This window comes from Pseudonocardia xinjiangensis (genome assembly GCF_012911925.1).
GTDB classification, from domain to species: domain Bacteria; phylum Actinomycetota; class Actinomycetes; order Mycobacteriales; family Pseudonocardiaceae; genus Pseudonocardia; species Pseudonocardia xinjiangensis.
In genome coordinates this window covers 1-115343 of the sequence record NZ_JAAXKY010000003.1, presented here as the reverse complement: position 1 = coordinate 115343, position 115343 = coordinate 1, and the positions used below count along the sequence as shown (strand labels likewise).

The following is a 115343-nucleotide window of genomic DNA, read 5'->3' as shown; positions in this document are numbered from 1 at the left end:
CAGCTGCATGGATGCGGACCGTACGCGAATTCAGCTAACTGTGCGCAATCGAAATCAACCCGAACGTGACGGCGAGGCGGAGCGACCCGAGCGGTCGGAACCGCCCCCGGCACCTGGCCCGCGCTCACCGCGTCGACCGTCATTCACCTCGTCTGACGGCGCATTCTTCTGCTCGGAACGGCCCTGACCGGGGCCGGGAGGCGGGGCCGGCCTGCCCGCATCCGAGCCGCTCGGCGGCCTTACCGAATTCACCTTGACGGTTGAGTCCGGAGGGACCGGTTTCCGGGCGGATTTATCGCTGCCGGCACTCGGACCGGACTTGTCGGCGGGCCGCACGGTGGGCACGACCGTGGTGCGCTCGGCTGCCGGAGCGGGGCCGGAGCGGGCCGCGTGCGGCACCGCGCTGGTGCGCGGCTCGTCCTCGCGGCCCCCGGCGGGGGGACGGAACAGCTCGCTGGGCTGCGGTTCGGGTTCCGTGGTCGGACGCATCGATCCGGACTGCTCGCCCGCCGCCGCACCGACCGCCTGGTAGCCACCGGAGGGCAGCCGGTGGGCGGCCGGCTTGCCGGATGACGAGACAGAGCTGCGGTCGCCTGCGCGCGGGTCGCCTGCGACATGGGGAACGGCCCCGGTCGGATCGCCCGGCGGGACGACCTTCGACGGCGGGGGGAGGGTCTGGAGGATGTCGGCGCGGGCCGATCCGACCGGCGCACCCCCGGACGAACCGGACGGGGAACGTGCGGGCGCGCCCTGGGCCGGACGAGCCGAGCCGCCCTGCGCTCCGTCGGCGGCGGGGGCGCCGGGCCTCGGGCCGTGGCCGCCGGGACCGTCACCGCTGCGGGCGGCCTGCCCGCCCGAGGGTGCGGCCGCCCCGCGAGGGGCGCCGGCGGAAGGCGGTGCGGCAGGAGCGGACGCGGAGGACGCCGGGGGCTGCTGGGACGAGCCCGGTGCGGCGGTGTCCCGCGGCCGGGCGGCGGGCGGGGCACCGTCGCGGGGCGGCAGCGTGATGCGGGCGGTGGGCGCCGCGAGCATGCCCTCGAGCTGGCCGCGCATGCGCGTGAGCTCGGCGACGAGCGCGTCGCGCTGACGCACCAGGTCGGCGAGCTGGGCCCGGACCTTGTCCTCCTCGGCGCGGGCGGCGACCCTGGCCTTCTTGCGGATCTCCGCGGCCTCTTCCTCGGCGGCCTGCAGAATGCTCTGCATCCGGTCGGTGAAGTTCCCGATCATGTCGGGCGACTCGCCGTGCGGCATCGGGCCGCCGCCGGGCCGCGGACGTGGAGTGGGCCGGGGCCGCGCACCGGGCGGGGCCTGCCCCGGCGGACCGCCGGAGGGGGACGAGACGACCGGGAGCGGCTGGCTGCGCGCCAGCTCGAGATCGGCCCGCATCCTGGCGACCGCCCGCTGGAGACGAGCCACGTGCTCGTCGACCTGCCGGCGGTCGTATCCCCGGAGGACGACGTCGAACCGTGGGGCGCCGGACACGCCCGGGTCAGTCGTCATCGTCGGCCCCTCCCGAGCGTATGGTCACCCTGCATTTCGCCGAGGGTAGGTAGATCTTCGCGACCGAACCTGGTCGTTCACCCTGACGGAGCATACCGATAGGGGAGAGTTGACCCCGTCGGTGGCTCGTGGGCGGCCGCCGGACGGGCACCCGGACAGGGACCTCCCGACGGCCTACCATCGAACCGGTGGACACTCCGTCGATGCTCGATCCTGCTGGCGGATCATCGGCGCTGCGCCGGACGCTGCACCAACGGGGCCTACGGATGACCCCGCAGCGGCAGCTGGTCCTCGACGCCGTCCGCACCCTCGGCCACGCCACCCCGGAGCAGATCTGCACCGAGGTGCAGCGGGCCGCACCTGCGGTCAACATCACCACGATCTACCGCACGCTGGACCTGATGGAGCGCATCGGACTCGTGCGCCACACCCATCTCGGACACGGCGCCCCCACCTACTCGGAGCAGGAACACCAGCACGTCCACCTGGTCTGCCATTCCTGTGGCACCGTCACCGAGGCCGCCACCGACCTGATGGACGGGCTGACCCGCCGGCTGCGCAGCGACATCGGCTTCGAGCTCGACCCCTCCCATGTAGCCCTGTCCGGAATGTGCAGCACCTGCCGCGAGACCACGCCAGAGGAGCTGTCATGACCAGCACGGACCAGACGCTCCCCGGCGCCGACTCCGACCCGCAGGTGCCCGCCCACCGGGGTGACCCGCTGGCCGAGCAGCGGGCGATGGCACGCACCGCCGCCGTCGTCGACCGCGGGCACCGCGGCGTCATCGCCGTCACCGGTGAGGACCGGCTGAGCTGGCTGCACCTGCTGCTGAGCCAGCACGTCAGCGAGCTGCCGTCCGACACCGGCACCGAAGCGCTCATCCTCGACATCAACGGCCGCGTGCTCCACCACATGGTGGTCGCCCACGCCCAGGACACCGTGTACCTCGACACGGAGCCCGGCGACGTCCCCGAGCTGCTCGGCTACCTGCAGAAGATGGTGTTCTGGTCGAAGGTCGAACCGCGGGACGCCACGGACGAGCTCGCGGTGCTGAGCATCGTCGGCCCGGCCACGGCGGACGTGCTCGCGAAGGCGGGCTGCGCGGTGCCCGCCGCACCGCACGGGGCGCTGGCCCTGCCCGACGGCGGGGTGGCGCGTCGGATGACGTGGCCGGGCACCGACGCCGTCGACCTGCTCGTCCCCCGGGAGGCGCAGGCCGCCTGGTGGGAGCGCCTGACGGCGGCCGGCGCACGTCCGGCGGGCACGATGGCCTTCGAGGCGATGCGCGTGGAGTCCCTGCGGCCCCGGCTGCACGTCGACACCGACGACCGCACCATCCCGCACGAGGTGGGCTGGATCGGCTCGGCCGTGCACCTGACGAAGGGCTGCTACCGCGGGCAGGAGACGGTCGCGCGGGTGGCCAACCTCGGCCGTCCCCCGCGCCGGCTGGTGCTGCTGCACCTCGACGGCGGCGACGAGCGCCTGCCGCTGCCGGGCGACCCGGTGCTGCGCGACGGCAGGCCCGTCGGCCGGGTCGGCACGGTGGCCCTGCACCACGAGCTGGGCCCGGTGGCGCTGGCGCTGCTCAAGCGGTCCGTGCCGGTGGACGCCGAGCTGGTGGCCGGCGCCGAGGACCGCGTGGCGCCCGCTGCGGTCGACCCGTCCTCGGTGCCGCCGGAGGACGACGCCCCTCCTCCCGGTCGCGCCGCCCAGATGCGGGGCGGGCTGCGCGGCTGAGCCCGCGCCGCCGCGTGCTCCGTCCCACAGTCCACATCTCGGGACGGCGCTCCTGCCCTTCGGGATGACCACGTACGGTCGATCGCGTGCTGAGGGGCCCCGGGTATCGATGGGTGGTGCTCGCGGTGGGCACCGTGGCCCAGGCCGCCACAGCCGCCTACTTCCTCGGGCTCTCCGCCGTCACGCCGGCACTGCGTGACTACTTCGGGCTCGGGCTGGCCGCCGTCGGTACCCTGATCGGAGCGATCTCCGTCGGCCTCGTCCTCACGCTGATCGCCTGGGGCGGGGCGGCCGACCGGTTCGGCGAGCGCGGGGTGATGAGCGTCGGGCTGGTCGGGGCGGCCGCGGCGCTGGCCGGGACGGCGTTCGTCCACACCCCGCTCGCCGCAGGCGCCCTCCTGGTCCTCGCGGGCGCATCCGGCGCGAGCGTGAACGCGGCCAGCGGCCGGGCGGTGCTCACCTGGTTCCCGTCCGGACGCCGGGGGATGGCGATGGCCGTCCGCCAGACGTCCGTACCGGTCGGGGCGGCCCTCGCGGCCGCGGCCCTGCCGGCGATCGCCACCGCGGGCGGGATCCCGGCCGTGTTCCTGACGCTCGCCGCCACCTGCCTGCTCGCCGCGGCCGCGGTGGCGATCTGGGTTCGCGAGCCACCGGGCCGGCCCGCCCGCGGCACCCGGCCGGCCACCGGGGTCATGACCGTGCTGGCGGACCGGCGGCTGCTGCGGCTGAGCCTCGCGGGCCTGCTGCTGGTCGTCCCGCAGTTCCTCGGCTCGGTCTTCCTCGTCGAGGTGCTGCACGAGGGTGCGGGGCTCCCCCTCGGCCTGTCCAGCGGGCTGCTCGCGCTCACCCAGGTGCTCGGCGCGCTGGGGCGGCTCGGGAACGGGTTCTGGTCCGACCGCGTGTCGAGCAGGCTCGGGCCCCTGCGGGTCGTCGCCGTCGCGGCGGCCGTCGGGTTCGCGCTGTCCGCGGCGCTCGAACCGGGGCCGGCACCCGTGCTCGCCGCCGTGCTGGTGCCCGCCGCCGCGGTGGCGATCAGCTGGAACGGCCTCGTCTTCACCGCGGCGGGCGAGCTCGCTCCACCTGACCGGGCCGCCACCGCGATGGCCGTGTCCAACACCGCCAACTACGTGGCCGCCGCGGTGGCTCCCCCGCTCGGCGGCCTCGTCGCCGAGGTCGCCGGCTGGCCCGCGATGCTGGGGATGGGGGCGGTGGCCGCGCTGGGGGCGTTCGCCGCGTTGATCAGGTTGGCCGAGCCGGTGGCCGGGCGCAGCGCCGGCACCTGACCTTCACGGCCTCCACCTGCGGACATCGGCTGATCCAGACGCCCCGCCTCCGACGCGCCCGAGCGGCAGAGAGCGTGTGAAGTCACACAACTGGTGCCACATCGCACACGACCCCATCCGCAAGGTACGGTGGTCACCAGGACATTGATGAGATGTGAATGGGGCCGCCGAGTTATCCGGCCGCCCCTTCCCTGTTGTAAGGGGGACCAGCCATGGGGCGCGGACGAGCCAAGGCCAAGCAGACGAAGGTGGCCCGAGAGCTCAAGTACAGCTCCCCCACCATGGATCTCGACGCGCTGCAGCGCGAGATCGGGAGTGGGACGGCACCCCGCAACGGTGTTGCCGAAGACGACTACGTCGACCCGTACGCTCCTCCGGAGGCGGACGACGAGGACGAGGCCCCGAGCCGTCGCTACAGGTGACGCCGGGGGCCCGGCAGGGCCTGCGGGTCACCTGCCTCGGGCCCTCGTGGGGTGACACAACGGCGCGACAGCTTCAGCACGGGCCGGCACCCACAAGTGCCGGCTCGTGTCACGTGGAGAGCGTCAGCTCGAAGGCGTAGCGGCTCGCGCGGTAGATGTGCGAGCCGTACTCCACGCCTCGGCCGCTCGCGTCCCAGGCCGTGCGCGTCATCGTGAGCAACGGCGCACCCCTGACGTCCTCGAGCACGCTGGCCTCCGCCGCCGTGGCGACCCGCGCACCCACCACCTGCGTGGCCATTCGCGGCGCGTATCCCGCCGCCCGCAGCAGCTCGTAGAGCCCTCGCCCTTCGAGGTCTTCGCACCGCAGCGGCAGCACGTCCACCGGCACCGCGTTCTGCATGATCGCGAGCGGTTCGCCGTCCGCGAACCGCAGTCGCTCCATCCATGTGACCTGAGCGTTCTCGTCGAGGCCGAGCGCCTCCGCCACGTGGTCCGGCGCATGCCGCACCTCCAGCGTCCGGACCTGCGTGCGCGGCTTCTGCCCCGACTTCGCCAGGTCGTCGTAGAGGCTCGAGAGCTCCACCGGGCGGCGGACCTTCGGATGCACGATCTGCGTGCCGACCCCGCGCTTGCGGACGAGCACGCCCCGTTCCACGAGGTACTGCACGGCCCGGCGGATCGTCGGCCGCGACACTCCCAGGCGCTCGGCCAGCTCCACCTCGTTCTCCAGCCGCCCTCCGACCGGCAGCACGCCGCTCTCGATGAGCTGCTGCATCCGGCTCGCCACCTGGAAGTACAGGGGCACCGGGCTGGTGCGGTCCAACCCCACCTCCGGGACCAGGCCGGTCGGGCCCGAACGATCCACGGCGTACTCCTCCGTCGTTTATGTCAGGACAAAGTGTTGACAGGTTCCGGTCGTCAGAGTACATCTGTCGGAGTGTCCCGGGTCACTCCCGGAGCACGACCCGAACGGGAGGACAGCGATGACGCCGGGGGCCGACGCGGGGCACGCACCGCCGCACGCCGGGAGCGACCGCACGAGCGCCCTCGAGGTGCTCACGATGGGACGCATCGGGGTGGACATCTACCCGTTGCAGATCGGGGTGTCGCTGCGCGAGGTGCAGACGTTCGGCAAGTACCTCGGGGGCAGCGCGTCCAACGTCGCCGTCGCCGCCGCCCGCCACGGCAGGCGCAGCGCGGTGATCACCCGCACCGGAGCGGACCCGTTCGGCGAGTTCCTGCACGACGCGCTGCGCGGCTACGGCGTGGACGACCGGTACGTCACGGCGGTGCCCGGGCTGCCCACCCCCGTCACCTTCTGCGAGATCTTCCCGCCCGACGACTTCCCGCTGTACTTCTACCGCCTCCCCAAGGCCCCCGACCTGGAGATCCACACCGGCGAGCTCGACACGGACGCGGTGCGGTCCGCCGACATCTTCTGGGTGACCGGCACGGGCTTGTCCCAGGAACCGAGCCGCGGCGCCACGCTCGCCGCACTCCGCGAGCGCGCCAAGGGCGGCATCACGGTGCTCGACCTCGACTACCGGCCGATGTTCTGGTCCTCCCGCGAGGAGGCCCGCCGGTGGATGCAGGAGGCGCTGCCCCACGTGACGGTGGCGGTCGGCAACCTCGACGAGTGCGAGACCGCCGTCGGGGTCCGCGAGCCGCGCGCCGCAGCCCGGGCCCTGCACGACGCGGGCGTCGAACTGGCCGTGGTCAAGCAGGGACCCGCCGGGGTACTCGCCTCCGACGGCACCCAGGAGGTGCAGGTGCCGCCGGTGCCCGTCGAGGTGGTGAACGGGCTCGGTGCCGGCGACGCGTTCGGCGGCGCGCTGTGCCACGCGTTGCTGGCGGGGTGGGACCTCGAACGGGCGATGCGCTTCTGCAACACCGCGGGGGCCATCGTCGCGGGACGGCTCGCCTGTTCCGACGCCATGCCCACCACCGACGAGGTCGAGGCGAGACTCGGGGAGGTCATCCGTGCGTGAGGAGCAGCTCCGCAACCTGATCGACAGCCGCGTGCGCAGGCCGCAGGCCGTGGCCGAAGCCGCGGCGCGGCGCCGCAGGCCCGGCTCCCTGCTCGCCGAGCACGGCAAGCTGATGATGATCGCCGCCGACCACCCGGCCAGGGGCGCACTGCGGGCCGGTGGCCGGCCGCTGGCCATGGCCGACCGCGCCGACCTGCTCGACCGGCTCTGTCTCGCGCTGTCCCGCCCCGGCGTGAACGGCGTGCTCGGCACTCCGGACGTGCTGGAGGACCTCCTGCTGCTCGGCGCCCTCGACGACAAGGTGGTGGTCGGCTCGATGAACCGGGGCGGCCTGGCCGGCACCAGCTTCGAGATCGACGACCGCTTCACCGCCTACGACGTGCCGAGCATCGCGGCGTCCGGCTTCGAGGGCGGCAAGATGCTGCTGCGGATCGACCCGGAGGACCCGGCGACGGTCACCACGCTGGAAGCGGGTGCGCGCGCGGTCGGCGAGCTGGCGCGCAACGGGCTGATGGCGATGGTCGAGCCGTTCATCTCCCACCGGGTGGACGGGCGCGTACGCAACGAGCTCACCGCCGAGGCCATGATCCGCGCGACGTGCGTGGCGGCGGGGCTGGGAGCCACCTCCGCCTACACGTGGCTGAAGGTGCCGATAGTCGAGGAGATGGAGCGGGCCATGGCCGCCACGACGCTGCCAGCACTGATCCTGGGCGGCGAGGTGACCGACGACCAGGACGCCGCGTTCGCGAGCTGGAGCAAGGCGCTTGCCCTGCCAACGGTCCAGGGGCTGGTGATCGGCCGGTCCCTGCTGTACCCGCCGAACGACGACGTCGCCGCAGCCGTGGATGCGGCGGTGAGCCTGCTGTGACCGAGCTCGCGAGCGAGACGCCGACCGTGGGCCCGGTGGTCCGCAGGGGCGAGACGGCCGACGGCACGTTCTCCCTCGTCATCACCCCGGGGACCGCAGGCTGGGGATACAGCAGTCTGCGCGTGCTCGACCTGCCCGCGGGCGGGCGCGTCAGCTTCGACACCGGCGAGGACGAGATGGTGGTCCTCCCGCTGTCCGGTGCCTGCGTGGTGGAGTGCGACGGCGAGACCTTCGAGCTGGCCGGGCGCGAGAGCGTGTTCTCCCGGGTCACCGACTTCGCGTACGTCCCGCGCGATGCACGGGTCACGGTCTCGTCCGGGGCGGGCGGCCGGTTCGCCCTGCCGGCGGCCCGAGCCTCCCGCAGGCTGGCGGCCCGGTACGGCCCGGCCGACGGCGTGTCGGTCGAGCTGCGCGGAGCCGGGCAGGCCAGCAGGCAGGTCAACAACTTCTGCACCCCGGAGGCGTTCGACGCCGACAAGCTGATCGCCGTCGAGGTGCTGACCCCGGCGGCCAACTGGTCGTCCTACCCGCCGCACAAGCACGACGAGGAGCGCGAGGGTGAGGCGCGGCTCGAAGAGGTCTACTACTTCGAGGTCGCGCCGGGGCCCACCGGTGAGGGCATCGCCTACCAGCGCGTCTACTCCTCGGGGCCGGGACGCGAGATCGACGTGTGCACGGAGGTGCGCAGCGGCGACACCGTGCTCATCCCGCACGGCTGGCACGGGCCGTCGATGGCCGTGCCCGGCTACGACCTGTACTACCTCAACGTCATGGCCGGCCCGAGCCCGGACCGGGCCTGGCTGATCTGCGACGACCCGGCCCACGGCTGGGTCCGCGGCACGTGGGACGACCAGGAGATCGACCCCCGGCTGCCCCTGACGACCACGGAGGAGCGCTCATGACCGTCCGGCTGACCGTCGCCCAGGCGCTCGTCCGGTTCCTGGCCGCCCAGTACAGCGAGCGCGACGGGATCGAGCAGCGGCTGATCCCCGGCTGCTTCGGCATCTTCGGGCACGGCAACGTGGCTGGCGTCGCGCAGGCGCTGCTCGAGACCGCCGAGAGCGGCGACCTCCCCTACCACCTGGCGCGCAACGAGCAGGGCATGGTGCACGCCGCCGTCGGCTACTCGCGGATGCGCAACCGGCTCCAGGCGATGGCCTGCACGGCGTCGATCGGGCCGGGGTCCACCAACATGCTCACCGGAGCGGCGCTGGCCACCACCAACCGCATCCCGGTGCTGCTGCTCCCGTCGGACATCTTCGCCACCCGCGTGGCCAGCCCGGTGCTGCAGGAGCTGGAGCAGCCCTCCGGCTACGACGTGTCGGTGAACGACGCGTTCCGGCCGCTGTCACGCTTCTTCGACCGGGTCTGGCGCCCCGAGCAGCTCCCGTCGGCGCTGCTCGGAGCGATGCGGGTGCTCACCGACCCGGCGGAGACCGGCGCGGCGACGATCGCGCTGCCGCAGGACGTGCAGGCCGAGGCGCACGACTGGCCCGATGAGCTGTTCGCGAAGCGCGTCTGGCACATCCCGCGCCCGGTGCCCGAGCCGGCCGCACTGGCCCGCGCCGCGGCGATCATCTCCTCGGCCCGCCGTCCCCTGCTCGTGGCGGGCGGTGGGGTGCACTACAGCGAGGCGGGCGACGCGCTGCGCCGCTTCGCCGAGGCCACGGGCATCCCCGTCGCCGACACGCAGGCCGGCAAGGGCGCGCTGCTGTGGGACCACCCGCAGGCCGTCGGCGGTGTGGGCTCCACCGGTTCCCCCGTGGCCAACGCGCTGGCCCGCGAGGCCGACGTCGTCATCGGGGTGGGCACCCGCTACAGCGACTTCACCACCGCGTCGCGCACGGCATTCCAGAACCCGGACGTCCGCTTCGTCAACGTCAACATCGCGGCCTTCGACGCCGCGAAGCACGCCGGTTCGACCCTCGTGGCCGACGCGAGGGCTGCGCTGGACGCGCTCGTCGACGCGGTCGAGGGGTACCGCGTCGACGACGCCTACACCGCGGCGCACCGGGCCCACACCAGGGAGTGGAACCAGGTGGTGGACCAGGCCGTCCACCTGGGACACGCGCCGCTCCCGGCCCAGACCGAGGTGCTCGGCGCGCTCAACGAGGAGATGGACACGCGCGACGTCGTGGTGCAGGCGGCCGGTTCCATGCCGGGTGACCTGCAGATGCTCTGGCGGGCGCGCGACGCGAAGCAGTACCACGTCGAGTACGCCTACTCCTGCATGGGCTACGAGATCGCCGGCGCCCTCGGCGTGAAGATGGCCGCGCCTGATCGCGAGGTGTTCGCGCTGGTCGGCGACGGTTCCTATCTGATGATGTCCCAGGAGCTGGTCACCGCGGTGTCCGAGGGGATCAAGCTCAACGTCGTCATCGTGGAGAACCGCGGGTTCGCCTCGATCGGGGCGCTCTCGGAGTCGCTGGGTTCGCAGCGCTTCGGCACCGCCTACCGCTACCGCAACCCGGAGACCGGGCAGCTCGACGGCGACGTGCTCCCGGTCGACCTCGCCGCCAACGCCGCGAGTCTCGGCGCCGACGTCATCCGGGTCCGGACGATAGAGGAGTTCCGCGCCGCGCTGGCGCGGTCCCGCGCGTCCGACCGCACCACCGCCATCCACATCGAGACCGACCCGCTCGCGCCCGTCCCGTCGTCGGAGAGCTGGTGGGACGTGCCGGTGTCCGAGGTCGCCCAGCTGATGAGCACGAACCAGGCCCGCAAGACCTACGAGGCGCACAAGGCGGAGCAGCGGCCCCTGCTGCGGCCGTCCGGCGCGCCCGGCTCCGAGGAGGGATCGCCGTGAGGACCATCACCCACTGGATCGGTGGCAAGTCGGAGCCGGGTACCTCCACCCGCACCAGCCCGGTGTGGAACCCCGCCACCGGTGAGCAGCAGGCCGAGGTGGCGCTCGCGAACCAGGTGGACATCGGCTCGGCGGTCGCCACGGCTGCCGCCGCCTTCGAGACGTGGTCGCAGTCCTCGCTCTCGACGCGCACCAAGGTGCTCTTCGCTTTCCGCGAGCTGGTGAACCAGCGCACGCAGGACATCGCGGAGATCATCTCCGACGAGCACGGCAAGGTCGTCTCCGACGCGCGTGGCGAGGTGCAGCGCGGGCTGGAGGTCGTCGAGTTCGCCTGCGGCATCCCGACTCTGCTCAAGGGCGAGTACTCCGACCAGGTCTCGGGTGGGGTCGACGTCTTCTCGTTCCGGCAGCCGCTCGGGGTGTGCGCCGGGATCACCCCGTTCAACTTCCCGGCGATGGTGCCGATGTGGATGCATCCGGTGGCCATCGCCTGCGGCAACACCTTCGTGCTCAAGCCGAGCGAACGCGATCCGAGCGCGTCCATGCTGGTGGCGGAGCTGTGGGCCGAGGCCGGGCTGCCCGACGGCGTGTTCAACGTCGTGCACGGCGACAAGGAGGCGGTCGATGCGCTGCTGGACCACCCGGACGTCGCCGCGGTGTCCTTCGTCGGCTCGACGCCCATCGCGCGCTACATCCACGAGCGCGGCTCCGCCAACGGCAAGCGGGTGCAGGCCCTCGGCGGCGCGAAGAACCACGCCGTCGTCCTCCCGGACGCTCCCCTGGACTACGCCTCCGACCACCTCGTCGCGGCCGCGTTCGGCTCGGCGGGCGAGCGCTGCATGGCGGTGTCGGCGGCCGTCGCCGTCGGTTCCGCCGCTGACGAGCTCGTCGCCGTGGTGAGCGAGAAGGCCCGCGCCGTGCAGGTCGGCCCCGGCCGTGACCCGGCCAGTGAGATGGGCCCCGTCGTCACCGCCGCCGCCCGTGACCGCATCGTCGGGCTCATCGGCAGCGGCGCCGACCAGGGCGCCACGCTCGCCGTCGACGGCCGCGGCCTGACCGTCCCGGGCTACGAGGACGGCTTCTTCGTGGGGCCCACCGTGATCGACAACGTCGGCCGGGACATGGACGTCTACCGCGAGGAGATCTTCGGACCGGTCCTCTCGGTGGTGCGCACCGACTCCGTGGACGAGGCGATCGCGCTGATCAACGCCAACCCGTACGGCAACGGCACCGCCATCTTCACCTCCAGCGGGGAGGCGGCGCGGCGGTTCCAGCGCGGGGTGAACGTGGGCATGATCGGCATCAACGTCCCGATCCCCGTGCCGATGGCGTACTACTCCTTCGGCGGCTGGAAGGACTCGCTCTTCGGGGACAAGCACGTCCACGGCCCGGAGGGCGTCTCGTTCTACACGCGGGCGAAGGTCGTCACCTCGCGCTGGCCGGAGGTCGAACAATCCACCGGCGCGTCCTACCACTTCCCGACGGCGACCTGATCATGGCTGCGCTGGACCGGCTGACCCTCGGCACCGCCCCCGACTCGTGGGGCGTGTGGTTCCCGTCCGACCCGCACCAGGTCGGCTGGACGCAGTACCTCGACGAGATCGGCCAGGCCGGCTACACCCACACCGAGCTCGGCCCGTCCGGGTTCCTGCCGCAGGACCCCGGGCAGCTGCGCGACGAACTCGGTTCCCGGGGGCTGACGCTGTGCGGCGGCACGATCTTCGCCGGCCTGCACCGCGGGGGCGAGGCGCTGGACGAGGCGATCGAGGCGTGCAGCAGGGAGTCGCGCCTGCTCACCGCGCTCGGCGCCCGCCACCTCGTGCTGCTGCCCGAGCAGTACACCGACATGCACACCGGCGCCGCCACCGGGTCAGGCGACATCGACCCCGAGCACTGGAAGAACCTCACCACCGGCTACGACCGGCTGGGGAAGCTGCTGCACGAGGAGTTCGGCGTCGACCTGGTGTTCCATCCGCACGCCGACACCCACGTCGACACGCAGGTGCGGGTGGAGCGGTTCCTCGCCGACACCGACCCGCGGTACGTGAACCTGTGCCTCGACACCGGGCACATCTCCTACTGCGACGGCGACAACATCGCCATCATCCGGCGGTTCCCGGAACGCATCCGCTACGTGCACCTCAAGCAGGTCGACCCCGCCGTCCGGGAGCGCGTCCGCGCCGAGAAGCTCTCGCTCGCCGAGGCCGTGCCGCTCGGTGTGATGGTCGAGCCGCCGTACGGGGACCCGTCGATGCCACCGCTGCTCGACGCGCTCGCCGCACTCGACACCGACCTGTTCACCGTGGTGGAGCAGGACCTCTATCCCGTGGAAGCGCACATCCCGCTACCGATAGCCGCCCGCACGGCGGGGTACTTCGCCGGGTGCGGGCTCGGACCGCTCCGACGGTGGCCCTACTGACCCGATCCCGGTCCGTCACCGATGACGGGCCGACACTGGAAGGAAACTCGATGAGGAGTCCCGGGAAGTCGATGCGGGCGCTGGCTGTGGTCGCAGCGCTCGGTGTCGCGCTGGCCGCGTGCAGCAGCCAGGGCGGCGCGAACGAGGCCAACCAGAACAGCGGCCCCGCCGTCGGCAGCGCCGGCGGCAGGCAGTACACGATCGCGATGGTCACGCACGAGGCCCCGGGCGACTCGTTCTGGGACAAGGTGCGCGCCGGCGCCCAGCAGGCGGCGAAGGAGCTCAACGTCGACCTGAAGTACTCCAACAACAACGACGCGGGCCAGCAGGCGACGCTGGTGCAGAACGCCATCGACAGCAAGGTCGACGGGATCGCCGTCACGCTGGCGTACGCCGACCAGGTCGGACCGGCCGCGCAGAAGGCGGTGCAGGCCGGTATCCCGACCGTCGCCTTCAACTCGGGCATCACCGACTACACGAAGTACGGGATCCCCATGTACTTCGGGTCGGACGAGGACCTCGCCGGGCAGTCGGCGGGGCAGCGAATGGCGTCCGCCGGTGGCCGCAAGGCGATCTGCGTGGTGCAGGAGCAGGGCAGCGTCGCGCTCGAAGCCCGCTGCGCCGGCGTGAAGAAGACCTTCCCGAACACCGAGAACCTGCAGGTCAACGGCACGGATCTGCCGTCGGTGCAGCAGACGATCGGCGCGAAGCTGCAGCAGGACCCCTCGATCACCGACGTCGTCACGCTCGGCGCACCGATCGCGCTCGCCGCGCTGCAGGCCAAGCAGGGCACCACCAGCCAGGCCAAGATCGTGACGTTCGACCTGAACGCCGATGTCGCCAAGGACATCCAGGACGGCACGATCGACTTCTCGATCGACCAGCAGCCCTACGTCCAGGGCTACATGGCCGTGCAGGCGCTCTGGCTGAACCTCACCAACGGCAACGACATCGGCGGCGGCAAGCCCGTGCTGACCGGTCCGTCGTTCGTCGACAAGAGCAACATCGACAAGATCGCGACGTACGCAGCCAACAACACTCGCTAGTTCCACCGCGGTGGGGCCGGCGCGCCGGCTCCACCGCGCCGCCCACCCCTGGAGCCAGTCATGAGCTCGACCGTGACGACATCACCGCCGCCGCAGTCCCCGTCCGCACCGGAACCGGCACAGGTCCGCCGGTCGATGCTGTCCCGCGTGCTCGCGCGCCCCGAGATCGGTGCGCTGGCTGCCGCGATCGCCATCTTCATCTTCTTCTTCGCGGTCGCGCCGCCCTTCCGGACCCTTCCGGCGTTCTCGACGGTGCTGTACGCCAGCTCGACCATCGGCATCGTCGCGGTCGGCGTGGCCCTGCTCATGATCGGTGGAGAGTTCGACCTCTCGGCCGGTGTCGCGGTGGCCACTGCAGCACTCGCCTCGGCGATGATCTCCTACCAGTTCAGCCTGAACGCCTGGGTCGGCGTGTTCATCAGCCTGGTGATCGCGCTGGCGATCGGCTTCGTGAACGGCTACCTCGTGGTGCGGACGGGGATTCCCAGCTTCCTCATCACCCTGAGCACGTTCTTCGTGCTGCAGGGCGTCAACCTGGGTGTCACCAAGCTCGTCACCGGCACGGTGGCCACCACCAACATCGACCGGCTCGACGGGTTCGACTCGGCGCGCGCGGTGTTCGCGGGCAACATCGACCTCGGCGTCATCACCATCGAGATCACGGTGGTGTGGTGGATCCTGTTCGTGGCCGTCGCCACGTGGGTGCTGCTGCGCACCCGCACCGGCAACTGGATCTTCGCCTCGGGTGGCAACGCCGCCAGCGCCCGCGCGGTCGGTGTGCCCGTGCCCAAGGTCAAGATCGGCCTGTTCATGGGCGTCGCGTTCCTGGCCTGGTTCCTCGGCCAGCACCTGCTGTTCAACTTCAGCAGCGTGCAGGCCGGTCTGGGCGTGGGCAACGAGTTCATCTACATCATCGCCGCGGTCGTGGGTGGCGCGCTGCTGACCGGCGGCTACGGCTCCGCGGTGGGCTCCGCGCTCGGGGCGTTCATCTTCGGCATGGTCACCCAGGGCATCGTCTTCGCCGGCTGGGACCCGAACTGGTTCAAGGCCTTCCTGGGCGCGATGCTCCTGCTGGCCGTGCTCGTCAACCTTTACGTCAAGAACTACGCGAGCCAGAGGCGGTGAGACGGCCATGACCGACACGATCGCGGAACACGCCGCACAGGATCTGGAGGCCGGCTCCCCGCTGGTCCAGATGGAGAACGTGGGCAAGGCCTACGGCGCCATCCGGGCACTCGAGGGCATCAACCTGACGGTGAACGCCGGCGAGGTGACCTGCGTCCTCGGGGACAACGGTGCCGGGAAGTCCACCCTGATCAAGATCATCTCCGGCCTGCACCCGCACACCGAGGGCACGGTCAAGGTCGACGGCGCGGCGGTGCATTTCTCCTCGCCGCGCGAGTCGCTCGACCACGGCATCGCCACCGTCTACCAGGACCTCGCGGTGGTCGGGCTGATGGAGGTGTGGCGCAACTTCTTCCTCGGCTCCGAGATCCGCAAGGGCAACTACCCGCTCGCCCCGATGGACATCAAGGGCATGCGCGAGATCGCCGACGCCGAGCTCAAGAAGATGGGCATCACGGTCAAGGACATCAACCAGCCCATCGGCACGCTGTCCGGCGGCCAGCGCCAGTGCGTCGCGATCGCCAGGGCCGTGTACTTCGGCGCGCGCGTGCTGATCCTCGACGAGCCGACCGCCGCGCTGGGCGTCAAGCAGTCCGGGGTGGTGCTCAAGTACACCGCCGCCGCGCGGGACGCGGGCCTCGGCGTCGTGTTCATCACCCACAACCCGCACCACGCCTACATGGTGGGCGACCACTTCATCATCCTGAAGCTGGGTCGCTGCGTCCTCGACAAGAAGCGCGCCGAGGTCTCCCTCGACGAGCTCACCGCGGAGATGGCGGGCGGGCAGGAGCTCGCCGAGCTGTCGCACGAGCTCGAGCGCTGAAGCACCCGACTCCAGGAGAGGAAACGACGTGACTCTGAACGTCGGCGTCATCGGCGTGGGCATGATCGGGCAGGACCACATCAGGCGGCTCACCCACGTCCTGTCCGGGGCGCGGGTCGCCGCGGTCACCGACGTGGATCTCGCCAGGGCACGGACGGTCGCGGACGACCTCCCCGGCGCAGTGCTGCACGACAGCGGCCAAGAGCTCATCGCCGACCCGGGCGTCGACGCGGTGGTCGTCACGTCCTGGGGACCCACCCACGAGGAGTACGTGCTGGGCTGCATCGCGGCCGGCAAGCAGGTGTTCTGCGAGAAGCCGCTCGCCACCACCGAGGCGGCCTGCACCCGGATCGTCGACGCCGAGGTCGCGGCGGGACGACGGCTCGTCATGGTCGGTTTCATGCGGCGCTACGACCCGCAGTACCGGGCGATGAAGCAGGTGGTGACCAGCGGGGAGATCGGCCTGCCGCTGCTCATGCACGCCGCGCACCGCAACCCGTCGGTGCCGCCGCACTACACCAGCGACATGATCATCAACGACAGCACGGTGCACGACATCGACGTCGCCCGCTGGATGTTCGACGACGAGATCGCCGCCATCACCGTGCTCAAGCCGCGGGTGAGCAGCAAGGCGGCCGCAGGCTTCAACGACCCGCTGCTCGTGCTGCTGGAGATGGCGAGCGGCGTGGTCGTCGACGTCGAAGCCATGGTGAACGCGGGCTTCGGCTACGACATCCGCGGCGAGGTGGTCTGCGAGGACGGCACCGTCGAGCTGTCGGAGAGCGCGGGTGCCCTGGTCAAGACGGCCGGACGGGTCAGCGGCCGGGTGCCGGCCAACTGGCAGGAGCGCTTCGTCCGCGCGTTCGACACCGAGTTCCAGGCGTGGATCGACGCCGTGACCGCGGGCGGCACCACCGGCCCCAGCGCGTGGGACGGCTACGCCGCCACCGTGTCGTGCGAGACGGCGCTCGCCGCGCTGCACTCCGGCGAGCGCGTCCCGGCGGTCCTGCGCGAGCGTCCCGACCTGTACAAGGAGGGGGCCAGGTGAAGCTGGCCGTCGACCCCTACATGCTGCGGAAGACGCCGTTGCTGGAGCTCCCGGCTCTGGTCGCGGAGCTCGGCTACCAGCACATCGAGCTGTCGCCGCGCGAGGACTTCATCCCGTTCTTCGTTCACCCGCGGGCCGACCGGGCCACCATCGCGGCGTTCCGCAAGGAGCTCGCAGGCGCCGGCGTGGAGATCGCCTCGGTGCTGCCGCTCTACAAGTGGTCGGGCCCCGACGAGGACGAGCGGCAGGCCGCGGTGCGGTACTGGCGCCGTGCCATCCAGATCGCCGTCGACCTGGGCTGCGAGGTGATGAACTCCGAGTTCAACGGGCGCCCCGAGCAGGCAGCGGCCAGCGAGGCACAGTTCTGGCGCTCGATGGAGGAGCTGCTCCCCGTGTTCGAGCAGGAGGGCGTGCGGCTCGTGCTGGAGCCGCACCCCGACGACTTCATGGAGGACGGGCGGGGCGCCGTCGACCTGATCCGCGGGATCGACAACGAGCTCGTCTCCTTCCTGTACTGCGCGCCGCACACGTTCCACCAGGGCGGCGACCTCGCCGACGTCATCCGGTACGCCGGACCGCTGCTCACCCAGCTGCACATCGCCGACTCCTTCGACCACACCGGGAGCTCGGGGCTGCGCTACATCGTCAACCCCCCGGGGTCGACGGCGCGCGTCCACCAGCACCTCGACGTGGGCCAGGGCGAGGTCGACTGGGACCTGTTCTTCGCCACGCTCGCCGAGGTCGGGTTCGACGGGATCGCCACGGTCTGCGTCTTCGCCTGGGAGGAGCGGGCGCGGGAGTCGCTGCGCTCCAACCGCAAGAAGGTGCTGGAGTACCTGGGCCGCCACGCCGTGAGCAGCGCATGAGCCGCCGGGTCGGCGTCGGGCTCACCGGGCTCGGGCGGATGGGCCGGATCCACGCGCGGAACCTGGCGTCGCGCTGCGCCTCGGCGGAGTTGGCGTGCCTGTACGACGCGGACACCGCGGTCGCCCGGCAGCTCGCCGAACAGCTCGATGTGCCCTGGACGGCGAGCTTCGACGAGCTGCTGGCCGACGACGGCGTCGAGGCCGTCGCGATCGCCACCTCCACCGGGTCGCACGCGGAGCTGGCGGTGGCCGCCGCCGCTGCGGGCAAGCACATCTTCTGCGAGAAGCCGATCTCGCTGGACCGCGACACCACGCTCGCCACCATCGATGCGGTCGCGCAGGCCGGCGTGCTGTTCCAGGTGGGCTTCCACCGCCGCTCCGACCCCGACTGGGTGGCCGCCGCGGAGCGGATCCACGCCGGGGAGCTGGGCGCGGTGACGCTGTTCCGCACGTCGCTGCGGGACATGACCTCACCGCCGCCCGCGTACCTGACCGGCTCGGGTGGGTTCTTCGTCGACGTCACGGTGCACGACCTCGACGTCGCCCGCTGGCTGGTGGGCGAGGTCGTGGAGGTCAGTGCGCACGGCGCCGCCGCCGACCCGGCGTTCGCCGCGCTCGGCGACATCGACACCGCCGTCGTCGTGCTGCGCTTCGAGAACGGCGCCCTCGGGGTGATCGACAACAGCCGCTCGGCCCGGTACGGCTACGAGTGCTCCACCGAGGTGATGGGCAGCGCCGCGACCGTCCGGATCGACGCCCCGCAGCGGCACCACTACGAGTGGCGCACGCCGGGGCTGGCGGCGCACGACATCCCGCGCGACTTCGAGGAGCGCTATCCCGAGGCCTACGCCGCGGAGCTGGACGCGTTCGGGCGCTCCGTGCGTGACGGCAGCGCACCCCGGGTGACCGGCCACGACGCCCTCGCCGCGTTCGACCTGGCCACCGCGGCACGCCGGTCGTGGGAGACGGGGCGCCCGGTCGGAACCAAGCCCCTGCGTACGCCCCACGGCGTGCTGTACGAAGTGGAGGAGCAGTCGACGTGAGTGACCAGAGGATCGCGGGGGCGCCCATCTCGTGGGGCGTGTGCGAGGTGCCCGGGTGGGGCTACCAGCTCCCGCGCGAGCGCGTGCTCGCGGAGATGCGGGAGGTGGGGCTCGCAGCCACCGAGCTGGGGCCCGACGGGTTCCTCCCGGCCGAACCGGGCGCGATGGCCGAGGTGCTCTCGCGGAACCACCTGCAGGCCGTCGGCGGGTTCACCCCGCTGCTGCTGCACGTGTCCGGGCACGACCCGGTGCCCGAGGTGGAGAAGCTGCTCCAGGCGTACGCGGCGACCGGTTCGGACGTGCTGGTGCTCTCGGCCGTCTCCGGGCGGGAGGGCTACGACACCCGTCCCGTCCTCGACGACCGGGGCTGGCGCACGCTGCTGACCAACCTGGACCGGCTCACGGATCTCGCGACCGAGCACGGCGTCCGCGCCGTGCTGCACCCGCACGTCGGCACGATGGTGGAGAACCCTGACGAGGTGCAGCGCGTGCTCGACGGCTCGTCGATCGCGCTGTGCCTGGACACCGGCCACCTGCTGATCGGCGGCACCGACCCCGCCGAGCTGACGCGGCAGGCGCCGCACCGGATCGCCCACACCCACCTCAAGGACGTCGACGCCCGGCTCGCAGGCCAGGTGCAGTCGGGCAGGCGCTCCTACACCGAGGCCGTCCGGGAGGGGATGTACCGCCCGCTCGGCCAGGGGGACGTCGACTTCGGCGCGATCGTCGGGCATCTGCACGGGCACGGCTACGACGGGTGGTACGTGCTGGAGCAGGACACGATCCTCACCGACGAGCCGCGCGGAGAAGGGCCGGTGGCGGACGTGCGCGCGAGCGTGGAGCACCTGCGCGCGATCCTGTCCCACTAACGGGGCGTAATGTGTGAGGGCCCTCACGCGAGGGTGTTACCCAGAGGGGTAACAGCACGGGGACCTGACGGAACCCGTCCACTTCAATGGGGAAAGCTGCCGAAGTGATCAACATCTCTGTCTCGGCGCGGTCATTGGCCGCGGCCCGCTCGATCGACCCCGACGTCTCACCCGCCGCCGTGCGGGCCGCGGTCGAGGTGGCCATCGCCGAGCATCTGCGCGAACTCCGGCGCTCCCCCGTCTCCGACCGTCCCCGCCCCGACTCCCAGGACGGGTAGCCGTCTGTTGAAGCGGGGGTACCGCAACGGTCATGGGGCCGCCGCCCGCGGGGCTCAGTGATCGCCACGAGATCCACGGATCCGCCCTCGCGAGGGCCACAGCGCGGGTCTCGGAACGATCATGGCGGCGCGGCGGATCGGTGATCGTCGCGAGATCCGCCGGTTCGCCTGCCCGGGGGCGGAAGCGTGAGTCTCGGAACGATCACTTCCACTGGGTTTCCTGGTGGATGCGTCGGGGCGGGCCCGTCGTCCCCCGCACGACGAGCCGCGGGGTGAGCACGACCTGCCGGGCCTCGGTCCGGTCGCCGTCCAGGCGTTCGACGGCAGCCTCGACGGCGTGCCCGGCCTGCGCACGGGCCTCCTGGCTCACGGTCGTGAGGTCGACGTGGGCGAGGCGGGCGAGCGCGCTGTCGTCGTAGCCGACGACCGACACGTCCCCGGCCACCCGCACCCCCGCCCGGAGGAAGACGTCGAGGAGGCCGATCGAGCTGCGGTCGTTGGCCGCGACCACCGCGGTCGGGAGCGAGGGCTCACCGAGCAGCAGGCGTGCAGCCGCGGCTCCCGCCGCCTCGTCGTAGCCGCCCGGCACCACCCGCGCGCCGTCCAGGCCGTGCCGCCGGGCCGCCGCGAGGAAGCCGGTGCGGCGGTCGGCGGCCATCGGGGCGGCGCCGCCGTCGACGTGCACGACGTGCCGGTGGCCGAGCCCGACGAGGTGGTCGACGGCCTGACCGACCCCCTGGTCGTCGGACACGCGCACGACATCGAAGCCCGACGGCTCGACGTTGCGGCCCACCACCACGGTCGGGACCCGGCTGCCGAGCTGCGCGAGCGCGTCCGCCCCGAGCTCGGGAGAGAGCAGGAGGAGAGCCTCGCAGCGCAGGTCGAGCAGGGTCTCGACGACGCGACCCTCGTCGTGCGCCGGGGTGACCGCCCCGAGTGCCACGGAGTAACCGCGCTCGTCCGCGGCCACCTGCACCTCCTCGGCGAGCTCGGCGCGAAACGCGTCGCGCAGGACCACCGGCACGCCGAGGAGGTGGGTCCGCCGGCGCGCCAGCAGGCTCGCGGTGCGGTCGGGCCGGTAGCCCAGGCGCGCGGCGGCCTCCAGCACCCGCTCCCGGGTCTGCGCGCTCGGGCCCGGCACACCCCGGAGCACGAGCGACACGGATGCGGTGGACACCCCGACGTCGGCGGCGACGTCCTCCAGCCTGGGCCGGCGGCCCGGGTTCGCGACGCTCAGGACGACCCCCACTCTTGACACGACCTCGATGCGGCTCGCATAGTACTTCAGATTAAAGCGCTTTAAGGGCCCGCCCGCATCGAGGAGGTACGCGGTGCCCACGCTCAGCCCCCCGGTGGTCTACGGCCCCTACTCCGCCGCTTTCAAGGCCGACCCGTGGCCCGTCTACCGGCAGCTGCGCGACACCGCGCCCGTCTACTCCAGCGAGAAGCGGGGCTTCCACGTCTCTCCCGCTTCGACGACGTCCGGGCCGCGGCCCGCGACCACGAGACCTACCTGTCGTTCGAGGGCATCGACATCGACGACACGGCCACGGCCATGAGCGCTCCTGGCTTCCTGCCCGACATCGACAACCCGCGCCACGACCAGCTCCGCCGCATCGCGTCGGACCTGTCCTGGCCCGTCCCCCACGCGGTGTTCTTCGACGTGCTCGGGCTGCCCACCACCGGCTCGGACCGCGAGGATCCCGTGCTGGATCTGTGACCCGCACCCCCCACGAACCCTCCGAGGAGGACGAGGATGTCCCGCACCACGCACGCCGCCCGGGGCCGGCCGACCGAGGCCGACTGCCGGGTCGAGGACCTGGTCGCCGTCCTGGCCGACCCCACCGACGCGAGCCGCTACCCGCACGCCGCCGCCGTCGAGCAGGGAGTGCTGGTCTACGAGACGGCGAGCGTGCTCTCCGCGGCCGGGACGGACGCCGGTCGGTGGGACGTCCGGTCGGAGCTCGTCGACGCCCTCACCGACGGCCCGGGGGTCGTGGTGTTCCGCGGCGCCTTCCCGGACCGCACGGTCGTCGACCGGGCGACCGCGGCGTTCGAGGAGCTGATCGCCGAGCAACGGGCGGGCGGCGCCGTCGCGGGCGACCACTTCGCGCCGCCGGGGGCGAACGACCGCGTTTGGAACGCACTGGAGAAGCTCGCGGTCCGGGCGCCGGAGGTGTTCGTCGACTACTACGCCAACGACGTGCTCGCGCTGGTCTCCGAGGCCTGGCTGGGCCCCGGCTACCAGATGACCTCGCAGGTCAACGTGGTCAATCCGGGCGGCCGGGCACAGGTGGGCCACCGCGACTACCACCTCGGGTTCCTGCCGGGCACCACCATCGAGCGCTACCCGGCGCACGTGCACCGGCTCTCGCCCGTGCTCACACTGCAGGGCGCGGTCGCGCACTCCGACATGCCGGTGGAGAGCGGCCCGACCCTGTACCTGCCGCACTCGCAGAAGTACGAGCCCGGCTACCTGGCCACGAACCTGCCGGAGTTCCGGGAGTACTTCGAGACCCACCACGTCCAGCTGCCCCTGCAGACCGGCGACGCGGCGTTCTTCAACCCGGCGGTGATCCACGGCGCCGGGCACAACCGGTCCGCCGGCATCCGGCGGATGGCCAACCTGCTGCAGGTCTCCTCGGCCTTCGGGCGGGCGATGGAGAGCGTCGACCGGGAGCGGATGTGCCTCGCGCTGCTTCCCGCGCTGCGCCGCCGGGGCGCGGACGCCGCCGGCAACGCGATCGCCGCGGCGGCGGAGGGCTACGCGTTCCCGACGAATCTGGACCGTGACCCGCCCGTCGAGGGCCTCGCCCCGCCCAGCCAGGCCGACCTGGTGCGGCGCGCACTCGCCGAAGGCTGGGACGACGACACCTTCCGGGCCGAGCTGGCGGCCAGGTCCGAGCGCAGGAGGACAGCCTGATGGGACTGCTGGACGAGCGGGTCGTGCTGGTCAGCGGCGGCACGCAGGGGGTCGGGGCCGGCGTCGCGCGGGCCGCGGCCCGGGAGGGCGCGTCGGTGGCCGTGTCCGGCAGGCGCCGCGAGCCGGGCGAGAAGCTGGTGGCCGAGCTGCGGGAAGGCGGCGCCGCCGCGCTGTTCGTGCCGGCCGACATCGCCGACGTCGGGCAGGCGCAGGCGTCCGTGGCCGCGGTGGTGTCGGAGTTCGGCCGGGTGGACGCCCTGGTCAACGCGGCCGGGCTGACCTCGCGTGGCACCCTCGTCGACACCACACCGGAACTGTTCGACGCGCACGTCGCCGTCAACCTGCGCGGCCCGTTCTTCCTCATGCAGGGGGCCGTGCGCGACATGCTCTCCCGCGGCGCACGCGGCTCGGTCGTGAACGTGATCTCCTCGTCCGAGCTGGGTGGGCAGCCCTTCCTCGCGCCGTACGTCGCCGCCAAGGCGGGCCTCGCCGGCCTCACGCGCAACGCCGCCCACGCCCACCGGTTCGACCGGATCCGGATCAACGGGCTCGACATCGGCTGGACCGACACCGAGGGCGAGGACGCCACCCAGCGTGCCTTCCACGCCGCCGACGACACGTGGCGCGAGCAGGCCGCGCAGCGGCTCCCCATGGGCAAGCTCGGGCAGGTCGACGAGATCGCCGACTTCGTCGTCTTCCTGCTGTCCGACCGCAGCGGTGTCGTCACCGGCTCCGTCATCGACTGGGACCAGAACGTGTTCGGAGGGCTGGACTGATGGCCGGTGCACTGCGGCTGGGCCTCATCGGCCTCGGCCGGATCGGCGCGTTCCACGCGCAGACGCTCAGCGACCTGCCCGCCGTCGGTTCGCTCGTCGTCACCGACGCCGTCCCCGGGGTCACCGCCGAGGTGGCCGAGCGGGTGGGCGCCGAGGCGGTCGACTCGCCCGCCAAGCTGCTCGCCGCCGGTGTCGACGGCGTGCTGATCGCGGCGGCCACCGACGCCCACCCCGAACTGCTCCTCGCCGCCGTGGACGCCGGGCTGCCCACGTTCTGCGAGAAGCCGCTCGCGCGCGCCGCGGCCGACGCGCTCGCCGTGGCCGAGCGGGTACGGGCGACCGGCGTTCCCGTGCAGGTCGGCTACCCCCGGCGGTTCGACCCCGGTTTCCTCGCCGCCCGGGCGGCTGTGGCGAGCGGCGAGCTCGGATGGCTGCACACCGTCCGCTCCACCACCCTGGACCCGGCTCCCCCGCCCCCGGCCTACATCGCGGGCTCGGGCGGGATCTTCCGCGACTGCGCCGTGCACGACTTCGACGCGGTCCGCTGGGTCACCGGACGGGAGGTGGTGGAGGTCTACGCCACCGGCTCCAACAAGGGTGAGCGTTTCTTCACGGAGGTCGGCGACGTCGACACGGCCGCCGCCGTCCTGACCCTCGACGACGACACCGTCGCCCTGGTCTCGAACAGCCGGTACAACCCGCGGGGCTACGACGTGCGGCTGGAGCTGCACGGCTCCGTCGACAGTGTGGCCGCCGGGCTGGACGACGGGCTCCCCCTGCGCTCGACCGAGCCCGGCGTCACGTTCCCGGCCGGGCCGCCGCACGGGTTCTTCATGGACCGGCTCGCCACCGCGTTCCGCGCAGAGCTCGCCGCGTTCGCCCAGGTGGTGGCCGGTGAGCGGCCTTCTCCGTGCACCGTCGAGGACGCCATGGAGGTTGTCTGGATCGCCGAGGCAGCGGCGCTCTCCCTGCAGGAACACCGCCCGGTGCGCATCGAGGAGCTCCATCACTGAGGACAAAAGGGACGCCACTTGTTATAGTTGATTCATAACAAGTGAAGGAGCGACCCACATGAGCTCGGCAACCACTCGGCGCACCCTGCTCGCCGGCATCCCGCACCTGATCGCTTTCGCCCCGGCGATCGTGGTACTCGCCACGGCCGACGGCCTGCCCGATCCGATCGCCTCGCACTTCGACCTCTCGGGCAGCGCGGACAGGTATGCCGGCCGGGCCACCGTCCTCGCGGTGACCGTGGCGCTCGCCGTCGGGCTGGCGCTGCTGTTCGGCCTGTGCGCCCGGCAGAGCGGTGCGGGGTCCCCGCCGGGTACGCGGTGGGACAACGGGCGGGTGCTCGTCGCCGCGTCGTGGGCGACGGCCGGGCTCCTCGGCGCGATCCTCGTCGGCAGCGTCGCCGCCAACCTCGGGCTCACCGATCCGGCCGCAGCGGTGCTGCCCTGGTGGACGTTCCCCGCCGGACTGGCCACAGGCGCGGTGGCCGGCGTGGTCGCCTGGCTGGTGACACCGAGCATCCCGGCCAACGGGGAGGAACCCGAGGCCGTCCCGGCCGTGCCGCTCGGACCGGCCGAGCAGTTCAGCTGGTCCCGCACCGTCGGGTCGCCGTGGATCCCGGCGGTCGGTGCCGTCATGGCGATCATCGGCTGCGCGCTCGGGGTCACCGTTCACCCGGCCGCCGGCATCATCACCGGCGTGGCAGGCGTCGCTGTCGTGCTGAACTCCCAGGCGTGGGTCACCGTCGACCGGCGCGGGCTGACCATCACGCTCGGGCTGCTTGGATGGCCACGCCTGCACGTCCCGGCCGATGACGTCGCGTCGGTCACCGTCGCCGACATCTCCCCCACCGGGTTCGGCGGGTGGGGATACCGGATCGTGCCCGGCGGACGCGGGATCATCCTCCGCGCCGGGCCGGCGCTGGTGGTCACGCGTCGCTCCGGACAGCAGCTCACCGTCACCGTGGACGACCCGCGCACCGCGGCAGGCGTGCTCGCCGGCGTCGCGTCCTCCGGGGGCAGGTCATGCTGATCCGGGTGGACCCCACCCGGGCCACCCCGCTCGCCGACCAGATCGCCGCCTGCGTCCGGCGTGGGATCGCGGACGGCTCGGTACGCGGCGGCGAGCGGCTGCCGGGCGCCCGCGACCTGGCCGCCTCGCTGCAGGTCAGCATCCACACCGTGCTCGCGGGCTACCAGAGCCTGCGCGACGAGGGGCTCATCGAGCTCCGCCGCGGTCGCGGCGCCATCGTGCGCGACGGCGTGCCGGCCGGCCGGGCCGCCGTCGTCGAGCTGGCGAGGGACCTCGTGCGCGCGGCCCGGCGGTTCGACCTGGACGACGAGGAGGTCGTCGCTCTGGTCCGGGCGGCGGCGCGCACCTCCTGACCGCTCCCCCTCAGTCGGCAGCCGCCGGAGGACCGTCCGTGGGGCCGGTGGCCCGTCTGAGGCGGGGGCGGTCGGCCAGCTGCCGGCCCGTCGAGCGCAGCCGGCCCACCGCGCGGACCGTCCGCCTGCGGGCGGCCTCGCGGCGCCGTTCCTCCCGCAGCCGGGCGTGCTCGACGACGTCGAGCTCGGCCATCATGCGGTCCACCGCCAGCACCAGCGCGGTGTTGACCTCCCCGATCGCCGGGGAGTCCTGGGGGTCGGACATGAGCAGGTCCGCCGCCCGGCTGCGGCCGGCGTGCAGCCGCTGGAGCGCCGCGGCCAGGTCGGCCTCCTCCTGCTGCGGGCCCGGCCCGGTCGACTCGGCGGTGAGGAGCCGGCCGAACGCCCGGACCACGGTCGCCAGCTCGTGCAGCAGGTCGGCGTGGAGCGAGCGCGTCTTCTCGTCGAGGCCGTCCAGGTCGGAACCGGCCGCACGCCGGGTGTCGTACAGGGAGCGGAACAAGCCGCGCAGCGTCACCGCGCAGTGCTCCAGCACGTCGAGGCCGTCGCGCAGGCTGGGCCCGCTCGCCCGCGTGTCCAGCGCCACCCGCACGTTGAGCTGGCGGCTCTCCTCCACGTGCTCCAGCGCCCGGTCGACGCGGGGCACGTGCCGGTTGAGCCGCCGGGCGTCGTCCAGCCAGCGCCCGGCGAGCTCGACGGACGGCGGGGAGTCCTCGATCCCGGCCGCCGCGGCGTCGAGCAGCGCGGCGATATCCTCGGCGAGCCGCTCGACGGCCGCCGCCGCGGAACGCACCTGTACCGCCGGCGGGAAGACGAGGTTGACCAGCACGCCGACCGCCGATCCGACGAGCGTCTCCAGGATGCGATCGGCGGCCACGTTCTCCGCCCCGGCCGCGAAGCCGACGCCGAGCACGAGCATCGCGCTGATCGGCACCTCGATCAGCTGCGGGCCCAACCGCAGCAGCTGCCCCACGACGATGGACGCCGACACGATCAGGGCGAGGCTCCACCAGTTCAGCCCGACCACCGAGGAGAACAGCAGTGCGAGGCTCACCCCGGTCACGACGCTGAGCACCCGCTGCAGGCTGTGGACCAGCGTGCTGGTCAGCGTCACCTGCACGACGATCAGGGCGGTCAGGGCCGCGATCAGCGGCGGCGGATTGCGGAGCCCGAACGCCTGGGCCGCGACGTAGGCCGCCACCGCGGCGCCGGTCAGCCGCGCGGCGCGCGCCACCGCCGAGCGGCCGCGCTCCCGCACCCGGTGCGCCGTGTCGCCGGCGAACCTCCGCAGGGCACGGACCCATCGCGCGCTGCGCCCCGGCACCGTCATCGGCGTGGTCCTGGTCCTGCCCCGGGCCGGGCGTCCGGCGCGGGGACCTCACCCCGGACGCAGACCCGCGACGATCGGCGGCCGCCCCGGCCGCGTCGAAGGCACGGAAGTCGCCCTCGAGTTCCCCGAGCGTACGACGCCTCCAGCAAATGCTCACTTGTCATTACATGTGATCGTCTGTAAATCGTTGTCGGAGCCACCTGTACCGTCAGCCCGACGATGATCGCCTCTCTCCTCATCAGGGTGAGAACCGCATGCGTGGCAACCTCTTCGCCGTGGCCGTTGACCTGGTAGTTCTCACGGTGCGCGACGACCGGCTCTGTGTGCTGCTCACGCAGCGTTCGGCGCCCCCGTTCCCCGGCGAACCCGCGTTGCCCGGCGGGTTCGTGCGGCAGCGCGAGGATCTGCTCGACGCCGCCACCCGGGAGCTCGTCGAGGACACCGGCCTGACCGTCGGCCGCCACCACCTCGAACAGCTCGGCAGCTACGCCGCCCCGGACCGCGACCCGCGCGGCCGGGTGCTCACCGTCGGCCACCTCGCTCTCCTGCCCGGTCTGGCCGGGGAGGAGAGCGGGTCCGGCACCGCGATCGGGACATGGCACCCGGTGGGCGAGGTCGGGCATCTGGCGTTCGACCATGCGCGGATCCTCGCCGACGGCGTCGAGCGGGCTCGCTCGAAGCTGGAGTACACGACGCTGGCCGCGTCGTTCTGCCCGCCGGAGTTCACCGTGTCGCAGCTACGACGGGTCTACGAGGCGGTGTGGGGCACGACGATCGACCCCCGCAACTTCCAGCGCAAGGTGACGTCCACTCCCGACTTCCTGCTCCCCACCGGCGAGAAGGTGCGCACCGGCCGCGGCCGCCCCGGGCAGCTGTTCCAGCGGGGCAAGGCGACGGCTCTCCACCCCCCCATGCTCCGCGACCCGGCACCGCTCACCAACGGCGGGCCGGTTCGCGTCGCCGCTCTCAGAAACGGGGATGGTCGCCCTTGAGGTGCACCCGGCCGTCGGCGAGCGGCTCGGTGCCCCCTCGGCGCACCTCACCCAGCACCCACGCCGGGACGTGCCGGGCGGTGAGCACGGCCAGTGCCCGGTCGACGTCGTCGGCAGGCACGACCGCCACCATGCCGACACCCATGTTGAACGTCTTCTCCATCTCCGCGCGGTCGACCCGGCCGCGGGAGGCGATCAGCTTGAACACCGGAGCCGGCGTCCAGGTGCCGCGCTCCACGACCGCTTCCAGGCCGGGCGGGAGCACGCGCTCGAGGTTGCGGGCCAACCCGCCACCGGTGATGTGGGCGAAGGTGCGCACCCCGGTCTCGGCCGCCAGCGCGAGGCAGTCGCGGGCGTAGATCCGGGTGGGGACGAGCAGTTCCTCCCCGAGGGTGTGCCCGAACTCCTCCACGTGCCCCGAGAGCGGCATCCGCGCGATGTCCAGCAGCACGTGCCGGGCCAGCGAGTAGCCGTTGGAGTGCAGGCCCGACGAGCCCATCGCCAGTAGCACGTCCCCGGGACGGACCCGGTCGGGGCGCAGCATCGCGTCGGCCTCCACGATCCCGACGCCGGTGGCCGAGATGTCGTAGCTGCCGTCCTCCATCAGCCCGGGATGCTCGGCGGTCTCCCCGCCCAGCAACGCGCAGCCGGCCTGCTGACACCCCTCGGCGATGCCCTTGACGATGGTGGCGACCTGGTCGGGCACCAGCCGTCCCACGGCGATGTAGTCCTGCAGGAACAGCGGCTCCGCCCCGCACACCACCAGGTCGTCGACGACCATGGCCACGAGGTCGAGGCCGATCGTGTCGTGCTTGTCGACGGCCTGCGCCACGGCGATCTTGGTGCCCACCCCGTCGGTGGACGCCGCCAGCACCGGCTCGGTGTAGCGGCCCATCTTCAGCGCGAACAGCCCGGCGAACCCCCCGATGCCACCCAGGACCTCGGGTCGGCTCGCCTTCTCCGCGAACGGGCGCAGCGCCTCGACCGCGCGCTCCCCGGCGTCGATGTCGACACCGGCTGACGCGTAGCTGGCGCCGGGCCCGTCGGCTCCGGAGGTGGTCGGCGGCATCGTCGCAACGCTCCTGGCGTGAGTGAGGGGCGGCATGGGACGCCCGGGTGTACAGGTCGGATAAAGGTGGGTCAGGGACGCCGCAGCGCGTCGGCCGCACCGTAACCGACCGCCAGCGGGCCGGCATCGCCTGAAGCCGCCCCGGACACGGTCTCGCCGACCCGGTCGGCGATGGCCGGGGGTACCGAGAGCTTCTCGAGCAGGTGCTTGCCCAGCCGCGCCTCGTCGGGCAGCGGGATCGGGTACTCGCCGTCGAAGCAGGCCGAACAGAGCCGGGTGCGTGGCTGCTCGCTGGCGGCGATCAACCCTTCCAGCGAGACGTAGCCCAGCGTGTCCGCCCCGATCGAGCGGCGTACGCCCTCGACGTCGAGCGAGCCCGCCACCAGTTCGGCGCGGGTGGCGAAGTCGATGCCGTAGAAGCACGGCCAGCGCACCGGCGGCGAGGCGATCCGCACGTGCACCTGGAGCGCGCCGGCCTCCCGGAGCATGCGCACCAGCGCACGCTGGGTGTTGCCGCGCACGATGGAGTCGTCGACGACGACGAGCCGCTTGCCCCGGATGACGTCGCGCAGCGGGTTGAGCTTGAGCCGGATGCCGAGCTGACGGATCGTCTGGCTGGGCTGGATGAAGGTGCGGCCGACGTAGGCGTTCTTCACCAGGCCCTGCCCGTAGGGGATGCCCGAACCCTGCGCGTAGCCGATGGCTGCTGGGGTGCCCGACTCCGGAACGGGGATCACCAGGTCGGCCTCGACCGGGTGCTCGACGGCGAGCCGCCTGCCGATCTCCACGCGGGCCGCGTGCACGGACCGTCCGGAGATCGTGGTGTCCGGCCGGGCCAGGTACACGTACTCGAACACGCAGCCCTTCGGCTCCGGCGCCGAGAACCGGGAGCTGCGCATCCCGTCGGCGTCGATGGCCAGCAGCTCACCGGGCTCGACCTCGCGCACCATCGACGCGCCGACGATGTCCAGCGCCGCGGTCTCGCTGGCCACCACCCAGCCGCGCTCGAGACGGCCGAGCACCAGCGGGCGGACCCCGTGGGGGTCGCGGGCGGCGTAGAGCGTCTGCTCGTCGGCGAACACCAGTGAGAACGCGCCGCGCACCCTGGGCAGCAGGCGCATCGCCGCCTCCTCGACGCCGGTGTCGGCGGAGGTGGCGGCCAGCAGTTCGGTGATGAGATCGGAGTCGGTGCTCGACCGGATCGACGAGCGGTCCGCCTTCGACGCGGCGGTCCGCAGCGCGGCTACCTCGTCGCGCAGCTCAGCCGTGTTGACCAGGTTGCCGTTGTGACCCAGCGCGATGCCGCTGCCGGTGGCGGTGGTGCGGAACGTCGGCTGGGCGTTCTCCCAGGTGGTGGAACCCGTGGTGGAGTACCGGCAGTGCCCCACCGCCAGGTGGCCCTTCAGCGACGACAGGACCTGCTCGTCGAAGACCTGGCTGACGAGCCCGAGATCCTTGAAGACGACCATCCGGTGCCCGTCGGACACGGCGATCCCGGCGGCCTCCTGGCCACGGTGCTGCAACGCGTACAGCCCGTAGTAGGTGAGGTTGGCGACGTCCTCACCGGGGGCCCACACGCCGAACACACCGCACTCCTCACGAGGAGCGGGATCGAGGGCGCTCGTATCGGCCTGGTCGTCGGTGAGGTCGGGGTTCGGATTGCGGTCGGTCGGGTGCTCGTTCCGGGTGGAACTCGGCACAACTCGCTCCTTGCGCAGACGACGACTCAGCTGCCGATGCTACGCCGAAGGAGCTCCGGGACACACATACCGGGACCGGCATCACCGAACCATCTCCCCTGCCCCATGTCGCAGCCGAGCTCGGCGAGCCTCTCGGCCTGCACGGGGGTCTCCACCCATTCGGCCGTGACGTCCAGGCCGAGTGCGTGGGCCATCTCGACGAGGGCGCGCACGATCGAGGAGTCCGTCGGGTCGGCCGACGGGTTGCGCAGCCCGTCGATGAACGAGCCGTCGATCTTGAGGGCGTTCACCGGGAGCGTGCGCAGCCAGGCCAGGCTCGAGTAACCGGTGCCGAAGTCGTCGAGCGCCAGCCGGACTCCCGCGGCCCGCAGCGCGTTCAGGGCGTCGAGGGCGACGGTCTCGTCCCCGAGGACCGCCTGCTCCGTGATCTCCAGCTGGAGCAGCTCGGGCGGGAGCCCCGTGGAGCTGAGCGCGCCGGTGACCACGTGGACCCAGCCCGGTTCGGTCAGCTGCAGCGGCGAGACGTTGACGCTGACGAACGGCGCGGCGGGGCCGAGCTCACGCCACCAGCTCGCGGCCTGCCCACAGGCCTCCTCCAGCACCCACCGCCCGAGCGGGACGATCGCGCCGCTGTGCTCGGCCAGCTCGATGAACCGGCCGGGACCGATCACACCCTGCTCCGGGTGGTCCCAGCGCACCAGCGCCTCGGCCCCCCGCACCCGTCCGTCGGTGAGCTGGACGAGCGGCTGGAAGGCCAGGCGGAACTCACCGCGGTCGATCGCGCCGCGCAGCCCGGAGAGCAGCGCGAACCGCGCCGACTCCGTGGCGTCGCGCTCCGGGTCGAACACCACCCGGCGCCCACCCCCGAGGGCCTTCGCCCACGACCGGGCCACGTCCGCACCTCGCAACAGCTCGGCCGCGCTACCGCCCGCGGTCTCGGACTCGGCCACGCCGATGCTCGCCGAGACCACGAGTGTGTGGCCGTCGATCTGGAACGGGATCACCAGAGCGGCCTGCAACCGGTCGGCGAGCCTGCCGACGTCGCCGCTGCTCTCCGAGTCGGACACCAGCACCGCGAACTCGTCGGCCCCGATCCGGGTGACCAGGTGAGAGCCCGCCGCCAGCTGCAGCCTGCCCGCGACGGCGAGCAGCAGCCGGTCCCCCGTCTGCTGGCCGAGCCCGTCGTTGATCGGGTGGAAGCCGTCGATGTCGAGGACACAGATGCCCACCCGCTCCGGGCCGTCGAAGGCGAAGGCGCGGTGCAGCCACGCCTCGGTGACGGCCCGGTTCGGCAGGCGGGTCAGCTGGTCCTGGTAGGACTCGCCCTGGAGCCACGAACGCAGCCGGTGCCGGTCGGACACGTCCTCCACGACCGCCATCAGATGGGACGGCTCGCCGCTGTCGTCGACGATGCGCGAGGCGGTGACGTGGACCCACAGCACCTCCGAGTCGGGACGCGCGAGCCGTAGCTCCATCCGCACGACGTCCGACGCGCCGCCTGCGAGCCGCTGGAAGCGCTGGACGACGTCGAGCACGTCGTCGGGATGGACGAAGTCGGACACCGGCCGCGGCTGGTCGAGCGGACCGTCCAGCCCGAACATCCGGGCGAGGGCCGGGTTCACGTCGATCATCCGGCCGTCCAGGCACATGATCACGACGCCGAACGACGACTGCTCGTACACGGCGCTCATGTGGCGGGGCATGACGGCCGCATCCGCATCGTCGGTGGGCCGGCTCCGGCCGTCCCCGGCCCCGTTCCGGTCCTGCAGCGACCTGATGACGCCCGCGAGCAGCTCGTCGAGCACCGCGACGAGGCGCCGCTCGCCCTCCACCCCCGGCACCCCGATCACGTCGGCCGCCTCTCGCCGCAACAAGCGGAGGCTGGGCGGAACGATGTCGTCGAACCCGTACGTCGGCCGGCCCGGAGCCCCGCAGAGCCCGGTGCTGAGCAGCTCGGACCCGACCTCCCGGGCGGCGAGGGGCCAGAACGGCTCGGCACGCAGGATCGCTGCGAGCCTGCGCAGCAACGTGGCCAGGTGGGGGGCGACGCCGGGATCGTCGGGCGGCCCCAGCTGCGCCCACCGGGCGGCGAGCCGCTCGATACGGGTGCGTTCCGTGGCCGGCGACTCGTCGCAGGAGTCGTTGTCGAACTCGGCGTCGACGGCATCAGGAAGGCTGCGCGGTGCCACCACGCGACCACCCCCTGTTGCCCGTTCTTTCCGCTTCGACCTTGATCGGACAATTCTCCGTACCGCGTTGTGTTTGCGCCACCACCATGTGTTTGCATTCACCCCTCGGGAGAGTGGCAACACGCCTGATCAGGAGAGCGGGAGCAGGCACGCGATCTCGCCGCTACGGGTTCCGGACGCGCGCAGTGCGCCCTCCTCCACCGCCTGCACCCACGTCAGCCTGCCGGTGACGAGTGCGAGCCAGGTGCGGGGATCGGTCTCGACGACGTTGGGCGGCGTGCCGCGGCCATGCCGGGGCCCGCTGACGCACTGCACGGCCCCGTACGGCGGCACCCGCACCTCCACACTGCGTCCCGGCGCCGCGGCTGCCACGGCCGCGAGGCTCTCCTTCACCGCTCCGCGCAGCACCGGGCGCTCCGGCGACGGACCGCCGTCGAGCCAGTCCAGCACCGCCCTCAGCGCGCCGTTGTCGATCTCCTCCGGCATGCCGCGAACCTATCCCGCGCGGCCACCGAATGTCCCCGGTGTTGCAGCAAAGCCACGTTGCCGCAACGTGACGGCATGAACGTGGCTTTGCTGCAATCCGGGGGCGACCCCGCGGGTCAGCCGAAGAGGGCCGGGAGGGTGGCCTCCCAGGCGGTCCGCAGCTCGGCCAGCGACAGCTCGGCCATGCCCGCGACGGCCAGCGCCGCGCCCCCGGTGGTGCCCAGCGTCGTGACCGGCACGCCTGCGGCCTCCGCCAGCGACCTGACCTCGTCCGCCCGGTCCGCGGCGGTGGTCACGAGCACGCGCCCCGCCGACTCCGAGAACAGCGCGACGAACGGGTCGAGAGCGGCCGGGAGCTCCACCGCCGCACCCTGGCCCCCGACGAGACAGGCCTCCACGAGCGCCTGCGCGAGACCCCCGTCGGACAGGTCGTGGGCGCCGGTGAGAAGCCCGGCCTCGGCGGCGTCGGCGAGCAGCCGGGCGAGGCGCTGCTCGGCAGCGAGGTCGACCACCGGCGGCGGACCGCCCAGGTGGCCGTGCACCACGTTCGCCCACTCGCTGCCGCCGAGCTCGTCACGGGTGTCGCCGAGCAGCAGCACCGTGTCGCCGTCGCGGGTGAACCCGGACCGGACGCGCCGGGCCACGTCGTCGATCACGCCGAGCACGCCGACCACCGGGGTGGGCAGGATCGCCCGCTCCCCGGTCTGGTTGTAGAAGCTCACGTTCCCGCCCGTCACGGGCAGACCGAGCGCAACGCACCCGTCGGCGAGGCCACGCACGGCCTGCTGGAACTGCCACATCACGTGCGGGTCCTCCGGCGAGCCGAAGTTCAGGCAGTCCGTGACGGCCAGTGGCACCGCGCCGCTCGTCGCGACGTTGCGGTACGCCTCCGCCAGCGCGAGCTGGGCGCCCGCGTAGGGATCGAGGGCGACGAAGCGGGAGTTGCAGTCGGTGGCGACGGCCACCCCGCGCCCGGTCTCCTCGTCGATGCGCACCATCCCGGCGTCGGCGGGCTGCGCGGACGCCGTGTTGCCGCGGACGTAGCGGTCGTACTGGTCGGTGACCCACGCCCGGCTGCACAGGTTGGGGCTGGCGGCCATCCGCAGGATCTCCGCGCGCAGCTCGTCCGGGCCGGCCGGGCGGGCCAGGCGGTCGGGGGTGTCGGCCACGAGGGCGTCCTGTGCGGCCGAGCGCTGCACCGGGCGCTCGTAGACCGGCCCGTCGTGCGCGACGGTGCGCGGGGGGACGTCCACCACGGTCTCACCGCGCCAGGTGATCACCAGTCGGTCGCCGTCGGTGACCTCACCGATCACACTCGCGAGGACGTCCCACTTGCGGCAGACGGCCATGAAGGCGTCGACGTCCTCGGGACGCACGACGGCGCACATGCGCTCCTGGGACTCGCTGGAGAGGATCTCCGCCGGTGTCATCCCGGTGGCCCGCAGCGGCACCGTGTCCAGGTCGACGTGCATCCCGCCGTCACCGGCACTGGCCAGCTCGGACGTGGCACACGACAGGCCGGCGCCGCCGAGGTCCTGGATGCCGACCACCAGTCCGGCGTGGAACAGCTCCAGGCAGCACTCGATGAGGACCTTCTCCATGAAGGGGTCACCCACCTGCACCGACGGGAGCTTCTTGCGGCCGCTCGCCGACTCCTCGCCCGAGAAGGTCTCGCTGGCGAGCACCGACACACCGCCGATGCCGTCCAGCCCGGTGCGCGCGCCGAACAGGATGATCTTGTTGCCGGTGCCCGAGGCGAACGCGAGGTGCAGGTCCTCCGTGCGCATCGCGCCGATGCACAGGGCGTTGACGAGCGGGTTGCCCAGATAGCCCTCGTCGAAGACGACCTCACCACCGATGTTCGGCAGTCCGAGGGAGTTGCCGTAGCCACCCACGCCCGCGACCACGCCGGGCAGCACCCTGGCCGTGTCGGGCGCGTCGGCCGGGCCGAAGCGCAGCGGGTCGGCCACCGCCACCGGGCGGGCGCCCATCGCCATGATGTCGCGCACGATCCCACCCACTCCGGTGGCCGCGCCCTGGTAGGGCTCCACGTACGACGGGTGGTTGTGCGACTCGACCTTGAACGTGACGGCCCAGCCGTCCCCGATGTCGACGACGCCGGCGTTCTCCCCGATCCCGGCGAGCATCCGGCTGCGCATCTCGTCGGTGGTGGTCTCGCCGAAGTAGGCCAGATGCACCTTCGACGACTTGTAGGAGCAGTGCTCGCTCCACATCACGGCGTACATCGCCAGCTCGGCGTCGGTCGGCCTGCGACCGAGGATCTCCCGGATCCGCGCGTACTCGTCGTCCTTCAACCCGAGCTCGCGGTGGGGCTGCGGGTGGTCCGGCGTCGCGGCGGCGTTCCGGACGGTGTCGGTGTGGACGGGGGCGGACTGCGCGGTGGCGGCGGACGTCACGGCTTCTCAGCCTACGTAAAGAAAACGGGCACCCGCGCGCGACCGGGTTGAAACACATCACCTGCCACGACAACCGGGGTGGCGGCCGCGAGTCGTAACGGCGAAGCGGGCCGCGGCGACATCCGGCCGGAACCTGCGTGGGGGAGGCATGGTGCGGCTGGCGTACAAGGTGTGGTCGGGGATCGCGGCCGGTGTGTTCGTGATCGTCGCGCTCACCGACCTGTCGAGCTCCAGGCCACCCCCCACCCCCGCAGCGTCGATCGACCGTGCGGGGACGGATTCGGCTGTGGTCTCGCCACAGGGACCGGTCACACCAGCAGCGCCCGCGGAGGCGGAGGCGGGGCAACCCGGCGAGACGGTGCAGGTGACGTCGGTGATCGATGGCGACACGTTCGAAGTCTCCGGCGGACGCACGGTGCAGGTGCTGGGCATCGATGCCTGCGAGCCGGGCACCTACGGCGGTGATCAGGCCACGGAGTCAGCCCGTTCCCAGCTCGGGGGACAGACGGTCACGCTGGTCGCCGAACCTGGGGTGAACCGCGACCGCCGCGGTCACGAGCTGCGCTACGTGGAGCTCGCTACGGGCATCGACTTCGGCGAGATGGCCGTCGCTCTCGACCACACGACGGTGTACGACGGCCACGGGGCACCGGCCTCCTACCTCGACGACCTACGCAGTCGCGATGACGGCCCGCAGGTCTGCACGAAGCCTCGTCCGTCGAGCGGTGGCGGCAGCGGGGGCGACGTCAACTGGCCGAGTCCCGGCGACCAGGGGCTTCCGGACGGAGCGCTCACCGGCGGCTACTGCGCGAAGAAGTGGTGGTGCTGAGGAGATGAAGCGCAGTCCGGGCCTTGCCCGCGTGATCGGGATCGTCCTCGTTCTGGGTCTGGTGCTCCTCATCATCAAGTGGGCACTGATCACCGCAGCGATCCTCGCGGTGCCGTTCGGCGCCTGGTGGCTCTACGACCGGACCGCCACGCAGAAGCGGCAGCGCGCCGAGCAGCAGCGTGCATCCGCCGCCGCGCGACGCCGTGCAGAGGTCGAAAGCCTTGCCTCCGTCGACGCTGCAGGAGGGTGCGGGTGGTGTGGGTCGCGGCTCGCCCACATCGGCCAGGACGGCCGGCTCGTCCTCCCCCTCGACTGGCACCGAGCCGAGATCGAGCAGGTGCTACAGAGCGAGAACGAGGCAGGGTCGACGGTGCGGCAGGGCTGACCGGATCAGCCGGGAGGTGACCCACGTCGCACCGGCGGCGTGCCTGCGAGCCCGCGGTGGACGAACTCCGTCAGCGTCTCGATCGCCTCCTCGTCGGAGATCTGCCGTCCCGTGCCGTCCCCGCCGGCCGCGAGCCAGGTGTAGGCGAACTGGTCGAGCAGGCTGCAGTACACCGACACCACGAGGTCGGGCTCCCCCGGCAGCGGTATCCCGGCGGCACGCACCGGGTCGAGGTGCCCGATCAGATGGGCCGCGTCCCGGGTGACCATCTCCTGCAGCCGGCGGCCGAACCCGGGGTCGGCCATGGCGGCCTGCCGCAGCGCGACCATCTCGGGGACGTGCTCGCGGTAGAAGCCCCAGTACTGCTCGACGTGCCAGCGCACGGCGTCCCGGTCACCGAAGTCGGAGCGGTGGGTGGGGTCCTCCGCGGCGCGGTCGCCCTCGGCGAACATGTCGGTGAGCAGGGCTGTGAGCAGCTGGTCCTTGCTGGTGAAGTGGTTGTAGAACGAGCCGGCGGCGCGCCCGGCTGCCGCCGTGATGTCCGTGATCTTCGTGTTGACGTAGCCGCGTTCGGCGAAGACGCGCTTGGCCGCCGCCTTCAGCGCCGCCTCGGTCTCCGCCGCCTTCGCCGCGCGGCTCGTGGGAGCCCCCATGCCCGACCTCCTTGACAGCGGACGCTAGCAGCGTCGACCATGAATCGACATTCACTGAACTTTGATTCAGTAAAAGGGGAACTCATGGCTCACCAGGTCCTCATCACCGGTGCCGGCCCCACCGGTCTCACCCTGGGCATCGAGCTCGCCCGCCGCGGCGTCGAGGTGCGCGTCGTCGAACGCGGCGAGCGGCCCGCTGCCGGTTCGCGCGGTGACGGACTGCAGCCCCGGACCCTCGAGGTCTTCGACGACCTCGGTGTGCTCGACGCAGTGCGCGCCGCGGGGGCTCCTCCGGCACCGCTGCGCGTCCACGTCGGAGGGCAGTTCGTCGGTGAGCGCCGCATGAGCGAATGGCGGGAACCCACGCCCGACGTGCCGCTGCCCAACCCGTGGATGCTCGGTCAGGACCGCACCGAGTCGATCCTGCGCACCCGGCTCGCCGAGCTGGGCGTCCCGGTCGAGCTCGGCACCGAACTGGTGGCGTTCGAGCAGGACGACACCGGGGTGAGCGTCACCCTCCGGCGAGACGGCCGGTCCGAGCGCGTGCGGGCGGCGTACCTGGTGGGGGCCGACGGGGGCCGCAGCACCGTGCGCAGGGCGCTCGGCATCCCGTTCGACGGCACCACCGACGAGTCGATGCGGATGCTGCTCGGCGACATGCGGATCGAGGGCCTCGACCACCGGTACGGATACTGGTTCGGCGCCGCGGACGACCCTCGCACCGGCGTCGCGCTGAGCCCGCTGCCCGGCGGAGACCTGTTCCAGACCGTCTGCCCGGCCGGCACCGACACCGAGCCGTCGCCTGCCACGGTGCAGGCGGCGTTCGACCGGTTCGGGGTCCCGCCCGGCTTCCGGCTGCGGGAGCTGGCCTGGGTCACGGTCTGGCGGCCGAACTCCCGGCTCGCGAAGCGCTACCGCGCCGGCCGCGTGTTCCTCGCGGGCGACGCCGCCCACGCCCACCCGCCGACGGGCGGACAGGGGCTCAACACCGGCGTCCAGGACGCCTACAACCTGGGCTGGAAGCTCGCCGAGGCGCTCGGCCCCGATACCGACGCCGAGCGGGCGGGCGACCTGCTGGACAGCTACGAGGCCGAGCGGCTCCCCGTGGCCGCGCGGGTACTCGGGATCAGCAACGAACTGTTGCGCAAGTACACCGACGGCGCATCCGACGCCTTCACCCGCGGCGCGGAAACCCACCAGCTCGACATCACCTACCGCGACAGCCCGCTGGTCCACGACGGACGCGCTGAGCCCGGAGCGCTGCGGGCGGGCGACCGCGCGCCCGACGCCCCGGTCGTCGACGCGGACGGGCGAGCGGTGCGGCTGTTCGACCTGTTCCGCGGCCCGCACGCCACGGTGCTGGCGTTCGGCGGCAGCGACGCGGAGGAAACGCAGGAGATCAGGGCGCACGCCGTGCTCCGCGCCGGGGAACGTGCCACCGGCACGGCGGTGGTGGACGCCCAGGGGCACGCGTTCGGCGCGTACGACGTGGTGGACGGCACCACGGTCCTCGTTCGCCCCGACGGCTACATCGGGTCGATCACGCACACGCGAGGGCGGGTCAGCCTCCCGACGGGAGCTTCACCACGCTGACGAAGAAGTGGTCGATCTGCTTGATGGCCTCGATGAAGCCCTCGAAGTCGACCGGCTTGGTGACGTAGGCGTTGGCGTGCAACTGGTAGCTGCGCAGCACGTCCTCCTCCGCCTGCGAGGTGGTGAGGACGATCACCGGGATGTGGCGCAGGTCCGGATCGGCCTTGACCTCCTCGAGCACCTCACGGCCGTCGCGCCGGGGGAGGTTGAGGTCGAGCAGGATCAGGTCCGGGCGCGGCGCGTCGGGGTAGGGCTCCTCGCGGCGCAGGTAGGAGAGCGCGGCCGCACCGTCCGTCACCACGTCGAGCCGGTTGTGCAGGTACTCGTCGAACGCCTCGCGGGTCATCAGCACGTCGCCCGGGTCGTCCTCGACCAGCAGCACGTTGATGATCCGGGGCTGGAGCTCTGTCACGCGTCGGTCTCCTCGGAAGCAAGGGGTTCAGGGGCGGCCGTGTCGGCCGGGACGGGCAGGCTGAAACGCACGGTCGTACCGGGCCCGGGGGTCTCGACGAGACCGATCCGGCCGCCGTGAAACTCGACGATCTTCTTCGCGAGTGCCAGGCCGATGCCGGTTCCGGGGTAGACGTCGCGGCCGTGCAGCCGCTGGAAGATCACGAACACCTTGTCGGAGTACTCGGACTCGATGCCGATGCCGTTGTCGCTCACCGTGATCTCGAAGAAGTCGTCCTCCCGCCGGCACTCCACCCGGACCACCGGCGGCACGCCCTCCCGGTGGAACTTCAGCCCGTTGCCCAGGAGGTTCACCAGCAGCGCCTGCAACAGGGCGCGGTCGCCCGCCACCACCGGCAGCTCACCGAGGACGATCTCGCCGTCCGCCTCCTCGCGTGCCGGCTCGATCTGAGCCGCGGCGGCCGCGGCCGTCACGCTGAGATCGACAGCGGTGAAGTTCTCGGTCGTCCGCCCGACGCGGGAGAACGACAGGAGGTCGTTGATCAGCCGTTGCATGCGCGAGGCGCCGTCCACGGCGAACGCGATGTACTGGTCGGCACGCTCGTCGAGCTGACCGCCGTACCGGCGCTGCAGCAGCTGGCAGAAGCTCGACACCTTGCGCAACGGCTCCTGCAGGTCGTGACTCGCCACGTACGCGAACTGCTCGAGGTCGCGGTTGGAGCGCTCCAGTTCGCGGGTCTGGTCGTCGAGGCGCCGGTTCACCTCCTTGGCCTCGTCGAGGTCGCGGAGGATGTGCTGGCGCATCGCCTCGACGTCAGCGCCCAGCCCGATGATCTCGCGCGGACCACCTGCATCCACGGGTTTCGTGACGTCCCCGGACGCGACCTGGCGCACCTGCACCGCGAGCTCCGAGACCGGACGCAGGATTCCCCGCCGCATCCCGACGGCTGCCGCCACCAGGAACGACGCCAGCAGCAGGGCGATCGCGACACCCACGACGAGGAGGAACCGCGACGCCGACTCGATCCCGGTCCTGGCTGCCTCCCGCTTTCCCTGCAGGTCGGTGACCAGTGTCCGCAGCGCAGCTCGGACCTCGTCGAACTGTGCCCGTCCCTGCTCCGGGTCGACTCCGGTGGTGGCCCCGGCGAGCACGGGGCCCGCGTACTGGGTGCGCCAGTTCTGCGCCGCCCGCTCCACGGCGTCGAGGTTCGCGTCGAGGCCGGGGAGGCGGCCGGCGGCGGCGAGCCCACGCAGCTCGGACACCATCTCCGCCTCGCTCGACTGGCCGTCCTCATAGGGGCCCAGGAACTCCGCACGGCGGCCCAGGTCGTAGCCGCGCACGCCGGTCTCCTGGTTCAGCAGCGCGTTCGACAGCTGCTGCGCAGCAACCAGCGCCGGACCGGCCGAGTCGATCAGGGCGACCCTCGCGTCGGAGAGCCGCCACAGCGCGACGCCGCCGAGTACCACGACGACCAGCGCGAAGAGCGCCGCCAGCGAGGCACCGAGGGTGAAGATCCGCGCCAGCGGCCAGTGCCGTCCGCCCGCCTGCGAGGACTCGCGACGCACGACCTCGCGCTGCGCGGGCGGCTTCACGTCGAGCACTGTCATGTCACCGCCCCGCCGGCGGGGACCGCACTGGCCTGGGGGGCGTCCTGCGGCCCGGTGTCCGACGACAGCAGCAGTATCGCGACGTCGTCGGAGAGCGGTCCCCCGTTGAGCTCCTGCACGCGCTCGACGAGCTTCGCCGGCAGGTGCTCCAGGTCGGTGGCGCGCTCCTGTTCCAGTATCTCGAGCAGCCCCTCCTCCCACAGCGGCTCTCCGGAGACGGGGCCCCGGCCCTCGATGAGGCCGTCGGTGTGCAGCAGCAATGCCCATTCGGCGCCGAGATCGAAGCTCGCGGGCTCCCACGCCGCGTCGACGTCCAGGCCCAGGGGAAGGCCCACCGGCGGCACGGCAGGCCGTGGCGCCGGGATCAACGAGACCGGCGGTGGGTGCCCCGCCAGACGCACGAGCATCTCGGTCGTCAACCTTCCGTCGGCAGGGTCCACCTCGGACCGGAACGCGACGGTGCAGACCGTCGTGAACAGCGACCGGTCGTGCCGCTCGCTCACCAGCAGCTGCTGGAGCTTCGGCAGCACCTGTGGCTCGTCCACGCCGGCCAGCACGAGGGCCCGCCACGCGACCCGCAGCAGCGCACCGAGCGCCGCCTCGTCCGGGCCGTGCCCGCAGACGTCTCCCACGATCGCGTGCACCGTGCCTGTCGGTCCGAGTACGGCGTCGAAGAAGTCCCCGCCGATCAAGGAACGGGTGCGGCCCGCCCGGTAGAACGACCGCGCCCGCACGGGGCTGCCTGCCAGCAGCGGTGACGGCAGGAGCCCGCGCTCGAGGCGGGCCGACTCCGCCGCCGCGAGCTGTTCCTCCCGCAGCCGCAGCAGGCTCGCCTCGGCCCGGCGCCGCTCCACGGCGTAGCGCACGGCCCGGATCAGTACCTGCCCGTCGACCTTGCCCTTGACCAGGTAGTCCTGCGCTCCCGCCGCGACCGCCGCATTCCCGAGGTGCTCGTCGTCCAGGCCGGTGAGGACGCAGACGGCCGGGGCACCCTCGGTACGCAGGATCGTGCGCAGCCCGTCGAGACCGTCGGAACCGGGCAGGTTGAGATCGAGCAACACGCAGTCGCACCGCCCGAGCAGCCCGCGCTCGACCACCTCGGCCACCGACTCCGCCACTGTCACCCCGAGCTCGGGGTCGACCTCGGCGAGCAGCTCGCGCACGAGGAACACGTCCCCAGGGTCGTCCTCGACCAGCAACACGTGCCGGGGCGCAGCCGGAACGGTTCGGATCATGCCGAGCGCTCCTTCTCGCAGGCCTCAGTGGCACAGTGCACTGGCGGGATCCGGAAGCCTAGATCCCGGAACCCTCGGTACGTGACACGGGTCCTGTCACACAGGAGACGCCGCACCCTGCAGCACCGAGGTGAACAGCGCCAGCCCGTCCTGCGATGGACCGGTCAGCGCGTCGATCGCGTGCTCGGGGTGCGGCATCAGGCCGACGACACGCCCGTCGGCCGAGCTGATCCCGGCGATCGCCGACATCGCGCCGTTCGGGTTCACTCCTGCGTACCGGAACACGACGCGGCCGTCGCCCTCCAGCTGGTCGATCGTGGCGGCGTCGGCGACGAACCGACCCTCGCCGGACTTCAGCGGAACAAGGATCTCCTCGCCCGCGGTGAGGTCGCCCGTCCACGCCGTGGCGCTGGACTCGACCCGCAGCCGCTGGTCGCGGCACACGAAGTGCAGCCCCACGTTGCGCGTGAGCGCCCCGGGCAGCAGCCCCGCCTCGCACAGGATCTGGAACCCGTTGCAGATGCCGAGCACGGGCGTGCCACGGCCGGCGGCGGCCACGACCTCGGTCATGATCGGGGCGATACTGGCGATGGCGCCTGCCCGCAGGTAGTCGCCGTAGGAGAAGCCGCCCGGCACGATCACCGCGTCGACGCCCTGCAGGTCGTGGTCGGCGTGCCACAACGCCACAGGCTGGGCGCCCGCGTAGCGCACCGCCCGGGCCGCGTCGACGTCGTCGAGCGTGCCCGGGAAGGTGATGACGCCGATCCTCATGCCCTGGTCACCACCCAGTCCTCGATCACCGGGTTGGCGAGCAGGCTGCCCGCCACCCGGTGCAGGGTCTCGTCGTCGACCGAGTCGTCCACCTCGAGCTCGAAGTGCTTGCCCTGCCGCACATCCCCGACCCCGGCAACGCCGAGCCGGACGAGCGCACCCGCGACGGCCTGGCCCTGCGGATCGAGGATCTCGGGCTTCGGCATCACGTCCACCACGACCTTTGCCACCTCATCAGCGTACGGCGAACACGATTGCCACCCCGCGCCACCGTCCGTGAGGCTCCTCCCATGGGTCGATGGCTGGTGCTCGGCGGTACGCGTTTCCTCTCCAGGGCGGTGGCGACCGCGGCCGTGACCAGGGGACACGAGGTGGTGTGCGTAGCCCGTGGCCATTCCGGTGCCGTGCCGGCGGGCGCGAAGCTCCTCGCCGTGGACCGCGACGCCCCCGGCGCGCTCGACCCACTGCGCGGCGAGGTGTTCGACGCGGTCGTGGACGTCGCCAGGATGTCGCTGCCGTGGGTGCGCTGCGCGCTCGACGTCCTGGGCCCGACCGCGCCGCACTGGACCTTCGTCTCGACGATCAGCGTGTACGCCGACAGCGTCACCCACGGTTCGGGTGTCGACGCCGGGCTGGTCACCCCGCGCACCGACGAGACCCCCACCGAGGACGGCGAGGCGTACGGCCCGATCAAGGTGGCGTCCGAGAACGCCGTGCGCGACGCGGCAGGCGACCGCGCGTTGATCGCCAGGGCGGGCCTCATCTGCGGCCCGGACGACGGCACGGACCGGTTCGGCTACTGGCCGAACCGGCTCGCGCGGGGCGGCCGGGCGATCGTGCCGGGCGATCTCGCACAGCCCGCCCAGATCATCGACGTCCGCGACCTCGCCGACTGGATCGTGCGGTCCGGGGAGGAACACCTGGTCGGGACCTTCGACGCCAGCGGCCCCCGCTCCACCCTCGGCGCGGTGCTCGACGAGAACGCCGACGCCGTCGGGGCCGCGGACCTGGAACGCGTGCCCGTCACACCGGACGCGCTGACGGCGGCCGGGGTGCAGCCGTGGTCCGGTCCCCGGTCGCTGCCGCTGTGGCTGACCCCGGCCGAGGCGGGCATGCTGGCGCGCGACACCGCACCCGCCGCGGCGGCGGGCCTGCGCTGCCGCCCGGTGGCCGACACCGCACGCGCGGCGCTCGAGCACGAACACGTCCTCGGCCCCGACCGCCCCCGCAAGGCCGGGCTCACCCCCGCCGAGGAGTCGGAGGTCCTCACCTCGCTCCTCTGACCAGCGAGGAGTCGTCACCGCGCCCCCGGCGCCTTCCGGTGGAACACTCGTCGAGGTGCAGATCACCCACTTCGGCCACTCGTGTCTCCTGCTCGACACCGGCGCAGCTCGGTTGCTGATCGACCCCGGGTCGTTCTCGGCCGGCTTCGAGGGGGTGGCGGGACTCGACGCCGTGCTCGTCACGCACCAGCACTTCGACCACCTCGACACCGACCGGCTGGGCGCCCTGCTGACCGCCAACCCCGATGCCCGCCTGATCGTCGACGTCGGGACGTCGCGGCAGCTCGCCGACGTCGAGCACGAGGTGGTGGCGCCGGGAACCTCGTTCGAGGTCGGGGGGTCGCGGATCGACGTGCTCGGCGGCCGGCATGCGGTGATCCACGCCGACATCCCCGTGGTCGCGAACAACGCCTACCTGGTCGACGGCACCCACCTGCATCCCGGCGACTCGTTCACCCCGCCGGACAGGGCGGTCGAGGTGCTCTTCCTGCCGACCGGGGCGCCCTGGCTCAAGCTCTCCGAAGCCGTGGACTACCTGCGGGCGGTCGCACCGCGCACGGCGGTGCCGATCCACGAGGCCGTGCTCGCCCGGCCCGCGATGCACTACGGGATGTTCGAGCAGCTCGCCCCGGAGCAGACCACCGTCCGCGTCCTCGACCGCGAGAAGCCCACCACGCTCTGACCCCACCCACGCGCTCCCGGGCGACTCGCACACCGAAACCGGGCGACTCGCGGGCACGTAACGGGCGACTCGCGCGCGCGAAACGGGCGACTCGCGGGGGCCCCGCGAGTCGCCCCGAAACTGCCCGCGAGTCGCCCGAAAACCGTCCGCGAGTCGCCCCGGAATCGTGCGCGAGTCGCCTCTGGGGTGCGCGCGGGTCAGGCGGCTCGGGCCGGCGACGTGAGGCGGTAGGTCGCGGGGACGGCGCCGAGGCGGAGCGCGGCGTCCACCGCCGCCAGGACGGCGGCCCGCCGCGCCGGCCGCTTCAGGTCCTTGGCCCGGATGTTGATCCGCACCAGCCCGCCGCGTCGCACGGTGCGGGCGACCTCGGCCTCCAGCACCCGGCAGCGCCACGCCTCGGCGGCCTTCCGGTCATCGGCCAGCGGGTGGCGCTCGCCCGAGACGCGGAAGCCGAGCACCCTGGCCCGCACCACCGTGTCGTCGGCCCGACCGTGCAGGAGGCGCACGCCGTTCTCGTCGGCCAGCACGCCGAAACCCTGGTCGTGCAAAGCCTCGACGGTGCCCGGCGACGCGAGCCAGCGGGGCGGGACGAACATGTCGGTGCGCAGGCCCAGCGCCGTCAGAGCGCGGCGGGCAGCGGTGAGCCGCAGACCGGCCTCATGACGGGGCAGTGCGGCGAACTCCGCACGGCGGCCCACCCGCGCGAGCGCCGAGGACTGCCAGGCGCCGATCGGATCCGAGTTGTGGTCGTAGCCGTGCAGCACGATGGCGTCACCCGCCGCGCGCCGCTCGTGCATCCAGCTCACGAGCGGCGACTTCAGCTGCAGCGCCCCGGACGCCGAGCGGGGCCGGAAAAGCTGCGACAGCGGCACGCCGCGCGCGTCGAGCTCAGCGGCGAACTCGACGCCTCGGGCGAGTGACTCGGTGGCGTCGTGCGTCAGCCCGGACAGCGAGACGACCAGGTGGGACGGCACGACCGGACGGGGTTCGGGCAGCTGTGTGGCCACGAGCCCATCAACGCATGCCCGCGTGAACGGCGGTTGGCCGTGCTGTGATAGCTGGATGGTGCTCCGGCGCCCATCACCAGTCCTCGCCGGTGATGCGCTCGTACACCTCCACGTAGCGAGCGCGCGTGGCGGCCACGACCTCGGTGGGCACCTCGGGTCCGGGTGGGGTCCGGTCCCACCGCAGAGAGGCCGACCACTCCCGCACGTACTGCTTGTCGAAGGAGTACTGCGCGCGCCCCGGCTCCCACGAGTCGGCCGGCCAGAACCGGGACGAGTCGGGGGTGAGCACCTCGTCGGCGAGCACGATCTCCCCCGCCGGGTCGAGCCCGAACTCGAGCTTGGTGTCGGCGACGAGGATCCCGTTGCCTGCCGCGATCTCGGCGCCGCGCGTGTACACCGCGAGCGTCAGGTCACGCAGCCGCGCCGCCGTCTCCGCTCCGACCGCGGCCACCACCTCGTCGAACGTCATGAACTCGTCGTGCTCACCGACGGGCGCCTTGGTGGTGGGCGTGAAGATCGGCTCGGGCAGCTTCGAGCCTTCGACGAGGCCGGGCGGCAGCGCCACCCCGGAGACCGTGCCGTGCTTCTCGTACTCCGCGAGCCCCAGTCCGGCGAGGTAGCCGCGGGCGATGCACTCCACGGGCAGCATCGAGAGCCTGCGGCAGCGGATCGCCCGGCCGACGAACTCCGGTGGCACGTCCGAGGCCGAGATGACGTGGTTGGGCGCGATGTCGGCGAGCCGGTCGAACCACCAGAGCGAGAGCTGGGTGAGCAGCGCACCCTTGTCCGGCACCGGGGTCGGAAGCACCACGTCGTAGATCGACAGCCGATCCGACGCCACGAGCACGATGTCGTCGCCGTCGGCGTAGATGTCCCGGACCTTGCCGCTGTGCAGCAGCTTCACAGGATCGCTCCCGGCGTGTAGGCGGCCGCATCGGGGTGGTCGTCGACGATCTCCCCCACCCGCGCGACGACCGACCCGACCTGGGCCGCGGCGGCTCCGGTGAACCGCAGCGGGTCGGCGAGCAGCCCGTCGAGGGTGCCGGACGGCAGCCCGAGCCGCTCATCGGCGGCCAGCCGGGCGACGAGGTCGTTCTCGGCCTGGCCCTTCTCCCGCATGGCGAGCGCCACGCCCACGGCGTGCTGCTTGATCACCTCGTGGGCGCTCTCCCGCCCGACACCGGCGCGGACGGCCGCCATCAGCACTGCCGTGGTCGCGAGGAAGGGCAGGTAGCGGTCCAGCTCGCGGGCGATGACGGCCGGGTAGGCCCCGAACTCGTCGAGCACCGTGAGCGTGGTCTCGAACAGGCCGTCGAGGGCGAAGAACGCGTCCGGCAGGGCGACGCGGCGGACGACGGAGTCGGAGACGTCCCCCTCGTTCCACTGCGCGCCTGCCAGCTCGGCGGCCATCCCGGCGTAACCCCGCAGGAGCACCATCATCCCGTTGATCCGCTCGGCGGAGCGGCTGTTCATCTTGTGCGGCATCGCGGACGACCCGACCTGGCCGGGCTGGAAGCCCTCGGTGGCGAGCTCCGCGCCCGCCATCAGCCGGATCGTGGTGGCCAGCGACGAGGGAGCGGCGGCGAGCTGGACCAGTGCGCTGAGCACGTCGAAGTCCAGCGAGCGCGGGTAGACCTGGCCCACGCTGGTGAGCACCCCGGAGAACCCGAGGTGCGCCGCGACACGGTCCTCCAGCGACGCGAGCTTGGCCTCGTCACCGCCGAGCAGGTCGAGCATGTCCTGCGCCGTGCCCATCGGGCCCTTGATGCCGCGCAGCGGGTAGCGCGCACGCAGGTCCTCCAGCCGCGCGTACGCCACGAGCAGCTCGTCGGCGGCGGAGGCGAACCGCTTGCCGAGCGTGGTGGCCTGCGCCGCCACGTTGTGGCTGCGTCCCGCCATCACCAGCTCGGCGTGCTCGGCAGCCCGCCGGGCGAGCCGGGACAGCACGGCCACGGTGCGGTCGCGCACGTGTTCGAGCGAGAGCCGGATCTGCAGCTGCTCGACGTTCTCGGTGAGATCGCGGCTGGTCAGCCCCTTGTGCACGTGCTCGTGGCCGGCGAGGGCGTCGAACTCCTCGATCCGGGCCTTCACGTCGTGCCGCGTGACGCGCTCGCGGGCCGCGATCGACTCCAGGTCCACCTGCTCGACCACGCGCTCGTAGTCGGCGATCGCGGAGTCGGGAACGTCGACGCCCAGGTCGCGCTGCGCGGTGAGCACGGCGATCCAGAGCCGCCGTTCCAGCACGATCTTGTGTTCGGGCGACCACAGCCGCACGAGCTCCGGGCTCGCGTATCGAGCGGCCAGCACGTTGGGGATCACGTGCGGAAACGATAGGCGCTCCGCCCTACAGCGCGCGGATCAGTACCTCGCGGCCGGCCGCCCGCGGGTCGGGGTCGGCCTCGATCAACGCGCTGATGACCGCCCCGTCGACGAGCGAGACGAGATCGCGCAGCGCGACGGCGTCGAGCGGATGCCCGCACCGGACGAGGATCTCGGCGAGCAACGCGTCCAGCTCCCCGCGCAGCTCCCGCATCAACGGCGCCAGGTACGGCCGCCTGCCCGCGCCCACCAGCCGCTCGTACCGCAGGAGCACGGCGTCGAGGCCACCGTCGCGCGACTCGGGGCCCAGCAGCTGGTCCAGCACCAGCTCGACGAGCGCGGGCGTGTCGACCTCCCCTTCGGCGAGCGCGTCGAGCTGCTCCCGGCCCTCGGCGAGCTCGTCGCGGCTGGTCCGTTCGGCGGCCGCGGTGACGAGGTCGTCGAGGGAGGCGAAGTAGTAGGTGGTGGAGGCCAGCGGCAGCCCGGCGCGATCAGCCACCGCCCGGTGCCGCACGGCGTCGAAGCCACCGGAACGCAGCAGCGCGGCGGCCGCCGTCACCAGCTCCTGCCGCCGCCGTTCGCCCTTGGCGGTACCCACGGGTGCAGTCTCCCGCGACGCGGGCGGCGGTCCACCGTCGGCCGACCTCAGAGGCGGGGGGCGAGGAAGCCCGCCACGGACGTCAGCCTGTCCTCGAACGGTGCCGGGGCGCCCACCTCGGCCGGGCGCGAGCTCACGATCACCGTGCCGCCGGAGGCCGTCGGCGCGCTGACGGCCCCCGGGACGAGGGCCACGATCGTGCCCGGGGGGAGGTACTGCACGGCCAGCAGTCCGGTGGCGCCACCGTCATCGATCTCGACGTTGACGCCCCGCTCCCCTGCTGGGCGGCACTCCATCGTGGTGGCCGCCTCGGAGGCGTCACGGACGGCGGGCAGCACCTCCTCGACGAGCGTCCGGAGGGCCGGGTCCTGCCGGTCGGCGCACTCGGTGGTGCCCGGACCGAGTGGACGGCCCACCGGGCCCAGCGGTGGCGCCGCACCCTCGGCGCGGGCGTCAGCACCGGGCGCGGCGTCCTGCCGCGCCCCGGGCGCAGCGGCGGGGGCGGGCGCGAGCATCGGCGCGGCCACCGTGGTGTCGTCGCCCCGCAGGGAACCGGGCAGCGTGACCGCGGCACCGACGCCGGCCACCGCGAGCAGCACGACCGCGCTCCCCGCCACGGCCACCCGCCTGCGGACGGTGGCGCGCCGGGAGGCGCTCACCACCGAGTCGTGGTCGAAGCGCGGCGCGGGGGCGCCGGGGTCGGAGGCGGCGGCGCGGAACAGGGCGCCCAGCTCCTCGTCGTCGTTGTCGCTCATCCCGTCACCTCTCCCCTATCCCGATCCCGTGGTTCGCAGGTCGTCGAGCGAGTCCCCCAGCACCGTGCGCAGTGCCGCGAGGCCGTGCGCCGTCTGGCTCTTGACGGTGCCCTCCGTGCAGCCGAGCGCCGCTGCCGTGGCGGCGACGTCGAGGCCGTCGAGGAACCGCAGCACGAGGACGGCGCGCTGGCGCGGCGGCACCGCCCGCAGGCCGTCCACCAGCACGTGCCGGGTGGCGACGGTGTCGGCGCGTGCGGGAACGCCCGTGTCGGCGGGCTCGGCGGTGGCGCGTTCCCGCCGCCAGGGCCGCCGCGACTCGTCCACGACGGCGCGCACGAGGGTCCGTCGCATCCAGGCGTCGAGCGCGCCGCGGTCCCGGATCCGGCGCCAGTGCCGGTGCAGTGCCACGAACGCCGCCTGTGCGTGGTCGTCGGCGTGGTGCCAGTCGCCGCACAGCAGGTACGCGGTACGGCGCACCGCGTCGCGGCGGGCGCGGAAGTACTCCTCGAACGTCTCTGCGACGAACTTCTGCTCGCCGGCGTCGTCCACCCGGGGGTTCCCCTCCTTCCGCACCGCGTCCTGCTCCGTCGCCGCCCGCACGCGTCGCTCTCGGGGACGGGACGCAAGGATCGGGGGTACACGTTGTACGCGAGTCGCCCATTCACTCGAACGGACGCACTGCCGTGACCTGTTCGTGACCCAGTCGCGACCGGCCCGTCGCCTGCTGGTTGAATCGGAAGCCGTGCGATCTCCATCGCGAGCCCGGCGGTCTGCGAAACCCGACGACCGCCCGATCGACCTCCGCTCGGACACCGTCACCCAGCCCACGAAGCAGATGCGGGCCGCGATGGCGGCCGCCGAGGTGGGGGACGACGTCCTCGACCGCGACCCCACGATGCGCGAGCTCGAGGTGCGGGTGGCGGGCCTGGTCGGCGCGGCCGACGCACTCTGGACCCCCAGCGGCTCCATGGGCAACCTCATCGCACTGATGCACCACCTCCAGCGCGGCGACGCGTTCCTCGCCCCGGCGGGAGCGCACGTCCTCGACGCCGAGCTCGGCACCGCCGCGTGGCTCGCCGGTGGGATGCCGCGTCCGATGGAGCACGACGCCGGGCCCGGCAAGGTCTCGCCCGCCGCCGTGCGCCGCGCCGCCGGGTCCACCGGGCCCTACTACACGCTGCGAACCAGCCTGCTGTGCCTCGAGAACACGCACAACGCGGCGGGAGGCACGGTCACCGCCCCCGAGGAGCACGCCGAGGTCGTCGCGGCGGCACGGGGCGCGAAGCTGCGCGTCCACCTCGACGGTGCCCGGCTCTGGCACGCCGCGGTGGCACTGGGCGTCCCGCCGGGGGCACTGACCGTCGGCGCCGACACCGTGCAGGTATGCCTGAGCAAGGGCCTCGGCGCACCGGTCGGGTCGGTGGTGGCCGGGTCGGCCGAGTTCGTCGAGGAGGCCAGGCGGCTGCGCAAGATGCTCGGCGGCGGCGTCCGCCAGGGCGGGGTGCTCGCCGCCGCGGGGCTGGTGGCGCTCGACCGGGTGGACCGCCTGTCCGAGGACCACGAGCGCGCCAGGAACCTCGCCTCCGGGCTGCGTGAGCGCGGGTGGCTGGTCGGGGTGCCGCAGACCAACATCGTGCTGGTGGCGGTGGCCGACCTGAACGGCACGATCCGCCGCTTCGAGGAGGCCGGCGTCCGGGCGTCGACGATGGCGGGTCAGGTCCGGCTGATGACGCACGCCGACCTGACCGACGCCGACATCACCACGGCACTGGAGCGGATCGGGCCGGTCGAAGCGTCGCGGCCACCGGGCACCCCCTCCCGTACCGGTCGCGCGCCGGTCCACCCGGGCGGGAAGTAACCGCCGATCAGCTCGGGTGGAGCCAGCCCTCGAGCCGCTTCAGCGCTTCCGCCACGTCCTCCGTGGCGCCTGCGCAGGACAGCCGGATCCAGCGCCCTCCGTCGACCGGGTCGAAGTCGATGCCCGGGGCGACCGCGACGCCGGTGGCGGCGAGCAGCTGGTAGGTCAGGTCCATCGAGTCCGCGGTCAGGTGCGACACGTCCGCATAGACGTAGAACGCGCCGTCGGCCGGGGCCAGTCGCGTGATGCCCAGCCGCGGCAGGCCGTCGAGCAGGAGGCCCCGGTTCACCGCGTACCGGGCGACATGCGCGTCGGCCTCGACGTAGCTCGTGGGATCGAAGGCGCCCAGCGCAGCACGTTGGGCCAGTGCCGGCGGGCAGATGGTCAGGTTGCCTGCCAGGCAGTCGGCGGGCCGCAGCAGGCGGGGCGGCAGGAGCAGCCATCCCAGCCGCCAGCCGGTCATGGAGAAGTACTTCGAGAACGAGTTGACGACGATCGCCTCGCGCGAGGTACCCCACGCCGACGAGGTCGGCGGCCCGCCTGCGTAGGAGATGCCGTGGTAGATCTCGTCGCTCACCAGCTGGATGCCGGTGCTCTCGCAGTAGGATGCCAGCGCGGCGAGCTCGGCCGGATCCAGCACGGCCCCGGTCGGGTTGGCCGGACTGGCGACCACGAGCCCGCGGACGGGCTCGTCCAACGCCTCCAGCATGGCGACGGTCGGCTGGTAGTGGGTCTCCGGCCCGCACGGCAGCTCGACGACCTCGCAGCCGAGCGCCGTGAGGATGTTGCGGTAGCAGGGGTAGCCGGGCCGGGCCAGTGCCACCCGGTCGCCCGCGTCGAACGCCGAGAGGAACGCGAGCAGGAAGCCCCCTGACGAGCCGGTGGTGACCACCACCTGCTCCGCCGGGACGTCGAGGCCGTAGCGGCGGGCGTAGTGGCCCGCGATCGCCGAACGCAGCTCCGGGATGCCGAGCGTGACCGTGTAGCCGAGCACGTCGTCGGACAGCGCGGCCACGGCGGCCGCCCGCACGGCGGGGGGAGCCGGTGTGGACGGCTGGCCGGCCGAGAGGTTCACCAGGTCGCCGTGCGTGCGCTGACGCTCGGCGGCGGCCGACCACACGTCCATGACGTGGAACGGCGGGATCGCCGCACGGGCCGCGATCGGGATCCCGGATGTCGCAGGAGGGGTCACGGTCCCGAGCCTAAGCGGGCGACGGCCGCCCTCCCGGAGGAGGACGGCCGCCGCGGTCGCTTACTCAGATCAGGCCGGAGACCAGGTCCGTCGCAGAGAAGACGTCCGTGCCGCCGGGGACGGCGTCGGTGACGGCGCTCGTGTCCGGCAGGTCGGGGAGGTCGACCTGGAGGGCGGCACTCAGGGTGTCGGTGGCGTCGTCGGCCGCGTCGTCCGCGTCCTCGTCCGCCGTCGCCTCGTCGTCGTCGTTCGACGTGCTGAGGATGGGCAGCGCAGGCAGCGCCGGCAGCTCGCCGACGACGGGGAGCTCCGGCAGCTCGGGGAGCTCGGGCAGGTCGACGGCGACCGGGAGCTCCGGCAGCTCGGGCAGGGCGGCGGTCACGTCGGTCACGGTGTCGGTCACGACGTCGGTGCTCGGCAGCGCGGCCACCACGTCGTCGGTCGGGAGCGCCGGGAGCTCCACGCTCGGCAGCGACGGCAGGTCGGACACGACCGGCAGCGACGGGAGCGCGTCGGTGCTCGGCAGCGACGGCAGGGCGTCCGTGCCCGGGAGCGTGGGCAGCTCCGGGAGCGCGGGCAGGGCGTCGGTGCTCGGCAGCGCGTACGACACCGGCTGGTTCAGCTCGAGGACGCTGAGGTCCGGGGCGCCGGCGGACGGCAGCTCGGAGAGACCTGCACCGCCACCGCCGAGGTTGAGCAGGCCGAGGTCGATCCCCTGGAGGTCCAGCCCGTCGGTGGGCAGCCCGTCGGTGGGGAGGGCGCTCAGCTCCGCCGCGGTGAGGCCGGGCAGGGTGGAGGCGTCGAAGGCCTCGAAGGCGGCGTCCGTGCCTGCGACCTCGTCGTCGCTGACCGGGTCGACCAGGTGGGCCTCGGCGGCGCCGGCCGGTCCGGCGATGGCGAGCATGGCCATCGGCGCGCCCAGCACACCGAGTGCGGCCCGGCCGGCGATACGCGACACACGGCTCTGAGCGGCGTGACGCGGACGTGCGTTCTTCGTCATGCGAGTCCTCGGTTCTCGGGGGAGCGAACAGATGACCCGGAGCAGACCCACGATCTCGGCCATCACGGGGAGCGACGACGATGTGGATCAGTTGCGGGCAGCGGAACCATCTAACGCCACCCGTTCGGACGCAACCTGGGGAAACTGATGACCGACTGCCAGTTTCCCTGCCCGTTCGGCCGACAAGCACGCTTTTTGGGTGAATCCGGCCGGTGAGGGTAGCTAGTGGATATCACCCGATCGAGTGACAACCTCGGGGCGACGAGGGATCGTCACCTCGCCGCGGGCGGCCCGCAGGGCGATGTCGGTGCGGTGGTGGGAGCCCGCGAGGTGCACGTTCTCCAGCCGACGGTAGGCATCGTCGCGGGCCAGCACAAGATCCGCTCCCGTGCCGACCACCGACAGCACGCGGCCCCCCGTGGACACCACGGCTCCGTCGTCCCGCCTGCGGGTGCCGCCGTGCAGCACCCCGTCGGCGTCCGCTCCGCTGATCACGTCACCGAGCCGGGGCAGGCCCGGATAGCCCTCCGCGGCCACCACCACCGTGACGGCGGCACCCTCGGACCACTGCAGCGGAGGCTGCGCCGCCAGCTCACCGGTCGCCGTGGCGTGCAACAGGCGCGCGAGCGGGGTGCGCAGCAGCGCCAGCACGACCTGCGTCTCGGGATCGCCGAAGCGGCAGTTGAACTCGATCACCGCCGGCCCCGCCGACGTCAGCGCCAGGCCCGCGTAGAGCAGACCGGTGAACGGAGTGCCGCGGCGCACCATCTCCGCCGCGACCGGTGCGACGATGCTCGCCACGAGCTCGTCGGCCAACGAGGGCGATGCCCACGGCAGCGGCGTGTAGGCGCCCATCCCGCCGGTGTTCGGGCCCGTGTCGTCGTCACCGACGCGTTTGAAGTCCTGTGCCGGCAGCAGCGGCACCACCGTCTCCCCGTCGACGAGACAGAACAGCGAGACCTCGGGGCCGTCCAGGAACGCCTCCAGCAGCACCGGATGCCCGGTGTCGAGCAGCGTGCTGGCGTGCGCGCGGGCCGTGTCGAAGTCCGGGCTCACCACGACGCCCTTGCCCGCCGCCAGCCCGTCGTCCTTCACGACGTACGGCGGGGCGAACCGGGACAACGCGGCGTCGAGGTGCGCAGGGTTGTCGACGATCTCGGACGCGGCGGTGGACACGCCTGCCGCCTCCATCACGTCCTTCGCGAAGCTCTTGGAGCCCTCGATACGGGAAGCGGCGGCGCTCGGGCCGAAGCACGCGATGCCCGCGGCACGGACGGCGTCGGCGACCCCGGCGACGAGCGGCATCTCGGGACCGACGACGACCAGGTCGGCCTTCCAGTCGACGGCCAGCGCCGCGGCTGCGGCCGGATCCAGCACGTCGAGCCCGCGCTGCTCGGCCACAGCGGCCGTGCCCGCGTTGCCCGGGGCGCAGGCCAGCGCCGTCACTCCCGGGTCCTGCGCCATGGCAAGGACAATGGCGTGCTCACGAGCACCGGACCCCACGACCAGAACACGCACGACGTGGGATCGTATCGGTCCCACCGGCGGCCTTCCCGCAGATCCCGGCCCCGCACGCCGGTCACGTTCGCAGTTCATCAGCTCGACCCACGCAAGCCACCTCCTGGTGACTGTTGCCTACCCCAGATGGGGCACAGTTTCCGTACATGGCGTCGCCCATCCGCGGCATTACTGCGGTCGCTCCCCTCAATGTGGTCTCCGCCACTCCCCCCGCCGGGGGTACCGCCCCCACCCTCGGGCGCGAGTCGTCGACACGAACCGTGGTCGTCATCGGGCACCGTGGCGCATCGGGCTACCGCCCCGAGCACACCCTCGCCTCCTACGAGCTCGCCGCCAGGATGGGCGCTGACTTCATCGAGCCCGACCTCGTGAGCACCTCCGACGGGGTGCTGGTCGCCCGGCACGAGTCGCAGATCAGCCGCACCACGGATGTCGCCGACCATCCGGAGTTCGCCGACCGCCGGGCCACCAAGACCATCGACGGTGTGGAGCACACCGGGTGGTTCACCGAGGACTTCACCCTCGCCGAGCTCAAGACCCTGCGGGCGAAGGAGCGGATCCCGGGTGTCCGCCAGGAGAACACGATCTACGACGGGTGGTTCGAGATCCCGACGTTCGACGAGATCCTGGCGCTGCGGGAGCGTCTTTCCGCGGAGCTCGGCCGGGTGATCGGCATCTACCCGGAGACCAAGCACCCCAGCTACTTCGCCTCGATCGGGTGCCCGCTGGAGCAGCCGCTCGTCGCCGCGCTGGACCGGGCCGGTCTCAACCGGCGAGGAGCGCCGGTGTTCGTGCAGTCCTTCGAGACCACGAACCTGCGGCAGCTCAGTGGCGAGCTGAACGTGCCGCTGGTGCAGCTGCTGGACACCGAGGGCGCACCGGCCGACCTCGCGGCGGTGGGCGACCCCCGCACGTACGCCGACCTCGTGACACCCGCCGGCCTGGAGCACATCGCGTCGTATGCCGACGGCATCGGGCCCGACAAGGACATGGTGGTCGCCCGCAACGCCGACGGCACCCTCGGCGACCCCACCCCGCTCGTCGCCACCGCGCACGCCGTGGACCTGCTGGTGCACCCGTACACGTTCCGCAACGAGAACGAGTTCCTGCCGGCGAACCTGCGCAGCGCCGGGTTCCCCGCCGACTACGGCAACGTGTTCGCCGAGTACGCGGTGTTCTTCGCCGCGGGCATCGACGGACTCTTCGCGGACAACCCGGACACCGCCGTGACGGCCCGCGCCGCCCTGTAACCCCCGAACCCACCCCGCGAGACGCCCGCTTTCCGTGGGCGAGTCGCCCGATCCCCGCGCCCGGGCCGGGGCTCAGGTGACCAGGAAACCGGCGAGCAGGGCGTTCGTCTCCCCCGGCCGTTCCTCGTGCGGGAAGTGGCCGGTGGCGGGAAGCACGTGCAGCCGGTGGTCGGCACCGATCCACCGCTGCGACGCCGCGGCGGTGCGGACGAGCATGCACGGGTCCTGCGCACCGTGGATCTGCAGCACCGGAACGGCGGTGGACCGCGCTACGGCGGCGGCGAAGCGCCTGCCCTCGGCGCGGAACTGCGACCGCAGGGCCCAGCGGTAGTACTCCATGGCGGAGTGCACGACCCCGGGCACCTGGATCGCGTGCCGGTAGCACGCCGCCGCCTCGGCGAAGTCGGGCGACGCCACCCACTCCGCCCCGGCCCGGGCGCGCAGGATGCGGGCCACGTGGGCGCCGTCCTCGGCCCGCAGGGAGCGTTCGGGCAGGCGCGGCAGCTGGAAGCCCAGCGCGTAGGCGGCGGTGGCCCGGCCCTGGCCGCGGGGGTCGCGCACCACCGCTGCGCGCACCGCCAGCGGGTGGGGAGCGCCCACCACGGCCAGCGAGCGCACGAGCCGCGGGTGCAGCGCGGCGACCGTCCAGGCGATGAGCCCGCCCCAGTCGTGCCCGACGAGGTGCGCGCGGGACTCGCCGAGCGCCCGGACCAGGCCGGCGATGTCACCGGCCAGTGTCCACAGGTCGTACCCGCGCGGGGGCTTGTCGGAGTCGCCGTAGCCGCGAAGGTCGACGGCGACCGCACGGAAGCCGAGCTCGGCGAGGTGGCCGAGCTGGTGGCGCCACGACCACCAGAACTCGGGGAAGCCGTGCAGCAGTACGACCAGCGGGCCGCCGCCGTCGCACTCGGCGACGTGCAGGCGGATGCCGTTGGCCGAGACGGCACGGTGCGTCCAGGGACCGGACAGCCGGACCGACGACGGGTCCGGCCCCGCCCTGCGCACTCCGGTCAGCGCGCGGGCGACGCGGGCCGGCCGTTCAGCTCGTGCGCCGCGCCGTCCGGTTCGCCCCGGCCGCGGTGGGACAGGACCTGCGCCGACTCCTTCAGGCTGGAGATCGTGCGCTCCGGCTTGCGGATGCGGCGGACCCGCAGGTAGCCCAGCAGCCCGAAGAGCCCGGCGACGATGAGCATGATCCCGAAGACGATGCCGAACGCGGCGGCCCGGTTGAGCCACAGCGCGAGCAGCTCGCCGAGCGCGAAGAAGGCGAAGAACAGGCTGAAGAGCAGGACCGTCAGCGCGACGATGAAGAAGACACTGCCCTGCAGGCCCTTCTTCACCTCGGACGTCACCTCGGCGCGGGCCAGCTCCACCTCGGCCCGCACGAGGGTGGAGACCTGGGCCGTGGCCTCACGGACGAGAGCACCGATCGACTGCTCTCCCGCCGGCTTGACGGGCTCCCGCGATAGCGGGATCGAGGGCAGCACGGGCGGAACCTCCGCGCCACTTGAGCTGGTCGGGCTGGCCACCGCGGTCCTCCTGCACGTGCTGCTCGGCTTGTCGGTGATCGGTTGGCCATCCTTCCACGGTCACGAGGCCGGTGCCCGCTCAGGAGCGCGGCGCGCCGCGCCCTTCACCGGTCGGGTAAGGCGTGTTCCCGGCCTCGCCGGCGTCCCGCCCACCGATGGAGGTCCCCGCGGGCGCCGTCACTCGTCGGGACGGCCGCGCAGGCGCTTGACCGCGCCGCGCCGGGTCTTGGCGTCCAGCCGCCGCCGCTTGGCCCCGGCCGTCGGCCGGGTGGGCCTGCGCCGGGGCGGGTCGGGCGCCGTGGCCGAGCGCAGGATCTCCGCCAGGCGCTCCCGCGCGGTCTCCCGGTTGCGCAGCTGGCTGCGCTGTTCGGATGACACCACCGTCAGGACCCCGTCGACGAGCCGGCCCGCGAGCCTGTCGAGTGCCCGCTCCCGCAGCGACTCGGGGATCGAGGGCGACCCGGCCACGTCGAACGACAGCTCCACCCGCGAGTCGGTGGTGTTCACACCCTGTCCACCAGGGCCGGAAGCACGGGAGAACCGCCAGTGCAGCTCCCGTTCGGGCAGTACCAGCCGTCCCCGCACCGGCAGATCACCATCGGCCACACGGCCAGCATGCCGCAGTGCGCGGGGTCCCGAGGACCCTCACACGGACAGAACGGACAGACCGGGCGGAAGGCGTGAGGAGGTTCACCGCCCGGTACTGCGACAAAGTGCCACGGCACTTTGTATGCTGTGGGCAGTCGACCAGACAGGAGTGTCCCCGGAAGGGAGCTGGATCGACCCGCCGCCCCACCTGGAGTCCACGATGTCATTGTCCGAGACGCAACACGAGGCCGCCGGCGCACGCCGTATCGCCCGGCCGGTCCCGCTCCGCGAGAGCGTATACAACGCGATCCTGGACATGATCGTCAGCCGGAACCTCCAGCCAGGTCAGCACCTGGTGGAGAGCGAGCTAGCGGTGATGCTCGGCGTCTCCCGCCAGCCGGTCCGGGAGGCTCTGCAGTGGCTGAAGAACGACGGATGGGTGGACCTGCGCCCGGGGCTGGGTGCGTACGTCCACACCCCCACCGTCGAGGAGGCCGACCAGCTGCTGGCCGTGCGCAGGCTCCTGGAGACGGAGTCGGCACGCCTGGCCGCCCAGCACGTCACGGAGGAGGGCATCACCCACCTGCGCGACCTCTGCCGTCAGGGCTTCGCGGCGCTGGAGGCCGAGGACGTCGCCACGATGGTCGCCCTCAACGCCGAGCTGCACGCCACGGTCATGCGGCTCTCCCGCAACGACGTGCTGGTCGAGCTCGCCAGCCAGGTCGACCGGCGGGTGCGCTGGTACTACACCCCCGTGGCCCGGCACCGCGGCGCGCAGAGCTGGAGCGAGCACTCGGCGCTGATCGACGCGATCGCGGCGGGCAACGCCGACCGCGCCGCCGAGGTGATGCACGCGCACACCGAGCACACGCGCGTGTCGTACCTCGAGCAGCAGGACAAGTCCGGCGCTGACGCCGGCACACCCGCGCGGCCGGTCACGGCCCGCCAGCCCTAGCCCGACCCGCACCACACCCTCTCCCGTCGACGCCGACGGGCTCCCCGGTCGACGACGACTGCCTTCACGTCGACGTCGACGTCCCGTGTCACTTCTCGCACGCCGCACCGTTGCCGCACGCGCTGCCGAGCGACCCCGGGAACACCCCCTGAACGCGCAGCGCCGCGCGCTGCTGCTTCCACCACGCCTACAGACGGCGCAGCCGTGCGCCGGCATGCATACCGGCGCACGGATCGGGAAGACCATCTACACGAGGTGATGAGAATGCGAACGATGCGCAAGGTTGTGCGCGCCCTGTCCACCATGCCGCGAGGCTTCAACGCCGACGGCCGGGCGCTCGGGCTCGGCCTGGACGCCGCACTGCGGGCCCAGCGGACCCACGGCGCCGACGTCCAGCCGATCCGTCCCTCGACCGAGACGGTTCCTGCGGCCGAGGGCCCCTACTCCCGCGCCTCCTGACACGGCACGGGGTCCATCCCTGGACAGCTCCACCGGCGGAGCGGCCCAGGGATGGATGGAGGGGGAGCGGCTCAGGTGGCGTACCGCGAGGGCGTTGAACCCTGCTCCGAGATCCGCGCAGAGGGCAGGAGGCTCGGCAGGCCCGGCCGCTGCAGTGCGCCGGTCGCCCACGCCGACCCGAGCGAGACGAACGCGGCCACGAGGAACGTGGTGGCGAAGCCCCACGAGGTGACGGCGAGCGCGGCCAGTCCCACACCGAGCACCCCGCCCCCGGCCTTGGCGCTGTAGACGAGGCCGTGCACCTCGAAGGCGCTCTGCTCGCCGAAGTACTCCCTGGCGATGCTGGCGAACAGCGGGTAGAAGCCGCCGCCGCCCAGCCCGGCCAGCGCCGCTGCCAGCACCATCGCGACGGTGGAGCCGGTGCTCGCCGAGAGCGCGAACAGCAGCTGCGCCACGGCTTGCACCAGCAGCACGACGGTGAGCGTCGGGCAGCGGCCGAGCCGGTCGGAGATCCCGACGGACACCGCGCGGCTGGCCCCGTTCACCCCGGCGAGAACACCGGCCGCGAGAGCGACCACACCGGCTCCCGCGGCGAAGCCGGAGGCGAAGACCACCACGAACGCGGCGTTGAACAACGAGACCGCGCCCGCGCCGATGAGGATCGCGTACATCACGGTCATGACCCGGGTGCGGATCGCCTGCAGGGCCGAGTACTCGCGGATCGCCGGAGGGTTCTTCCGCCGCCCGGGGTTGCCGATGTGGCCGAGTCCCCATGCCCGCGGGTCGACCTCGGCGGGCCACCAGCGCGCCGGCGGGTCCCTGAAGTACATCCCGGTGCCTGCCACCAGGAGGAACAGCGCCACCGCTGCCACGTCGAGGACCGGCGTGAGGTTGGCGGCGTCGAGCCCGATGACCGCGGCCACGACGAAGGGCACCGAACCGTAGGCGAACGCTCCGGTCACCCTGCTGACGCGGGAGGCCATGCGCTCCGGGTACCACTTGGCCACGGTGGAGGTGCAGGCCGCGTAGACGAGGCCCGCGCCGGTGCCTCCCAGTACCGAGTAGCCCAGCAGCGCGCCGAGCAGACTGGTGCTGTGGGCGAGCGAGACGAGTCCCAGCGCACTCAACGCGGCACCGGTGATCATCACGGCACGCGGGCCCAGGCGACGGCGCTCACGGAGGTAGGCGGTCGGGAAACCGACGCCGGCCTGGAACACGGTCCAGACCGCGAGTAGCCAGAAGGCTCCGGCGAGGCCCCAGCCGTTGCGCGCCATCAGCGCCGGGACCGCGGCCCCGTAGCCGTACTGGAGCACTCCGACCGCTGCCATCGGGATCCAGGCCAGCCGCAGCATCGACGATCGGGGGCGCCCGATCAGTGCCACGGGGTCCTCTCCGACGCGGTACCTGCGGCCGTACCAGTCGCGGACCTCCTGGTAGGCGGCATCGCCTTCCGGCTCACCCATGACTGCTCCCTCCATACTGTATGCCAAATAATGCGCGGCAGTGAGCTAGAACACAAGGCCCCTGGACAAACTCGTTCCATACTGCATACAGTCGACCACTCCGTGACGAGGTCGTCAGACAGGAGATGCCGCAGGTGGACCTGTACGAGCACCAGGCGAAAGACTTGTTCGAGGCTCACGGCGTCCCGGTGTCCCGCGGCTCCGTCGCGGTCACGCCGGAGGAAGCCGAGGCGGTGGCCCGCGACATCGGCGGGGCCGTCGTCATCAAGGCGCAGGTGAAGGTCGGCGGCCGGGGCAAGGCGGGCGGCGTGAAGCTCGCGAAGACCCCGGAAGAGGCCAACGAGAAGGCCCACGAGATCCTGGGCATGGACATCAAGGGCCACACCGTGCACCGCGTGCTGGTGGCCGAGGCCTCACAGATCACGCAGGAGTACTACGTCTCCTTCCTGCTCGACCGGGCCAACCGCACCTTCCTGGCCATGGCCAGCGCGGAGGGCGGGATGGAGATCGAGCAGCTCGCGGCCGAGCGCCCCGACGCCCTCGCGAAGGTGCCCATCGACCCGCTCATCGGGTGCGACGTGGAGCGGGCCCGCGCGATCGTCGACGAGGCCGGCTTCCCGCTGGACGTGGCCGACGCCGCCGCAGAGGTGATCGCGAAGCTCTGGGAGACCTTCGTGGCGGAGGACGCCACGCTGGTGGAGGTCAACCCGCTGATCTCCGACGCCGAGGGCACCGTCATCGCGTTGGACGGCAAGGTCACCCTCGACGAGAACGCCGACTTCCGCCACCCCGGCCACACCGACCTGGTCGACCAGCGCACCGAGAACCCGCTCGAGGCGAAGGCGAAGGCCAAGGGCCTCAACTACGTCAAGCTCGACGGCGGCCAGGTCGGGATCATCGGGAACGGCGCCGGGCTGGTGATGTCCACGCTCGACGTCGTGGCCTACGCCGGTGAGAAGCACGGCGGCGTCAAGCCGGCCAACTTCCTCGACATCGGCGGCGGCGCCTCCGCGCAGGTGATGGCCGACGGGCTGGACGTGATCCTCGGCGATCCGGACGTGCGGTCGGTGTTCGTGAACGTCTTCGGCGGGATCACCGCGTGCGACGCGGTGGCCAACGGCATCGTCGAGGCACTGAAGATCCTCGGTGACGCCGCGACGAAGCCGCTGGTCGTGCGGCTGGACGGCAACAACGTGCTCGAGGGCCGCCGGATCCTCGACGAGGCGAACCACCCGCTGGTCACCCAGGTGGACACGATGGACAACGCGGCCGACCGGGCCGCCGAACTCGCGGCCGCGGGGGTCTGAGTCATGGCGATCTTCCTCAACGAGAACAGCAAGGTCATCGTCCAGGGCATCACCGGCGGTGAGGGCACCAAGCACACCGCGAAGATGCTCGCCGCCGGCACCAACATCGTCGGGGGTGTCAACGCCCGCAAGGCCGGCACCACCGTGTCGATCGGGGGCAAGGACCTCACCGTCTTCGGCACCGTCGAGGAGGCGATGAAGGAGACCGGGGCCGACGTCAGCGTCGTATTCGTGCCGCCGAAGTTCACCAAGGACGCCGTGATCGAGGCGATCGACGCCGAGATCGGGCTTGCCGTCGTCATCACCGAAGGTGTTCCGGTGCACGACTCGGCCTATTTCTGGGCCCATTCCTCCGCTCGGGGGAATCGCACCAGGATCATCGGCCCGAACTGCCCGGGAATCATCAGCCCCGGCAAGTCGAATGCGGGCATCATCCCGGCCGATATCGCCGGCGCCGGTCCGATCGGGCTGGTGTCGAAGTCGGGCACGCTGACCTACCAGATGATGTACGAACTGCGCGAGATCGGGTTCTCCACCGCTATCGGAATCGGTGGTGACCCGGTCATCGGCACCACCCACATCGACGCACTGGCCGCGTTCGAGGCCGACCCCGACACCACCGCGATCGTGATGATCGGCGAGATCGGCGGCGACGCCGAGGAACGCGCCGCGGAGTTCATCAAGGCCAACGTCACCAAGCCCGTCGTCGGCTACGTCGCCGGGTTCACCGCCCCCGAGGGCAAGACCATGGGCCACGCCGGAGCCATCGTCTCCGGCTCCGCCGGCACCGCCCAGGCCAAGAAGGAAGCCCTCGAGGCCGCCGGGGTCAAGGTCGGCAAGACCCCCAGCGAGACCGCCGACCTGATGCGCGAGCTCATCGCGCGTTAGGCGCCACCTCCAGGACGACCTGCCAGCCGTCGTCGCCACGTCCGTCGACTCCGGGAGGAGCCGTATGTCCGACGCCGCCCACGTGCCTGAGCCGGCACTGCGCTACGACGTCAACCTGTCCATCCTGTTCACCGAGCTGCCCTTGCTGCAGCGACCCGCCGCCGCCGCGGCAGCCGGCTTCGACGCCGTCGAGCTGTGGTGGCCCTTCGCCGAGCCGGTCCCGTCCAACCGGGAGCTCGACGAGCTCCGCGACGCGCTGCTCGACGCGGGCACCCGGCTGGTGGGCCTCAACTTCGACGCCGGGAACATGGCGGCGGGCGACCGGGGACTGCTCTCCCGGCCCGGCGACAGCGAGCGCTTCCGGGCGAACATCGACGTGGCCGTCGGCTTCGCCGCCTCGCTCGGCTGCACCACGCTGAACGCCCTCTACGGCAACCGGGACCCCGAGTCGAGCGTGCCCGAGCAGCGGGAGCTCGCCACGGAGAACCTCGTGCTCGCCGCGCGGGCCGCGGAACGGGCCGGGGCCACCGTCGTGATCGAGGCACTCAACAGCATCGAGAGTCCCGACTACCCGATCACGTCCTCGCACGAGGCGCTCGACCTGATCGACTACCTCCGGGTCATCCACGACGTCCCCAACATCGCGTTCCTCGCCGACCTCTATCACCTCGCCCGCATGGGCGAGCCGATCGAGCAGCTCGTCGAGCGGCGGGCCGACCGGTTCGGGCACGTCCAGATCGCGGACGTACCCGGCCGCGGCCAGCCGGGCACGGGCGACATCGACTGGCCCGTCCTGCTCGACCGGCTGGCCAAGAGCGCCTACAGCGGCCACGTCGGTCTCGAGTACAAGCCGGTGGGGCCGAGCGCCGACAGCTTCGAGTGGCTCCCCCGGCATCTCCGTACCACCGCGACCGTCGAGGAGTCCGTGTGACAGCAACGACAAGCACGATCGGGATCGTCGGCCTGGGCATCATGGGCGGTCCGATGGCCGCCAACCTGCTCAAGGCCGGCCACACCGTGATCGGCTACGACGCACAGCCCGCCGCACTGGAGAAACTCGGCGCGGCCGGGGGGAAGGCCGCCGACTCGGTGGCTGCCGTCACGGCCGACGCCGACGTCGTCATCACGATGCTGCCGGACTCGCCGCACGTCGAGGAGGTGATCCTCGGGGCAGGTGGGGTCCTCGAGAACGCCAACCCCGGCTTGCTGCTGATCGACATGAGCACGATCCGGCCCGACACGTCGATCAAGGTCGCCGAGGAGGCCACCGCCCGCGGTGTCCGCGCCCTCGACGCCCCTGTCAGCGGCGGTGAGAAGGGCGCGATCGACGGCGTCCTGTCGATCATGGTCGGGGGCGAGGAGGACGTCTTCACCGCCGCGCTGCCGATCCTCGAGGTGCTCGGCAAGACGATCGTCCACGTCGGTCCCAGCGGGGCAGGTCAGACGGTCAAGGCCGCCAACCAGCTCGTGGTGGGCGGCACGTACGCCCTCGTGGCCGAGGCGATCGTCCTGTTGGAGGCCTCCGGGGTCGACGCGGGCCGCGGCCTGGACGTCCTGGCCGGTGGGCTCGCCGGGAGCCGGATCCTCGAGCTCAAGCGCGAGTCGATGGTGGCCAGGCAGTTCGCGCCCGGCTTCCGCATCGACCTGCACCACAAGGACATGGGTATCGCGCTCGCGGCGGCGCGGGAGGCCGGCGTGGCGTTGCCGGTCACCGGGCTCATCGCCCAGCTCATCGCTGCGGCCAAGGCCCAGGGCTACGGATCGCTCGACCACTCGGTGCTGCTGAAGGTGCTCGAGAACGTGTCGGGCAGGACGTCGGCGTGAGCGCCGGCCACACGAACGGCGACCGCAAGAACGGCGATTCCAGGAACGGCGACTCGGAGGGCAGGGCGATGGGAAGCACCGGCGCAAGCAGGATCCCGTGTATGGAGGCCGTTGCGGCGGTCATGGAGTCGGAGGGCGTCGACACGGTCTTCGGCATCCCCGGCGCAGCGATCCTGCCGCTGTACGCGGCACTGCGGAAGAGCGGCATCAAGCACCTCACGGTGCGGCACGAGGAAGGCGGCACGCACGCCGCCGACGGGTGGTCCCGGGCCACCGGCAAGGTCGGGGTGACGATCGGAACCTCCGGCCCGGCCGGCACGAACATGATCACGGGCCTCTACACGGCTCTGGCCGACTCCATCCCGATGATCTGCATCACCGGGCAGGCGGAGCGCGCCAAGCTGCACCAGGAGGCCTTCCAGGCCGTCGACATCGTCGAGATCGCCAAGCCGGTCACGAAGTGGGCGGTGCAGCTCAAGGAGCCGGCCCAGGCGGCATGGGTGTTCCGTGAGGCGTTCCGGATCGCCCGCTCGGGCCGTCCGGGTCCGGTGCTCATCGACCTGCCGATCGACGTGCAGCGCGGCACCTGCCTCTACGACGCCTCGGCCGACGCACCGCTCCCGGTCGACGTGCCTGCACCGCGCGCGCAGCCGGTCAACGCGGCCGTGCAGATGCTGCTGGAGGCCGAGCGGCCGATCATCCTCGCCGGCGGCGGCGTCATCGGCGCGGAGGCCTCCGACGAGCTGCGTCAGCTCGCCGAGTACCTGCAGATCCCGGTGCAGGTCACGCTCATGGGCAAGGGCGCGTTCCCTGAGGACCACCCGCTGTTCGCCGGCATGGCCGGGCTGCAGACACAGACCCGCTGGGGCAACGCGTCGTTCCTCGAGAGCGACCTCGTCCTCGCCGTCGGCGCCCGGTTCGGCGATCGTCACACCGGCGATCTGGAGACCTACCGGCAGGGCCGCAAGTTCATCCACGTCGACATCGAGCCGACGCAGATCGGCAAGGTCTTCGAACCGGACCTCGGCATCGTCGGGCACGCCAAGCCCACCCTGGCCGCCCTGTGCGACACCGCCAGGCGGTCCGCACCGCAGCACTCGGCCGGTCAGTGGGTGGAGCGGGTGGCCCACCTGCGCAGCACCCTGCTGCGACGCGACGACTTCGACGACGTGCCGATCAAGCCGCCGCGCGTGTTCCGGGAGATCAACCAGACGTTCGGCCCGGACACCACGTTCGTCACGGCGATCGGGCTCTACCAGATCTGGTCGGGCCAGTTCCAGCAGACGTTCAAGCCACGCCACTACATGGTCTGTGGCCAGGCCGGCCCGCTCGGGTGGGAGATCCCCGCCGCGATCGGCGTCAAGAGCGCGTTCCCGGAGAAGCAGGTGGTCGTCGTGGTGGGCGACTACTCCTTCCAGTTCCTCATGGAGGAGATCGCGGTCGCGGCCCAGTACAAGATCCCGTTCGTCATCGTGATGGTCAACAACGAGTACCTGGGCCTGATCCGGCAGGCCGAGCTCGGCTACGACATGAACTACGCCGTCGACCTGCACTACGGCGAGGGCGGGATCGACCACGTCAAGCTCATGGAGGCGTTCGGCTGCCCGGCCCGGCGGGTGGAGCAGCCCGGTGACATCGCCGACGCGCTGAGCTGGGCCACGCTCGAGTCGGAGGCCCAGCAGCTCCCGGTCCTCGTCGAGGTGATGGTGGAGCGGGAGGCCAACGCCGCGATGGGGCCGTCGCTGAACCACATCAACGAGTTCGAGCCCGCGCCCGACCTGGTGCCGCTGGCCGACTGACCGCCCCCAGCGGGGCAACAAACGAACGGCCCCCTCGTCCCACACCGCGGACGAGGGGGCCGTTCGCGTTCCTGGCCGTTCTCTCCCTGGCACGTCCCGTCACGCCCCTCCGGGCCCCTCCGCCCCCGAACACAGGAACGGCACCCCCGTCCGATCGCATCGGTCGGGAGTGCCGCTCGTGAACAGGCCCGGAAACAGGCCGGCCGCCGACGGGCTGTTCACCCGCCGACGGCCTCTGGACGCGGACCTGTCAGGACGCTGTGGCCACCTGCTGGTTGAGCAGGTCGGCGACAGCGGTGATCGCCCGGAGGGTAGGCACCTCGACGCCCGTGAGCTCGGCGAGCTCCACCACTGCGGTCAGCAGCACGTCGAGCTCCATCGGGCGGCCACGCTCCAGGTCCTGGAGCGTGGAGGTCTTGTGCTCGCCGGTGCGCTCGGCGCCGGCGAGGCGCTTCTCCACGGAGATCTCCGGGTGGCAGCCCACCCCGTGGGCGACTGCGAGGGTCTCCTCCATCATCGTGGCCACGAGCGCACGGGTGCCCTTGTGACGGCAGATGCCGGCCATGGTCGCCCTGGTGAGCGCGCTGAGCGGGTTGAAGGCGATGTTGCCCATCAGCTTGATCCAGATGTCGCAGCGCAGATCACGCTCGACGGGGCACTTCAGACCACCGGCCACCATGGCGTCGGCGAACTCGGTGCAGCGCGCCGAGATGCTGCCGTCGGGCTCACCGATCGAGAACCGGGTGCCCTCCAGGTGCCGGACCACGCCCGGCGCCTCGATCTCGGTGGCTGCATAGACCACGCAGCCGACCGCCCGGTCCAGGTCGAGCGCGGCGGTGACCGCACCGCCCGGGTCGACGCTCTCGATGCGATGACCTTCGAACGGCCCCGGCAGCTTGTGGAAGTACCACCAGGGGATGCCGTTCTGGGCGGCGATGATCGTGGTGTCGTCGTGCAGCAGAGGCTTGATCATCGCGCCGGCCGCGGCGTACGCGTTGGCCTTGAACCCGAGAAATATGTGGTCGACAGGCCCGATCTCGCCGGGGTCGTCCGTTGCGTGTGGGTGAGCAGAGAAGTCACCCCTGGGGCTGAGTACCTGGACTCCGTTTGCTCGGAGCGCGGCGAGCTGCGGGCCGCGCGCGACCAGATGCACATCTGCACCCGCCCGACTGAGGCTCGCCCCCACATACGCCCCGATGGCACCGGCCCCTAGCACAGCGACCTTCACGTCGAGCTCCCGTCCTCGGCGACTGTGCATTCAGTATGCAGTATGGAGCCGCGCCGTCAAGACGGCACAGGACGGACATACGGGGGTCACACGGGCCGAGAAAAAACCAGCCCTGGACATCTGTCGAACCGAGGAGTACCAAAGCACCCATACCGTATGCAGTATGGAAGCAGCCGCCGCTACGGTGTGGTGACGACGAGGAGATGCACCCGATGACGCAGACGATCCCCGGAAGCGCCGCGCGCTCCGGGGTGAGCGATGCGGCAAACACGCCCGAGACCATCTCCGGCGGCCACTTGGTCGCGAAGGCGCTCAAGGCAGAGGGCGTCGACACGATCTTCACCCTCTGCGGCGGCCACATTATCGACATTTACGACGGTTGTGTGGATGAGGGCATCGCTGTCATCGACGTGCGTCACGAGCAGGTGGCCGCCCACGCGGCCGACGGGTACGCGCGCATCACCGGCAGGCCGGGCTGTGCCGTGGTCACCGCCGGCCCGGGCACCAGCGATGCCATCACCGGCGTCGCCAACGCGTTCCGGGCCGAGAGCCCCATGCTGCTGATCGGCGGCCAGGGTGCCCTCGACCAGCACAAGATGGGCTCGCTGCAGGACCTCCCGCACGTCGACATGCTGACCCCGATCACCAAGTTCGCGGCCACCGTCCCGCACACGGCCCGCACCGCCGACATGGTGTCGATGGCCTTCCGGGAGTGTTTCAACGGCGCGCCGGGCCCGTCCTTCCTCGAGATCCCGCGTGACGTCCTCGACGCCCACGTGCCGTACGAGCAGGCCCGCCTACCCAAGCCGGGGTCCTACCGCGCCTCCACCAGGTCAGCGGGCGACCCCGCGGCCGTCGAGCAGCTGGCCGACCTCATCGCGCACTCCGAGCGGCCGTGTGTCCTGCTCGGCAACCAGGTCTGGACGTGCCGGGCCACCGACGCGGCGATCGAGTTCGTCCGCACGCTCAACATCCCGGCGTTCATGAACGGCGCGGGCCGCGGCACCCTGGGTCCCCAGGACCCGATGCACTTCCAGCTGGCCCGCCGCCACGCCTTCATCGACGCGGACCTCATCATCATCGTCGGCACCCCGTTCGACTTCCGGATGGGCTACGGCCGCAGGCTGTCCCCCACCGCCAAGGTCGTGCAGATCGACCTCGACTACCGCACGGTCGGGAAGAACCGCGACATCGACCTCGGCATCGTCGGCGACGTGGGCGCCGTACTGGCCGCCACCACCGCCGCGTCCTCCGGGCGGGTCGGCCACAGCGCCGCCGGCCGCAAGGCCTGGATCGACGAGCTGCGGGCCTTCGAGACCGCCGCGTACGAGAGGCGGCTGCCCCGGCAGCGCTCCGACGCCATGCCGATCGACCCGTACCGGCTCGTGCACGAGATCAACGAGTTCCTCACGGAGGACTCGATCTACATCGGGGACGGCGGCGACATCGTCACGTTCTCCGGCCAGGTCGTGCAGCCCAAGTCCCCGGGCCACTGGATGGACCCGGGCCCGCTGGGCACCCTCGGCGTCGGCATCCCGTTCGTCATGGCTGCCAAGCACGCCCGTCCCGACAAGGAGGTCGTCGCGCTCTTCGGCGACGGCGCCTTCAGCCTCACCGGCTGGGACTTCGAGACCCTCGTCCGCTTCAACCTCCCGTTCGTGGGGATCGTCGGCAACAACTCGTCGATGAACCAGATCCGCTACGGACAGATCCAGAAGTACGGCGAGGGCCGCGGCCGCGTGGGCAACACGCTCGGCCGCGTCAAGTACGACCAGTTCGCCAAGATGTTGGGTGGTTACGGCGAGGAGGTCAGTGATCCGGCCGACATCGCTCCCGCTCTCCAGCGTGCCCGCGAGTCGGGGCTGCCGTCCCTCATCAACGTCTGGGTCGACCCGGATGTCTACGCGCCGGGAACCATGAACCAGACCATGTACAAGTGATCACCGCCGATCCGTGGGGAGCAGACGGATGACCGAGTTTGCGAGCGAGCCAACGACACACTGCCTGCGCGAAGCTTCCGCCTCGCGCAGCGAGGGGGAGCGATGAGTGCACTTGACGGGATCCGCGTCCTCGACATGACCCACGTCCAGTCCGGGCCCTCTGCGACGCAGATCCTCGCCTGGCTGGGCGCCGACGTGGTCAAGCTCGAGGCGCCGACCGGTGACATCACCCGTCAGCAGCTGCGGGACGTGCCGGGCGTCGACAGCCTGTACTTCACGATGCTGAACTGCAACAAGCGCAGCATCACGCTGAACATGAAGAGCGAGGAAGGCAAGAAGCTCTTCATCGAGATGGTGCAGAAGGCCGACGTCCTGGTCGAGAACTTCGGCCCCGGCGCCGTCGACCGGATGGGGTTCACCTGGGACCGTCTCCAGGAGCTCAACCCCCGGCTGGTCTACGCCTCGATCAAGGGCTTCGGAGAAGGCCCCTACACGCACTACAAGGCGTACGAGGTGGTCGCCCAGGCCATGGGCGGCTCGATGAGCACCACCGGGTTCGAGGACGGGCCGCCGCTGGCCACCGGAGCCCAGATCGGTGACTCCGGCACCGGCATGCACGCCGTCGCCGGCATCCTCGCCGCGCTGGTGCAGCGGGGCAACACGGGCCGCGGCCAGCGCGTCACCGTGGCGATGCAGCACGCCGTGCTCAACCTGTGCCGCGTGAAGCTGCGCGACCAGCAGCGTCTCGAGCACGGCCCGCTCGCCGAGTACCCGAACGAGCAGTTCACCGACGAGGTGCCGCGCTCGGGCAACGCGTCCGGCGGCGGCCAGCCCGGCTGGGCGGTGCGGTGCAGCCCCGGTGGTCCGAACGACTGGATCTACGTGATCGTGCAGCCCCCCGGCTGGGCCCCGATCGCCAACCTGATCGGCCGGCCCGAGCTCGCCGAGGACCCCGAGTGGGCCACCCCGGCGGCGCGGCTGCACAAGCTCGACAAGATGTTCCAGCTCATCGAGGAGTGGTCGTCGCGCCTCACCAAGTGGGACGCGCTCGCGCAGCTCAACGCCCTGAACGTGCCGTGCGGCCCGATCCTGTCGACGAAGGAGATCATCGAGGACGCCTCCCTCGCCGACAACAACATGGTGGTCACGGTCGACCACCCGGAGCGGGGATCGTTCAAGACGGTCGGCTGCCCGATCAAGCTGTCCGACTCGCCGGTGAAGGTGGAGACCTCGCCGCTGCTCGGAGAGCACAACGAAGACGTGTACGTGCGCGAACTGGGTCTCGACCTGGAGCGCTTCGCAGAGCTCAAGACGCAAGGAGTGATCTGACCATGGCTCAGGAGAGCGTGGCCTACGACAAAGACGCGGTACGCGAGGTCCTGGACAAGGCCCGCGCCGAGGGCCGTGACTCGCTCACCGCCCCCGAGGGCCGCCTGGTGTGCGAGGCCTACGGGATCCCGACGCCGGGCGAGGGCCTGGCGGGCTCGGCCGACGAGGCGGTGCGGCTGGCGGGCGAGCTCGGCGGCCGGGTCGTGATGAAGATCGTGTCGCCGGAGATCCTGCACAAGACCGAGGCCGGCGGCGTCAAGGTCGGCGTCTCGGGTGACGAGGCGGTGCGCAGCGCCTACGACGAGATCATCGCCAACGCCAAGGCCTACAACGCCGATGCCACCATCGACGGCATCCAGGTGCAGCAGATGCTGAGCGGCGGCCACGAGGTGATCATCGGGGCCACCACCGACCCCACCTTCGGCAAGGTCATCGTCTTCGGCCTCGGCGGCGTGCTCGTCGAGGTCCTGAAGGACGTCACCTTCCGGCTCGCCCCGGTCGACACCGAGACCGCGCACTCCATGCTCGACGGGATCGCTGCCGCCGAGGTCCTGAAGGGCGCCCGCGGCGCCGAGCCGGCCGACGCCGACGCGCTGGCCGACATCATCAAGCGCCTGTCCGACCTGGTCACCGACTTCCCGCAGATCAGCGAGTTCGACCTCAACCCTGTGTTCGCCCGGCCCGACGGCGCGTCCGCCGCCGACGTCCGGATCGTGCTGGCGACCGAGGATCTCGTAGAGCCGGTCAAGTACACCCAGGACGAGATCCTGGCCACGATGAACCGGATGATGCGGCCGAACGCCGTCGCGGTCATCGGCGCGTCCGCCGAGAACGGCAAGATCGGCAACTCGGTGATGAAGAACCTCATCAACGGGGGCTACGCCGGCGAGATCTACCCGATCAACCCCAAGGCCGACGAGATCCTGGGGCGCAAGGCCTACAAGAACATCCTCGACGTGCCCGGTGAGGTCGACGTCGCGGTGTTCGCGGTGCCGGCGAAGTTCGTGCCGCAGGCGCTGCGCGAGGTGGGCGAGAAGAACATCCCCGCCGCCGTGCTGATCCCCTCCGGCTTCGCGGAGACGGGCAACCACGAGCTGCAGGACGAGATCGTCAAGATCGCCCGTGAGGGCGGCGTCCGCATGCTCGGCCCGAACATCTACGGCTACTACTACACGCCGCAGAACCTCTGTGCGACGTTCTGCACCCCGTACGACGTGAAGGGCGGCACGGCCCTCACCTCGCAGTCCGGCGGCATCGGGATGGCGATCCTCGGGTTCAGCCGGACCACCAAGATGGGTGTCTCGGCGATCGTCGGCCTCGGCAACAAGTCCGACCTGGACGAGGACGACCTGCTCACCTACTTCGAGCAGGACCCCGACACCAACATCGTCGCGATGCACCTCGAGGACCTGAAGGACGGCCGGTCCTTCGTCGAGGCGGCACAGCGGATCACCAAGAAGAAGCCGGTCGTCGTGCTGAAGGCCGGACGCACCGCGCTGGGCGCCAAGGCGGCCAGCTCGCACACCGGCGCCCTCGCGGGCGACGACAAGGTCTACGACGACATCCTGCGCCAGTCGGGCGTCGTGCGGGCCTACTCGCTCAACGACATGCTCGAGTTCGCCCGGGGCATCCCCGTGCTGCCCACGCCGAAGGGCGAGAACGTCGTCATCATCACCGGGGCCGGTGGCTCGGGTGTGCTGCTCTCCGACGCGGTCGTCGAGAACGGTCTCAACCTGATGGAGATGCCGAAGGACCTCGACGAGGCCTTCAAGGCGTTCATCCCGCCGTTCGGCGCGTCCGGCAACCCCATCGACATCACCGGTGGGGAGCCGCCCTCGACGTACGAGGCCACGATCCGGCTCGGTCTCGAGGACGACCGGATCCACGCCCTGATCCTGGGTTACTGGCACACGATCGTCACCCCGCCGATGGTCTTCGCCGAGCTCACCGCTCGCGTGGTGGCCGAGGCGCGGGAGAAGGGCATCGAGAAGCCCGTCGTGGCGTCGCTCGCCGGTGACACCGAGGTCGAGGAAGCCAGTGACTACCTCTACCAGCACGGTGTCGTCGCATACCCCTACACCACCGAGAAGCCGGTTGCGGTCCTCGGAGCCAAGTACCGCTGGGCTCGGGGTGCCGGACTGATCTGAGAGATCTTCGAGCCGGCCCGCGCGGCGGGCCGGCTCGAACCGGTTCGACGGGTCCTAGCCGCCGAACCGGGTACGGGACGGTCGGCCCGACCGGCGTCCCCTGGGGGATTTCGCCCACCCTCCAGGGACAGCCGGCCGGGTCGGCCGTCGCCGCATCGTCACGACAAGGAGGTCATGGGCGAGGGGCGAACGGCCGTACGAAGCACCAAATCGGAAGGTCCACCACTGTGACTACATCGAAACAGCCTGACGCCGGAGTACCCGGGGACACGACTGCCGCAAGCCCCGAAAGGGTGTGGCACGCGGGTGGCCTCGAACCGATGCCCATCCGCAAGCTGCCCGAGGCTCCGCCCTCCGTCCACCTGCTCGGCCCGACGGTCTTCCTCGTCGCGCTCGGCGTGGGCATGGGCGAGTCCTACATGTGGCCTCGGCTTGTTCTGTTGTTCGGACCCGAGATCCGCTGGCTCTTCCTGATCGGGGTGACCCTCCAGGCAATTGTACTCCTGGAGATGTCCCGGTACGCGATGGCAACGGGTGAGAGCATTTTCACTGGCGCCGCCCGCGTGTTCAAACCGATCATGTGGTTCTTCTTTACCATCGCAATACTCATCTACATCTGGCCAGGTCACCTCTCGGCCGGCGCACTGGCGTTCGAGTCCGTGACGGGCATTTCCTGGCAGATCGCGGCGATCGTCGGGATGGTCCTGGTCGGGCTGGTCTTCACGCTCGCGAAGGTGATCTACAACCTGCTCGAGACCGTGCTCTCCATCCTGATCGGCACGCTGGTCGTCGGTACGGCGATCATCGCGTCGCTGGTGGGCACGTGGGGCGACCTGGCCAGCACGCTCACCGGCATGTTCGCCTTCGGGTACCTGCCCGAGGAGGCCCTCACGGCCGCCTGGTTCCCGGTGATCGTCGGCTCGATCGCCTTCGCCGGCCCGTCCGGTATGCAGCAGATGTGGTACACGCTGCACCTGCGGGACAAGGGCGCCGGCATGGGCGCGCACATCCCGCAGCTGCGTGGTCTGCGCTCCGCGGGCGAGGAAGAGGTCATGCCGTCGCGTGGCTTCATGTTCGACACGGACGACCCGGAGGAGATGGCCAAGTGGCGCGGCTGGCGGCGCTGGGTCACCTTCGACGCCCTGCTGCTCTTCTGGGGCATCACGATGCTCGTCACGATCTCGTTCACCGTGCTCGCACAGGCGGCGGCGAGGAACAGCCCGAACGTCGTCAACCTGCTGCGTGACGGCGAGCGCGAAGCGGCTCTCAACGCGATGTCGGACTCGTTCGCATCGGTGGGCATCCCGGCACTCGGCGGGGTGTTCATGAGCTTCATCGCGCTGATCGGCCTGAACGCCACGCTCGGCCTGTTCGACTCGTTCTCCCGCGGGCAGTCGGACATGGCCTACCACTTCATCCCGGGTGCCAAGCGGTTCCGCATGGCGCATCTCTACGCCGGGTTCCTGTGGGGCGTGATCATCTTCGGGATCTGCATCCTGCTGTGGGGTCCGGCCGACGGTCCCGCCGCGATCCTGGACGTTCTCGCGTTCCTCTCCACGTTCGCCATGGGCGCGTACTGCGTCGTGCTTCTCCTGGTGAACAACCGGCTGTTGCCCAAGCCGATCCGTCCGAAGCTGTGGAGCAACCTGATCATCGGCTTCGGAGCCGTGTTCTACCTGGGCATGCTGTTCTACAGCCTGATCCGCTTCGGCGTGGTGTTGGACTGACATGAGCAGGCCAAGAGCACTTGACCTTGCCGAGGTCGGGCTTCCGGGTGCGGCGATCGGGGCCGTCTCGGGTGTCGTGGTCGGTCTGCTGGCCCTCGTCGTGGGCCAGCCGGTCGGCTGGGCTGCGGTCGGCGCGCTGACCCTCGGCCTGCCGCTCGCACTGTTCGGGGTCGGCTACGGGATGCTCGTCGCCCGCGGCTGGTTCCGGCCGGGGGTCTTCGCCCCCGTGGCGTTCTACTGGATGGTGGGTTTCCCCGTCTCGCGTCTGACCCACGAGACGGTCACGCCGGTACTGCTCGGTGGCAACCCCACGCCACCGAGTGACGTGCTGACGTTCTTCGCCTTCCAGGCACTGGTGAGCATGGGCTTCGCGATCGGCTTCATCTGGCTCTACGAGCGGATCGCGCCGTACTGGCTCATGCGGATCCAGGACCACAACGCCGACGCCCGCCGCGTGTTCGGCGTCTACGCGGAGCACGCGCAGACGATGTGGGAGGCCCGGGAACGCAAGCGCGCCCGGCGTCAGGCCGGCCGTGTGCCGGCGGCGTCCGGGAGCGCCCGGGTGAAGTCCCGACGGTCCTCGTGACCGTGGTGTCGCGGCGGGGCCGGGTCGATCCGGCCTCAGCTCCGCCGCGACACCTCGACAGCCGACCGCCGATCTCCGAGGAGAGAGATGAGTGTTCCGTTCTGGGTCTGGGCCGCGACGATAGGCGCGTTCCTCGCCGTGCTGGCCTTCGACTTCTATCTGGTGGCCCGTAACCCCCGTGATCCGTCGATGCGGGAGTCGACGATCTGGGTCTCCTGCTACGTCGCTCTCGCTGTCCTTTTCGGTCTCGGCGTGCTGGCCTTCGCCGGGCCGCAGTACGGCGGCGAGTTCTTCGCCGGGTGGATCACCGAGTACTCGCTGTCGGTGGACAACCTGTTCATCTTCGTGCTGATCATGAGCCGGTTCGCCGTGCCGCGGGAGTACCGCCAGAAGGTGCTGCTCATCGGGATCGTGCTGGCGCTGATCCTGCGTGGTGTCTTCATCGCGCTGGGCGCCGAGGCGATCGCGCGGTTCGACTGGATGTTCTACCTCTTCGGCGCCTTCCTCATCTACACGGCCTGGAAGCTCATCCGGCACTCGGAAGAGGAGGAGGAGTTCAACGAGAACCGGGTTCTGCGCACGGTCCGGAAGCTCGTTCCGTCGACGAAGGAGTACCACGGGGCCGCGCTGACCGTCCGGGTGGACGGGCGCAAGCTCGTCACCCCGATGCTCATCGTGATGGTGGCGATCGGCACCACCGACCTGCTGTTCGCCGTCGACTCCATCCCGGCGATCTTCGGGCTCACGCAGGAGCCCTACCTGGTGTTCACCGCCAACGCGTTCGCGCTGATGGGGCTGCGGCAGCTGTTCTTCCTCATCGGTGGCCTGCTCGACCGCCTGGTGTACCTGAGCAAGGGCCTCGCGATCATCCTGGCGTTCATCGGCTTCAAGCTGATCTTCGAGGCGCTGCACCACCACGGCGTCGCGTGGGCTCCCGAGATCCCGATCCTGGCGTCCCTGGGTGTCATCGTCGGCACGCTGGCCATCACCACGGTGGCCAGCCTCGCGAAGTCGCGCAAGGACGATGCGGCCGCCGCTGCCGCCGCAGCCGGCAGCACCCCGGCCACCACCACCGTGGAGAAGGGCGACGACCCGGTCGAGGAGGTGCCCGAGACCAGCGGCAAGTCCGCCGGCTGAGCCCGGCTCCGTACGCCCCTGCTGCCCGCCCCGTACGGGGCGGGCAGTTCGGCGTTCGGGCGCGGCCGGTCCGGGCGTCATCTCAGGCCGACTCCCTGACCGCGTCGTCGCCGCGGACCGCCGGCTCGTCGTCGGTGACCTCGCTGAGGGCGAAGCTCTCGATGTCGAGCACGAAGCCGCGCACGACCGTCTCGGGCAGCAGGAACGGGTCGTGCCGCAGGCGCGCCACGCCGCGCCGCACGTTCACCGCCGGATCCGCGAACGCATGGGTTCGCCACGGCGGGCGCATCCCGACCTCGAGCGCGAGCTCCTCGGAGAACTCCTCGTCGGTGAACGAGGCCAGTCCACAACCGCTGTGCTGCACGACCAGCACGTCCCGCGTCCCCAGCTTCCGCTGGCTGATCACCACGGACCGCACCACGTCGTCGGTGACCACGCCTCCCGCGTTGCGCAGGACGTGGACCTCGCCCGGCTCGAGGCCGAACAGGGGCGACACGTCGATCCTCGCGTCCATGCACGTCAGCACCACGGTGCGCAGTGCGGGGACAGCAGCGGCACCGGCGGCGTTGGACGCGGCGAGCCGGCCACCACCTGCCTCGTGGCGCCGCAGCAGCTCCTCGTTGCTCATGTCGCACCCACCGGTGAGACGAGCGGGGCGCCGGTACATGCGTGCTGCGTCCTGCACCTCGAAGGGTTCACGAGCGATCTCCATCTCGCATCGGAGCCGGCGTCGACCGGCCAGGTGGACCACCGACCGGACCGGGCGAGCCGCCCGGTCCGGTCGGTCAGCACGTGAGTATCAGGCCCGGCCCCCGTCCGCCACCGCGTGGCTCGCGGAACCCACGCTGGGGCTGGAGACCGAAGCGCGCTGGCCGCGGCCGGGCTGCCGCAGGAACAACGAGATGATCGCGGACACGAACGCGATGGCACCGGCGATCGTGTAGGCCCCGTTGTAACCCCACGTCGTGACCACCCAGGACGCCACCCCCAGCCCGAAGAGTCCGCTGACGAGCTTGGAGCTGTAGACGAGCCCGTAGTTGGTCGCGTTGTTGTTCTCCCCGAAGTAGTCGGGGGTGAGCGCGGCGAACATCGGGAAGAAGGCGCCACCGCCGAGGCCCGCCAGGAAGGCGAAGAAGATGAACAGCGCCTCGTTGTGGGTGTCCCCGCCCCAGAGCAGGCCGAACTGCGCCACTCCCTCGACCACCAGCACGATGATCAGCGACTCCTTGCGGCCGATCTGGTCGGAGAGCCACCCGACGAACCCGCGGCCGAAGCCGTTGACGAGCGAGAGCACACCCGCCGAGGACGCCGCGATGAACGGACCGAAGCCCACTTCCTTCGCGAAGTCGACCTGGTAGCCGATCCCGAACAGCGACACACCGCCGATGATCGCCAGCGCGAACCACATGAGTGGCAGCTGACCGGTCTTGATCGCTTCCATCGGGCCGTACTGCTTCACCGCGGGCGGGTTCTTGGCCAGGCTGCGCGCGGACTTGGGGCTCGCCGCCCACTCGAGCGGGTCGACGTCGCTCGGCCACCAGTTCTTGGGCGGGTCCTTGAACATGAAGCCGCTCACGCCGACGATCACCAGCATGTACAGCGCGATGAGGGTGAGGACGAGCGTGAAGTTGCTCTCGTTGAACATGTAGCTGAAGACGAAGATGAACGGCACGGCGCCGTAGGCGAAGGCGCCGTTGACGAAACCGGTCTTCCCGCCGCGCTTCTCGGGGAACCACTTGCCGACCATGTTGATCGAGGTGGCGTACACGAGGCCGGCGCCGGTCCCGCCGATGACCGAGTAGAAGAGGAAGTTCAGTACGAGGTTGCTGGTCAGGCCGAGCACCACGAACGCGGCGAACACCATCACCGCACCGCTGAGCATCGCCGCCCTGGCCGAGACGATCCCCTTCTCCCGGAGCCGTCCGGCCGGGAAGGCCACGCCGGCCTGGAACACCGTCCAGATGCTGACGAGCCAGAAGGCCTGTCCGAGCGACCAGCCGTGGACGTCCTCCAGGGTGCTCTCCGCGGCGCCGTAGCCGTACTCGAAGACGCTGACGCCGAACATCGACGCCCAGGGCAACCACATCATCCAGTTACGCGAACGGCCGAGAATCTGCTCGGCCGGTATCCCGACGCGATAGACGCGCCCGTTGGAGTCGGTTATCTCACGATCCGTGACAGTCACGTCGTCTCCTTTGACGAGAGGGAGGGTGGAGCGACCTCTTGTCGTGCCGTTCAGATGAATTCGGGGTCGGCTGAGGGCGCGCCCGCAATGCGGACACGCTCAGCGAGCACGCATTACGGCGTATCCGCCGCACTGCTGCTCCGGGTATTGGGTATAGGTTCCGGACCGTCCGGTCTCAGCCGGCCCCGGACGGACCCGGTCCTGCCGGCCGGGGCGTCCACCAGCAAGAACACTGGTGAACCGGCCGTCAGGCACGCACTCAGGGAACTGGTGAGGCTTCCACTCGTGGTGTACGAGTGGATTCGGACGTCCGCAGGGCTCTCATGGGGACCAGCTGAGACATGGAACGCATCTCCTTGTGTCGCCGCCGCGGTGCTGGTTCACATACTGCATACGGTATGGCTGGTTGTCCAGAATTAGTTGCTACCGCCCGGCGCTGAGTCGCCATTCTTTACCGATCTCGGCGAAGATCTTTTAGACTTCTTTACCTACGCTAATTGTCCGAATCAGGTGATTTTCACCCAGTTCGTTCCATCTGTTCCACGGCAGCGACGGCGCGAGCCGCGGACACGCCGGTGACAGGCCTGAGCAGGGCGGGCGGACGAGCGTGGGAGCGTGCGGACCGCCGCCCAGCCTCCGAGCAGGGTGGCACGGATCGCGGGGCCCGGCGGAAACGGCGGTCCGTCCGACTTCGTGACCGCTGCGGGCCCCGGGAACGGCGCCTCGGTGCCGCGGGCGACGGCGCACGGGCTTTACCGGAGGCAAGGCATCTCGAGCGGCGCCCACGGGGCCGCTGGGAGCGTCTCCCGGCGCGACGGGCGCGGGAGCGTCCCGCGCAGCGGAACGCCTGCGCAGGCGACTACGGGCGCGAGCGGGACCATGGACGTGGCCCGACAGGTCGCGCCCGGATGAGAAGGGGTGGTGCCGGCGAGGTCGGCCCGGCCTGCCGCTCCCGGCCCGGCGAACACGCCGGGCCGGGAGGAGCAGCGGTCAGTCCTCCGACTTGCCGCCGTCCTTGAGACCCTCGGAGATGAGGTCCATGACCGAGGAGTCGGCCAGCGTGGTGACGTCCCCGACCTCGCGGTTCTCCGCGACATCGCGCAGCAGCCTGCGCATGATCTTGCCCGAGCGGGTCTTCGGCAGCTCGTCCACGACCATGATCTGGCGCGGCTTCGCGATCGGGCCGATCTCCTTGGACACGTGGTCGCGCAGGGCCTTGATGGCGTCCGCGCCCTTCCCCTCGTCCTGGGCGACGTTGCCCCGCAGGATGACGAACGCGACGATTCCCTGCCCGGTGGTCGGGTCGGAGGCTCCGACCACGGCCGCCTCGGCCACCGTCGGGTGGCTGACCAGCGCCGACTCCACCTCCGTCGTGGAGATGCGGTGGCCCGACACGTTCATCACGTCGTCGACGCGCCCGAGCAGCCAGACCGCGCCGTCGTCGTCGTACTTCGCGCCGTCACCCGCGAAGTAGTAGCCCTGCTCGGCGAACCGCGACCAGTAGGTCTCGCGGTAGCGCTCCTCGTCGCCCCAGATGCCCCGCAGCATCGCCGGCCAGGGCTTGTCGAGCACGAGGTACCCACCGCCGCCGGGCCCCACCGGGGTGCCGGACTCGTCGACGACGTTCGCGGCGATCCCCGGCACCGCACGCATCGCGGAACCGGGCTTCGTCGCCGTGACGCCGGGCAGGGGCGCGATCATGATCGCGCCGGTCTCGGTCTGCCACCACGTGTCGACGATCGGGCACTTGTCGTGGCCGATGTTCTCCCGGTACCACATCCATGCCTCGGGGTTGATCGGCTCGCCGACCGTGCCGAGAACCTTGAGCGAGGAGAGGTCGAACTTGTCCGGGATCTCCTTGCCCCACTTCATGAACGTGCGGATCAGCGTGGGTGCGGTGTAGTAGATGGAGACGCCGTACTTCTGGATGATCTCCCAGTGGCGCCCCTCGTGCGGCGTGTTGGGCGTGCCCTCGTACATCACCGACGTCGCGCGGTTGGCCAGCGGCCCGTACACGATGTAGGTGTGCCCCGTGACCCAGCCGATGTCGGCGGTGCACCAGTAGACGCTCTCCCCCGGCTTGTGGTCGAACACCACGTGGTGGGTGTAGGCGGCCTGCGTGAGGTAGCCGCCGGAGGTGTGCAGGATGCCCTTGGGCTTACCGGTGGTGCCCGAGGTGTAGAGGATGTACAGCGGGTGCTCGGAGTCGAACGGCTGCGCCTCGTGCTCGTCGGACTGCCGGTCGACGATGTCGTGCCACCAGACGTCACGGCCCTCGGTCCACGGCACCTCGGTCTCGGTGCGCTTGACCACCAGCACGTGCTTGATGGACGGCGTGTCCTTGACCGCCTCGTCGGTGTTCTCCTTCATCGGTGCCGGCTTCCCGCGCCGGTACTGCCCGTCGGAGGTGATCAGCAGCTTCGCCTCGGCGTCCTCGATCCGCGACCGCAGCGCGCCGGGCGAGAACCCGCCGAACACGACGCTGTGCGCCGCCCCCAGCCGGGCGCAGGCCAGCATCGCCACCACTGCCTCCGGGATCATCGGGAGCTGGATCGCCACCCGGTCACCGGTCTGCACGCCGAGCTCGGTGAGGGCGTTGGCCGCCTTGCAGACCTCGCTCTTCAGATCCACGTAGGTGATGGTGCGGGTGTCACCGGGCTCGCCCTCCCAGTGGAACGCGACCTGCTCGCCGTGGCCGTCCTCGACGTGCCGGTCGACGCAGTTGTAGGCGACGTTCAGCTTGCCGCCCACGAACCACTGGGCGAACGGAGCGTCCCACTCCAGGACCTTGTCCCACTTCTGGTGCCAGTGCAGGCGATCGGCCTGCTCGGCCCAGAAGGTCTCGCGGTCGGAGTCGGCGCGGTCGTACCACTCGGCCGTGGCGTTGGCCTGGGCAGCGAACTCGTCACTCGGCGGAAAACTCCGACTCTCGGTCGCTAGGTTGCTCAGTGTGGCGTTCGTCGATTCCTCGGCCATCAATGCCCTCCAGATCCTGGGCGCATACACCGGGCGGTACTTGCCCGGCTCCCGTGCGAGGGACGACGCTAGCGGCCCCTCTCTCCCAGCGCACCGCCAGTACGGGCAGGTAGGGCCCCGATCGTAGGACGGCGGGCCGGGGGTCGCGACCGGCCGGGATTCGCGGTCGCCCGAGCCCGGGGACGAGCGCCCGTGGATGGCACCATGCCGGGGTGCCAGCGACCACCGATCCGCTCGCCCCCCTGCTGGGGCTGCCCGGCGTCTCCGACGCCGTGACCAGTGCCCGGGACGCGGTCGTGGCCGTGCACAACCACCCGGTGAACCGGCGCGGCTGGCCGGCGAGCGCGGCCGAGGCGAGCCTGCGCGCGGCGCGGGCGTCCGCCGCACTCGACGGCGCGGCCATCGGGACCGAGGACACCGTGCGTAGCCCGGTACTGGCCGGGGCCGTGCGCGTGGCCGAGGAGTCCGGCAGGCTCCTCGGGGTCTGGCGCACCTCTCCGCTGCAGGCGCTGGCCCGCCTGCACCTCGTGGCCGCTGCCGATCTCGTGCCTGTGGAGCGCCACGGCACCGAGCTCGGCCGGCCGCGGGCGGACGCCGAGGTGTCGGCCCGACTCGACCTGCTCGCCCGGCTGCTCACCGGCGGAACGTCCGTGCCCGCCCCCGTTCTCGTCGCCGTGGTGCACGGAGAACTGCTGGCGCTCACCCCCTTCCCCACCGCCAACGGCGTGGTGGCGCGGGCCGCGGCCCGGCTCACGGCCGTGGCCGCCGGCCTCGACCCGAAGGGGCTGGCCGTCCCGGAGGTGGGCCACCTGCGCCACGCCGCCGAGTACCGCGACGCGGCCGGCGCCTTCGCCGCCGGCACACCCGAGGGCATCACGACCTGGCTGCTGCACTGCTGCGCGCAGTGGGAGGCCGGGGCCCGGGAGGGAATCTCGATCGCCGACGCCCGGACCTGAGCCCCTGTACGGCCGCGAGAACGTCCGGCGGGAGAAAAAGAGACGGGCGGCATCCCCGGAGGAACGCCGCCCATCTGCGCGTGAGCATCGAGATCCAGGCGTGCACTACGTGTCGTGTTGGTGGCCTCGGCGTCCAGCGTCCCGATACGCAGGCCCACGACGACATGCCTCCCGCGGCGTGCTGCGCGTGGAGCGCCCGACACTCATGCACGGAGACCCGCTCGGGGTGGACGGGTGCTTCTCTGCCGCACCGCCCCTGGCCGAACAGGAGTCCGTGACCCCTTTGTAGTACGTGACGGGAAGCACAGCAAGGGCCGGACGGCAGTGCACCGGTTCAGAACATCGCCGGCCTCGTCACCGGCGGGTCCACCGCTTGTGGCCGTACCAGGACGCACCCACGAGCGCCGCCGCGCCCAGTCCGGCCGCGGCGAAGGTCGCGCTCCTCTCCGGGGGTCGGAACCGGCGCAGCGCCACGGGGTCGGCGAACGTCAGGATCGGCCAGCCGCGCTGCATCGCCTCCCGGCGCAGGCCCTTGTCCGGGTTGACGACCGTGGGATGCCCGACGGCCTCCAGCAGCGGCAGGTCCGTGATCGAGTCGGAGTAGGCCCGGCAGTCCTCCAACCGGTAGCCGCGCTCGTCCGCGATCTTCCGCGCCGCCTCGGCCTTCTCCTCGCCGTAGCAGTAGTAGTCGATCACACCTGTGTAGCGGCCCTCCTCGACGCTCATCCGCGTGGCCAGGCAGCGGTCGGCTCCCACGAGAGCAGCGATGGGTTCCACGACCTCCAGGCCAGAAGCGGACAGCACGATGACCTCGTCACCGTTCGCCCGGTGCTCGGCGATCAGCTCGGCGGCCTCTGCGTACACGAGCGGCTCGACGATGTCGTACAGGGTCTCGGCGACGATCGCCCGGATCTGCGCCACCTCCCACCCCGTGCAGAGCGCGGTGATCCGCCTGCGCAGCAGGTCCATCGTGTCCGCGTCCGCGCCGGAGAGCACGAGCAGTAACTGGGCGTATCCGCTGCGCAGCGCCGCCCGCCTGCTGATCAACCCCCGGCGGCGGAACGGTCGGCTGAACGCAAGGGCGCTGGAGCCCGCGATGATCGTCTTGTCAAGATCGAAGAAGGCAGCGGCTCCAGAGGCCGCTGGAGGCGGGTTCGGGGGTAGCGTCGGCAACGGACCAGGCACGTGGAGCGAGCTTGCCAGAACCCGACAGGGAGTGGCGGACCCCACGGCGCACCGCGGACGCTGCACAGATGCTCCGTCCAGGGGCGCGCGTTGCAGCCTTTCAAGGGCTACAGTTGGTGGTGCCCGGACGTGTCCGGGCGCGGTTCAGCTCGACCCCCCGGAGCTGAACCACCGACGGCCCCCGCCAATCCCCCCTGGCGGGGGCCGTCCCATGTCCAGGGGAGCCCGCAGCGGCCCCCGAATCAACTCTTGCCGGGCGCCCCGACAGAACCCGGCACAGCGGCACCGATCGGGCCCGGTTGTCCACATCGGCTACTGGCTGTCCACAGGTTGACGATCCGTCCTCCGACGGAGCCACCCGCACCTCACTCTGATCTCGCCGCTCCCCCCGAGCGGCACGACGAGGGAGGTCGCGGTGCATCAGGGCTCAGGCGAACGTCGCGGGTTGGTGATGGTGTCCGACCCCGAACTGCTCGACACCGTCCTGCGGTTGGCCGCGGCAGCGGGCTGTGAGCTCCACCGCACGGTCGACGCGGCGCAGGCCCGGCCGCACTGGCCGGGAGCACCCCTCGTGCTGCTCGACGCGGCGGCCGCGCAGCAGTGCGCGCAGGCCGGGCTGCCCCGCCGGGGCGAGGTGATCGTCGCCGTCCGTGGCGAACCCGCGCCTCCCGTGTGGCAGCACGCCGTCGCGGTGGGGGCCGAGCACGTCATCTCCCTGCCCGACGCCGAGTCCTGGCTGGTGGCCGCGTTCACCGAAGCCGCTGAGGGGCCCGGCCACGACGGCGCCGTGCTGGCCGTCGTCGGCGGCCGGGGTGGCGCCGGTGCTTCCGTACTCGCCGCCGCCGTCGCGGTCACCGCCGTGCGTGAGGGCTCGCGGGTGCTGCTCGTCGACTGCGACCCACTCGGCGGCGGCCTCGACCTCGTGCTCGGCGCGGAGGAGCTCGGCGGCCTGCGATGGCCCGACATCGGGGTCGAGGGCGGTCGGGTGCCTGCCACCGCGCTGCACGCCGCCCTTCCTGCACCCGCGGTCGCCCGCCGGGGCGGGGGCGAGCTGGCGGTGCTGTCCTGCGACCGGTCGGCACACGGGCCGTCCCCGGCTGCCGTCCGTTCGGTCATCGAGGCCGGCAGGCGAGCAGGCGAGACGGTCGTCTGTGATCTTCCCCGCTACCCCACCGACGCCGCGATCGCCGCGTTGGCAACCGCCGACCTCACCGTGCTCGTCGTTCCGGCCGACGTGCGGTCGTGCGCGGCGGGCGCCAGGGTGGCCGCGGTTCTGAGCGAGCACGGCGGACCGGTCCGTCTCGTCGTACGGGGTCCGGCGCCCGGAGGTGTGGATGCCGCCGAGGTCGCACGCGCGCTGGGCCTGCCGCTGCTCGCGGCGATGCGGCCCGAGGCGGGTCTCGCCCGTGCGCTGGAGCGCGGCACCGCACCGGGTCGTCCTCGGGGGCCGCTCGCCGCGGCGGCACAGGCGGTACTCACCGAGCTGCACGCCACCGCGGCGCGGACCTCCGGGGCACGGCCGTGAGCGGGCCGGGCCGGAGCGTGGCCACCACGCTCGCCGGTCGGCCGCCGGTCGAGCTGCGCGGGCGGAGCGCCTCCGAGTTGGTCGACCGCGTGCGCTCCCGGCTCGCCGCAGCCGGCGGCGAGATCACCCAGGCCGCGGTGGCCGCGGCCGTCCGAGCGGAAGCCGGGGGCGTCGCCTCCGATCTCGACGTGCTCGCGGCGCTGCGAGTTCTGCGACAGGAGTTCGTCGGCGCCGGACCGCTCGACGAGCTGCTGCGCGACCCCCGCACCACCGACGTCCTGGTGTGCGGCCCCGGCTCGGTGTGGGTCGACCGCGGGTCGGGCCTCGAGGCCACCGACGTCCGGTTCACCGACGAGGCCGCCGTACGCAGGCTGGCCCAGCGCCTGGCCATCGCCGCAGGCCGTCGCCTCGACGACGCCAGCCCGTACGTCGACGGCTGGATCGCCGACGTCGGGGTCCGGCTGCACGCCGTCCTGCCGCCGATCGCCGCCGACGGCACGTGTCTGTCCCTGCGCGTGCTGCGTCCCGCGGCACACGACCTCGCGGCCCTCCGCGCGCTCGGCACCGTCGACGCCACCGGGGAGGCCCTGCTGCGGGCGGTGCTCGCCGCGCGGCTCGCCTTCCTCGTGTCCGGCGGCACCGGCACCGGCAAGACCACGATCCTCGCCGCGATGCTCAGCGCCGTCGACCCTCGGGAGCGGATCGTCTGTGTCGAGGACGCGGAGGAGCTGCGGCCCCGCCACCCGCACGTGGTGCGGCTCGTCGCCCGGCCGGCCAACATCGAGGGCGCCGGTGGGGTCGTGCTGCGCGACCTGGTTCGCCAGGCGCTGCGGATGCGCCCCGACCGGCTCGTGGTCGGTGAGGTGCGCGGCGCCGAGGTCTGCGATCTCCTGGCCGCCCTCAACACCGGCCACGACGGCGGCTCCGGCACCGTGCACGCCAACTCGGCACGCGAGGTGCCGGCGCGCATGGAGGCGCTGGCGGCCACCGGTGGCCTGCCGCGGGCGGCCCTGCACAGCCAGCTCGCCGCAGCCGTGCAGGTGGTGCTGCACATGCGCAGGCTGGCGTCCGGCGGCCGGGTGCTCGACGTCGTGGGGGTGCTGTCGCGCTCGGCGGAGGGAGTCACGGTCGACCCGGCGTGGAGCCGCACCCACGGGTGGGCCGGTGGCCGCGACGGCCTCGAGCGGCTGCTCACCGATCGCGGGGTGCGCGGGCCGTGGTGAACGCGATGGCATGCGCCGCACTGGCTGCGGCGATCACGTGCCTGCCCGCACCCGCAGGCGTGGGTAGGTTCGCGGCGCTCTGGCCGGCCCGTTCACGTCGCCGGGGCCGGCAGATGTGGGCGACCGGCCCCATCCTGCTCGGGAGCTGCGCCGGGCTGCTGGCGGCGGGGCCGGGCGGAGCACTGGCCGGGGCACTCGTCGCGTTCACGGTGCGCCGGCGGCGGGCGAGCCACCAGGTGAGCACCATCGCAGCCACCACGTCCGGACAGCTGGCCGATGCCGTCTCCCGGATCACGGAGGAGCTCCGGGCGGGCAGCCACCCGGCTGCCGCGCTCGGTGGGGTGCGCGCCGACGGCCCGCTCGCCCGCGACATCCTGGCCCCGGCGGCGGCCGCCGCGCGCCTCGGCGACAGCGTCTCCGCCGCACTGCGCCGAGGCAGCGCCCACCGGCCCGAGATCGCTCCCGACGTGGAGCGGATCGCTGTGGCATGGTCGCTGGCGGAGCGGCACGGCATCCCGCTCGCCGAGCTGCTCGCCCGCGCCCACCACGACATCCGCTGGCGAGTGCGGTTCGGGGCCACGGTGCGAGCCCAGCTCGCCGGGCCCCGAGCCACCGCACACGTGCTCACCGCGCTGCCACTGCTCGGGCTCGGTCTCGGCCAGCTCGTCGGCGCCGATCCGGTCGCGGTCCTGCGCGGTGGCGTCCTCGGTCAGGTCATGCTGGTCACCGGCGTCATGCTGGTGACAGCCGGAGCGGCGTGGTCGGAGCACATTCTTCGTTCGGCGGTGCCGTGATGACCGCCGTGCCCGGCACCGTCACCGCGGCGCTCGTCGTGCTCGCACTCGCCCTGCTCGTCCCCGGTGGCCGCCACGGCGCAGGCCGGCTGCTGGCGCTGCAGAGCACGGCGCCGGGACCGGTCGACGCCGTCGCGCCGCCTGCGCTCCGCAGCTCCTGGGTGGTCGTCGGCGCCGTCGCGGCCGGCGCACTCGGATGGACGGTCGCGGGTGCCGCCGCAGGCGTGGTGCTGGGAGCCGCGGCGGGTGGAGCCGGGGCGCTGGCCGTCCGCCGGGCAGCGGCCCGCTCCGCACCGGCCACCGAACAGGACGGCGACATCGCCGGCGGCTGGGAGCTCCTGGCCGTGTGCCTGGAGGCGGGGCTGCCCGTGTCGATCGCGGTGGCTGCGGCGGCGGAGCCCCTCCACGGCTCCACCGGCACCCACCTGCGAAGGGTCGCCGGCCTGCTCGAGCTCGGTGCCGATCCGGTCGAAGCGTGGATCGCGGCCGAGGACGTGCCCGTGCTCGCGACGTTCGCCCGGGCCGCGGGCCGATCCGCCGGCACCGGAGCCGCACTGGCCCAGGTGGCCAGGGCCGAGGGCGCGCGGCTCCGGGCCGACCTCCTCGACTCCGCGCAGGCCAGGTCCCAGCGCGCCGCGGTGCACATCACCGGCCCTCTCGGACTCTGCTTCCTCCCCGCGTTCCTGGTCCTCGGTATCGCCCCGGTCGTCATCGGCCTGGCGGGCGAGGCACTCGCGCAGTGGTGACCACCGCGCCTACCCGAAGGAGATCTCCATGTCCCTGCTGCACACCTCCCCCATCCCGCAGACCGCCGCGACCCGGCTGCGGCTGCTCCGCGACGACGACGCGGGCATGAGCACGGTCGAGTACGCGATCGGCACCATCGCCGCCGCCGCGTTCGCTGCCGTCCTCTACGCCGTCATCAGCGGCGAGTCCATCGTCACGGCGCTCACCGATCTCGTGCAGCGCGCGCTGTCGGTGTCGTTCTGATGCCCGCCCGCACGCCGGTGGCGCGGGTGGTGCACCGGTTTCCCCGCCGGTACGCCCTGCGGCACCGGCGTGCGGGCACCCCGCGGCGCGCGTGGAGATCCGCCCGAGCGGCGGGGCGGCGAGCGCGGTGGCACTGGCAGCCGCTCACCGGCACGGGAAGGAGAGAGGCCCGCCGGGCAGGCGCTCGGGCGGACCGCGGCTCCGTCACCGTGGAGGCCGCGCTGGCCCTGTGCAGCCTCGCGGTGTTTCTGGCGGTGGCCGTCGGGTCGGTCGTCGCGGTCGCGGCGGCGATCCGCTGCATCGACGCCGCGCGCGAGCTCGCCCGGCTCGCCGCCCGGGGCGAACCCGACCGCGGCCGTGCCGTGGCCGCCGCTCTCGCGCCCGACGGCGCACGTCTCGAGTTGGTGCACCAGGACGACCTCGTGGTCGTGGAGGTCTCCGGTGAGCTGCTGCACCCACTCCCCCTACGGGTGAGCGGACGCGCCGTGGCCGCACTCGAACCCGGTGCGGCAGCCCCATGATCCGCCGCCCAACGCACCGGCCGCGCGACGACGGCATCGCCACCGTCTGGGCCGCGGCGGCCGCCGCCGTGATCGTGGCGGCGCTGCTGCTCGGTCTGCATCTCGGCGCCGCTGTCGCGGCGCGCCACCGGGCGGAGGCCGCTGCCGACCTCGCCGCCCTCGCGGCAGCAGGGCACGCCGTCCACGGCGCCGAGGCCGCGTGCCGGCGGGCCGAGGTGATCGCCCAGAGGATGGGGGCCGTGGTCGCCCGCTGCCTGCTGTCGGAGTGGGACGCCCTGGTCGAGGTCCACGTCGCGGTACCGCTCGCGCTTCCCGGCACCGCCGACGCGGTCGGGCGGGCGCGCGCTGGGCCGGCAGAACCCGACCCAGCGGGGACCCCGGCGACATCCGCAGCGCCGCCCCATCCAGGGTTGGTTCATGTCGGCGCCCCGCGGGTGTGGGCCGACATCGACACCGGCCCGTACCTACCATTCGACCCGGATCATGGACCGGATCCGCCATCCGATAAGTTTGTGTGACGATCCGCGATTCACTGCCCATCATGCGGAAATCGTCGCGGCGAGCGGTCGCCTCGACTCGACGGGTGGCCGAGGGCTATCCCAACGGCCGGATTCGTCACCTTGGGCCTGCCGTCCGACGACTCGGCGCAGCACCGTAACGCTCGTCGTGGCTGCAGAACCGATGGGCGACGACCACTGGCGGCGCCCGGGGCAGGAGCGCCTACTTGATGTGGTTGCAGGCGGTTTCGGCCACCCGCACCACGAGCTCGCTCCCCAGGCTGCGGTGGGGCCGGCGCGTCCCCCCCGACGCCCACCCCGATACCGGTTCCACCGCGCTCCGGCCGTCGCCGGCCGGCCCGGCCCCCGATGTGGCCGGCCGGCGGCGGCTATCTCGCCGTCGGCCCCCCGTGCATGGCGGATGACGTCGTTCTCCCCGCCTCCGGCGCCCCCGACAGCGCATCGAGCACCACACCCAGCACGATGACCGCGCCCGCCTTGTCGAGCGGCACGTTGCCGTTCCCGCACTTGGGGGACTGCACGCAGGACGGGCAGCCGGCACGGCATTCGCAGCCGCGGATCGCGTCCCGCGTGGCCGTCAACCATGCCGCGAGAACAGCGTGCCCGCGTTCGGCGAACCCGGCGCCGCCGGGATGGCCGTCGTGCACGAAGACCGTCGGCCGGCCCGTGTGCGGGTGCAGAGCGGTGGACATGCCACCGATGTCCCATCGGTCGCAGATCGCGAACAGCGGGAGCAGACCGATCGCGGCGTGCTCCGCGGCGTGCAGCGCCCCGGGGATCCGCACGGGAGGCACCCCGGCGGCGATCAGCGCCCCCTCGTCGAGGTCGTACCAGACACCGCGGGTGTGCAGGGTCTGCTCCGGAAGGTCGAGCGGCACGGTCTCCAGGACGGTGCCGTCGGGAGCACGGCGCTGGTAGGCCACCACCTGCGAGGTCACCGTGACCTCGCCGAACGACACCCGCACGGCACCGAGGTCGCGGTGGGCGAGGACCCGCGCCACCTCCACGTCGGCGGTGGAACGGGCGTCCGTGCGCCAGTCCGGGTCGGCGGAACGCACCAGGGCCACGCCGGCGTCGAGGTCGAGGTCCTCCACGAGGTAGCTCTCCCCCCGGTGCAGGTACACCGCGCCGGGGTGTGCGGTGGCCGGGGCCGAGGGGCCGTCCACCGTGCCCAGCATCCGGCCGGTCTCCCCCTCCACCACCGCCACCTGTCCGAGGCCCGACCCCCGGATGTCCACCGATCCCGCCGGGCGCTCCCGCGTGGACGGCCAGAACCAGCCGGTGGGCCTGCGCCGCAGCACACCGTCGGCGACGAGCTCGTCCAGCACGGCCGCCGCAGGCGCGCCGCCGAACACCTCGGCCACGTCGTGCTCGGTGAGCGGGAGCTCGGCAGCGGCACAGACGAGCTGCGGTGCGAGGACGTAGGGGTTGTGCGGGTCCAGGACGCAACCCTCCACCGGAGCTCCGAGCAGCGCCTCCGGGTGGTGCACCAGGTAGGTGTCCATCGGGTCGTCCCGGGCGACGAGCACCACCAGCGCCTCCTCCCGAGCCCGCCCGGCACGGCCGGACTGCTGCCAGAAGGACGCCCGCGTGCCCGGGAAGCCGGCCACCACCACCGCGTCGAGACCGGCGATGTCGACACCCAGCTCGAGCGCGTTGGTGGTGGCCACGCCGAGCAGCTCGCCGCTCGCCAGCGCCACCTCCAGAGCACGGCGCTCCTCGGGCAGGTAACCGCCGCGGTACGCGGCCACGCGCTCGACCAGCGCCGGGTCGACGTCGGCGAGCAGCCGCTGCGCGCCCAGCGCGGTGACCTCGGCCCCCCGGCGCGACCGCACGAAGGCGAGGGTGCGCGCACCCTCCACCACGAGGTCCGCGAGCATCCGGGCGGCCTCGGCACCGGCGGCCCGGCGCACGGGCGCCCCGTTCTCCCCCACCAGCTCGGGCAGCAGCGGCGGCTCCCACAACGCGACGGTGCGACCGGCTCCCGGCGAACCGTCGTCGGTGACCGCGACGACGTCGCGACCGGTGAGCCGGGACGCGAAGGCCGCAGGCTCCGCCACGGTGGCCGACGCGAGCACGAGCGTGGGATGCGACCCGTAGCGGGCGCAGATCCGCAGCAGCCGGCGCAGCAGCAGCGCGACGTGCGAGCCGAACACCCCGCGGTAGGTGTGGCACTCGTCGACGACGACGAACTGCAACCTGCGCAGGAACGCGGCCCATCGGGCGTGCCGCGGCAGCACGGAGCGGTGCAGCATGTCGGGGTTGCTGAACAACCAGCGCCCGTGCTGCTGTGCCCAGTCGCGGGCGTCCATGGGCGTGTCCCCATCGAGAGCGGCCGGGCGCACGTCGGGGAGGCCGAGCGCGTCGAGAGCGCGGAGCTGGTCGGCCGCGAGGGCCTTCGTCGGGGACAGGTAGAGAGCGGTGGCCCGGGGCTGCTCGGCGAAACGCGCGAGCACGGGCAGCTGGTAGGCGAGCGACTTCCCCGATGCCGTGCCCGTGGCCACCACGACGTCCCGACCTGCGTGGGCCAGTGCGGCTGCGGCCGCCTGATGACTCCACGGGCTCCGCATCCCGGTGCGACCCAGCGCCTCCCGCACGTGCGAGGGCACCCAGTCCGGCCACTCGACGGAGCGGCCGGGGCGCGGGGGCAGCCGCACGGCGTGCCGCAGCGGCCCTGCCGCGTCATCGTCCGCGTGCTGGGGGAGGTCGTCCGCGCACCGCGCCACCGTCATCGCGGGGCCCGGGGACGTCTCGTCCTCGATCGCCGCCCCGTCGGTCACCGTCCAGTGCGGCGGAAGCTCTGCTCCCGATCCGGCAAGCACCCGGCGCAGGAGGAACTCGCCACGCCCGGGTCGGGTCCCGATCCCCGCGCCCGCCGCGCCACCGGCTCGTCCGTTCCCACCACACCCCACGGTCTCCGAGGTTGGCACACCCCGCCGACAGTCAGGCCATGGCCTGCGTGGCCGCGGTGGCGATGCGGGTGAGCTCCTGGCGCGAGACCTCCCAGCCCGGTGCCCGTGGCACCCTGGTCAGCAGCGCCACCACGAAGCGGCGGTCGGGACCGACCGCGCCCGTGCTGTGCATGTAGTACTTGCCGGAGAAGCAGCACATCCAGCCCTGCTTGGCCACCGCTCCCGGGGCGCCGGGCCCGTCGACGGCCGGCGCCAGCAGGCCGTAGGCCTGGTTGAACCCGTCGGCGGCCTGCGGCGGAGCCGCGTCCATGGCGGAGACCAGCAGGTCGCGGTCGGCGGGCGGCATCTCGTCGAGGATGTGCTGCCAGATCTTCACCGTGTCGGCGGCCGGCACCGACACCTCACCCCACTGGGAGGGGTCGCGCGGCGCGGCGGTGCCGCTGAGACCCAACCGGCTGCTCACCCGGCCGACGGCGCCGACACCGTCGAAGCGGCTCCACAGCGTGTTCATCGCGCCGTCGTCGCTGGGGCCCAGCGACCGGCGCAGCAGCGCGATGTCGGGATCGGCGACGGCCAGGCCCTCGAGCCGCCTGCGGTCCAGGATGTCCACGGCCACGACGACCTTCGAGAGCGAGGCCGTGTAGTAGGGCTCGGCCCCTCGCGCCCCGAGTGCCAGCTCGCCCGTCTCGCGGTCCAGCACGGCCACGGCGAGCTCGGTGGTGCCTGCCGCCGCACCCTCGGCTGCCGCGACCACGGCACGGGCGACCTCTCTGCGGGGCGAGGCGGGCGGGGCCGGTGCGGACTGGGAGCCCCGGCCCGGCTCGGCGGCGGACTGGGCTACCGGCGCCACGGCGATCGGCCCGGCGAGCCGCTGCTGGGCTCCGGCGGTGGCGCGGGCATGACCGAGCCCGCTCGCCGCGACGATCGGCACCGCGAAGAGGAGCGCGAGAGCACAGCCGATGACTATCACGCGGGTCCGGCGGGGAGCGCGGGTTATCACGTCAACATCACGATCGTCACCATCACCCAGTTCGCAGTCCCAACCGCAATCGACGGGCTCGTGATCAGATCGTTAAGCTTAGCGTTTCTCTGCCCCTGCCTGGCGAGGGGGCCGCCCCACCCCCATAGACTGCCTGTGCCTGTACCGCGCCTACCTGCGGTGACGGGTAAGACGCCAGGGGTGCCGTCTGAGTTCCCTGGCTCCGGTATTCACTGAACCAGGAGGACGGATGCACGTGTCCACCCTCGCCCAGGGCCTCGAGCTCGGGGCGAATGACCGCATCCTCGTCGGTGTGGTCGCGGTGGTCGCCCTCGCTGCCCTGGCCATCGGCTTCGTCCTGCGCCGGGAGGTCCTCGCCGCAGGCGAGGGCACCCCCAAGATGCAGGAGATCGGCCGAGCGGTCCAGGAAGGCGCCACGGCGTACCTCAACCGCCAGTTCCGCACGCTCGGCGTGTTCGTCGTGATCGTGTTCGTCCTGCTCTTCGCGCTACCCGCGGACGACCTCGGCGAGCGCATCGGGCGATCGATCTTCTTCCTCGTCGGTGCGGCGTTCTCCGCCACCATCGGCAACCTGGGGATGCGGCTGGCCACCTTCGCCAACATCCGCGTCGCCGCGGCGGCGCGCGAGGAGGGTGGCCGGGAGAAGGCCACCCGCATCGCGTTCCGCACCGGTGGCGTGGTCGGCATGTTCACCGTCGGCCTCGGCCTGTTCGGTGCGGCCGTGGTCGTGATGGTCTACGCCGGCCAGGCACCGAAGGTGCTCGAGGGCTTCGGGTTCGGCGCCGCGCTGCTCGCCATGTTCATGCGTGTCGGCGGCGGCATCTTCACGAAGGCCGCCGACGTGGGCGCCGACCTCGTCGGCAAGGTCGAGCAGGGCATCCCCGAGGACGACCCCCGCAACGCCGCGACGATCGCTGACAACGTGGGCGACAACGTCGGTGACTGCGCCGGCATGGCCGCCGACCTGTTCGAGTCCTACGCCGTGATGCTCGTGGCCGCGCTGATCCTCGGCACGGCCGCGTTCGGTCTGCAGGGCCTGCTGTTCCCGCTGATCGTGCCGGCCATCGGTGTGCTCACCGCGGTGATCGGGGTCTACATCACCCGCACCCGCGAGGGCGAGAGCAGCTTGACGACGATCAACCGCAGCTTCTACATCTCCGCGGCCATCTCGGCCGTGCTGTGCGTGATCGCCGCCTACGTCTACCTGCCCGGCAGCTTCAGCGAACTCACGAGCCCGACCGACACCACCGTCGTCGCCGCCATGGCCGGCAGCGACCCGCGGCTGCTCGCCTCGATCGCCGTCCTCATCGGCATCGTGCTGGCAGGCGTGATCCTCAAGCTGACCGGCTACTTCACCGGCACCGAGGACAAGCCCGTCAAGACCGTCGGGGAGTCGTCGCTCACCGGTCCGGCCACGGTGATCCTGGCCGGTATCTCGATCGGTTTCGAGTCGGCCGTCTACACCGCGCTGGTCATCAGCGCGGCGGTGTTCGGCGCGTTCGCGCTGGCCACCGGGTCGATCACGGTGGCCCTGTTCGCGGTGGCGCTGGCCGGCACCGGCCTGCTCACCACGGTCGGCGTGATCGTCGCGATGGACACCTTCGGTCCGGTCTCCGACAACGCGCAGGGCATCGCGGAGATGTCCGGCGACGTCGAGGGCGCCGGGGTCGGCATCCTCACCGAGCTGGACGCGGTGGGCAACACCACCAAGGCCATCACCAAGGGCATCGCGATCGCCACGGCCGTGCTCGCGGCCACGGCGCTGTTCGGCTCCTACCGCGACGCCATCGGCCAGTCACTGCTCGATGCGGGCGTCGCCCTTCAGGACGCCGGCACGGCCTTCTCGTTCGAGGTCTTCGCCCCGAACACCCTCGTCGGCGTGATCATCGGCGCCTCGGTGGTGTTCATGTTCTCCGGGCTCGCGATCAACGCTGTCACCCGGGCGGCCGGCGCGATCGTGTTCGAGGTGCGCCGCCAGTTCCGGGAGAACCCCGGGATCATGGAGGGCACCGTCCGCCCGGAGTACGGCCGCGTGGTGGACATCTGCACCCGCGACTCGCTGCGCGAGCTGGCCACCCCCGGCCTGCTGGCGATCTTCGCCCCGATCGCCGTCGGCTTCGGCCTCGGCGTCGGCCCGCTGGCCGGCTACCTGGCCGGTGCCATCGCCGCGGGCACGTTGATGGCCGTCTTCCTGGCCAACTCCGGCGGCGCGTGGGACAACGCGAAGAAGCTGGTGGAGGACGGCAACCACGGCGGCAAGGGCTCGTCCGCCCACGAGGCCACCATCATCGGTGACACGGTGGGTGACCCCTTCAAGGACACCGCAGGCCCGTCGATCAACCCGCTGATCAAGGTGATGAACCTGGTCTCGGTGCTGATCGCACCGGCAGTGGTGACGTTCTCGGTAGGCGACTCCGCATCGGCCCCGCTCCGGATCGCGATCGCGCTGGTCGCGGTGGCGATCATCGTGGCGGCCGTGGTCGTGTCGAAGCGGCGCTCCACGTCGATCGCGGACACCCCGGCGGCGAGCTCGGTCGGCTGACCGCTCGACCCCTCCCGGAGGCCGCTCACCCGCTCGGGTGGGCGGCCTCCGGCGTTTCTGAGCACTACCAGTACTTTGCCCGCGGATCGACGCGCGCCGCGCGTCCTGACAGCGCAACGTCGCGGAGGACCGCATGGGTACTCGCAGGCTCACCGGCACGCTCGCCTCGGCGTTCGTGCTCCTCGTCGCCACCGGGTGCGGCAGTGGAGGTGACGCCGAGTCCGACGCGGTGGTGTGGACCGACCAGGTGTGCGGGGCGCTCTCCGGTTTCGCCAAGGCCGCCACGACGCAGCCGCAGGTGAACGGGGTCGACCCGGTCGCCACGGTGCGCGGGCTCGGCGACTACTTCGGCGCCACGGCCACCGCCGTGGAGGGGTCGATCACCGCCCTCGACGCGGTCGGGCCGTCACCGGTGGCCGGCGGCGACGAGTACGTCGCACGGCTCAAGGGCGCGCTGGCGCAGATCCGCACGAGCTTCGACGCGGCCAAGGCGCAGCTCGCGGGGGTCGACACGTCGAGCCCGCAGGCGATGGCAGGCGCCCTGCCGGCCGCGATGGCCCCGCTGCAGGAGCTGCGGAACCTGGCCGACCCGACGGCGGGCCTGCAGGCCACCGACGAGCTCAGGACCGCCGCCGACAAGGCGTCGAACTGCCAGCAGGTGCGCTCGACCACCTCACCTGCGCGCTGACCGGATCTGGAGTCATGGGCCGCCCGCGCCGCCGTGCACACTGGCCGGCCACGTCCCCTCGAGTCGGGAGCAAGATGCCGGCGACCTCACGCCCCGCACTGATCGTCCTGGTCCTCGCCACCCTGCTGGTCCCCGTGGCGGGCTGCACCACGACCGTCCAGGGCATGGCGAGCCCGGCCGGCTCGCTGCCCGCCACCACGGCCGATCCCGTGAAGTGGGTCGACGGGGTGTGCGGCGCACTGCTGCCCTTCGTCCGGACGGCGGGCACTCCCCCGCAGCTCAGCACCGCAGCCGACCCCGCAGGGCTCGCCAGGGGCATCAGCGACTACCTCGGCCGCAGCGCCGGGGCGGCCGACTCGGCGATCGGCGGGATGACGCGGGTCGGGCCCTCGCCGGTTGCGGGCGGCGACGACGTGGTCACCCGGCTCGCCCAGACGCTCACCACGTTCAAGACCTCCTTCCAGGACGTCAAGGCCCAGGTCGACGCGGTCGACACCAGTGACCGCAAGGCGGTGGTCAGCGAGCTGCCGAAGGCGGTCGCGCCGCTGCAGGATCTCGCGAACCTGCCGGATCCGACGGTCGACCTGAAGGCCAGTCCCGAGCTGGATCAGGCGAGCCAGCATGCGCCGAACTGCCAGCTGGTCCGGCGCCAGACGAGCGGCCGGTAGCACCGACGACGCCGTTCCCGGGCCTCGGTGATCACTGCCCGAGGCCTCCCGGGCACACTGGCGCCGTCCCTCCCCCGATCCGGAGCCGGCGCATGACTCGAACGACCCGCCCCGCCCTCACGGTTGTCGTCCCCACCGTTGCCGCCGCACTCGCCGTCGCCGTCCTCGCCGGTTGCACCACCACGCTTCCCGGCAGCGCAGCCGCCGATCCCGCCCCGACCCCGACCGAGGGCCCGGGGAGCGACCCGGTGGCCTGGGCCGACCGCCTCTGCGGTGCGGTCATGAGCTTCGCCGTGCCGGCCACGACGCCGCCTGCCCTGGCGCCGTCGGCCGACCTGCCGACCGTGCAGCGCACCGTCAGCGACTACCTCGGCACCGTCCTCCACGGCGTGCAGCAGGGCCGCGACCAGCTCACCGCGATCGGCCGCTCGCCCGTGCAGGGTGGCAACGAGGCCGTGGGCCGGGCCCAGAGCGCGCTGGAGTTCCTCGAGCAGGACTTCACGGGAGCCAAGACCACGGTGGACGCCGCCGACCCCGGCAACCCCGAGTCGGTGATGGCCGCGCTGACCCAGGCCCAGTCGACCTTCGACGCGATCACCCCGCCGAACCCGCTGGCCGATCTGAGCGCCACGCCCCGCCTGCAGCGCGCCGCCGAGCGGGCGACCCAGTGCCAGCAGCTGTCCGCCCTGTCGGCCACGGCGCCGCGTTAGGAGCGATCATCGGCGCGCCTTGGTGGTCACGCTCGAACGCGTGTTCTACTGTGCGCTCGTGTCGCAGCTGTCGCTGTTCTCCGCCGACGCCCGCCCACCGAGCGTGAGCGACCTCGCCGGACTGCTGTGCGGGCCGGGACAGATCGTCCGCTTCGGCGCAGGCGACCAGGCGCGGCTGTCGATCGTGCTGCCCGACCCGGCCAGGGCACCCGCACTGGCGTCGGCGTGCGCGGCCACCGGCATCACCATGGGTACCGTGCAGACCGAGAGCGGCGCCACCGCGTTGCGCTCGGCGTTCCGGTGCGACCTGGTCGGGTTGGCCAGGGCGTGGACGAACGGTGCGGTCAAGACGGTGCCGGCGGGATGGCAATTGGACGGGCCGGCGTTACGACTGTGGGCGTTGGCCGCAGGCCGGCCGGACGACCGGGGCGGGTACCTGCTTGCGCTGGACCCGCACGCCCCGGACACGCACCTCGCTCTGGTCGCCGCGGCGACCCGGGCAGGCATCCCACCCGCAAGAGTGGGACGTGGAACGGCATTACGGATCAGTGGGACACGGCGGGTCCAACGGCTCGTCGAGCTCGTCGGCCCGGTACCGCCCAGGGCGGACGGGGCCGACTGGCCCAGGTACTGGGGCCGCACGGCGTCTTGACGAGCTGGTTAGGCTCTCGCGGCGCAGGCTCGCACAGTGTCGAGCGCACTACGCCGCGTGGTGTGCGGTGTGACGAGCGCGACACGGTAGGTGGGTGGGTGAACATGAGGTTCCGGTACGTGCCGGAACCCGGGACCCGCATACTCGGTGTCCGGGCACCCCGCGCATCCGGCGCGGTGGCCCTGCAGAACGGCCGGTGCGCGGCGCCGACGCGGCCGTAGACGATGGAGTAGGACCAGGTGGCAACCGGAACGACGAGTGCGAAGCCCGCAGCCCAGAAGGGAACGGGCAGCCGGAAGGCGGCCGCGAAGGCCGACCCGGGCCGACCCAACCGCACAGCCGTGGTCGCCAACGGGCGACCGCCGCGCCGGCTGGTCATCGTCGAGTCCGGGACGAAGGCGAAGAAGATCCAGCAGTACCTCGGCAACGACTACATCGTCGAGGCGTCCGTCGGGCACATCCGTGACCTGCCGCGCGGCGCCGCCGACGTGCCCGCCAAGTACAAGGGCGAGTCGTGGGCCCGCCTCGGGGTCGACGTCGACAACCAGTTCGCGCCCCTCTACATCATCACGCCGGAGAAGAAGAGCAAGGTCGCCGAGCTCAAGGACGCCCTGAAGTCCGTCGACGAGCTGCTGCTCGCCACGGACCACGACCGCGAGGGCGAGGCGATCGCCTGGCACCTGCTCGAGACGCTCAAGCCCAAGGTCCCGGTCCGGCGGATGGTCTTCCACGAGATCACCGAGTCGGCCATCAGGGCGGCCGTCGAGAACCTGCGCGACCTCGACCACGACCTGGTCGACGCGCAGGAGACCAGGCGCATCCTCGACCGGCTCTACGGCTACGAGGTCTCCCCCGTGCTGTGGAAGAAGGTCATGCCGAAGCTGTCGGCCGGCCGGGTGCAGTCGGTGGCCACGCGGATCATCGTCCAGCGCGAGCGCGAGCGCATGGCGTTCGTCTCGGCGTCGTACTGGGACATCGCCGCGCAGCTCGACGCCGGGGCCGAGGCGAGCCCGAGGCAGTTCCCCGCGCGTCTGGTGGCCATCGACGGCACGCGGGTTGCCACGGGCCGCGACTTCGGCCCGGACGGCAGGCTCAAGAGCGCTGCCGGGAGCAAGGAGACGGCCCGGCCCCTCGACGAGGCGGGCGCCCGGCGGCTGGCCGAGGCGCTGCAGGGCCGCGACCTGGCCGTCGAGTCGGTCGAGTCGAAGCCCTACACCCGCAAGCCGTACCCGCCGTTCATGACGTCCACGCTGCAGCAGGAGGCCGGCCGGAAGCTGCGCTTCTCCGCCGACCGCACGATGCGCAGCGCACAGCGGCTCTACGAGAACGGCTACATCACCTACCTGCGCACCGACTCCACCACCCTGTCGGAGTCGGCGATCCAGGCCGCCCGCTCGCAGGCCCGTGAGCTCTACGGCGACGCCTACGTGCCGGCCCAGCCGCGGCAGTACACGCGCAAGGTGAAGAACGCGCAGGAGGCCCACGAGGCGATCCGGCCGGCAGGCGACACCTTCCGCACCCCCGGCGAGATCGCCCGCGAGGTCGACGGCGACGACTTCCGGCTCTACGAGCTGATCTGGCAGCGCACCGTCGCGTCGCAGATGGCCGACGCGCGGGGCACCACCGTCAGCGTGCGCATCGGCGGCACCGCGGCCACCGGCGAGGCGGTCACGTTCGCCGCGTCGGGACGCACGATCACCTTCCCCGGGTTCCTCAAGGCCTACGTCGAGACCGTCGACGACCAGGCCGGCGGCGAGGCCGACGACGCCGAGTCGCGGCTCCCCGAGCTCACGCAGGGCCAGGCCCTGACCGCCGCCCGGCTCACCCCGGAGGGCCACTCCACCAACCCGCCGTCGCGGTTCACCGAGCCCAGCCTCATCAAGACGCTGGAGGACCTCGGGATCGGCCGCCCGTCCACCTACGCGTCGATCATCAAGACGATCCAGGACCGCGGGTACGTCTGGAAGAAGGGTCAGGCGCTCGTCCCGTCGTGGATCGCGTTCGCCGTGGTCGGGCTGCTCGAGCACCACTTCGGCCGGCTGGTCGACTACGACTTCACCGCCGCGATGGAGGACGAGCTCGACTCGATCGCCGCAGGCACGCAGGGCCGCACCGACTGGCTCTCCGGCTTCTACTTCGGGGCCGACCAGGGCAGTGCGGGGTCGGTGGCACGGTCGGGCGGGCTCAAGAAGCTCGTGGGCGTCAACCTCGAGGAGATCGACGCCCGGGAGATCAACTCCGTCCCGGTGTTCGACGACGTCGTGGTGCGCGTCGGCCGCTACGGCCCGTACCTGGAGCGTGTCCGCGACGGGCAGTCGCAGCGCGCGAACCTGCCCGACGACCTGCCGCCCGACGAGCTCACCCCGGAGGTCGCCGAGCAGCTGTTCTCGGTGCCGCAGGAGGGCCGCTCGCTGGGCGTCGACCCGATGACGGGCCACGAGATCGTCGCGAAGGAGGGCCGCTACGGGCCCTACGTCACGGAGATCCTCCCGGAGCCCGCCGAGCCGGAGACGCCCACGAACGGGACGAAGAAGAAGGTGGCGGCCAAGCCAAAGCCGCGCACCGGGTCGCTCTTCAAGGGCATGTCCACCGAGAGCGTCACGCTCGAGGAGGCGCTGCGCCTGCTCTCGCTGCCGCGGCTGGTCGGCACCGACCCGGAGAGCGGCGAGGAGATCACCGCGCAGAACGGGCGCTACGGCCCGTACCTGAAGAAGGGCACCGACTCGCGGTCGCTCTCCGACGAGGAGCAGCTGTTCACCGTCACCCTCGACGAGGCGCTGGAGATCTACAAGCAGCCCAAGCAGCGGGGGCGGCGCACGGCGGCGGCCACGCCGGCGCTGCGCGAGCTGGGTGCCGACGCGGCCACCGGCAAGCCGATGGTGATCAAGGACGGGCGGTTCGGCCCGTACGTCACCGACGGCGAGACCAACGCGTCGCTGCGCAAGGGCGACACCGTCGAGCAGATCAGCGACGAGCGCGCGTCGGAGCTGCTGGCCGAACGCCGGGCCCGCGGTCCGGCACCGAAGAAGACTCCGGCGAAGCGGACGACCACGCGGAAGAAGGCGCCCGCCAAGTGACGGGCGCGGCCGCGGGCACCCCAGCGGGGCCCGCGGCCGTGCACGGGCCCTCTCAGCCGACGAGCAGGGCCTTCACGGCGGCGGCCACCCGGCCGCCGTCGGCCCGACCCGCAGCCGCCGCGGTGGCCTTCTTCATGACCTGTCCCATCTGACGCGGGCCGGGCTGCTCTCCCAGCTCGGCGGTGGTCTCGTCCACCGCGGTGCGCGCTATCACGGCGAGCTCGTCGTCGGAGAGCTGCGTCGGGAGGTACCGGGCCAGCACCTCACCCTCGGCGCGCTCCTGGGCGGCCAGCTCCTCGCGGCCGGCGGCGGCGAAGGCCTCGGCCGACTCGGCACGCTTCTTGGCCTCCCTGGTGATCACCTTGATGACCTCGGCGTCGTCGAGCTCGCGGGCCTGCGTGCCGGCGACCTCGGCGTTGCCGATGGCCGTCAGCGTCATCCGCAGGGTGGCTTTCACCAGCTCGTCGCGAGCCTTCATGGCGGCGGTCAGATCGGTCCGCAGCTGCTCCTTCAAGGTGCTCACCGCGGTGACGCTAATGCATGTCCGCGTCGCGGCGCCGCGACGCCGCACGGCGCGGGGGCCGGCACGTGGGGATACCGGATGCGCGGGCTCTCGCCGTACCCTGACCGGGTGAACAGCTGGGGCCGGCTCGCGCTCGGCGCGACCACAACGGGAGCGGCCGCGGTCGCCTACGCGGCGGGTATCGAGCGCCGGAGGTGGACGCTGCGGGAGGCGACGCTGCCGGTGCTGGCCGAGGGCTCACGCCCCCTGCGCGTCCTGCACGTGTCCGACCTGCACCTCACGCCGCGCCAGCAGAGCAAGCAGCGCTGGGTCGCCGCGCTGGCGGCCCTCGAGCCCGATCTCGTCGTGAACACCGGCGACAACCTGGCCCATCCCCGGGCCGTCCCCGCGGTGGTCGCCGCCCTCGGTCCGCTGCTGCAGTACCCCGGGCTGTTCGTCTTCGGCAGCAACGACTACTTCGGGCCCACGCCGAAGAACCCCGCGCGCTACCTGGTGAAGAGCAAGCGCCGCTCGCACGGCGACCCGCTGCCGTGGCGCGACCTCCGCGCCGCGATGCTGGAGCACGGCTGGTCCGATGCCACCCACACGCAGGTGACGCTCACGGTCTCCGGCGTCACCGTCGCCGTGGCCGGCGTCGACGACCCCCACCTCGGCCTGGACCGCTACGAGCGCATCGCCGGGCGCCGGGCGCGTCACGTCGGCCTGCGGCTGGGGCTGACCCACTCGCCGGAGCCCCGGGTCCTCGACCGGTTCGCCGCGGACGGGTACGACCTGGTGCTGGCCGGTCACACCCACGGCGGCCAGCTGCGGGTGCCGGGCGTGGGCGCGCTCGTCACCAACTGCGGCCTGGACCGCTCCCGGGCCCGCGGCTCCTCGCGCTGGGGCGCCCACACCTGGCTGCACGTCTCCGCGGGCCTGGGCACCTCGCCGTTCGCCCCCGTGCGGTTCGCCTGCCCGCCGGAGGCCAGCCTCCTCACGCTCGTGCCCCGCGCGTCGGTGGTTCCGTCCGCACCGGCCACCCGCGCGTCGGCCGCCGTGGACGTCAGCTAGAGTTGGTCACGGCTCACGGGCCATCGGGGTGTGGCGCAGCTTGGTAGCGCGCTTCGTTCGGGACGAAGAGGTCGCAGGTTCAAATCCTGTCACCCCGACAACAGAACGGCCCTGGTCAGAGGCTCTGTCGAGAGCTTCCGGCCAGGGCCGTTCTGCATGTTCGGGCCCGCACTCCGCGCATTCCCTTGCGGTGAATTCAGACTCGACCCGTCCCCTCACGGGCAAAGTTCGGTTCCGCCGCTTCCAGTCGTGGTACCGCAATGCCCAGCCGTCGTGCTTCCGCGAGGGTGTCTCGGCAGACCTCACGCGGCTCCTCGGCGTCGGGGTCGGAGTGCGCCTCGAAATTCACGCGCAGCGGCGTGACATGAGCGGTCAGCCAGGCGAGCACGGGGGCCATCAGCCAGGTGGGCACCCGGAACAGCAGCACACCGCCCCGGTGACGTCGCAGGTCAATGCCGCGCGCCTTGAGGAGCGGCAGCAGCTCGCGGCCAGTCAGCAGCGCCTCGCGCAGGTCACCCGTTGCCCCGGCCAGCTTGGACAGGGAACCCAGCCGCAGGCCCTGCGAGAACAGGCCGGCATCCGACACGAAATGGACCCACAGTCAGCCGCGGAAGTCAGGCTGCTCTTTGATCCGGAGCCCGGCCTCGCGAAACGCCTGGCGCACGGCCTGTTCCCGGTCGGTCGGGGGCTGGCCGAGGGTGCCGAAGATGACCGACGGCAGCAGCCCCCCACGGAGCACGCCGTTCGCGCCGAAACCGCCGCCGGCCTGGGGAAAGCCGAAGGCGATCCGGTCGAGCGGGAGTGTGCCGATCGCGGCCAGCGGCTCGGTCCAGATGTTGCCGAAGACCAGCACCGTGGCCTGGCCGACACGCGGGGACAGGAAGGCCGCCGCTTCCGGGAGGTGGTGGTGCGGCACGCTGAGCACGATCAGGTCGAAGTCGTGGTCCGGCTCCAGCGCCTCGCGGTAGCGCACCGGCCACTTCTCGACGACGCGCTGCCCCCACACCCGGCGCCGCGTATCGAGCAGGTCGAGGTCCACTGCGTCTCCGTACGTCGCCGCGCGGCCCGGCCGGACGTAGAACTCGACGTCATGTCCCGCCTGTTGCAGGACCCAGCCGTAGATGGTGGCGATCACGCCCCGGCCGAACATCAGGATCTTCACGCTGCACCTCTAGGGGTACGATCGAACTGGAGGCAATCTCCACTTTCTAAAATATGGAGGTCGTCTCCATTTGTCAATGCGAGGGAGCGCATGACCGCCGACAAGCCGCTGCGGGCCGACGCCCGGCGCAAGCGTGAGGCCCTGCTCGCCACGGCCCGGGAGGTCTTCGACGCCGGAGGCTTCTTCGACCTGCGCTTCGATGACTTCGCTCGCCTGGCCGGAGTGGGCACAGGCACGCTGTACCGCCACTTCCCCACCCGGGAGGCACTGGCCGAGGCGGTCTACCACGGGGAAGTCGCCGCGCTGTGCGACCGCGCCCGCCAGCTACAGGCCACGTTGCCCGCGGCGGAGGCGTTGGCGACCTTCCTCCGCGGCATGGTCGACCACATGGACGCCCACGAGGGCCTGGCCCGGACGCTGTCCACCCTCATGGCCGATCGCTCGGGTGCCCTCGCCGAGGGCAGCCGGGCGCTGGAGCAGGCTGTCACCGACCTGGTGGCCGCCGCCCTACAGGAGGGCGCCGTTCGCGACGACATGGACGCCGGTGCCGTGATGATGGCGCTGCACGGCATCGGCGCGGCCCATGACCGTCCCAACTGGCGAGCCGAGGCCGACGACGTCATCACCCTCGTGCTGGACGGACTGCGCCGACCGCACTCGGACGGATAGCTCGCGCGATTCGCCAGCCGACCTCCGCCGCTAGCGTCTCCTGATCTGTCGAGAGCTTCCGGCCAGGGCCGTTCTGCATGTTCGGGCCCGCACTCCCGAGCATTCCGGGAACCACAGCCCGCCCCGTCCGGTGCCGCGCAACCTGATGGACCGACGACCCTCGGTCGCCTCGGCTGATCCTCAGGTCAGCTCGTCGGACCGGCCGGCTTCGATGCGGGACCACTGGGCGATGGGGCGTCCGTTCGTACGCCAGACCTCGGGATTCTCGGCGTCACCCCAGGGCTGGGGCCAGCCGCCGGGGGAGTCCTCCCACGCCTCCTGGCGTCCGTAGACGGTCATGTCCAGCAGCCCGTGGGTGGGGGCCATGACCTCGACGCCGCGACCGCCGGTGTAGTACGTCTCGAACACCCGCTCGCCGTCGCGGGCGTAGCAGACGAGGTGGTGGCGCTGCCAGTCGCGACCCTCCAGGAGTTGCGCCGCCGTCTTCTCGACCGAGTACCACGGCATGTCCAAGCCCAAGAAGTCCCGGTAGCGGACGCTTTCCTCGTACGGACCCTTACTGAGCGTGGCGTACGTGGCGTCGCGGGAGTGGATGTAGGACAGCTCGCGGACCTGGCTGTTGAAGAACGTGCAGCCCTCGCATTGCTCCGCGGCGGGCCGACCGGGCCACCAGGCGTGGAAGTACGCGATGAGCTGCTTCCGGCCTTCGAAGACGTCGAGGATCGTGATCGGTCCGTCAGGACCGATCACCTCGATGGTGGCGTCGACCTCCACCATCGGCAGCCGTCGCCGCGCCGCCGCGATCGCATCCCCTTCGCGGGTGTGCGCCTTCTCCCGTGCGAACAGTGCTTCCCGCGCCTCCTGCCAGGTCTTTCTGTCGACCAACGGCGGGAGGGCCGAGCTGGGTGCTTGCTCGTTCATGATCGCCTCCGTGGGATCTCCGGATGGCGGTGTGCCGCGCCCCCGTCGACCTCCCCCTGGGGCTGCGCACGCATCCGGGTTCAGGACGAAGAGGTCGCAGGTTCACATATTGCCATCCCGACACAGGTCAGGGGCCCTGTCCGAGCTCATCGGACGGGGCCTTTGCGCAGGCGGAGCCCTCGTCACAGGGAGCGGGATCCGGGGGATCCGACACGTACGGTCGCTGGCGTGAGGGTTGACGACGCCACCACCATCCGCACGATCGAGCAGCTCGACGCCCTGTACGGCGAGCCGATCGCCGCCGCGGTCACCATGGAGCTGGACCACGTCTCGGAGCACTACCGGGCCTACGTGGAGGCCTCTCCATTCGTCGTGCTGGCGACGTCGGGGCCCGAGGGGCTCGACTGCTCGCCCCCGGGGCGACCCCCCTGGCTTCGTCCGGGTGGCGGACCCGAAGACCCTGCTCATCCCGGACCGCCGGGGCAACAACCGGGTCGACTCGCTGCGCAACATCGTGCGCGACCCGCGCGTCGCACTGGTGTTCCTCATCCCGGGCATCGGCACGTTGCTGCGGGTCAACGGCCGTGCCGTGCTCAGCACCGACCCCGACCCCGCACTGCGGGAGAGCTTCGCCATGGGCGAGCGGCGGGACAAGCTCCCGGCCAGCGTGATCGTCGTGACGGTCGACGCCGCCTACATCCAGTGCCCCAAGGCCCTGATGCGCTCCAAGCTCTGGAACAGCGCCACCCAGATCCCCAGCTCGGCCGTACCCTCGATGGGCGAGATGCTCGAAGCGATCACCAACGGCGCCGTCGACTGCCAGGCCTTCGACGCGGCCGCGCCGAAGCGCCTCGAGGAGACGATGTACTGACCCCGTCGAGCCCGGCCGCCGAGCCGGGCTACGGGTGCTCCGACTCGCGCCGGGTGAGCACCAGAGGGGCGTCCTCCGTGATGGCCACCGTGTGCTCGGAATGGGCCGTACGCGAGCCGTCGGCCGACCGGATCGTCCAGCCGTCGGCGTCGTAGACGATCCGGTCGGTGGTACGGGCGAACCAGGGTTCGAGCGCGAAGGTCAGGCCCGGCCGGAGCGGGAAGCCGCGCCCCGCCCGGCCCTTGTTCGGAACGTGGAGGTCCTCGTGCATGGTGCGGCCGATGCCGTGACCACCGAACTCGCTGTTGACCGGATAGCCGTGGTCGCGCGCCACCGTCCAGATCGCCGCCGAGATGTCACCCAGGCGGTTGCCCGGACGCGCCACCTCGATCGCCGCCTCCAACGCCTCCTCGGTGGCGCGGATGATCCGCAGGTCCTCCTCGGCGGCGGTCCCGACGACGACCGTGCGCGCCGAGTCGGCCACCCAGCCGTCGATGCCGACCGCAAGGTCCGCGCTGAGCACGTCGCCGTCGCGCAGCGTGTAGTCGTGCGGCAGGCCGTGCAGGACGGCGTCGTTCACCGAGAGGCAGATGACGTTGCGGAACGGGCCCTTCCCGAAGGACGGCTCGTAGTCCCAGTAGCACGACTCGGCCCCGCGCCGTTCGATCATGCCGCGCGCGTGCTGCTCCAGGTCCAGCAGGTTGACGCCCACGTCGGCGAGCCTGCCGACCTCGGTGAGCACCTCGGCGACGAACCGCCCGGCCACGTGCATGCGTTCGATCTCCGCAGGCGTCTTCAGTTCGATCACGAGTACCTCACGTCACCAGCACCGGTATAGTTATACCGAACATAGCAGGGGTCGGTATAGAAATACCAGCCCGCCCGTGCCGCTGCGGGCAGGGCATCGCCGACAGGCATCGCGGACAGGGCATCGCCGACGGTGCGGGTGCCCGGTCTGGCACTCGGAGAGAAACTCCCGTCGGCGCGTTAGGTTCCGGTAGGAATTCGAGAAATTATCCGGCTGCGGGACAAGCTGAGGATTTCGAGATGATCGGCAGACCCGCGAAAGGAACCGAGATGACCACCACGCTCTCCGCCCCGACCACCGACCAGCGCATTACCGTTATCGGATCCACGATCCTCCGCTACGGACTCGCTCTGGTGATCGCCTGGATCGGTGCTCTGAAATTCGCCTCCTACGAAGCCACGGCGATCATGCCGCTGATCGCCAACAGCCCGTATCAGAGCTGGCTCTACGACATCTTCGGTGTTCAGACGCTGGCCGCGGTGATCGGAACCGTCGAGATCGTCGCTGCGGTGCTGATCGCGCTGCGCCCGTGGCTGCCGCGGGCCTCCGCGGTCGGCAGCGCAGTGGCGATGGTGTTGTTCCTCAGCACCTTGAGCTACCTGTTCACCACTCCGGGAATCGGCGAAGCCGCCGGCGGTGGATTTCCCGCACTCTCCATGACCGGCCAGTTCCTCATCAAGGACCTGGTTCTGCTCGGCGCCTCCGTGTGGACTCTGGGCGAGTCCCTGGCGGCCCGCCGCCGCACCGTCCGATAATCGATTGAATCGGATTCGACGAGTCCGGCACACCGCGTTAACCAGCACCGCCCAGAATCGCCACCCCCGCCCGGCGCCCCTCGGAGGCGCCGGGCGTCGCGTGCTCACCCCCCGGGGCCCCACGCGTCCTCGCAGAGCCGCCGTGCTCCTCGCAGGGCCCACAGCACCTGCGACGAACACACCCGGTCTGCGAGGACACCGAACCACCCGCGAGTCGCCCGGTTCACGGGCGCGAGTCTGCGCGCCCGAGTCACCCGACCGGCGCACGCACCGCCGTGTCGGACCACCACCGACCCCGCCCGTCGCCGGCGTTGCTCTACATGCTGTAGTAGCAGCCCGTTGACGAGCCGGGAGGCCATCGTGACCAGCGACGACGCAGGGGCGCCGTCCGGCGCGGAAGCAGCGCTGCGGCGATTCGCGGTCGTCAACGTGGTTGCGCACGTGGTGATCACCGTGACCGGGGCATTCGTCCGGGTGACGGGTTCCGGTCTCGGCTGCCCGACGTGGCCGCAGTGCGACCCGGGGAGCCTGGTGCCGACGCCCCGGGAGGACATCGCGCCGGTCATCCAGTGGATCGAGTTCGGCAACCGGCTGCTCGGGACGGTCGTGCTCCTGATCTCGGTCGGCTGCCTCGTTGCGGCGTGGCGGCTCCGGCCGCGGCGCCGGCGGGTGGTGACCCTCGCCGCGATCATGCCGGCCGGGGCGGTGCTGCAGGGCGTCATCGGTGGTTTCACCGTCCTCAACCAGCTGGCCTGGTGGAACGTGATGCTGCACTTCCTGCCGTCGATGCTGCTGATCTGGTTCGCCGTCCAGCTCGTCGTCGCGGTCTTCCTTCCTGACGACCCCCAGCGGGTCGCGCTGTCACCACCCGGCCGCGCGGTCGCCACGGCAGGAGTCGTGACGCTGGGGCTGCTCCTGACGGCCGGCACGCTGGTGACCGCTGCCGGCCCGCACGCCGGCGACCCGGCCACCCCCCGGCTGGACCTCCCGGTCCAGGCGCTGGCCGGCCTGCACAGCGTTCTCCTGGTGCTCTACCTCGTCCTCCTGGCGGCGCTCGGCGTGGTACTTCGGCTCAGCTCCGCCCCGCCCCGTGCGCGCAGGCGGTTCGTCCTGCTGGTTGCCGTCGTCGCGGCCCAGGGGGCGCTCGGGAGCGTGCAGTACGCCGTCGGTGTGCCGGAGGTTCTCGTCCTGTTGCACGTGCTCGGCGCCGCGGCCGTGGTCGCGGCGGCATCGCTGCTGTGGGCGTCGCTCGCCGTACCGGTCGGCCCGGACGCCGACGGCGGTCAGACCGACAGCGGGACCTCGGCCACGTGGTCCGTCCGCGGGGCGCCGGCCAGGAACGGGCCGATGAGCTCCCGCCAGCGCACGAACTTCTCCGACTCGCGGAAAGCGGTGTGAGCCTCCAGGCTCTCCCACTCCGCCATCAGCACGAATTGCCCGGTCGTCTCGACGCTGCGGCCGAGACGGGCGCTGTGGAAGCCGGGAACATCGGCGACCGGACCGTTGCCTTCGAACCGCGGACGTGAAGTCGTCCCCCCTTCCAGGGAGCACGGCGAAGTCGGCGATCTCGAGCACCATGATCACCGCCATGGCACCGGGCCGTGCCTGCGCCCGGCGTGACGACCGCAACTCCCTCCGTCACCGGTTGCACTCATGCATAGTTCCGCATATGTTGTGGTCATGGGGGCGGGTCACGGTCACGGGACCGAAGCAGCGGCGGGCGGAAGCGCGTCCGGGCGGTACGTGAAGCGACTGACCATCTCGCTCGGTGTGCTCGCGGCGTTCCTGGTGCTCGAGGTCCTCGTCGGGCTCGCGACGGGCTCGCTGGCACTGCTGTCGGACGCCGGCCACATGTTCACCGACGTGCTCGGCGTCGCGATGGCCCTCGCCGCCATCGCCGCGGGCCGTCAGGGCAGCCGCACCGACCGCAGGACCTTCGGGCTCTACCGCACCGAGGTCCTCGCCGCGCTCGCCAACGCCGTGCTGCTCTTCGGGGTGGCCGGTTGGGTGCTCATCGAGGCCGTGCAGCGCTTCGCCCACCCGCCGGAGGTGCCCGGCCTGCCGCTGATGCTCACCGCCGCGGCCGGGCTCGGCGCCAACCTCGTCGTGTTCGCGATGCTGCGCAAGGGCGCCCAGGAGAGCCTCAACATCCGCGGCGCCTATCTCGAGGTGCTCGCCGACACGCTCGGTTCGGTCGGGGTTCTGCTCGCCGGTGCGGTGACGCTCCTGTTCGGGTGGCGCTACGCCGACCCCATCGTCGCCATCGGGATCGGGCTGTTCGTGCTGCCGCGCACCTGGTCGCTGGCCCGTCAGGCCGTCCGGATCCTCGTGCAGGCCGCGCCCGCCCACGTCGACGTGGCGGCCATCCGGTCCGAGCTCGCGTCGCTCGATGGCGTGCAGGACGTGCATGACGTCCACGTCTGGACGCTCACCTCCGGGATGGAGGTCGGCTCCGCCCACCTCACCGTGGACGCCGCCTGCGATCCCGCGGTCGTGCTCACCCAGGCCCAGGAGCTTCTCGCCGAGGGCCACCACCTCGCGCACTTCACCCTGCAGGTGGAGCCGCCGGGAGCCCGCACGGGCTGCACCGAGCTCGCCTGGTGACCCGTCAGCGCGGCACGTACATGATCACGGCGACCCCGACGAGGCACAGCGCAGCACCGATGTAGTCGAGGCGGTCGGGGCGGAAGCCGTCAACGAGCATCCCCCACGCCAGCGAGCCGGCCACGAAGATCCCGCCGTAGGCGGCGAGGATCCGTCCGAAGTGCGGATCCGGCTGCAGCGTGGCGACGAACCCGTAGGCCCCCAGCGCCAACACACCGGCCCCGATCCACAGCAGCCCGCGGTGTTCCCGCACGCCCTGCCACACCAGCCATGCGCCGCCGATCTCGGCCACGGCGGCCAGCACGAACAGCAGGATCGATCGCACCACCGTCATGGGGTCAGGAGAGCACGAGCAGGAACAACCCGGCCATCGTGTAGGCCACCATCAGCAGCACCAGCGGCACCTGGTCGGCGAGCCGCCGGTGTTCGGGCAGCAGCGCCACGCTGCGGTCGTGCGCCGCGACGACGGCCACGACGTGCCCGACGAGCACGGCGGCGATCTGCACACCTGCCACGACCCCCGGCGCGGGCACGGCGGTGACGGCACCGAGCTGCGCGCCGCCCAGCTGCGCGAGCCCACGCGGCCCCTCCACCAGCAGCAACGTCAGGTAATGGGCGATCGTGTAACCCGCCGCGATCGGCACGAGGGTGGTCACCAGCGGGCCGGCCAGCGGGCCGGTCGCGGCGCGGTAGAGCCCGGCGACCAGCAGGACCAACCCGATGAGCACGAGCGTGTCGAGCACCGCCGGCAGGCCCAGCGCCTGCCACCCCACCCAGCCACTCAGGCCGTCGAACACGGTGGAGCCCCACCACACCGCGACGAAGCCGACGAGCCCCGGCGCCACGGGGACGGCCGCCAGGCCACGGAACGGGTTGCGCAGCCCGATCCGGCCGTCGGCCAGCCTGCCGATCGGCGCCAGCGCGCCGGTCAGGGCCGAGTAGGTCTCGAACGCGTCGGCCTGGTCGAACCAGCGCTCACCGAACCGCAGGGCGGCCACCGTGTGCAGGACGGCGTACCCGAGCAGGAACGCCGCCACGACGTCCGGCCGGTCCCGGCCGGGCGCGACCAGCTCCAGCCACACGAACACGAGCAGCCCGAGCGCAGCGGGCCAGTAGCCCAGCCGGCCGGACAACGCTGCCGTCCCGTTCGCGGGGCGGCGCAGGGCCGCAGCGGCGAGGCGGTGCAGCAGCCGCAGCGGGTTGAGCACCCGCCACACCGGCCCGAACACCAGCGACGCCGGAACGAGCCCCACCCAGAGCAGCACGTAGAGGGCCCGGGGCGCCGGGTTGGCGTCCGGATCCTGTGGGCCGGCGAACCCGTAGCCGACGATCGCGGTCGCAACCGCCAGCGTCGCCGCCTGGAGCACGCGCCGCAGCCAGGGCGAGTCCAGTGCGGCGGGCAGCGGCCGTCCGGTCACCGGGCCGGTGAACCGCGGGTGCTTCCACAGCAACGCCACCGCCAGGAACGACACCAGCACGACGACGCCACCGGTCTGCAGGACGAGCTCGCCGTCGAGCGGCAGTCCCTCCACTCCCCCGATGCCGTGCGCGAGCACCACCATCTACGCCGCCGGGACCGGCCCGCGCCGCAGCAGCGCCATCCCCGCGACGACGACGCCGAGCCCGCCGCCGAGGGTCAGCGCCACGAGCGCGCGGTCGAGATCCGCGCCCCAGTCGAACGGAACCACGGCGTCGACGAGGGTGAAGGCGTCCACCGGCGTGATGACGATCGCGAACAGGCCGCCCGCGGCGACGCACAACAGCGGGCCGGCGCTGTGGCCGCGGACCGTCAGCCACGCCCCCACGACGCCGAGCGGCCAGCCGAGCAGCGCGTAGCCGGCCGCGCTGAGCAGCATCAACGGGTACGGCTGGTCCTCGGGAACCCCGGCTGAACCGAACACGTGCAGCAGGTGGGCACCGATCACCACGACCGTCGCCGCGGCGAGCACCACCCGTCCCCATCGCCGGCCCGCCCCGAGCACCCCCGCCACGGCGGGGACGGCCAGCGCGGCAACGGCGAGCCCGATCCACAGCGCGGTCGCGGGAGGCGGGGGCCAGAACTGCTCGCCGCGTACCGCCACGGTGGTGCCGCCCACCCGCAGCGGAACGGTCCAGGCCGAGCGGTCGCCCTCCGGCCGCCGCTGGGCCGCCGCGGCGGTCACCCGGGGATCGCTCCAGTAGGCCGCGCCGCCCGGGGCGACGACCGGCAGCGCGGCGGGCGGGGAACCGGGCAGGGGTTCGACGACGACCACCTCGCCCGTGCCGTTCTCCACCAGCAGCCGGGCGCCGAACTCGACGGCGCGCACCTGGAGCCCCGGCACCGGCGGTTCGATCGCGACCACCCGGGCCTCGCTGGTGGCCGACGACAGGCCCCCCGCGTGGGCATCGGCAGGCGTCGCGCCCCCGGGCAGCAGCAGGGCCGTCATCGTGACGAGAAGGAGCAACCGAACGATCCAGACCCCCGCCACAGGATCACCCTACGAGCCCGCGCCTCCTGGCCCGCGGGTCCCCAGCACCCCGACGCACCGGATTCGGGAGGCCCGCCGGTCCGGGCGACTCGCGGGGCGGATGCGGGCGACTCGCGGGGAGGAATCGGGCGACTCGCGGG

Annotated in this window: 108 protein-coding genes, 1 tRNA gene and 1 pseudogene (1 of these 110 running past the window's edge); 66 read left to right on the top strand and 44 right to left on the bottom strand. The window is 72.0% G+C overall.

Going from position 1 to position 115343, the window contains the following annotated elements:
- Nucleotides 1–9, bottom strand: partial view of a hypothetical protein gene (locus tag HF577_RS02400; RefSeq protein WP_169394024.1) — the 5' end (the start) only. Its footprint begins 936 nt before the window's first position; only the first 9 of its 945 coding nucleotides appear in the window; its start codon is at nt 7–9; its stop codon lies beyond the left edge, outside the window.
- 45 nt (nt 10–54) lie between these two features.
- Nucleotides 55–1500: a DivIVA domain-containing protein gene (locus tag HF577_RS02395; RefSeq protein WP_169394023.1), complete on the bottom strand. Its 1446-nt coding sequence runs from the start codon at nt 1498–1500 to the stop codon at nt 55–57.
- 203 nt (nt 1501–1703) lie between these two features.
- Here HF577_RS02395 and HF577_RS02390 point away from each other — a divergent pair, with 203 nt between their 5' ends.
- The 4 genes from HF577_RS02390 (at nt 1704) to HF577_RS02375 (ending at nt 4943) form a co-directional block, all read left to right on the top strand.
- Nucleotides 1704–2153 carry a Fur family transcriptional regulator gene (locus HF577_RS02390; RefSeq protein ID WP_169394055.1) on the top strand — a complete coding sequence of 150 codons (450 nt, stop codon included), beginning with the start codon at nt 1704–1706 and terminating at the stop codon, nt 2151–2153.
- Nucleotides 2150–3238 carry a CAF17-like 4Fe-4S cluster assembly/insertion protein YgfZ gene (ygfZ, locus tag HF577_RS02385; protein ID WP_169394022.1) on the top strand — a complete coding sequence of 363 codons (1089 nt, stop codon included), beginning with the start codon at nt 2150–2152 and terminating at the stop codon, nt 3236–3238. Before HF577_RS02390 ends, ygfZ begins: the two co-directional genes overlap by 4 nt.
- 86 nt (nt 3239–3324) lie before the next feature.
- Nucleotides 3325–4521: an MFS transporter gene (locus HF577_RS02380; RefSeq protein WP_312858898.1), complete on the top strand. Its 1197-nt coding sequence runs from the start codon at nt 3325–3327 to the stop codon at nt 4519–4521.
- 212 nt (nt 4522–4733) lie between these two features.
- Nucleotides 4734–4943, top strand: coding sequence for a DUF3073 domain-containing protein (locus tag HF577_RS02375; RefSeq protein WP_169394021.1), 210 nt, complete (start codon nt 4734–4736; stop codon nt 4941–4943).
- A gap of 109 nt (nt 4944–5052) precedes the next feature.
- Here HF577_RS02375 and HF577_RS02370 read toward each other — a convergent pair whose 3' ends face one another.
- The gene (locus tag HF577_RS02370) at nt 5053–5808 is read right to left on the bottom strand and encodes a GntR family transcriptional regulator (protein ID WP_312858897.1); all 756 of its coding nucleotides are present in this window, start codon (nt 5806–5808) and stop codon (nt 5053–5055) included.
- 118 nt (nt 5809–5926) lie between these two features.
- Between HF577_RS02370 and iolC the strand changes: the two genes are divergently transcribed.
- From iolC to HF577_RS02300, 14 genes are all read left to right on the top strand, one after another.
- Entirely contained in the window at nt 5927–6931 is a 1005-nt protein-coding gene (gene iolC, locus HF577_RS02365; protein ID WP_169394020.1) for a 5-dehydro-2-deoxygluconokinase, read from the top strand.
- Complete coding sequence (locus tag HF577_RS02360; RefSeq protein ID WP_169394019.1) at nt 6924–7799, top strand: Cgl0159 family (beta/alpha)8-fold protein; 876 nt, start codon at nt 6924–6926, stop codon at nt 7797–7799. Before iolC ends, HF577_RS02360 begins: the two co-directional genes overlap by 8 nt.
- Nucleotides 7796–8701, top strand: coding sequence for a 5-deoxy-glucuronate isomerase (gene iolB, locus HF577_RS02355; protein WP_407692178.1), 906 nt, complete (start codon nt 7796–7798; stop codon nt 8699–8701). Before HF577_RS02360 ends, iolB begins: the two co-directional genes overlap by 4 nt.
- Nucleotides 8698–10605 carry a 3D-(3,5/4)-trihydroxycyclohexane-1,2-dione acylhydrolase (decyclizing) gene (iolD, locus tag HF577_RS02350; protein ID WP_169394018.1) on the top strand — a complete coding sequence of 636 codons (1908 nt, stop codon included), beginning with the start codon at nt 8698–8700 and terminating at the stop codon, nt 10603–10605. Before iolB ends, iolD begins: the two co-directional genes overlap by 4 nt.
- Complete coding sequence (locus tag HF577_RS02345) at nt 10602–12098, top strand: CoA-acylating methylmalonate-semialdehyde dehydrogenase (protein WP_169394017.1); 1497 nt, start codon at nt 10602–10604, stop codon at nt 12096–12098. The genes iolD and HF577_RS02345 overlap by 4 nt, the downstream gene beginning before the upstream one ends.
- 2 nt (nt 12099–12100) lie before the next feature.
- A complete protein-coding gene (locus HF577_RS02340) occupies nt 12101–13024 on the top strand; it encodes a TIM barrel protein (RefSeq protein ID WP_169394016.1) in 924 nt (307 codons plus the stop codon).
- Nucleotides 13025–13074: 50 nt separating this feature from the next.
- A complete protein-coding gene (locus HF577_RS02335; protein WP_246265473.1) occupies nt 13075–14070 on the top strand; it encodes a substrate-binding domain-containing protein in 996 nt (331 codons plus the stop codon).
- Between the two features lie 60 nt (nt 14071–14130).
- Entirely contained in the window at nt 14131–15195 is a 1065-nt protein-coding gene (locus tag HF577_RS02330; protein WP_169394015.1) for an ABC transporter permease, read from the top strand.
- A gap of 7 nt (nt 15196–15202) precedes the next feature.
- Nucleotides 15203–16018 carry an ATP-binding cassette domain-containing protein gene (locus tag HF577_RS02325; RefSeq protein WP_169394014.1) on the top strand — a complete coding sequence of 272 codons (816 nt, stop codon included), beginning with the start codon at nt 15203–15205 and terminating at the stop codon, nt 16016–16018.
- 28 nt (nt 16019–16046) lie between these two features.
- Complete coding sequence (locus HF577_RS02320; RefSeq protein WP_169394013.1) at nt 16047–17066, top strand: Gfo/Idh/MocA family oxidoreductase; 1020 nt, start codon at nt 16047–16049, stop codon at nt 17064–17066.
- Nucleotides 17063–17932 (top strand): sugar phosphate isomerase/epimerase family protein, encoded by an 870-nt coding sequence (locus HF577_RS02315; RefSeq protein WP_169394012.1) that lies wholly within the window; start codon nt 17063–17065, stop codon nt 17930–17932. The genes HF577_RS02320 and HF577_RS02315 overlap by 4 nt, the downstream gene beginning before the upstream one ends.
- Nucleotides 17929–18975, top strand: a complete 1047-nt coding sequence (locus HF577_RS02310) for a Gfo/Idh/MocA family oxidoreductase (protein WP_169394011.1) — start codon at nt 17929–17931, stop codon at nt 18973–18975. Before HF577_RS02315 ends, HF577_RS02310 begins: the two co-directional genes overlap by 4 nt.
- Nucleotides 18972–19844, top strand: a complete 873-nt coding sequence (locus HF577_RS02305) for a sugar phosphate isomerase/epimerase family protein (protein WP_312858896.1) — start codon at nt 18972–18974, stop codon at nt 19842–19844. The genes HF577_RS02310 and HF577_RS02305 overlap by 4 nt, the downstream gene beginning before the upstream one ends.
- A gap of 104 nt (nt 19845–19948) precedes the next feature.
- Complete coding sequence (locus HF577_RS02300) at nt 19949–20122, top strand: hypothetical protein (protein ID WP_169394010.1); 174 nt, start codon at nt 19949–19951, stop codon at nt 20120–20122.
- Nucleotides 20123–20324: 202 nt separating this feature from the next.
- On the opposite strand, the gene HF577_RS02295 is transcribed toward HF577_RS02300, so the two are convergent.
- Nucleotides 20325–21371, bottom strand: coding sequence for a LacI family DNA-binding transcriptional regulator (locus HF577_RS02295; protein ID WP_312858895.1), 1047 nt, complete (start codon nt 21369–21371; stop codon nt 20325–20327).
- Between the two features lie 144 nt (nt 21372–21515).
- Between HF577_RS02295 and HF577_RS02290 the strand changes: the two genes are divergently transcribed.
- The 6 genes from HF577_RS02290 to HF577_RS02265 are packed head-to-tail and all read left to right on the top strand — an operon-like array spanning nt 21516 to nt 26214.
- Nucleotides 21516–21842, top strand: a complete 327-nt coding sequence (locus HF577_RS02290) for a cytochrome P450 family protein (RefSeq protein WP_169394009.1) — start codon at nt 21516–21518, stop codon at nt 21840–21842.
- A 36-nt stretch (nt 21843–21878) separates the two neighbouring features.
- Entirely contained in the window at nt 21879–23045 is a 1167-nt protein-coding gene (locus HF577_RS02285) for a phytanoyl-CoA dioxygenase family protein (protein WP_169394008.1), read from the top strand.
- Nucleotides 23045–23821: an SDR family oxidoreductase gene (locus tag HF577_RS02280; protein WP_169394007.1), complete on the top strand. Its 777-nt coding sequence runs from the start codon at nt 23045–23047 to the stop codon at nt 23819–23821. Before HF577_RS02285 ends, HF577_RS02280 begins: the two co-directional genes overlap by 1 nt.
- An 11-nt stretch (nt 23822–23832) precedes the next feature.
- Nucleotides 23833–24834, top strand: coding sequence for a Gfo/Idh/MocA family protein (locus tag HF577_RS02275; RefSeq protein ID WP_169394048.1), 1002 nt, complete (start codon nt 23833–23835; stop codon nt 24832–24834).
- A gap of 58 nt (nt 24835–24892) precedes the next feature.
- Nucleotides 24893–25861, top strand: a complete 969-nt coding sequence (locus HF577_RS02270; protein WP_169394006.1) for a DUF1648 domain-containing protein — start codon at nt 24893–24895, stop codon at nt 25859–25861.
- Nucleotides 25862–25866: 5 nt separating this feature from the next.
- Nucleotides 25867–26214 carry a GntR family transcriptional regulator gene (locus HF577_RS02265; RefSeq protein ID WP_312858894.1) on the top strand — a complete coding sequence of 116 codons (348 nt, stop codon included), beginning with the start codon at nt 25867–25869 and terminating at the stop codon, nt 26212–26214.
- Nucleotides 26215–26224: 10 nt separating this feature from the next.
- On the opposite strand, the gene HF577_RS02260 is transcribed toward HF577_RS02265, so the two are convergent.
- Nucleotides 26225–27544 carry an FUSC family protein gene (locus tag HF577_RS02260; protein ID WP_169394004.1) on the bottom strand — a complete coding sequence of 440 codons (1320 nt, stop codon included), beginning with the start codon at nt 27542–27544 and terminating at the stop codon, nt 26225–26227.
- 254 nt (nt 27545–27798) lie between these two features.
- Between HF577_RS02260 and HF577_RS02255 the strand changes: the two genes are divergently transcribed.
- The gene (locus HF577_RS02255; protein WP_169394003.1) at nt 27799–28536 is read left to right on the top strand and encodes an NUDIX hydrolase; all 738 of its coding nucleotides are present in this window, start codon (nt 27799–27801) and stop codon (nt 28534–28536) included.
- Here the strand turns inward: HF577_RS02255 and purM are convergent.
- From purM to purL, 5 genes are all read right to left on the bottom strand, one after another.
- Entirely contained in the window at nt 28511–29605 is a 1095-nt protein-coding gene (purM, locus tag HF577_RS02250; protein ID WP_169394002.1) for a phosphoribosylformylglycinamidine cyclo-ligase, read from the bottom strand. The two genes, HF577_RS02255 and purM, sit on opposite strands and share 26 nt — an antisense overlap.
- Nucleotides 29606–29676: 71 nt before the next feature.
- On the bottom strand, nt 29677–31191 hold the full coding sequence (gene purF, locus HF577_RS02245) for an amidophosphoribosyltransferase (RefSeq protein WP_312858901.1): 1515 nt from the start codon (nt 31189–31191) through the stop codon (nt 29677–29679).
- A 140-nt stretch (nt 31192–31331) separates the two neighbouring features.
- On the bottom strand, nt 31332–33497 hold the full coding sequence (locus HF577_RS02240) for a putative bifunctional diguanylate cyclase/phosphodiesterase (protein WP_169394000.1): 2166 nt from the start codon (nt 33495–33497) through the stop codon (nt 31332–31334).
- 126 nt (nt 33498–33623) lie between these two features.
- Complete coding sequence (locus tag HF577_RS02235) at nt 33624–33980, bottom strand: sterol carrier family protein (protein ID WP_169393999.1); 357 nt, start codon at nt 33978–33980, stop codon at nt 33624–33626.
- A gap of 116 nt (nt 33981–34096) precedes the next feature.
- A complete protein-coding gene (purL, locus tag HF577_RS02230; RefSeq protein WP_169393998.1) occupies nt 34097–36397 on the bottom strand; it encodes a phosphoribosylformylglycinamidine synthase subunit PurL in 2301 nt (766 codons plus the stop codon).
- 148 nt (nt 36398–36545) lie between these two features.
- Here purL and HF577_RS02225 point away from each other — a divergent pair, with 148 nt between their 5' ends.
- Both HF577_RS02225 and HF577_RS02220 read left to right on the top strand, forming a co-directional pair.
- Nucleotides 36546–37226 (top strand): thermonuclease family protein, encoded by a 681-nt coding sequence (locus HF577_RS02225; RefSeq protein ID WP_169393997.1) that lies wholly within the window; start codon nt 36546–36548, stop codon nt 37224–37226.
- Between the two features lie 4 nt (nt 37227–37230).
- Complete coding sequence (locus HF577_RS02220) at nt 37231–37611, top strand: hypothetical protein (protein WP_169393996.1); 381 nt, start codon at nt 37231–37233, stop codon at nt 37609–37611.
- 5 nt (nt 37612–37616) lie between these two features.
- Here HF577_RS02220 and HF577_RS02215 read toward each other — a convergent pair whose 3' ends face one another.
- Nucleotides 37617–38264: a TetR/AcrR family transcriptional regulator gene (locus tag HF577_RS02215; protein ID WP_169393995.1), complete on the bottom strand. Its 648-nt coding sequence runs from the start codon at nt 38262–38264 to the stop codon at nt 37617–37619.
- 84 nt (nt 38265–38348) lie between these two features.
- Here HF577_RS02215 and HF577_RS02210 point away from each other — a divergent pair, with 84 nt between their 5' ends.
- Nucleotides 38349–39857 (top strand): FAD-dependent monooxygenase, encoded by a 1509-nt coding sequence (locus HF577_RS02210; RefSeq protein WP_169393994.1) that lies wholly within the window; start codon nt 38349–38351, stop codon nt 39855–39857.
- On the opposite strand, the gene HF577_RS02205 is transcribed toward HF577_RS02210, so the two are convergent.
- From HF577_RS02205 to purS, 5 genes are all read right to left on the bottom strand, one after another.
- A complete protein-coding gene (locus tag HF577_RS02205; protein ID WP_169393993.1) occupies nt 39826–40269 on the bottom strand; it encodes a response regulator in 444 nt (147 codons plus the stop codon). The genes HF577_RS02210 and HF577_RS02205 overlap by 32 nt on opposite strands.
- Nucleotides 40266–41876, bottom strand: coding sequence for a sensor histidine kinase (locus HF577_RS02200; RefSeq protein WP_169393992.1), 1611 nt, complete (start codon nt 41874–41876; stop codon nt 40266–40268). The genes HF577_RS02205 and HF577_RS02200 overlap by 4 nt, the downstream gene beginning before the upstream one ends.
- Entirely contained in the window at nt 41873–43111 is a 1239-nt protein-coding gene (locus tag HF577_RS02195) for a PP2C family protein-serine/threonine phosphatase (RefSeq protein WP_169393991.1), read from the bottom strand. Before HF577_RS02195 ends, HF577_RS02200 begins: the two co-directional genes overlap by 4 nt.
- Nucleotides 43112–43207: 96 nt before the next feature.
- On the bottom strand, nt 43208–43882 hold the full coding sequence (gene purQ, locus HF577_RS02190) for a phosphoribosylformylglycinamidine synthase subunit PurQ (protein WP_169393990.1): 675 nt from the start codon (nt 43880–43882) through the stop codon (nt 43208–43210).
- The gene (purS, locus tag HF577_RS37860; RefSeq protein ID WP_169393989.1) at nt 43879–44112 is read right to left on the bottom strand and encodes a phosphoribosylformylglycinamidine synthase subunit PurS; all 234 of its coding nucleotides are present in this window, start codon (nt 44110–44112) and stop codon (nt 43879–43881) included. Before purS ends, purQ begins: the two co-directional genes overlap by 4 nt.
- Nucleotides 44113–44172: 60 nt before the next feature.
- On the opposite strand from purS, the gene HF577_RS02180 reads away from it, so the two are divergent.
- Together HF577_RS02180 and HF577_RS02175 are read left to right on the top strand one after the other, a co-directional pair.
- On the top strand, nt 44173–45165 hold the full coding sequence (locus HF577_RS02180; RefSeq protein ID WP_169393988.1) for an NAD-dependent epimerase/dehydratase family protein: 993 nt from the start codon (nt 44173–44175) through the stop codon (nt 45163–45165).
- A gap of 55 nt (nt 45166–45220) precedes the next feature.
- On the top strand, nt 45221–45847 hold the full coding sequence (locus tag HF577_RS02175; RefSeq protein WP_169393987.1) for an MBL fold metallo-hydrolase: 627 nt from the start codon (nt 45221–45223) through the stop codon (nt 45845–45847).
- Nucleotides 45848–46044: 197 nt separating this feature from the next.
- On the opposite strand, the gene HF577_RS02170 is transcribed toward HF577_RS02175, so the two are convergent.
- The 6 genes from HF577_RS02170 to HF577_RS02145 all read right to left on the bottom strand — a co-directional run bounded on the left by HF577_RS02170 (nt 46045) and on the right by HF577_RS02145 (nt 51075).
- Complete coding sequence (locus tag HF577_RS02170; protein WP_312858893.1) at nt 46045–46854, bottom strand: DUF2334 domain-containing protein; 810 nt, start codon at nt 46852–46854, stop codon at nt 46045–46047.
- 73 nt (nt 46855–46927) lie between these two features.
- Nucleotides 46928–47758 carry a phosphoribosylaminoimidazolesuccinocarboxamide synthase gene (locus HF577_RS02165; protein ID WP_169393986.1) on the bottom strand — a complete coding sequence of 277 codons (831 nt, stop codon included), beginning with the start codon at nt 47756–47758 and terminating at the stop codon, nt 46928–46930.
- Nucleotides 47755–49173, bottom strand: a complete 1419-nt coding sequence (gene purB / locus HF577_RS02160; RefSeq protein WP_169393985.1) for an adenylosuccinate lyase — start codon at nt 49171–49173, stop codon at nt 47755–47757. Before purB ends, HF577_RS02165 begins: the two co-directional genes overlap by 4 nt.
- Before the next feature lie 25 nt (nt 49174–49198).
- Nucleotides 49199–49771, bottom strand: coding sequence for a TetR/AcrR family transcriptional regulator (locus HF577_RS02155; RefSeq protein ID WP_169393984.1), 573 nt, complete (start codon nt 49769–49771; stop codon nt 49199–49201).
- 47 nt (nt 49772–49818) lie between these two features.
- Nucleotides 49819–50526 (bottom strand): hypothetical protein, encoded by a 708-nt coding sequence (locus HF577_RS02150; RefSeq protein ID WP_169393983.1) that lies wholly within the window; start codon nt 50524–50526, stop codon nt 49819–49821.
- 15 nt (nt 50527–50541) lie between these two features.
- Nucleotides 50542–51075, bottom strand: coding sequence for a SigE family RNA polymerase sigma factor (locus HF577_RS02145; protein WP_169394046.1), 534 nt, complete (start codon nt 51073–51075; stop codon nt 50542–50544).
- A gap of 193 nt (nt 51076–51268) precedes the next feature.
- Between HF577_RS02145 and HF577_RS02140 the strand changes: the two genes are divergently transcribed.
- On the top strand, nt 51269–52384 hold the full coding sequence (locus HF577_RS02140; protein WP_169393982.1) for a threonine aldolase family protein: 1116 nt from the start codon (nt 51269–51271) through the stop codon (nt 52382–52384).
- Nucleotides 52385–52391: 7 nt separating this feature from the next.
- Here the strand turns inward: HF577_RS02140 and HF577_RS02135 are convergent, their stop codons facing one another.
- From HF577_RS02135 to purD, 3 genes are all read right to left on the bottom strand, one after another.
- Complete coding sequence (locus HF577_RS02135; RefSeq protein ID WP_169394045.1) at nt 52392–53510, bottom strand: pyridoxal phosphate-dependent aminotransferase; 1119 nt, start codon at nt 53508–53510, stop codon at nt 52392–52394.
- Between the two features lie 130 nt (nt 53511–53640).
- The gene (locus HF577_RS02130; RefSeq protein WP_169393981.1) at nt 53641–54576 is read right to left on the bottom strand and encodes a hypothetical protein; all 936 of its coding nucleotides are present in this window, start codon (nt 54574–54576) and stop codon (nt 53641–53643) included.
- Nucleotides 54577–54798: 222 nt separating this feature from the next.
- Nucleotides 54799–56094: a phosphoribosylamine--glycine ligase gene (gene purD / locus HF577_RS02125; RefSeq protein ID WP_169393980.1), complete on the bottom strand. Its 1296-nt coding sequence runs from the start codon at nt 56092–56094 to the stop codon at nt 54799–54801.
- A gap of 146 nt (nt 56095–56240) precedes the next feature.
- Here purD and HF577_RS02120 point away from each other — a divergent pair, with 146 nt between their 5' ends.
- The gene (locus HF577_RS02120; RefSeq protein WP_169393979.1) at nt 56241–57344 is read left to right on the top strand and encodes a glycerophosphodiester phosphodiesterase; all 1104 of its coding nucleotides are present in this window, start codon (nt 56241–56243) and stop codon (nt 57342–57344) included.
- Nucleotides 57345–57416: 72 nt separating this feature from the next.
- Here HF577_RS02120 and HF577_RS02115 read toward each other — a convergent pair whose 3' ends face one another.
- The 3 genes from HF577_RS02115 to arfB form a co-directional block, all read right to left on the bottom strand.
- Complete coding sequence (locus HF577_RS02115; RefSeq protein WP_169393978.1) at nt 57417–58349, bottom strand: alpha/beta fold hydrolase; 933 nt, start codon at nt 58347–58349, stop codon at nt 57417–57419.
- Nucleotides 58350–58354: 5 nt separating this feature from the next.
- The gene (locus HF577_RS02110) at nt 58355–58873 is read right to left on the bottom strand and encodes a phage holin family protein (RefSeq protein ID WP_169393977.1); all 519 of its coding nucleotides are present in this window, start codon (nt 58871–58873) and stop codon (nt 58355–58357) included.
- A 177-nt stretch (nt 58874–59050) separates the two neighbouring features.
- Entirely contained in the window at nt 59051–59479 is a 429-nt protein-coding gene (arfB, locus tag HF577_RS02105) for an alternative ribosome rescue aminoacyl-tRNA hydrolase ArfB (protein WP_169393976.1), read from the bottom strand.
- A gap of 202 nt (nt 59480–59681) precedes the next feature.
- On the opposite strand from arfB, the gene HF577_RS02100 reads away from it, so the two are divergent.
- Nucleotides 59682–60416 carry a GntR family transcriptional regulator gene (locus HF577_RS02100; RefSeq protein ID WP_169393975.1) on the top strand — a complete coding sequence of 245 codons (735 nt, stop codon included), beginning with the start codon at nt 59682–59684 and terminating at the stop codon, nt 60414–60416.
- 273 nt (nt 60417–60689) lie between these two features.
- On the top strand, nt 60690–60875 hold the full coding sequence (locus HF577_RS02095; RefSeq protein WP_169393939.1) for a hypothetical protein: 186 nt from the start codon (nt 60690–60692) through the stop codon (nt 60873–60875).
- 71 nt (nt 60876–60946) lie between these two features.
- Here HF577_RS02095 and HF577_RS02090 read toward each other — a convergent pair whose 3' ends face one another.
- Nucleotides 60947–62338 carry an MFS transporter gene (locus tag HF577_RS02090; RefSeq protein WP_169393974.1) on the bottom strand — a complete coding sequence of 464 codons (1392 nt, stop codon included), beginning with the start codon at nt 62336–62338 and terminating at the stop codon, nt 60947–60949.
- A gap of 134 nt (nt 62339–62472) precedes the next feature.
- Between HF577_RS02090 and sucC the strand changes: the two genes are divergently transcribed.
- The 5 genes from sucC to gcl all read left to right on the top strand — a co-directional run bounded on the left by sucC (nt 62473) and on the right by gcl (nt 68156).
- The gene (gene sucC, locus HF577_RS02085; protein ID WP_169394044.1) at nt 62473–63645 is read left to right on the top strand and encodes an ADP-forming succinate--CoA ligase subunit beta; all 1173 of its coding nucleotides are present in this window, start codon (nt 62473–62475) and stop codon (nt 63643–63645) included.
- Between the two features lie 3 nt (nt 63646–63648).
- Entirely contained in the window at nt 63649–64533 is an 885-nt protein-coding gene (gene sucD / locus HF577_RS02080; protein WP_169393973.1) for a succinate--CoA ligase subunit alpha, read from the top strand.
- 64 nt (nt 64534–64597) lie between these two features.
- Complete coding sequence (locus HF577_RS02075; protein ID WP_169393972.1) at nt 64598–65464, top strand: hydroxypyruvate isomerase family protein; 867 nt, start codon at nt 64598–64600, stop codon at nt 65462–65464.
- Nucleotides 65461–66357: a 2-hydroxy-3-oxopropionate reductase gene (locus HF577_RS02070; protein ID WP_312858892.1), complete on the top strand. Its 897-nt coding sequence runs from the start codon at nt 65461–65463 to the stop codon at nt 66355–66357. The genes HF577_RS02075 and HF577_RS02070 overlap by 4 nt, the downstream gene beginning before the upstream one ends.
- A 101-nt stretch (nt 66358–66458) precedes the next feature.
- Entirely contained in the window at nt 66459–68156 is a 1698-nt protein-coding gene (gene gcl, locus HF577_RS02065; protein ID WP_169393971.1) for a glyoxylate carboligase, read from the top strand.
- Between the two features lie 250 nt (nt 68157–68406).
- Here gcl and HF577_RS02060 read toward each other — a convergent pair whose 3' ends face one another.
- Complete coding sequence (locus tag HF577_RS02060) at nt 68407–69384, bottom strand: 2-dehydropantoate 2-reductase (protein WP_169393970.1); 978 nt, start codon at nt 69382–69384, stop codon at nt 68407–68409.
- Nucleotides 69385–69596: 212 nt separating this feature from the next.
- Between HF577_RS02060 and HF577_RS02055 the strand changes: the two genes are divergently transcribed.
- The 6 genes from HF577_RS02055 to HF577_RS02030 all read left to right on the top strand — a co-directional run bounded on the left by HF577_RS02055 (nt 69597) and on the right by HF577_RS02030 (nt 78250).
- Nucleotides 69597–71324, top strand: a complete 1728-nt coding sequence (locus HF577_RS02055) for a thiamine pyrophosphate-binding protein (RefSeq protein ID WP_169393969.1) — start codon at nt 69597–69599, stop codon at nt 71322–71324.
- A gap of 102 nt (nt 71325–71426) precedes the next feature.
- Nucleotides 71427–72653, top strand: a complete 1227-nt coding sequence (frc, locus tag HF577_RS02050; RefSeq protein ID WP_169393968.1) for a formyl-CoA transferase — start codon at nt 71427–71429, stop codon at nt 72651–72653.
- Nucleotides 72654–72655: 2 nt separating this feature from the next.
- Nucleotides 72656–74800 (top strand): acetate--CoA ligase family protein, encoded by a 2145-nt coding sequence (locus HF577_RS02045; protein ID WP_211173663.1) that lies wholly within the window; start codon nt 72656–72658, stop codon nt 74798–74800.
- 320 nt (nt 74801–75120) lie between these two features.
- Entirely contained in the window at nt 75121–76527 is a 1407-nt protein-coding gene (locus HF577_RS02040) for an Nramp family divalent metal transporter (protein WP_169393967.1), read from the top strand.
- Between the two features lies 1 nt (nt 76528).
- Nucleotides 76529–77113: a hypothetical protein gene (locus HF577_RS02035; RefSeq protein ID WP_169393966.1), complete on the top strand. Its 585-nt coding sequence runs from the start codon at nt 76529–76531 to the stop codon at nt 77111–77113.
- A gap of 87 nt (nt 77114–77200) precedes the next feature.
- Nucleotides 77201–78250 (top strand): TerC family protein, encoded by a 1050-nt coding sequence (locus HF577_RS02030; RefSeq protein ID WP_169393965.1) that lies wholly within the window; start codon nt 77201–77203, stop codon nt 78248–78250.
- An 82-nt stretch (nt 78251–78332) separates the two neighbouring features.
- Here HF577_RS02030 and HF577_RS02025 read toward each other — a convergent pair whose 3' ends face one another.
- From HF577_RS02025 to acs, 3 genes are all read right to left on the bottom strand, one after another.
- Nucleotides 78333–78878 carry a beta-class carbonic anhydrase gene (locus HF577_RS02025; protein ID WP_169393964.1) on the bottom strand — a complete coding sequence of 182 codons (546 nt, stop codon included), beginning with the start codon at nt 78876–78878 and terminating at the stop codon, nt 78333–78335.
- Nucleotides 78879–79049: 171 nt separating this feature from the next.
- Nucleotides 79050–80435 carry an OFA family MFS transporter gene (locus HF577_RS02020; protein ID WP_312858891.1) on the bottom strand — a complete coding sequence of 462 codons (1386 nt, stop codon included), beginning with the start codon at nt 80433–80435 and terminating at the stop codon, nt 79050–79052.
- 990 nt (nt 80436–81425) lie between these two features.
- The gene (acs, locus tag HF577_RS02015; RefSeq protein WP_169393963.1) at nt 81426–83411 is read right to left on the bottom strand and encodes an acetate--CoA ligase; all 1986 of its coding nucleotides are present in this window, start codon (nt 83409–83411) and stop codon (nt 81426–81428) included.
- Between the two features lie 212 nt (nt 83412–83623).
- Between acs and HF577_RS02010 the strand changes: the two genes are divergently transcribed.
- On the top strand, nt 83624–84367 hold the full coding sequence (locus HF577_RS02010; protein WP_169393962.1) for an oxidoreductase: 744 nt from the start codon (nt 83624–83626) through the stop codon (nt 84365–84367).
- Nucleotides 84368–84721: 354 nt separating this feature from the next.
- Here the strand turns inward: HF577_RS02010 and HF577_RS02005 are convergent, their stop codons facing one another.
- Nucleotides 84722–85552, bottom strand: a complete 831-nt coding sequence (locus HF577_RS02005) for an HAD family hydrolase (RefSeq protein ID WP_169393961.1) — start codon at nt 85550–85552, stop codon at nt 84722–84724.
- A gap of 415 nt (nt 85553–85967) precedes the next feature.
- Here HF577_RS02005 and ssd point away from each other — a divergent pair, with 415 nt between their 5' ends.
- Genes ssd through HF577_RS01975 form a run of 7 tightly spaced genes read left to right on the top strand, consistent with a single transcriptional unit; the run spans nt 85968 to nt 91123 of the window.
- Nucleotides 85968–87077, top strand: a complete 1110-nt coding sequence (gene ssd / locus HF577_RS37295; protein ID WP_312858890.1) for a septum site-determining protein Ssd — start codon at nt 85968–85970, stop codon at nt 87075–87077.
- A gap of 53 nt (nt 87078–87130) precedes the next feature.
- Nucleotides 87131–88300, top strand: coding sequence for a TadA family conjugal transfer-associated ATPase (locus HF577_RS02000; RefSeq protein WP_211173675.1), 1170 nt, complete (start codon nt 87131–87133; stop codon nt 88298–88300).
- Nucleotides 88297–89094, top strand: coding sequence for a type II secretion system F family protein (locus HF577_RS01995; protein ID WP_169393959.1), 798 nt, complete (start codon nt 88297–88299; stop codon nt 89092–89094). Before HF577_RS02000 ends, HF577_RS01995 begins: the two co-directional genes overlap by 4 nt.
- On the top strand, nt 89094–89840 hold the full coding sequence (locus HF577_RS01990) for a type II secretion system F family protein (RefSeq protein WP_169393958.1): 747 nt from the start codon (nt 89094–89096) through the stop codon (nt 89838–89840). Before HF577_RS01995 ends, HF577_RS01990 begins: the two co-directional genes overlap by 1 nt.
- 28 nt (nt 89841–89868) lie before the next feature.
- The gene (locus tag HF577_RS01985) at nt 89869–90084 is read left to right on the top strand and encodes a DUF4244 domain-containing protein (protein WP_169393957.1); all 216 of its coding nucleotides are present in this window, start codon (nt 89869–89871) and stop codon (nt 90082–90084) included.
- Nucleotides 90084–90605: a TadE family type IV pilus minor pilin gene (locus HF577_RS37855; RefSeq protein ID WP_246265470.1), complete on the top strand. Its 522-nt coding sequence runs from the start codon at nt 90084–90086 to the stop codon at nt 90603–90605. The genes HF577_RS01985 and HF577_RS37855 overlap by 1 nt, the downstream gene beginning before the upstream one ends.
- Nucleotides 90602–91123, top strand: a complete 522-nt coding sequence (locus HF577_RS01975; RefSeq protein WP_169393956.1) for an Rv3654c family TadE-like protein — start codon at nt 90602–90604, stop codon at nt 91121–91123. The genes HF577_RS37855 and HF577_RS01975 overlap by 4 nt, the downstream gene beginning before the upstream one ends.
- A 368-nt stretch (nt 91124–91491) precedes the next feature.
- Here the strand turns inward: HF577_RS01975 and HF577_RS01970 are convergent, their stop codons facing one another.
- Together HF577_RS01970 and HF577_RS01965 are read right to left on the bottom strand one after the other, a co-directional pair.
- On the bottom strand, nt 91492–93855 hold the full coding sequence (locus HF577_RS01970) for a DEAD/DEAH box helicase (protein ID WP_169394039.1): 2364 nt from the start codon (nt 93853–93855) through the stop codon (nt 91492–91494).
- Between the two features lie 211 nt (nt 93856–94066).
- Nucleotides 94067–95005 carry a serine hydrolase gene (locus HF577_RS01965; RefSeq protein ID WP_169393955.1) on the bottom strand — a complete coding sequence of 313 codons (939 nt, stop codon included), beginning with the start codon at nt 95003–95005 and terminating at the stop codon, nt 94067–94069.
- A gap of 259 nt (nt 95006–95264) precedes the next feature.
- Here HF577_RS01965 and HF577_RS01960 point away from each other — a divergent pair, with 259 nt between their 5' ends.
- The 6 genes from HF577_RS01960 (at nt 95265) to topA (ending at nt 103372) form a co-directional block, all read left to right on the top strand.
- A complete protein-coding gene (locus HF577_RS01960) occupies nt 95265–97577 on the top strand; it encodes a sodium-translocating pyrophosphatase (RefSeq protein WP_169393954.1) in 2313 nt (770 codons plus the stop codon).
- A 133-nt stretch (nt 97578–97710) separates the two neighbouring features.
- Nucleotides 97711–98265: a hypothetical protein gene (locus HF577_RS01955; protein ID WP_169393953.1), complete on the top strand. Its 555-nt coding sequence runs from the start codon at nt 97711–97713 to the stop codon at nt 98263–98265.
- 74 nt (nt 98266–98339) lie between these two features.
- On the top strand, nt 98340–98933 hold the full coding sequence (locus HF577_RS01950) for a hypothetical protein (protein WP_169393952.1): 594 nt from the start codon (nt 98340–98342) through the stop codon (nt 98931–98933).
- A gap of 92 nt (nt 98934–99025) precedes the next feature.
- A complete protein-coding gene (locus HF577_RS01945) occupies nt 99026–99643 on the top strand; it encodes a hypothetical protein (RefSeq protein WP_169393951.1) in 618 nt (205 codons plus the stop codon).
- A gap of 58 nt (nt 99644–99701) precedes the next feature.
- Entirely contained in the window at nt 99702–100295 is a 594-nt protein-coding gene (locus HF577_RS01940) for a hypothetical protein (protein WP_169393950.1), read from the top strand.
- A gap of 341 nt (nt 100296–100636) precedes the next feature.
- On the top strand, nt 100637–103372 hold the full coding sequence (gene topA / locus HF577_RS01935) for a type I DNA topoisomerase (RefSeq protein WP_169394038.1): 2736 nt from the start codon (nt 100637–100639) through the stop codon (nt 103370–103372).
- 52 nt (nt 103373–103424) lie between these two features.
- On the opposite strand, the gene HF577_RS01930 is transcribed toward topA, so the two are convergent.
- Complete coding sequence (locus tag HF577_RS01930; RefSeq protein ID WP_169393949.1) at nt 103425–103895, bottom strand: GatB/YqeY domain-containing protein; 471 nt, start codon at nt 103893–103895, stop codon at nt 103425–103427.
- Between the two features lie 108 nt (nt 103896–104003).
- Here HF577_RS01930 and HF577_RS01925 point away from each other — a divergent pair, with 108 nt between their 5' ends.
- Complete coding sequence (locus HF577_RS01925) at nt 104004–104945, top strand: metallophosphoesterase (RefSeq protein ID WP_312858889.1); 942 nt, start codon at nt 104004–104006, stop codon at nt 104943–104945.
- Nucleotides 104946–104969: 24 nt separating this feature from the next.
- Nucleotides 104970–105043: transfer RNA gene (locus tag HF577_RS01920), tRNA-Pro, on the top strand.
- Between the two features lie 98 nt (nt 105044–105141).
- Here HF577_RS01920 and HF577_RS01915 read toward each other — a convergent pair.
- Nucleotides 105142–106107: pseudogene (locus tag HF577_RS01915) on the bottom strand (ketopantoate reductase family protein).
- Between the two features lie 90 nt (nt 106108–106197).
- Between HF577_RS01915 and HF577_RS01910 the strand changes: the two are divergent.
- On the top strand, nt 106198–106776 hold the full coding sequence (locus HF577_RS01910; protein WP_169393947.1) for a TetR/AcrR family transcriptional regulator: 579 nt from the start codon (nt 106198–106200) through the stop codon (nt 106774–106776).
- 180 nt (nt 106777–106956) lie between these two features.
- On the opposite strand, the gene HF577_RS01905 is transcribed toward HF577_RS01910, so the two are convergent.
- Nucleotides 106957–107697, bottom strand: coding sequence for a DUF899 family protein (locus HF577_RS01905; protein WP_169393946.1), 741 nt, complete (start codon nt 107695–107697; stop codon nt 106957–106959).
- Between the two features lie 235 nt (nt 107698–107932).
- Between HF577_RS01905 and HF577_RS01900 the strand changes: the two genes are divergently transcribed.
- Complete coding sequence (locus HF577_RS01900; RefSeq protein ID WP_211173661.1) at nt 107933–108568, top strand: MSMEG_1061 family FMN-dependent PPOX-type flavoprotein; 636 nt, start codon at nt 107933–107935, stop codon at nt 108566–108568.
- A gap of 28 nt (nt 108569–108596) precedes the next feature.
- Here the strand turns inward: HF577_RS01900 and map are convergent, their stop codons facing one another.
- A complete protein-coding gene (gene map / locus HF577_RS01895) occupies nt 108597–109376 on the bottom strand; it encodes a type I methionyl aminopeptidase (protein ID WP_169393945.1) in 780 nt (259 codons plus the stop codon).
- 269 nt (nt 109377–109645) lie between these two features.
- On the opposite strand from map, the gene HF577_RS01890 reads away from it, so the two are divergent.
- Nucleotides 109646–110131 carry a YkgB family protein gene (locus HF577_RS01890; protein ID WP_169393944.1) on the top strand — a complete coding sequence of 162 codons (486 nt, stop codon included), beginning with the start codon at nt 109646–109648 and terminating at the stop codon, nt 110129–110131.
- Between the two features lie 360 nt (nt 110132–110491).
- Nucleotides 110492–111529: a COX15/CtaA family protein gene (locus HF577_RS01885; RefSeq protein WP_312858888.1), complete on the top strand. Its 1038-nt coding sequence runs from the start codon at nt 110492–110494 to the stop codon at nt 111527–111529.
- On the opposite strand, the gene HF577_RS40060 is transcribed toward HF577_RS01885, so the two are convergent.
- A complete protein-coding gene (locus HF577_RS40060) occupies nt 111415–111675 on the bottom strand; it encodes an antibiotic biosynthesis monooxygenase family protein (protein WP_211173670.1) in 261 nt (86 codons plus the stop codon). The two genes, HF577_RS01885 and HF577_RS40060, sit on opposite strands and share 115 nt — an antisense overlap.
- A gap of 136 nt (nt 111676–111811) precedes the next feature.
- On the opposite strand from HF577_RS40060, the gene HF577_RS01875 reads away from it, so the two are divergent.
- A complete protein-coding gene (locus HF577_RS01875; RefSeq protein WP_169393943.1) occupies nt 111812–112735 on the top strand; it encodes a cation diffusion facilitator family transporter in 924 nt (307 codons plus the stop codon).
- A 4-nt stretch (nt 112736–112739) separates the two neighbouring features.
- On the opposite strand, the gene HF577_RS01870 is transcribed toward HF577_RS01875, so the two are convergent.
- Genes HF577_RS01870 through HF577_RS01860 form a run of 3 tightly spaced genes read right to left on the bottom strand, consistent with a single transcriptional unit; the run spans nt 112740 to nt 115203 of the window.
- Nucleotides 112740–113069: a YnfA family protein gene (locus HF577_RS01870; protein WP_169393942.1), complete on the bottom strand. Its 330-nt coding sequence runs from the start codon at nt 113067–113069 to the stop codon at nt 112740–112742.
- A gap of 4 nt (nt 113070–113073) precedes the next feature.
- Entirely contained in the window at nt 113074–114297 is a 1224-nt protein-coding gene (locus HF577_RS01865) for a hypothetical protein (RefSeq protein ID WP_169393941.1), read from the bottom strand.
- Nucleotides 114298–115203: a hypothetical protein gene (locus HF577_RS01860; protein WP_169393940.1), complete on the bottom strand. Its 906-nt coding sequence runs from the start codon at nt 115201–115203 to the stop codon at nt 114298–114300.
- Between the last annotated feature and the right edge of the window lie 140 nt (nt 115204–115343).

Bases quoted from the DNA above. Each gene is read 5' to 3' on its own strand.
- HF577_RS02395 (WP_169394023.1), bottom strand. From the start codon at position 1,500: ATGACGACTGACCCGGGCGTGTCCGGCGCCCCACGGTTCGACGTCGTC.
- HF577_RS02390 (WP_169394055.1), top strand. From the start codon at position 1,704: ATGCTCGATCCTGCTGGCGGATCATCGGCGCTGCGCCGGACGCTGCAC.
- ygfZ (WP_169394022.1), top strand. From the start codon at position 2,150: ATGACCAGCACGGACCAGACGCTCCCCGGCGCCGACTCCGACCCGCAG.
- HF577_RS02375 (WP_169394021.1), top strand. From the start codon at position 4,734: ATGGGGCGCGGACGAGCCAAGGCCAAGCAGACGAAGGTGGCCCGAGAG.
- iolC (WP_169394020.1), top strand. From the start codon at position 5,927: ATGACGCCGGGGGCCGACGCGGGGCACGCACCGCCGCACGCCGGGAGC.
- iolD (WP_169394018.1), top strand. From the start codon at position 8,698: ATGACCGTCCGGCTGACCGTCGCCCAGGCGCTCGTCCGGTTCCTGGCC.
- HF577_RS02340 (WP_169394016.1), top strand. From the start codon at position 12,101: ATGGCTGCGCTGGACCGGCTGACCCTCGGCACCGCCCCCGACTCGTGG.
- HF577_RS02335 (WP_246265473.1), top strand. From the start codon at position 13,075: ATGAGGAGTCCCGGGAAGTCGATGCGGGCGCTGGCTGTGGTCGCAGCG.
- HF577_RS02330 (WP_169394015.1), top strand. From the start codon at position 14,131: ATGAGCTCGACCGTGACGACATCACCGCCGCCGCAGTCCCCGTCCGCA.
- HF577_RS02325 (WP_169394014.1), top strand. From the start codon at position 15,203: ATGACCGACACGATCGCGGAACACGCCGCACAGGATCTGGAGGCCGGC.
- HF577_RS02310 (WP_169394011.1), top strand. From the start codon at position 17,929: ATGAGCCGCCGGGTCGGCGTCGGGCTCACCGGGCTCGGGCGGATGGGC.
- HF577_RS02285 (WP_169394008.1), top strand. From the start codon at position 21,879: ATGTCCCGCACCACGCACGCCGCCCGGGGCCGGCCGACCGAGGCCGAC.
- HF577_RS02280 (WP_169394007.1), top strand. From the start codon at position 23,045: ATGGGACTGCTGGACGAGCGGGTCGTGCTGGTCAGCGGCGGCACGCAG.
- HF577_RS02270 (WP_169394006.1), top strand. From the start codon at position 24,893: ATGAGCTCGGCAACCACTCGGCGCACCCTGCTCGCCGGCATCCCGCAC.
- HF577_RS02260 (WP_169394004.1), bottom strand. From the start codon at position 27,544: ATGACGGTGCCGGGGCGCAGCGCGCGATGGGTCCGTGCCCTGCGGAGG.
- HF577_RS02255 (WP_169394003.1), top strand. From the start codon at position 27,799: ATGCGTGGCAACCTCTTCGCCGTGGCCGTTGACCTGGTAGTTCTCACG.
- purM (WP_169394002.1), bottom strand. From the start codon at position 29,605: ATGCCGCCGACCACCTCCGGAGCCGACGGGCCCGGCGCCAGCTACGCG.
- HF577_RS02235 (WP_169393999.1), bottom strand. From the start codon at position 33,980: ATGCCGGAGGAGATCGACAACGGCGCGCTGAGGGCGGTGCTGGACTGG.
- HF577_RS02225 (WP_169393997.1), top strand. From the start codon at position 36,546: ATGGTGCGGCTGGCGTACAAGGTGTGGTCGGGGATCGCGGCCGGTGTG.
- HF577_RS02220 (WP_169393996.1), top strand. From the start codon at position 37,231: ATGAAGCGCAGTCCGGGCCTTGCCCGCGTGATCGGGATCGTCCTCGTT.
- HF577_RS02215 (WP_169393995.1), bottom strand. From the start codon at position 38,264: ATGGGGGCTCCCACGAGCCGCGCGGCGAAGGCGGCGGAGACCGAGGCG.
- HF577_RS02210 (WP_169393994.1), top strand. From the start codon at position 38,349: ATGGCTCACCAGGTCCTCATCACCGGTGCCGGCCCCACCGGTCTCACC.
- HF577_RS02200 (WP_169393992.1), bottom strand. From the start codon at position 41,876: ATGACAGTGCTCGACGTGAAGCCGCCCGCGCAGCGCGAGGTCGTGCGT.
- HF577_RS02195 (WP_169393991.1), bottom strand. From the start codon at position 43,111: ATGATCCGAACCGTTCCGGCTGCGCCCCGGCACGTGTTGCTGGTCGAG.
- purQ (WP_169393990.1), bottom strand. From the start codon at position 43,882: ATGAGGATCGGCGTCATCACCTTCCCGGGCACGCTCGACGACGTCGAC.
- HF577_RS02180 (WP_169393988.1), top strand. From the start codon at position 44,173: ATGGGTCGATGGCTGGTGCTCGGCGGTACGCGTTTCCTCTCCAGGGCG.
- HF577_RS02150 (WP_169393983.1), bottom strand. From the start codon at position 50,526: ATGAGCGACAACGACGACGAGGAGCTGGGCGCCCTGTTCCGCGCCGCC.
- HF577_RS02135 (WP_169394045.1), bottom strand. From the start codon at position 53,510: ATGGACGTGTGGTCGGCCGCCGCCGAGCGTCAGCGCACGCACGGCGAC.
- HF577_RS02130 (WP_169393981.1), bottom strand. From the start codon at position 54,576: ATGACGAAGAACGCACGTCCGCGTCACGCCGCTCAGAGCCGTGTGTCG.
- HF577_RS02120 (WP_169393979.1), top strand. From the start codon at position 56,241: ATGGCGTCGCCCATCCGCGGCATTACTGCGGTCGCTCCCCTCAATGTG.
- HF577_RS02100 (WP_169393975.1), top strand. From the start codon at position 59,682: ATGTCATTGTCCGAGACGCAACACGAGGCCGCCGGCGCACGCCGTATC.
- HF577_RS02095 (WP_169393939.1), top strand. From the start codon at position 60,690: ATGCGCAAGGTTGTGCGCGCCCTGTCCACCATGCCGCGAGGCTTCAAC.
- HF577_RS02090 (WP_169393974.1), bottom strand. From the start codon at position 62,338: ATGGGTGAGCCGGAAGGCGATGCCGCCTACCAGGAGGTCCGCGACTGG.
- sucD (WP_169393973.1), top strand. From the start codon at position 63,649: ATGGCGATCTTCCTCAACGAGAACAGCAAGGTCATCGTCCAGGGCATC.
- HF577_RS02075 (WP_169393972.1), top strand. From the start codon at position 64,598: ATGTCCGACGCCGCCCACGTGCCTGAGCCGGCACTGCGCTACGACGTC.
- gcl (WP_169393971.1), top strand. From the start codon at position 66,459: ATGGAGGCCGTTGCGGCGGTCATGGAGTCGGAGGGCGTCGACACGGTC.
- HF577_RS02055 (WP_169393969.1), top strand. From the start codon at position 69,597: ATGACGCAGACGATCCCCGGAAGCGCCGCGCGCTCCGGGGTGAGCGAT.
- frc (WP_169393968.1), top strand. From the start codon at position 71,427: ATGAGTGCACTTGACGGGATCCGCGTCCTCGACATGACCCACGTCCAG.
- HF577_RS02045 (WP_211173663.1), top strand. From the start codon at position 72,656: ATGGCTCAGGAGAGCGTGGCCTACGACAAAGACGCGGTACGCGAGGTC.
- HF577_RS02040 (WP_169393967.1), top strand. From the start codon at position 75,121: ATGCCCATCCGCAAGCTGCCCGAGGCTCCGCCCTCCGTCCACCTGCTC.
- HF577_RS02035 (WP_169393966.1), top strand. From the start codon at position 76,529: ATGAGCAGGCCAAGAGCACTTGACCTTGCCGAGGTCGGGCTTCCGGGT.
- HF577_RS02030 (WP_169393965.1), top strand. From the start codon at position 77,201: ATGAGTGTTCCGTTCTGGGTCTGGGCCGCGACGATAGGCGCGTTCCTC.
- HF577_RS02025 (WP_169393964.1), bottom strand. From the start codon at position 78,878: ATGAGCAACGAGGAGCTGCTGCGGCGCCACGAGGCAGGTGGTGGCCGG.
- acs (WP_169393963.1), bottom strand. From the start codon at position 83,411: ATGGCCGAGGAATCGACGAACGCCACACTGAGCAACCTAGCGACCGAG.
- HF577_RS01990 (WP_169393958.1), top strand. From the start codon at position 89,094: ATGACCGCCGTGCCCGGCACCGTCACCGCGGCGCTCGTCGTGCTCGCA.
- HF577_RS01985 (WP_169393957.1), top strand. From the start codon at position 89,869: ATGTCCCTGCTGCACACCTCCCCCATCCCGCAGACCGCCGCGACCCGG.
- HF577_RS37855 (WP_246265470.1), top strand. From the start codon at position 90,084: ATGCCCGCCCGCACGCCGGTGGCGCGGGTGGTGCACCGGTTTCCCCGC.
- HF577_RS01975 (WP_169393956.1), top strand. From the start codon at position 90,602: ATGATCCGCCGCCCAACGCACCGGCCGCGCGACGACGGCATCGCCACC.
- HF577_RS01970 (WP_169394039.1), bottom strand. From the start codon at position 93,855: ATGACGGTGGCGCGGTGCGCGGACGACCTCCCCCAGCACGCGGACGAT.
- HF577_RS01960 (WP_169393954.1), top strand. From the start codon at position 95,265: ATGCACGTGTCCACCCTCGCCCAGGGCCTCGAGCTCGGGGCGAATGAC.
- HF577_RS01955 (WP_169393953.1), top strand. From the start codon at position 97,711: ATGGGTACTCGCAGGCTCACCGGCACGCTCGCCTCGGCGTTCGTGCTC.
- HF577_RS01950 (WP_169393952.1), top strand. From the start codon at position 98,340: ATGCCGGCGACCTCACGCCCCGCACTGATCGTCCTGGTCCTCGCCACC.
- HF577_RS01945 (WP_169393951.1), top strand. From the start codon at position 99,026: ATGACTCGAACGACCCGCCCCGCCCTCACGGTTGTCGTCCCCACCGTT.
- HF577_RS01910 (WP_169393947.1), top strand. From the start codon at position 106,198: ATGACCGCCGACAAGCCGCTGCGGGCCGACGCCCGGCGCAAGCGTGAG.
- HF577_RS01905 (WP_169393946.1), bottom strand. From the start codon at position 107,697: ATGAACGAGCAAGCACCCAGCTCGGCCCTCCCGCCGTTGGTCGACAGA.
- HF577_RS01890 (WP_169393944.1), top strand. From the start codon at position 109,646: ATGACCACCACGCTCTCCGCCCCGACCACCGACCAGCGCATTACCGTT.
- HF577_RS01875 (WP_169393943.1), top strand. From the start codon at position 111,812: ATGGGGGCGGGTCACGGTCACGGGACCGAAGCAGCGGCGGGCGGAAGC.
- HF577_RS01870 (WP_169393942.1), bottom strand. From the start codon at position 113,069: ATGACGGTGGTGCGATCGATCCTGCTGTTCGTGCTGGCCGCCGTGGCC.
- HF577_RS01865 (WP_169393941.1), bottom strand. From the start codon at position 114,297: ATGGTGGTGCTCGCGCACGGCATCGGGGGAGTGGAGGGACTGCCGCTC.